Origin of the sequence: Nocardioides sp. AX2bis (assembly GCF_902506435.1) — a bacterium.
In the GTDB taxonomy this organism is placed as follows: domain Bacteria; phylum Actinomycetota; class Actinomycetes; order Propionibacteriales; family Nocardioidaceae; genus Nocardioides.
On sequence record NZ_LR733215.1, the window covers coordinates 1,283,509 to 1,396,071 of the forward strand.

The window sequence follows — 112,563 nt, forward strand, 5'->3', positions numbered from 1 at the left end:
CGGTCCGGGGGTGGTCGACGGCGGGGGAGGTGGGCTCGGGCATGGGCGGAATCCTGTCAGACGGCGGTCCGGCCGCGGTGCTGCCACGGGTGCGTGGCGCGGCCTGGGTGGCCTCGGCAAGGATGAGGACCATGAGCCTGACCACGACCGAGCCCGCTGCGGCGTCCGAGGGACGGCCCGACGGGCCGGGTGGCGCGGCCGTCAGCCCAGCCGACGTGGAGCGGGCGGCGGCCCTGCGCCGGATGCGCCTGGTGGCGCTGTCGCTGCTGGTGCTGGCCGCGATCGTCTTCGTGCTGACCCGGGACCGGGAGGGGTTCTGGGGCTTCGTGAACGCCGGCGCGGAGGCCTCGATGGTCGGTGCGATCGCCGACTGGTTCGCCGTCACCGCGCTCTTCCGGCACCCGTTGGGCCTGCCGATCCCGCACACGGCGCTGATCCCGCGCCGCAAGGACGACCTCGGCCGCGGGCTGCAGGACTTCGTGGGGGAGAACTTCCTGCAGGAGGACGTCATCCGCGAGCGGCTGGCCAGCGCCGAGGTGGGCCGCCGGGTCGGGACCTGGCTGGCCGACCCGGCGCACGCGCGCACCGTGGTCGACGAGGCCTCCGAGGTCGCCGCGATCGCGCTGGGCAAGGTGCGTGACGAGCACATCACCAGCCTGGTCAACGACGCCCTCGTGCCGCGCTTCCGCGAGGAGCCGATCTCCCCGCTCCTCGGCGGGCTGCTCGGCGAGGTCCTCTCGGACCGGGTGCACGTCGGGCTGGTCGACCTGGCCCTCGGTGAGCTGCACGACTGGCTGGCCGAGAACCCCGAGACGGTCTCGGAGGTGCTGGGGGAGCGGGCGCCCTGGTGGGCACCGACCAGCGTCAACGAGCGGGTGATCGGGCGGATCCACGTCGAGATGGTCAAGTGGGTCGCCGACATCCGTGACGACCCGTACCACCGCGCGCGCTACGCCCTCGACCAGATGCTGGCCCGTCTCGCCGACGACCTCTCGCACGACGGGAGCGACACCGCGGTCCGCGCGGAGGCGCTCAAGGACCGGCTGCTGGACCACCCGGCGGTGATCTCGACCGCGATCTCGCTGTGGGACGCGCTGCGTCGCGCGCTCACCGGGTCGCTGGCCGACCCCGACGGGGCCGTCCGTCGCCGGCTGCTGACCGAGGTCGAGCGGTTCGCCGCCCGCCTCGACGCCGAGCCGGCCCTGCGCGAGCGCGTCGACACCCTCGTCGCGGACGCCGTCGTCTTCGGCGTCAAGCGGTACGGCGCGGAGGCCACCAGCATCATCACGCAGACCATCGAGCGCTGGGACGGTGACGAGGCGGCCCGCCGCATCGAGCTCCACGTGGGCCGCGACCTGCAGTTCATCCGGATCAACGGCACCATCGTCGGGGGCCTGGTGGGCGTGGTCATCCACGCGCTGGGCATCCTGGTCCCATGACCGGGACCAGCGCAGCCGACCCGTACGACGTCCCGATCCGCGACGAGGTGATCCGTCTCGGCCAGTTCCTGAAGCTGGCCAACCTCGTCGACTCCGGCGCCGAGGCCAAGCCGGTCGTGGTCGCGGGCCGCGTCAGCGTGAACGGCGAGGTCGACACCCGCCGCGGTCGTCAGCTCAAGGTCGGCGACGTCGTCGCGCTCCACGACGAGCCCGGGGGAGCCGTCGCTGCGGCCGCGCGGGTGGCGGACGAGAAGACCTTCGACGACGGGCTGCCCTGGTAGCTGCCTGCCCTCCGGGCCAGGGGCCCGGGACGTGGTTGAGCGTTTGATGAGAGAGACCTCATCGCCGGCTCACGGTCGGCTCATCGAGGGCCTGCAGTCTTCCCTCATCGCCGGACGCCGTCCGGCCACCATCCCCGGAGGACCTCGTGATCAGCACCGCCCGCCGCCTCACCGCCACCGCCGCCACCGCCTCGCTGCTGGCCCTGCCCGCCGTCGCCCTGAGCGCCAGCCCCGCCGCCGCCGTGCAGAACCAGAAGTCCTGCGCCGGCGCCAACGTCAAGCTCGAGGCCGAGCGCGACGACAACCGCCACGAGGTCCAGGTCGACATCGACAACGGCCAGCGTGGCGAGCGCTGGCGCATCAAGCTGTTCCAGAACGGCGACCGCTTCGTCAACGTCGTGCGCACCATCGGCGGCGACGACGACAACGACATCGACCTGGACCGGGACCGCCGCAACACCGCGGGCACCGACACCTACAAGCTGCGCGCGAAGAACCTGCGCACCGGCGGCGCGTGCACCGTCAAGGTCTCCCTGCCCTGATCCGTGCCCGGGGCACCCCGGACGAGCGACGACCCGCCACCCCACGTGGGGTGGCGGGTCGTCGTGCGTCGTGGCGCGTGCGGCGGTCGGGGTGGGGTCAGGAGACGGCGACGAGGTCGACCACGAAGATCAGCGTCTCGCCGGGCTTGATGACGCCGCCGGCACCGCGGTCGCCGTACCCGAGGTGCGGCGGGATCACGAGCTGGCGTCGGCCGCCGACCTTCATGCCCTGGACGCCCTGGTCCCAGCCGGCGATGACCTGGCCGGCGCCGAGCTTGAAGCGCAGCGGGTCGCCGCGGTTCCACGAGGCGTCGAACTCCTCGCCGGTCGAGTGGGCCACGCCCACGTAGTGCACGGTCGCGGTCTGGCCGGCCGCGGCCTCGGCGCCGTCCCCCTCGGTGAGGTCGGTGACCTGGAGGTCGGCGGGCGGGTCGAAGTCGGGGAAGTCGATCTCGGGCTTGCTCATGGCTCCACCCTAGAGGCCGGTACGGGTGGGCGTGGGGTGGCCCTGCGCCGGCCGTACCTGCGCGTCAGGGCTGACGCACGTAGCTGTCGAGCTGGTCCCGCTCGAACTCCAGCTGCCCGATCTTGTGCTTGACCACGTCGCCGATCGACACGATCCCGACCAGCAGGCCGTCGTCGACGACCGGGACGTGACGCATCCGCCGCTCCGTCATCGTCAGCATCACCTCGTCGAGCGAGGTGCTGGGGGAGCAGGTCTCGACGGCGGTGGTCATGATCGCGCCGACGGTGTTGTCGACGACGGTGCCGTCGGCGTGGAGGCGGCGCACGACGTCGCGCTCGCTCACGATCCCGTCGACGCGGGTGCCGTCCGCGCTGACCACCAGCGCGCCGACGTTGTGCTCGGCGAGCAGCCGCAGCAGCTCGCGCACACCCGCCTCCGGGGTGACGGTGACCACGGTGGAGTCGGGCTTGGTCCGGAGCAGGTCGGCGATCCGCATGGCGTGACCGTATCCACACCACGCCACCCTGACCAGGGCCGATGGTCGGTCAGACCTCGGGGTCGTGACGCCGGCGGCCCCGCAGGTCCGAGACGGACCCCCCGCCGCGCGAGGGCCAGTCGGCGTCGCCGGCATGGTCGTCGGACAGCGAGCCGAGGAACGACAGCGCGGCGTCGTGCAGGTGGCCGTTGCTGGCCACGGCGTTGCCGCCGAACGGCCCGTCGGTGCCGTCCAGGGAGCTGAACCGGCCGCCGGCCTCGCGGACGATGACGTCCAGGGCGGCCATGTCGTACACCTCGAGCTCGGGCTCGGCGGCGAGGTCGACGGCACCCTCGGCGAGCAGCACGTAGGACCAGAAGTCGCCGTAGGCGCGGGTGCGCCAGACCCGGCGCATCAGCGAGATCATGTCGTCGAGGCGGCCGCGCTCGTCCCAGCCGCTCAGCGAGGAGTAGGACAACGAGGCGTCCTCGAGGCGACGCACGTCGGAGACCTGGCAGCGGGTGGCCTTCAGCAGCGAGCGGCCGGTCCAGGCGCCGTTGCCCGACGAGGCCCACCACCGCTTCTGCAGCTGCGGGGCCGAGACGACGCCGAGCACGACCTCGTCCTCGACGACGAGCGAGATCAGGGTGGCCCACACCGGCACCCCGCGGACGAAGTTCTTGGTGCCGTCGATCGGGTCCACGATCCAGCGCCGCGCCCCGCTGCCGGTGCTGCCCTGCTCCTCGCCGGTCACGGCGTCGCGGGAGCGGACCCGCGACAGCGTTCGGCGGATGCCCTCTTCGACGGCCTGGTCGGCGTCGGTGACCGGGGTCAGGTCGGGCTTGCTCATCACGTGCAGGTCGAGGGCCTTGAAGCGCGCGGTGGTCAGCGAGTCCGCGTCGTCGGCCAGCACGTGGGCGAGCCGGAGGTCGTCGGTGTAGTCGGTGGCCACGTGGGCAGGCTAGCCGCCGCACCGTCCAGGGTCAGTACGCCGGCACGCTGCGCGCCGCGAGCAGCCGCCGGAAGGACGACACGCGCTCGGCGTCGACGTCGCCCCGTCCCACCGCGTCGTCCAGGCCGCACTCGGGCGTGTCCTCACCGTGGGTGCACCCGCGCGGGCACGAACCTGTCTCCGCCGCGAGGTCCGGGAACGCCCCGATCAGGGTCTCGGGCTTGACGTGGGCCAGTCCGAAGCTGCGGATGCCGGGGGTGTCGACGATCCACCCGCCGCCCTGCCCGTCGACGTCTTCCTCGCCGTCGCGTGCGGGCAGACCGAGCATCACCGCCGAGGTGGAGGTGTGCCGACCGCGGCCGGTGACCACGTTGACGCCGCCGGTCTCGCGGTCGGCGTCCGGCACGAGCGCGTTGACCAGGGTCGACTTGCCGACGCCGCTGTGGCCCAGCAGCACGCTGGTGCGCCCCGCGAGGTGCCGCCGCAGCTCACCGAGGTCGCCGTCGCGCTGCGTGACGACCCAGGGCACGTGCAGCGCCCGGTAGGTCGACATGAACTCCTCGGGCCCGGCCAGGTCGGCCTTGGTCAGGCAGAGCAGCGGGGTCATCCCGGAGTCGTACGCCGCCACGAGCGCCCGGTCCACGAGCCCCTGGCGCGGCTCGGGGTCGGCCAGGGCGGTGACCACGACGAGCTGGTCGGCGTTGGAGACGATCACCCGCTCGACGGGGTCGTCGTCGTCGGCGGTGCGCCGCAGGACGGTGCTGCGCTCGTTGACCTCGACCACCCTGGCCAGGGCGCCCTCGTCCCCGGAGACGTCGCCGACCACGCGGACGCGGTCGCCTACGACGACGCCCTTGCGGCCCAGGGGCCGGGCCTTGACGGCGTAGACGGGCACCCCGTCGACGAGCAGGGAGTACCGCCCGCGGTCGACGGTCACGACGACGCCGTCGGCCGCGTCGTCGTACGACGGCCGCTCCTTGGTGCGCGGGCGGGTCCGCCGGCGCGGCCGCTCGTAGTGCTCCTGGTCCTGGTCGGTGTAGCGACCCCGGCGCCCGGTCACAGCAGGCTGGACCAGAAGCCGGCGAAGTCGGGGAAGGTCTTGCCCGTCGTCGCGACGTCCTCGACGAGGACCCCGTCGACGGCCGCCCCGACGATCACCCCGGCATGGGCCATCCGGTGGTCGGCGTAGGTGTGCCAGGTGCCGCCGTGCAGCGTGGCCGGGCGCAGGGACAGCCCGTCGTGGCGTTCCTCGACGTCCGCGCCGAGGGCGCCGAGCTCGGTGGCCAGCGCGGTGATCCGGTCGGTCTCGTGCGCGCGGATGTGGGCGATCCCGCGCAGGTGCGAGGGGGAGGTGGCCACCGCGCACAGGGCCGCCACGGCCGGGGCCAGCTCGCCGACGTCGTGCAGGTCCAGGTCGACGCCCTGCAGACCGGAGGTTGCGCCGGGCACCGGCTCGGGACCGGTGACCCGCAGCCCCTCGTCGACGCGTTCCACGGTGCAGCCCATCGCGGCCAGGATGTCGCGCAGGGCGTCGCCGGCCTGGTGGGTCGACGTGGGCCAGCCCCGGACCACCACCGAGCCCCCGGAGACCGCGGCGAGCGCGAGGAAGGGTGCGGCGTTGGAGAGGTCGGGCTCGATGTCGTGGTCGACCGCGGCGACCGGCCCGGGGGAGACCCGCCACCGGTCGGCGTCGCTGTCGTCGACGTCCACACCGTGCTGGCGCAGCATCGCCACGGTCATCTCGACGTGGGGCAGCGACGGCACCGGCTTGCCCTCGTGGACGAGGTCGACGCCGCGGTCGTACCGCGCGCCGGCCAGCAGCAGCGCAGAGACGAACTGCGACGAGCCGGACGCGTCCAGGACCACCCGGCCACCGGGCACCGCGCCCCGGCCGCGGACCGCGAAGGGCAGGCCGCCACGCCCACCGTCGTCGACCTCGACGCCGAGGGTGCGGAGCGCGGTCAGCACCTGCCCGACGGGTCGGTTGCGCATGTGCGGGTCGCCGTCGAAGGCCACCGTCCCGGTCGACAGCCCGGCGACCGGCGGCACGAACCGCATCACCGTGCCGGCGAGGCCGCAGTCGACCTCGGCGTCCCCGGCGAAGGTGGCCGGGGTGACGGCCCAGTCGTCACCGGTCGTGTCGACCACCGAGCCCAGCCCGGTCAGCGCGGTGGCCATCAGCAGCGTGTCCCGCGAGCGCAGCGCGCGCCGCACGACCGAGGGGCCGTCGGCGACCGCCGCCAGGAGCAGGGCCCGGTTGGTCAGCGACTTGCTCCCGGGCAGGGAGACGACGGCGTGGACCGGGCCGCGGGCCCGGGGGGCCGGCCAGGGGTCGGCCGGGTGGTCCGGGCGCGCGGGGGTCATCGAGGCGCTCAGGTGAGGTTGGCCTTGGCCAGCTTGGCCTCGAGCTTGGCGGTGCTCGCCAGGTGGCCGGCCTCGCGGCGCGCGTCCTTGGCGACCCTCTTCGCGCGCCAGGTCACGCCGGGGGCGCCGTCGGTGTCGCCGGCGGCGATGATCAGGCCACCGAGGACGGCGACGTTCTTGACGAAGTGCTGGCGCTGCTCCTTGGCCTTCTCGCCGGAGAAGTCCCAGAAGCGGTGGCCGGCCAGCGTGGTGGGCACCAGCGAGCCGGCGAGGACCAGCGCGCAGGCACGCGGGGCGCGGTTGGTGGCCAGGCCCAGGGCGGCGACGACCTGGACGCCGGCGTTGATGCGGACCAGCGTGGCGGTGTCCTCGGGGATCGGCGCGGTCGGGGCGGCCTTCTTGCCGAGCCCGATCAGCTGGTCGGCGACGGGCTTGGCCCGTTCCGCGGCGGCGGAGGTGTTGCGCAGCGCGTCGGCGGCGCCGACGACGAACATGCTGGCGATCATGGGGCGGGCGAGGGTACGGCTCAAGGACATGGGGACCTTCCTACCGGATCACGCGGCCGGGTGCCTCGCCCGGGCGGATGGTGGGCCGATGGTGGGCGGATGGCGGGCGCTTCGCGACCCCGCGTCCGAGCGCCACCGGCGTCGGCGGGCGCCGCTAGGGTCGTGGGCATGTGTGGTCGCTACGCCTCCAGCCGTCGGCCCGAGGACCTGCTCGAGGAGTTCGAGGTCGTCGACGACCGGGTGCCGGCCCCGCTGGAGCCCGACTACAACGTCGCGCCCACCAAGGACGTCTACGCCGTGCTGGAGCGCGTCCGCCAGGACGTCGAGGAGCCCGGCGCCGCGCAGCGCCAGCTGCGGGTGCTCCGGTGGGGCCTGGTCCCGTCCTGGGCCAAGGACCCGGCGATCGGCAGCCGGATGATCAACGCCCGCCGCGAGACGGTCGCCGAGAAGCCCGCCTTCCGCCGCGCGCTGGCCGCGAGACGGTGCCTGCTGCCCGCCGACGGCTACTACGAGTGGTACCCCACCTCGCAGCTGACCAAGGCCGGCAAGCCCCGCAAGCAGCCCTTCTACATCCGCCCCCGTGACGGCGGCGTGCTCGCGATGGCCGGGTTGTACGAGATCTGGCGCGACCCCGACCGGGCCGAGGACGACCCGGACCGGTTCCGGTGGACCTGCACCGTGATCACCACCGCGGCCGAGGACGACCTCGGTCACCTGCACGACCGGATGCCGATGATGGTCGGCCGCGACCGGTGGTCGGACTGGCTGGACCCGACGGCGCCGCGCGAGAGCGTCCTGGACCTGCTCGAGCCCGCTGCTCCGGGGCGCCTGGAGGCGTACCCCGTCTCGGCGGCGGTCGGCAACGTGCGCAACAACGGCGCCGCGCTGACCGAGCCGCTGCCCCTCGAGGAGGTCGTGACGTGAGCAGCGAGCTGCTGGTCGACACCGCCCACGGCGAGGGACGCCTGGTCACCGACCGGGCCGTCCGCCCCTGGGCCACGCTGCTGCTCAACCACGGGGCCGGCGCCGGCATCGAGAGCCGGGACCTGGCGGCCCTGGCGCGGCACCTTCCCAAGCAGGGCGTCACGGTCGTGCGCTTCGAGCAGCCCTGGCGCCGCGCGGGCCGCCGGGTCGCCACCGCGCCGCCCACGCTCGACGCCGCCCTGATGACCGCCTACGACCGGCTGCGGATCCGGACCCCGCTCGTGGTCGGAGGCCGCTCCGCGGGGGCCCGCAGCGCCGCGCGGCTGGCCCGCCGGATGGGTGCCACCGGCTGCCTGGCCCTCTCCTTCCCGCTGCACCCTCCCGGGCGCCCGGAGAAGTCCCGGGTCGAGGAGCTGCGTGGCGTCGGCCTGCCGACCCTGGTGGTGCAGGGCGAGCGGGACGAGATGGGCCGCCCCGAGGAGCTGCCCGACCTGCCCGGTCTCGACGTGGTCGTGGTGCCGGACGCCGACCACGGCCTGACGGTGCACAAGCGCGGCCCGATCACCGAGGAGGAGGCCACCGGCCTCGTCGTCGGCGCCACCCTGGAGTGGCTGGCCCGCGAGATCCCCGCCGCCGTGCGCTGACCCCGCGCCCCGATCCGGCCACCCCGCCGGGTGTGCACGGGGAGCGGCCGGGAACAAAGTCCACGGTGCGGCCTGTTCAACCCTCGTGATCGTGATGCTGTTGCCGCCCGACGGGCGAACGGAGCCGAGGCTAGGCTGGGGTGCGATGACTGACACCGCCCCCACCTCGTTGATCGAGCCCGACGAGCCCTCCACCGTCGACCCGGCCGACATCGACGTCGCCACCGAGTCCGAGGAGGACCGTGGTGCGCGCTTCGAGCGCGACGCCCTTCCGTTCCTCGACCAGCTCTACGGCGCTGCGATGCGGATGACCCGCAACCCCGCCGACGCCGAGGACCTCGTCCAGGAGACGTTCGCCAAGGCGTACTCGGCCTTCCACCAGTTCCGCCCGGGGACCAACCTCAAGGCGTGGCTGTACCGGATCCTCACCAACACCTTCATCAACACCTACCGCAAGAAGCAGCGCGAGCCGCAGAAGTCGATGGCCGAGGACGTCGAGGACTGGCAGCTGGCCCGGGCGGAGAGCCACAGCTCGGTCGGGCTGAAGTCTGCCGAGACCGAGGCCCTCGAGCACCTCCCCGACTCCGAGGTCAAGGACGCCCTCCAGCGCCTGCCCGAGGAGTTCCGGCTCGCGGTCTACCTCGCCGACGTCGAGGGGTTCGCCTACAAGGAGATCGCGGAGATCATGGACACCCCGATCGGGACGGTGATGTCGCGCCTGCACCGCGGTCGCCGCCAGCTGCGCGACATGCTCTCCGACTACGCCCGCGGAGGTGGCAAGCGATGACCGACCAGGACCACGCCCACGAGGCGCACGCCCACGAGGCAGGGGTCGCTCCCGACGACCAGGACTGTGCGGAGTACCTCGAGCGCATCGTCTACTTCCTCGACAACGAGCTCGACGCGGCCGACTGCGCCGCCGTGCGCGTCCACCTCGACACCTGCAACCCGTGCCTGGAGCGCTACGACCTCCAGCGCACCGTCAAGGCGGTCGTCGCCCGGTCCTGTGCGGAGCCGGCGCCCGAGGCGCTGCGCGAGCGCGTCCGGGTCTCGATCCGCCAGGTGCAGGTCCGCCTCAGCGAGGGCTGAGCGCCGCGGCGGCCGTCATCCGACGCCCGAACGCAGACGAGCCCCCTGCCGTGAGGCGGGGGGCTCGTGTGCGCGGTGAGCGCTCAGGTGTTGGGGCGCTTGCCGTGGTTTGCTGCCTTCTTGCGGCGTGAGCGACGCTTGCGGCCGGTCTTGCCCATGGTGTCCTCCTCGGATCGCGAACGCCTGATCCTCCCAGACGCCGGTGCGCCGCCCTAATCGGGTGCCCGTGGCGCCCCGCCGGGAGCCCGCCGGTCAGCGCCGCCGGTCAGCGCCGCCGGCCCAGGAACCGCTCGGCGTCGACGACGACCCGGGTGACCTCGCCGGCGCCGACCACGGCCGCCGGTCGGTCCCCCTCCAGGTGCCGCGCGCCGACGGTGAGGCGGTGCAGCCGGCCGTCGACGTGGGCGACCGAGGCGGTGACCTCGAGGCGCCGGCCGACCGGGCTGGCCGCCAGGTGCTCGAGGACCACCCGGGTGCCGACGCTCGTGCCGCCGGGCGGCAGGACCGGCTCGAGCGCCGCGCAGGTCGCAGCCTCGCACCACGCCAGCAGCCGCGGCGTGGCCAGCACGGCGAGGGTGCCGGAGCCGAGGGCGGCGGCGGTGTCGTCGTCGGTCACGGTGAAGCGCAGCACCGCGGTGAGGCTCGCGCGGTCGGGCGGGGTCGGGTCGGTCATGGGAGCTCCCGGGCGTAGGCGATGAGGGCCACGTCGGGCAGCGGGGCCCAGTCGCGGTCGGGTCGGCGGGTGAAGCCCAGCCGCTCGTAGAGCCGGTGGGCGGCGTCCATGGTGGGCATGCTGGACAGGACCACGGCGGTGGCGCCCTCGGCCCGGAACCGCTCGACCACCGCGGTGGTGAGGATCTCGCCGACCCCACGGCGCTGGGCGACGGGGTCGACGGCGAGCATCCGGAGCTCGCCCTCGTCGTCCTCGGCCAGCTCGCGCCAGACCGAGCCCGACGGGCAGACGGTGACGTTGCCGACCAGCTGCCCCGCCTCGTCGACGGCCACCCACACCTCGGCCTCGCGGTCGCGGCGGGCCGCGTCGGCCAGGCGCAGGGCGTACGGGTCGTCGGGGGAGAGGAACGGGGCGTACGCCGCGACCGTCATCGCCCCGACCCGGGCGAGCTCGTCCTCGCGCACACGCCGGACACGCACCCTCAGATCCCGAAGGTGGCGCGGGGGTAGGCCGCCTCGACGTCGGTGATCACGTTGACCAGGTACGGCACGCCCGAGGCGAACGCCCGGTCGAGCGCGGGCCCGATCTGGCGGGGGTCCGTCACGGTCTCCCCGGCGCCGCCGAGGGCCTTGACGACACCGTCGTAGGCCGTGCGCGGCGCCAGGTCGGCGATCACGTCGTAGCCGTAGAGCATCTGCATCGGGCCCTTCTCCAGGCCCCAGGCGGAGTTGTTGCCCATCACCATCACCACGGGCAGGTCGTGCCGCACCAGCGTGTCGACGTCCATCAGCGAGAAGCCGGCCGCGCCGTCGCCGAGCAGCAGCACGACCTGGGCCGACGGTCGGGCCAGGCGGGCGGCGATGGCGGCGCCGAGCCCGGCGCCGAGGCAGCCGTACGGGCCCGGGTCCAGCCAGCCGCCGGGACGCTTCGGCTCGACGTACTTGCCGGCGAAGGACACGAAGTCGCCGCCGTCGCCGATCACGACCGAGTCCTCGGCCAGGCGCGGGACCAGCTCGCCGTAGATGCGGGCCGGGTGGATCGGGTCGGCCTCGGCGGCCAGCAGGGCCGAGTCCCGCTCGACGGCCTTGGCCACGGTGCCCTGCAGCTCGCCGACCCAGGTGCCCCAGTCGGGGCGGTTGCCGCGCTCCAGCGCGGCCAGCAGGCCGTCCAGCACGGTGGTGAGGTCGCCGGAGACGGAGTCGGCGAGGTCGGCGTGGGTGGAGACCTGGCCGGGGGAGTCGGCGACGTGGACGACCCGGGCGGGCGTGGTGTCGTCCTTGCCGCCGAAGACGCCGTAGCCGAGCCGGAAGTCCAACGGGGTGCCGACCACCAAGACGAGGTCGGCGCCCCCGAGCGCGGCGCTGCGGGCCTTGGTCACCAGCAGCCGGTGGCCGCCCGGCACGACGCCGCGGCCCATCCCGTTGGTGATCGCCGGCAGGCCGGCCTGCTCGACCAGCCGCAGCGCGGCGACCTCCGCGCCGTCGGCCCAGACGTCGGTGCCGAGCACCACGACGGGCCGGCGGGCCTCGGCGAGCAGCCGGGCGATGCGCACGACCGCCTCGCCGTCGGGCTCGATGGGCGCCGGCCGGGCACCGGTGGGACGCGGTCCCTCGGCGGTGTCGAAGAACTGGTCCATCGGCACGTCGACGAAGACCGGGCCGCGGTGGGAGGACCCGGCCGCCCCGAAGGCGTCCTCCATCCCGCCGAGCACCTCGCCGGCGGTGTGCAGGGTGCGGGCCTGCTTGGAGATCGACGCCAGGATCGGCGGCTGGTCAAGCTCCTGCAGGCTCCCGCTGCCCCAGCGGTTGGCCGGCGCCCGGCCGCCGACGACGACCATCGGGGACCCGGCGAACTGGGCCTGGGCGATCGCGCTGACGCCGTTGGTCACGCCGGGCCCGGCCGTGAGCACCGCGAGGCCCGGGGTGCGGGTGAGCTTGCCGGTGGCCTCGGCCGCGAAGGCGGCGGTCTGCTCGTGGCGGACGTCGAGCAGCCGCATCGGAGGGTCGGCGGTGACGGCGCCGTCGTACATCGGGAAGACGTGCGCCCCGGAGAGGGTGAAGAGGGTCTCGACCCCGTGCGCCCGGGCGGCGGCGACCGCGAGCTGGCCGGCGTGGCCGCGCAGGGTGTCCTCCGGACCGGCTGCGTCGGGGGCGTCGGAGGGGCTGGTCGGGCCGGACGTCGTCGTCATGCCCGCAGGCTACCCAGACCGCGCGGTGCCGGAGGGCTCAGACGGCGGTGGTCGCCGCGGGGACGGCGAGGGTGTACGGGTTGGTGCGGCGCAGGGCGTCGACGAGGAGCAGCAGCAGGTCGGAGCGCACCTCGGGCGGGTCCGGGGCCAGGACGAGCTGGAGGTGGAGCGCCCGGAGGAAGGCCTGGAGGTTGCCCGCGGCGAGGTACGGGTCCTCGACCACGGTCCCGTCCGTCCCGTCGCCCGTGCCGGTGACCGCGGCGTCGGCCGCGTCGGTCAGGCGTGCCACCCAGCCCTCGAGGTGGTCGAGGGGGACGAGGTCGCGCCGGAGCACGGCCAGCACGGCCGAGGCGAGCCGGTCGGGCTCCCCGGCCACCAGCAGGTCCTCGGGGGTCGTGCTCGGCCGGACGAGGCGGTCGGCCAGCACCTCCAGGACGACCTCGAGCTCCTCGCGACCCAGGTGCGGTGAGCCGGCGAGGACGCCGAGGGCGTCGGCGCCGTGGGCCACCGCGTGCGCCCAGCCGTGCCCCGGGACCTGTCCCCGGGTGTCCTGCTCGGCCAGGAACCAGGTGGCCAGGCGGTCGCCCCACTCCAGGACCTTCCCGCTCGGGACGCGCAGCACCCCGGTGTCGCGCTGCAGGCACTCCGCGAGGGCGAGCGCGGAGAAGCTGCGCCGGAAGACCGAGCCGGTTCCCTGCTCGCCGATGCCGGGGAGCAGCCCGGTGGCCAGGCCGTCGCCGAGCCCGACGAGCAGGTCGTCGTAGACGCCACGCTCGATCCAGGTGGCCAGCACCGGCAGCGCCAGGTCGTCGCGCAGCACCGGGTCGGGGTCGCCGAGGGCGCGGATCAGGTCGGCGGTGACGTCGGCCAGCGGGCGGTCGGCCGGGACGGCGAAGTCGGCGTCGACGATCTGGGTCAGCTGCGCCGGGGTCATGCCGACATGATGCCTGAGGACCCGGGGTCGATGTGCCCGGTCCCGGTACCTCGTAGCCGGCGCGACCGACCGGACGCGCCGGTGTCGCCGGCCTCTCCTAGGCTTCCCCCGTGCCGACCCTCCTCGAGCTGGTCCGCAGCCACACCGACCTCGACGACGACGACGTGTCCTGGCTGCAGCTGCTGCAGGCCGACTGGCAGATCGTGGCCGACCTGTCCTTCGCCGACCTGGTGCTCTGGCTGCCCGACCGAGACGGCCACGGCTTCTGGGCCGGCGCCCAGATGCGGCCCACCACCGGGCCGACCGCCTACGTCGACGACGTGGTCGGCACCTTCGTCGCCGCCGGACGACGGCCGCTGCTCGAGGAGGCGTACGCCAGCGGACGACTGGTCCGCGAGGGCGACCCCGAGTGGCGCGACGAGGTGCCCGTGCGGGTCGAGTCGATCCCGGTGGTGCGGGCAGGTCGCGTGATCGCGGTGATCACCCGCAACACCAACCTGCACGGTGTGCGTACGCCGAGCCGGTTGGAGCTGACCTACCTGCAGACCGCGGACGACCTGAGCCAGATGATCGCCGCCGGCCACTTCCCGGTGCCCGGGGCGCGCAGCGACCACGCGGACTCCCCGCGCGTCGGCGACGGGTTCCTGCGCGTCGACGCGTTCGGGCTGGTCACCTACGCGAGCCCGAACGCGTTGTCGCTCTACCGGCGCCTGGGTCTGTCGGGAGACCTGACCGGGCTCGACCTGGCCGACCTCACGCGCCGCCTCGTCCCGCCGCGGCGCCGGCCCGACGAGGAGACGTTGAGCGCGGTCCTCACCGGCCGGGCGCACCGCGACACCGAGCTCGCCTCCGAGGAGGTCGCGCTGATCGTGCGGTCGGTCCCGCTGCGCCCCGAGGGTGAGCGGATCGGGGCGCTGATCCTGGTCCGCGACGTGACCGAGCTGCGCCGGCGCGACCGCGAGCTGGTCACGAAGGACGCGACGATCCGCGAGATCCACCACCGGGTGAAGAACAACCTGCAGACCGTCGCTGCGCTGCTGCGGCTGCAGGCGCGCCGGATGGACTCCCCGGGGGGCCGGGCGGCGCTGCAGGAGGCCGTGCGCCGGGTGGGCACCATCGCGGTGGTGCACGAGATGCTCAGCCAGACCGTCGAGGAGGACGTCGACTTCGACGACGTCGCCGACCGCCTCGCCGGCATGGTGGTGGAGGTCAGCACGTCCGGGGTCCCGGTGCAGGTCCGCCGCGAGGGCTCGTTCGGCCGGCTGCCCTCGGAGACCGCCACCACCCTGGCGATGGTGCTGACCGAGGTGCTGCAGAACGCCGTGGAGCACGGTTACGGCGACGCCTCCGCCGGCACGACGGGGCACGTCGAGGTGCGGGTGCACCGCGGAGGGGGCCGGTTGCGGATCGGCGTCGCCGACGACGGCCGGGGCCTGCCCGACGACTTCGACCCCGAGACCTCGGCGGGGCTGGGCCTGTCGATCGTGCGGACCCTGGTGCAGTCCGAGCTCGGCGGCCGGCTGCACCTCGGTGACCGCCCCCAGGGCGGCGGAGCGGTCGCCGACATCGACGTCCCCCTCGCCTGAGGCGAGGGGGACGTCGAGACGTACGGCGGTGGGGGCGCGCTGCGCGGGCCTGGTCGTGCGGCCCTGGTCGCGCGACTCAGGCGGTGCGGATGCGGGCCCGGGCGTTGCGGCGCTTCAGCGCGCGACGCTCGTCCTCGCTGAGACCGCCCCAGACCCCGTGGTCCTGGCCGGCCTCGAGGGCCCAGGCGAGGCACTGCTCGCGAACCTCGCAGCGGCGGCACACCTGCTTGGCCTCCTCGATCTGGAGGATCGCGGGACCGGTGTTGCCGATCGGGAAGAACAGCTCGGGGTCCTCGTCGAGGCAGGCAGAACGGTGGCGCCAATCCATGGCAGGGTTTCTCTCTCTCCTCACACGTGTGCAGACAGGGGTGCTCAGGCCTGCGGGCGCGCGTGACCGTCCACGATGTGAAGGTGTTCACGAGCGCGCCCTCAAGACTCCCAACAGAACGGGTCCTGCACAAGCACCCAGGAGGTTCGGTGGGTCACAAAAGGCCAGGTTCGGGACGTCCGACCCAGACGGAGTGCCCTGCCGACACCCCGTGCCGATCTAGTCTCGACCCGTGGCCTCCCGACCGACCCCCGACCCGTCCGAGGATCCTGGCGGTGCCGCCGCCCGCCACGACCCGGCACCACCGCCCCTGGTGGTCGCCGCGTCCCTGGTCGCGCTCCAGGGGCTGGCGCTGGTCGGGCTCGGGGTCCTCCAGCTGGCGAGCCTGACCAGGGAGAGCTTCACCCTCGGCGTCGGTGTCGGCGTGTTCTTCCTGGCCTTCGCCGTCCTCCTGCTCGCCGCCGCCCGGGCGCTGCTGCGTGGCGAGACCTGGGGCCGGGGGCCGGTGCTCCTGGCCCAGCTGATCCAGCTCGGGCTGGCCTGGACCAACCGCCAGGAGCTGCCGCTGCTGCTGACCGGGGCCCTGGTGCTCACCGCCGTCGTGGCGGTGCTCGGGGTGGTCCACCCCGCCTCGGTGGCGCGGCTGGCCCGCGAGACCTGAGCCCGGAACCGGGCCGGACCGCCCCGGCGTCCGGGGGGAGGTCGAGCGCGGCACGCAGGTCGGCCAGGGTGCGGGAGAGCACGCGCGAGACCTGCATCTGGGTCAGTCCCGTCTCGGCGGCGATCTGCGACTGGGTCAGCCCCGCGTAGAACCGCAGCAGGAGGATCCGTTTCTCCCGCGGCGGTAGGCGCTCCAGCAGGGGGCGTACGGACTCCCGCACCACGACGTCGGCCAGTGCGTCGTCCTCGCGGGCGAGCAGGGTCGACCGCGCGGGAGGGGCGCCCGGATCGCCGTCCTGGGCGTCGAGCGAGGTGGTGGCATAGGCCTGCGCGGACTCGCAGCACTCCAGGACCTCCGCGACGGTGCAGCCGACGGCGGTCGCGAGCTCGGCGGTGGTGGGGGAGCGGCCGAGCTCCTGGACGAGCTCGGCGGACAGCGTGCTGACCCGAGCCCGCAGCTCCTGCAGCCGGCGCGGCACCCGGACCGCCCAGCCCTTGTCGCGGAACCAGCGCCGGACCTCGCCCCGGATCGTGGGCGCGGCGAAGGAGGTGAACTGCAGCCCCCGCGCCGGGTCGAAGCGGTCGATGGCGAGCAGCAGCGCGACCATCCCCACCTGGACGAGGTCCTCGTGGTCCGCCCCGCGCCCGCGGAAGCGGCGTACGCAGTGCTCGACCAGCGGCCGGTGGAGGAGGGCGAGGGCCTCGCGGGCGGCGGCCCGGTCGGGCCCACCGGCGGCCACCACGGCCATCAGCTCCTCGCTGCGGGCGCGCAGCGCGGCCTGGTCGGCGGTGTCCGGCACGGCGCTCCCTCGGCTCGGGTACGGGGCTGGGAGGACGCTAGCCAGGACCTGCCCCGCCCGGGGTCGGCCCGACCGGTGTTGTGGGCGACCGCGCCGGACCCACCGCCTGTGTCACCTAGACGGACGTCCGGGCGTGGAACCAGTCCCGGTAGGAGGAGATCGCCTCGCCGGCCTCGGCCAGGGCCACCGCGAGCTCGGCGAGCAACGGCTCGGACCCGGCCGACTCATCCTCGTCGGCCCGTTCCTCGAGCCGACGGGCGAGGCCGACCACCACGTGCAGCCCCAGGTTCGCGGCCCCTCCGCGGAGCTCGTGCGCAGCGGCGGCGAGGCGGGCGTGGTCCTGGGCGGCGACCGCGTCGGCGAGGACCGCGGTCACCTCGCCCCGGCGGCGCAGGAAGTTGTCGATCGCCCGGTCCAGGAAGTCGTGGGGCGGGCCGAGCTCGAGCAGGTCGGCGAGCCGGTCCAGGTCGAGGTGGGGGTCGTCGGGTGCCGCGGGCCCGGCGGGCCCGGCGGCCTCGGCCTCGGCCTCGGGCGCAGGAGCAGTGGCGGTGGTGGTGACGGCGGGGGAGCGCACCCAGCGCGCCAGGGCGGCGGCCAGGGCGGCCGCCGACACGGGCTTGGTGATGAAGTCGTCCATGCCCGAGGCCAGGCACTTCTCGCGCTCCCCGGTCACGGCGGCCGCCGTCATCGCGATGATCGGGAGCCGGCGCCCGTCCCCGGTGGTGGCCTGCTCCCGGCGGAGCACGCGGGTGGTGGCGTACCCGTCCAGGCGCGGCATCTGGACGTCCATCAGCACGGCGTCGTAGGCGCCGGCGGCCACGACGTCGAGGGCCTGCTCGCCGTCCTCGGCGGTCTCCACGACGTACCCCTGGGCCTCGAGGAAGCCTCGCGCGACCATCTGGTTGATCAGGTTGTCCTCGACCACCAGCACCCGGCCCTGCCCGGTGGGCGTCGGGACCGCCGGTGCGTCCCGGGGGGCGTCGTCGGCGCCGGCCAGCACGGCGAGCAGGGCGTCGCGCAGCATCGAGGACGGCACGGGCTTGGTCAGGCTCGTCGTGATGCCGGCCCGGGCCAGGGCCTCGGGCGCCGGGGTCAACGACGACGTCAGCAGGACCAGCGGCAGGTCCGTGGGGTAGTCGCCGGCCCGGACGGCGGCGGCCACGTCGAGGCCGTCGTGCCCGGGCATGTTGAGGTCGAGGAGCACCACGTCGTACGGCCGACCGGTCGCGCCGGCCTCCTCGAGCGCGGCCATCGCCGCCGCCCCGCCCGCGGCCTCCGTCGCCTCCACGCCCCACCAGCCCAGCTGCTCGGCCAGGATCATCCGGTTGCGCGGGACGTCGTCGACGACGAGGACCCGGGTGCCCCCGAGGACCGCGCGGGCCCGCACCGACGTGGCGTCCTGGGTGCTGCCGGTGGCCGGGTCGAGGCGTGCGGTGAACCAGAACGTGCTGCCCTCGCCGGGGACGCTGTCGACGCCGATCTCGCCACCGAAGGCCGCGACGATCTCGGCGCAGATGGCCAGGCCCAGGCCGGTCCCGCCGAAGGTGCGGGTGGTCGAGGTGTCGGCCTGGCTGAAGGGCGCGAAGATCACGCGCTGCTGGTCCGGGGTGACGCCGACGCCGGTGTCCCGCACCTCGACGCGCAGCACGGTGACGTCGTCATCGGGACCCGCAGGACCGGCGGTGGCGCGGATGGACACCGAGCCTTCGGCGGTGAACTTCACCGCGTTCGAGCCCAGGTTGAGCAGGACCTGCTTCATCCGCGTCGGGTCCCCGGACAGGACCTCGGGGACGTCGGGTCCGCAGGAGACCTCGAGGTCGACCCCGCGCGACCGCGCACTCTCCCCGAGCACGCCGCCCACCTCGGCGAGCACCTCGCGCACCTCGAAGTCGACCTGCTCGATGTCCAGGTGGCCCGCCTCGATCTTGGAGAAGTCGAGGATGTCGTTGATCAGGTCCAGCAGGGACCGGCTGGAGACGGCGACGCCCGAGACGAGGTGCTGCTGGCGGTCGGAGAGCGGCGTGGCCCCGAGCAGCTCGTTGAGGCCGATGATGCCGTTGAGCGGGGTGCGGATCTCGTGGCTCATCGTGGCCAGGAAGTCGGACTTGTGTTGCGAGGCGCTGACGGCACGGTCGCGGGCGTCGGCCAGCAGACCGCGGGCGCGGTCGCGCTCGGCGACCCGGGCGATCAGGTCGGCAGCCTGCTCGGCCATCTGCTGGACGAGCTCGTGGCGGTGCAGCGGGGGCAGCGAGGTGATCGTGAGCACCGCGAGCACCTCCCCGTCGAGGCGGATGGGGAACGCGATCGTCAGGCGGTCCTCGTCGTCCCACACGGGCGCGCCGAGGTCGAGGCACCGCAGCGCCGTGGTCAGCTCGCGCGAGGCCACGTCGTCGGCCCCGGCACCGGACGCGGGGTGCTCCTCCGCCAGGTGCGGCACCAGGCCCGTGCCGTCCGGACCGGGCACGAAGGCGCGCGCCCGGTCCCAGTCGTCGTGCAGGACCACGAGGTCGCGGGCCAGCAGCAGCACCTCGTCGAGCGTGCCGGCCTCGTTGGCCGCGGTCGCGACCGCCTGCATCAGCGAGTTCTGGGTCACCAGGTCCTGCAGGCGGTCCTCGGCGGCGCGTGAGCGGGTGACGTCCTGGTAGGTCCCGGTGACCTCGACCAGCGCGCCCGCGGCGTCGCGGGTGCCCTCCGCGCGCAGCCGTACCCACATCCAGCCGTGCCTGCCCAGCTGGCGCAGCTCCAGGTCGATCTCGTCCCCGGCTCCGGACAGCAGGGCGTCCAGGTGCTCCTCGAGCTGGGCGTGGTCCTCCGGGTGGGTCATCTCGAGCAGGCGGGCCCGTTCCCCGCCGAGGAGCGCGGCGAGGTGGTCACCGTAGAGCTCGACGAGGCCGGCCGAGGAGGTGGTGCGCCCGTGGACCGGGTCCCAGGTGAAGCTGCCGCTGCGGGCGATCCGCTCCGCGCGCACCAGCCCGGCCTGGCTGGCGCGGAGCGCCTCCAGCAGCTGCCGGTTGTGGTGGTTGTCGGTCATCCTCAGCACCACCGAGGTGATCCGGCCGTTGTCCCGGAGGCCGGTCTGGCGCAGCCGCACCCAGCGCGGTGAGCCGTCGGCGCGGACCAGGAGCGTGTCGACCTCCTCGTCCAGGATGATCCCGTCGGCGGCCCGGGCCAGGTGCTCCGAGGAGTGCACCTTGCCGTCCGCGTCGAGGAAGTCGCGGATGTCGCGGCCCAGGAGGTCCTCGGCCCCGAGCAGGGCGGCGGCGCTGGCGTTGGCGTAGCGGATGCGGCTGTCGAGGCCGAGGTCCAGCACGGCGTCCGAGAACGCCTCGACGATCCGGCTGCCGACCTGGTCGACGTCCACGTGCACCTCCGGGTCGCAGCCCGCTGGTGGGCCGCCCGGGAGCGAGGATAGTGCGGCGCCGGTGCCTGGGTGCTGCTTCGCGACAAGCCTCGCAGACGACGACGCCCTCCCGGCCACGGGCTGGTGGCAGGGAGGGCGGCGTACGGCGAGGTGACCCCGCCGGTGGTGCGTCAGGCCTTCTTGGTCTCCCAGAAGATCTCGGCGATCTCGTCGATCTTGGCCAGCAGCTGGTCGGCCACGTCGGCGTCCAGCGAGCCCTTGGCGCCGGTGGCGCCGGCGAGCTTGGTGGCCTCGTTGGTCAGCTGGTGCAGCTGCGGGTACTTCTCGAAGTGAGGGGGCTTGAAGTAGTCGGTCCACAGCACCCACAGGTGGTGCTTGACCAGCTCGGCGCGCTGCTCCTTGATCAGGATGGCGCGGGTGCGGAAGTCGGGGTCGTCGTTGTCGGCGACCTTGGCGATGATGCCCTTGATCGACTCGGCCTCGATGCGGGCCTGGGCGGGGTCGTAGACGCCGCAGGGCAGGTCGCAGTGGGCCGAGACCTCGATGGTGGGGGCGAAGAGCTTCGCGAGCATGCGGGTCCTCTCAGGGGTACGTCAGGTGGTCCGTGCCCTGCGAGACTACTGCGCGTGGCAGGCGTCGGGGGAAGGGCACGGGACCCTGAAACTAGGCGCGGGGGCACCCCGGGGCGCCACGCCCCTTGGGGTGTGGCCCGGGTCCGAGGCCGGTCGATGGCACCGTCCCTCGCCCCGGGGGACCGGCTGCTGGTGCGGTACGGCGCCGCGCCCCGTCCCGGCGACGTGGTCGTCGCGCGGTTCCCCGACGGCACGGTCGTGGTCAAGCGCGCCGTCGACCGGCGTACGACGAGGGCCGGCGGCCCGGGCTGGTGGCTGCTCAGCGACGACCCGGACGCAGGAGTCGACTCGCGGCACCGCGGCCCCGTCGCGGCGCACGACGTGCTCGGGGTGGTGCGGGCCCGGCTGTGGCCGTACCCCCGACGGGTGTGACGCACGTCTCGGCAGGCGCGGTGTCCACACGTGACGACGAGCCCTGTGGCGCCGGTGACCGTTGTGCCAGACTCACCGACCGTGACCGACACCCCCTCCTCGCACCCCTTCGCCGGCGACCCGGTCTTCGACCTGCACGTCGGCGGCAAGCTCGAGACGGTCTCCCGGGTCCCGCTGAACGGGCCGGAGGAGCTCTCGATGGCCTACACCCCCGGGGTCGCCCTGGTCTGCGAGGCGATCGCGGCCGACCCGTCGATGACGCAGCACTACACGTGGGTCCCGAACACGGTGGCCATCGTCAGCGACGGCACCGCGGTCCTCGGCCTCGGTGACATCGGCCCCGCCGCCGCGATGCCGGTGATGGAGGGCAAGGCGGTGCTGTTCAAGCAGTTCGGCGGTGTCGACGGTGTCCCCATCTGCCTGGACACCACCGACGTGGAGGAGATCATCGCCACCGTCGAGAGGCTGGCCCCGAGCTTCGGCGGGATCAACCTCGAGGACATCTCGGCGCCGCGCTGCTTCGAGATCGAGGACCGGCTCAAGGCCAGCCTCGACATCCCGGTCTTCCACGACGACCAGCACGGCACCGCGGTGGTCGCGCTGGCCGCGCTGACCAACGCCCTGAAGCTGACGCACCGCACCTTCGCGACGACGCGCGTGGTGATCTCGGGGGCCGGCGCCGCCGGGGTCGCCGTCGCCAAGATCCTGATCGAGGCCGGCATCACCGACCTCGTGGTCACCGACCGCAAGGGCGTGCTGAGCTCGCAGCGCGGCGACCTCACCCCGGTCAAGAAGGCCCTCGCGGAGATGACCGCCGACCGCACCGGGCGTACCGGCACCCTGGCCGAGGCCCTCGTCGGGGCGGACGCCTACATCGGCGTCTCCGGCGGCACCGTCCCGGAGGAGGACGTCGCCGCGATGGCCTCGGACGCGATCATCTTCGGTCTGGCCAACCCCACGCCCGAGGTGCACCCCGAGGTGGCGCGCCGGCACGCCCGGGTGGTGGCCACCGGACGCTCGGACTTCCCGAACCAGATCAACAACGTGCTGGCCTTCCCCGGGATCTTCCGCGGGGCCTTCGACGTGCGCGCCACCGCGATCACCGAGGGGATGAAGCTGGCGGCCGCGCAGGCCCTCGCCGAGCTGGTCGGCGACGACCTGTCCGAGGACCTGATCATCCCCTCGCCGTTCGACCCCCGCGTCGGCCCGGCCGTGGCCCAGGCCGTGGCCCAGGCCGCACGTGACGAGGGTGTCGCGCGGCGCTGACCCGGGTGCCCGCCAGCCGGGCCGGGGGTCCCGGCGGCGGGCCGAGCGGTAGTAGGTTCGCGGCCATGTTCGCCGTCTACGCCGAGTCCTTCTCCTCCGACGACCCGCTGTCCGGCCTGGTGCTGGGTGAGCGGCCCGAGCCCGAGGTCCCCGACGGGTGGACCACGATCACCGTCAAGGCCGCCTCGCTGAACCACCACGACCTGTTCTCGCTGCGCGGGGTCGGGCTCAAGGCGGAACAGCTGCCGATGATCCTCGGCACCGACGCCGCCGGCCTCGACGAGGACGGCAACGAGGTCGTCGTGCACGGCGTGGTCAGCGACCCGTCCTGGCGGGGTGACGAGACCTTCGACCCGCGCCGCTCGCTGCTCAGCGAGCGCCACCAGGGCGCGATGGCCGAGCGGGTGGCGGTGCCGCGCGCCAACGTCGTCCCGAAGCCGGCCTCCCTGTCCTTCGCGGAGGCCGCCTGCCTGCCCACCGCCTGGCTGACCGCCTACCGGATGCTCTTCACCCGCGGCGAGCTGCGCGCGGGGGAGACCGTGCTGGTGCAGGGTGCGGGCGGCGGGGTCGCGACCGCCGCGATCACCCTGGCCCGCGCGGCCGGCCTGCGGGTCCTGGCCACCAGCCGCGACGAGGCCAAGCGGGCCCGCGCGCTCGAGATCGGCGCCCACGAGGTCTTCGAGTCGGGCGCCCGGCTGCCGGGCAAGGTGGACGCGGTCATCGAGACCGTCGGCAAGGCGACGTGGTCGCACTCGATCCGCTCGCTCCGCCCGGGAGGACGCCTGATCACCTCCGGCACCACCTCCGGCCCCAAGCTCGACGACGCCGAGCTGACCCGGATCTTCTTCCTCCAGCTCAGCGTGATCGGCTCGACGATGGGTACCCGCGAGGAGCTCGCCGCGCTGGTGACCATGCTCGACGCCACCGGCACCCGCCCGCTGATCGACCGCGAGCTGCCGATGGACCAGGCCCGCGACGGCTTCGCCGCGATGCTCGAGGGCGACCTGTTCGGCAAGGTGGTCCTCACCCGGTGAGCACCCACCTGCTCACCGGCGCCGGGTCGGGCATCGGCCGCGTCCTGGCCGAGCGGCTCCTGGCCCGGGGCGACGAGGTGCTGGCGGTGGCCCGCTCCGAGGAGCGCGCGGCGGAGATGGCGGCCGACCTGGGTGGGGTCACCACGCTGGTGGCCGACCTCGCCGACGCCGCGAGCGTCGAGGCGCTGGGGGACCGGCTGCCCCCGCGGCTCGACTCCGTCGTGCACGCCGCCGGGGTCGTCGAGCTCGGCGCGGTCGCCGACCTGCCGGCCTCGGCCTGGACCGAGCAGCTCGCGGTCAACCTCGTCGCCCCGGCGGTGCTGACCCGGGTCGCGCTCCCGGCGCTGCGCACCGCGCGCGGCACGGTCGTCCTGGTCAACTCGGGCGCCGGCCTGCGCGCCAACCCGCAGTGGGCGGCGTACGCGGCCTCCAAGCACGGCCTGCGTGCCCTCGCCGACAGCCTGCGCGCGGAGGAGCCGGACCTCCGGGTGACCTCGGTCTTCCCCGGACGCACCGCGACCGCCATGCAGGAGACGGTGCACGCCCAGGAGGGCAAGGCGTACGACGCCTCGGACTGGATCCAGCCAGGGACCGTCGCCGACCTCGTGCTGCACGTGCTCGACCTCCCCCGCGACGCCGAGGTGCCCGAGCTGGTCGTCAAGCCGGTGTGACCTGGACCGGGTGTAACGCCGACGGGTCCCGGTGACAAGGACGGGTGTGGACAGCGACGACCTGACCGGCATCGGCCGCGACCCCGACCTCCTCGAGGCGTTCTACCGAGAGCACGTCGAAGCGGTGCAGCGTTTCGTCGCGCGACGGGTGGGGGACCCCCACACCGCTGCGGACCTGACGACCCAGGTGTTCTTGGCGGTGATCGACGCCGCAGCCGGGTACGACCCGAGTCGCGGGGCGCCGCGGGCATGGTTGTTCGGCATCGCCCGTCACGTGGTGGCCGGGGAGCACCGGCGGGCCCGGCGGCAGCGGGAGTCCGCCCAGCGCTGGGGGACCCGTCGCGACCTCGAGCCCGACGCCGTGGAACGTGCCACCGAGCGTCTCGACGCCGAGCGCGACGGCCGTCGCGTGCACGAGCAGGTGTCTCGCCTCCCCGAGGGCCTGCGCGCCGTGGTCGAGCTGGTCCTCGTCGACGGGCTCGACCTCTCCGACGCCGCGGACGTCCTCGGGATCACCGTCGGCAACGCCCGCGTCCGCCTGCACCGGGGACGCCGCCGACTGGCGGCCTCCCTGCCCGCCCTGACCCGACCCACCGAGGAGGTAGCACCGTGACGACAGATCTGGACAGCTTCGAGAGCAGACTGCTCGCCAACCTGCGAGCCGAGGTCGCGGAGCGCGCAGCAGCGGGTGCTGCGGTCCCTGGCAGCGACAGGCCGGGCCTCGGGCCCCGGCGGCTCGCCGCCGCCCTGGCGGCCGCCGCGGCCGTCGTGGCCACCGCCGTCGCGGTGCCCGCCCTCCTGGGCCCCAGCCCGGCGTACGCCGTGGGAGACGGTCCCGGCGGGACGATCGAGGTCGAGATCGACCGGCTCGAGGATGCTGCCGGGTTGGAGCGGGCCCTCGAGGACGAGGGCGTGGCTGCTGATGTCCAGTACCTCGGAACGGACCTCCGGTGCCAGGACGACCGGTACCGGGACGCGCCGTCAGCGCCGGGCAGCCGGACGACCTTCGAGGTCGGCTCGGGCGGCATACGGGTGGTGCTGGACCGCCGGGACGTGGTCGAGGGGCGGACCGTGGTGATCGCTGCCTCGACATCGTCCCCGGGAGGAGTGGACGAGAACGGCATCGAGGACATGGGCGGCACCTACGGCGAGGTCGGCATCGCCCGGGGCCTGGTTGCGCCGTGCGAGCCCGAGCCGAACGACTCGTCGCTCTGAGTGTCCGCAACCGTCATCTCGACGCGCCGCGAGCGTCACCTCGGCTGTCCGCGAGCGTCATCTGGGCTAGCGCTCGGAGCGCCAGCTCAACGCGCCGACGAGCACCATCCGCAGCTGGGTGCGGGCCGACTCGACCAGCCGCTTCTCCTCCTCCGGCTCCTCGCCGGCGTGCAGCACGGCGACGGCGGTGGCCACGAGGGCGGTCACGAAGAGGTTGGACAGGATCCGGAGGTCCTCGGTGGTCCAGGCGTCGGTCCCGGGCAGGCGCTGCAGGTCGCTGGCCAGCTCGCGCTCGAACAGCTCGATGCTGCGCGCGATCGCCTCGCGCACCGCGGGCGGCCCGGCCTCGCGCTCGCGGGCGATGAAGGCGAAGTGGGCCTGCTGGGCGTGCACGTGGGCGATGAGGACGTCGATCGAGCTGTCGATCAGGTCGTCGTAGGCGGGGTCGTGCAGGCGGACGTCGCGCAGCATCTCGCGCAGCGACACGAACGACTCCTCGACCAGCGCCAGCCCGAGGGCCTCGATCGACTCGAAGTGCCGGTAGAACCCGGTGGGCACGATGCCCACCTCCTTGGCCACCTGGCGCAGGGACAGCGCCACCAGGCTGCTGCCCTCGCAGAGCCGGAGGGCCGCGTCGAGGATGGCGCGACGGGTCTGCTCCTTGCGCTCGGCCCGTGACTCGGGCCGCGGGCCCGGGTTCTCGGACGTCAGCACCATGACCCTCATCCTACGTGCGTGCGCGGCGTCACGCGTCGCGGCGGTTGACGGTCGGCCCCGACCCGACCATATTGATGAGTGCACATCCGTACACTCAATGGGAGCAGACGATGAGCACCACGACCACCGGCACGACCACCGCCCCGCTCGGCAGCCTCGCCCAGCGGGTGCTGCGCTCGCGCACGATGGCGGCGCTGACCCAGCCGCACGGCGTCGACCGCTACCTCGAGCTGGTCAACCCGATGTGGGCCGCGCACGAGGTGCGCGCCCGAATCGCCGACGTGCACCGCGAGGTCGACGTGCCCGGGCACCCGCCCGTCGCCACCCTGACCCTCGAGCCGACCTCGACCTGGCAGGGCCACCGCGCCGGCCAGCACGTCCAGCTCGGCGTCGAGGTCGACGGAGCCCGGCGTACGACCCGGGTCTTCACCGTCTCCAGCCCGGACTCGCGGCCCGGGGACCGCTTCACCGTCACCATGCGCGCCAACCCCGACGGCGTCGTGTCGCGCTACCTGACCGGCCGCGCCGCGATCGGCAGCACCGTGCACCTGTCGCAGGCGCAGGGCGACTTCGTCCTGCCCGACCGCGTCCCCGAGCACGTCGTGATGATCTCCGGCGGCTCCGGGATCACTCCGGTGATGTCGATGCTGCGGTCGCTGCAGCGCCGGACGCACCGCGGCCGGGTCACCTTCATCCACTACGCCCAGAGTCCCGAGCACCAGATCTACGCCGCGGAGCTGGCCGACGTGGCCGCCTCGGGCCACGGCATCGACCTGCACCTGCTGCACCCCGAGCTCGGTGACCCGGCCCTCTCGCCGGCGTGGCTCGAGCGGCTCGTGCCCGGCTACCGCGAGGTGCCGACGTGGGCCTGCGGCCCGGCTCCGCTGATCGAGGCGGTGCACGGGGCGTACGACGGCTCCGAGGCGCTGCACGTCGAGTACTTCAAGCCCCCGCGCACCGGCGGCGGCGAGGCCGGCGGCGAGATCACCTTCGCCCGCTCCGGCCGTACCGCCCCCAACACCGGCGAGAGCCTGCTGGTGCAGGCCGAGGCGCTGGGCCTGCGCCCGGAGTCCGGGTGCCGGATGGGGATCTGCTTCACCTGCGTGAGCCGCAAGGACGAGGGCACCGTGCGCCACGTCGTCAGCGGCGACGAGTCCTCCCTGCCCGACGAGGAGATCCGCGTCTGCGTCTCGGCCCCGGTCGGCGACTGCACCGTCGACCTCTGAGCCACCTCCGCGCACCCTCCCGCACGCCCTGAACCGCACCTTCCTGAACCGCACCGTCCGAGAAGGGACGACCACCATGACCATGACCATGACGAACCCGCAGCCCACCGCCGAGGAGGCCGCCGGGACGAAGCGGCTGACCGCCGAGCAGCTCGAGCGCCTCGGCGAGGAGCTGGACGCGATCCGCCAGCGGATCCTGGCCGACCTCGGCGAGGAGGACGCCGCCTACATCCGCAAGGTCGTCAAGGCCCAGCGCGGCTTCGAGATCGCCGGGCGCGCGCTGTTCTACCTCCCGCCGGCCTGGCCGCTGGCCGTGGCGTCGCTGAGCATCTCCAAGATCCTCGACAACATGGAGATCGGCCACAACGTCATGCACGGCCAGTACGACTGGATGGGCGACCCCGGCCTGAACTCGCGGATGTACGAGTGGGACAACGTCTGCCCCAGCGACCAGTGGAAGAACTCCCACAACTTCATCCACCACACGTACACCAACATCGTCGGCAAGGACCGCGACATCGGGTACGGCGTGCTCCGGATGGACGAGGACCAGCCGTGGCACCCGTACTACCTGGGCAACCCGGTCTACGCGCTCCTGCTGATGGTGTTCTTCGAGTGGGGCGTGGCCATGCACGACCTCGAGGTCGAGAACCTGGTCTCGGGCGGGCGGAGCCTGGAGGACAACAAGCCGCTCTACCCGGGGCTGCTGCGCAAGATGCGCCGCCAGGCCGTCAAGGACTACCTGCTGTTCCCGGCACTGACCGGACCGCTGTTCCCGCTGACCTTCGCCGGCAACGCCGTGGCCAACCTAGTGCGCAACGTCTGGGCGTTCAACATCATCTTCTGCGGGCACTTCCCGGCCGGCGTCGCGACCTTCAGCATCGAGGAGTGCGAGGACGAGACCCGCGGCCACTGGTACTACCGCCAGCTCCTCGGCTCGGCCAACATCACCGGCGGCAAGGTCTTCCACCTGCTGACCGGCAACCTGTCGCACCAGATCGAGCACCACCTCTTCCCCGACCTGCCGGCGCGCCGCTACCCGCAGATCGCCGAGGAGGTCCGCGAGATCTGCGAGCGCTACGACCTGGACTACAACGCCGGCCCGCTCGGCAAGCAGCTGTTCAGCGTGGCCCGCAAGATCTGCCGGATGGCGCTGCCGGACCGGAGGAAGGCTCCGCAGGACGACGTCGTCGAGCCCGTCGAGGTCGTGACCGAACCCACGGTGGCGGCCTGACGCCGCAGACGGGACACTGAGGTCATGCCGGACCACCTGAGCAAGGGCGAGATCGCCAAGGACGCCCTCCAGTCGGGTGCCGAGGCCACCGCCGGAGCCGTCGGCCACGTCGCCACGATCATCACTGGCGCGGTCAAGGACGTCGCCACCACCGTCGGCGGGCTGGCCACCGACCTGTTCGAGATCCGCGACGCGGCCCGGCGGGCCACCCGGGAGCACGGCGAGGACTGAGTCCCGGGCGGGTCACCGCCCAGACGTCATACGAGCCGCACCCCAGCCCGGGTGCGGCTCATATGACGTCCCGGGCAGTCGGCGGGGGCGGAGGGCCTCAGCCGAAGCGAAGGCGGAACGCCTCCAGGCGTACGGAGCCGAGCGGGCGGGCGGCGGCCAGCCAGGACAGCGGGCCGTCGGGTCCGAGCTGCCAGCGCGCCCGCAGCGGGCGTACCCGGGCGCTCCCGGAGACGGGGGTGACCCGCGGGCCGTCGGTCTCGGGCACCGCCGGCTGGTCGGTGGTGAACCGCAGCGGCACCCGGGGGCCGCCGCGGCCCCGTTCGGCGACCGTCGTGCTCGCCGTGGGCACCGCGCCGACCTCCGCGGACCAGGTGCCGCCGGTGGGGGAGGCGGGGGTGGTGAAGGTCCCCAACCCCTTCGGGATCGCCCACAGCGCCCGGCCGCCGTCGCGGGAGGCGGGGGAGTCGACCCAGATGTCGGTGATCTCGACCCGGACGGCGGCGCCCCGGCGTACCGGACGGGCGACCAGCAGCTCGCGGTAGGTCAGCGGGCTGGGGTCGGCGTAGTCGACCCACGCGGCGCCCCACAGCCCTCGCGGGCGCACGCCCCCGGCGCCCTCGGCTGCCCGCGGCAGCCAGAACAGGCTCACCCACATCGAGCCGTGCAGGTGCCACGGCGCGTCGGGGTAGGGCGGCCCGTCCGGTGCCGACGACACGCGGTCAGTCCTCGGGGTCGTCGAGGCGTGCGAGCCAGGTCGCGAACCGCTCCACCGCCGCCTCGTGCTCGGGGTGGGTGTCGGTGAACTCCTGCAGCCGCTCGCCCAGCCACGCCAGGGTGACCTCCTCGTCACCCCGGCGTCGCTGCAGCTCCTCGATTCCGCGGTCGGTGAAGTACATCCGTGCTGCTCCTCCACGTCGGGTCACTGGGTCTCGTCAGGGCGGTCGCGGCCTCGCAGGCTCGCCCGCGCGCCTGCTCGACCGGCTTTCCTACCTGACCGGCGGCTCCGCCGCGGTCAGGAGAAAGCCCTCGCCAGCAGGTCCTTCTGCTCGTCCTGGTGGCGCTTGGCGGTGCCGACCGACGGCGAGGAGGAGGCCACCCGGGTGACCGGCTCCACCTCCGCATCGACGTCGGGCCACACGTTGAGCTGGTAGTGCGGCCACGGGCCCATGTTCTGCGGCTCGTCCTGGACCCACCGCACCTTCTTCAGGTGCGGGTAGCGCGCGATCTCGTCCTTGATCGCGTCGACCGGGCGCGGGTAGAGCTGCTCGACACGGGCGATGGCGAAGCGCTCGCCGTCCTCGGCCTTGTCGCGGGCGACGTGGAGGTCCCAGGTGATGCGGCCCGAGCAGATCAGCAGCGTGTCCACCTTGTCCTGGTCGGCGTGGTCGTCGCCGATGAACGGGCGGAAGGTGCCCTCGGTGAACTCGTGCGGCTGCGAGGCCGCCTCCTTGCGCCGCAGCATCGACTTCGGCGTGAAGACGATCATCGGACGGTGCCGCTCCCCGAGGGAGTGGCGACGCAGCAGGTGGAAGTACGACGCCGGCGTCGAGGGCTGCGCGACGACGAACGCCTCGTCGGCGGCCATCGTCAGGAACCGCTCGATCCGGGCCGAGGAGTGGTCGGGGCCCTGGCCCTCGTACCCGTGGGGGAGCAGCAGGACGACGCCCGACTGCTGGTTCCACTTGGTCTCGCCGGCGGAGATGAACTCGTCGATCACGGTCTGGGCGCCGTTGACGAAGTCGCCGAACTGCGCCTCCCAGAGCACGAGCGCCTCGGGACGGGCCACGGAGTAGCCGTACTCGAAGCCGAGGGCGGCGTACTCGGAGAGCAGCGAGTCGTAGACGAAGAACTTGCCCTGGTCCTCGGTCAGCGCCGACAGCGGGGTCCACTCGTCGGCGTTGCGCCGGTCGATCATGGTGGCGAACCGGCTCACGAAGGTGCCGCGGCGCGAGTCCTGCCCGGCCAGGCGCACCGGGCGGCCGTCCATCAGCAGGGACCCGAAGGCGAGGACCTCGCCGGAGCCCCAGTCGATCGGGCCGCTCGTGATCGCCTGCGCGCGACGCTGCAGCTGCGGCATCACCTTGGGGTGCACCGTGAAGCCGGCGGGCGGGGACACGTAGGCGTCCGCGATCCGCTTCAGCGCCTCCATCGAGATCGCGGTACGCGTCTCGCCCGCGGGCTTGTCCGGGTAGTCCGGGACCGTGGTCCACTCGCTGGGCTGGTTGCTGGCGTCGCGGACCTCGGTGAACACCCGCTCCAGCTGTTGCTGGTAGTCGCGCAGGACCTGCTCGGCCTCCTCGACGGTGATGTCGCCGCGCCCGATCAGGGACTCGGTGTAGAGCTTGCGCACCGAACGCTTCTTCTCGATCAGGTCGTACATCAGCGGCTGGGTGTACGAGGGGTCGTCGCCCTCGTTGTGCCCGCGCCGGCGGTAGCAGACGAGGTCGATCACGACGTCCTTGTTGAACGCCTGGCGGTACTCGAAGGCCAGCTGGGACACGCGGATGCAGGCCTCGGGGTCGTCACCGTTGACGTGGAAGATCGGCGCCTGGACCATCCGGGCCACGTCGGTGCAGTACAGCGAGGAGCGCGACGAGCCGGGGGAGGTGGTGAAGCCGACCTGGTTGTTGACGACCAGGTGGATCGTCCCGCCGGTGCGGTAGCCGCGCAGCTGGGACAGGTTCAGCGTCTCCGCGACGACGCCCTGGCCGGCGAAGGCCGCGTCGCCGTGCACCAGCAGCGGCAGCACGGGGTAGTCCGCGCCGCGGTCGAGCACGTCCTGCTTGGCCCGCGCGATGCCCTCGAGCACGGGGTCGACGGCCTCGAGGTGCGAGGGGTTGGCCGCGACCGAGACCTTGACGTGGTCGCCCTTGTCGGACTCGAAGACCCCCTCGGCGCCGAGGTGGTACTTCACGTCGCCCGAGCCCTGCACGGTGCGCGGGTCGATGTTGCCCTCGAACTCGCGGAAGATCTGCGAGTACTTCTTGCCCACGATGTTGGCGAGCACGTTGAGCCGGCCGCGGTGGGCCATCCCGATGGCGACCTCGTCGAGACCGGCGCCGGCGGCGGCCTCGCAGATCTCGTCGAGCACCGGGACGGTGGTCTCCGCGCCCTCGAGGCTGAACCGCTTCTGGCCCACGAACTTGGTCTGGAGGAAGGTCTCGAACGCCTCGGCCTGGTTCAGCTTCAGCATGATCCGCAGCTGCTCCTCGCGCGGGGTCTTGCTGTGCGGGCGCTCGACGCGCTCCTGGATCCAGCGGCGCTGCTCGGGATCCATGATGTGCATGTACTCGATGCCGGTGGTGCGGCAGTACGAGTCGCGCAGGATGCCCAGCACGCTGCGCAGCTTCATGAACGGCCGTGCGCTGCCGCCGAAGGCGCCGGTGGCGAACTCCCGGTCGAGGTCCCACAGGGTCAGCCCGTGGGTCTCGATCTCGAGGTCGGGGTGCGTGCGCTGGCGGTACTCCAACGGGTCGGTGTCGGCCATCATGTGGCCGCGCACGCGGTAGGCGTGGATCAGCTCGAGGATCCGGGCCTGCTTGGAGATCTCGTCGTCGTGCGACGTCGCGATGTCGTTGCTCCAGCGGATCGGCTCGTAGGGGATCCGCAGCGACCGGAAGATGTCGTCGTAGAACCCGTCCTCGCCCAGCATCAGCTGGTGCAGGCGGCGCAGGAACTCCCCGGACTGCGCGCCCTGGATGACGCGGTGGTCGTAGGTCGAGGTCAGCGTCATGACCTTGCTGATGCCGTTGCGGGCGATCGCGTCGGCCGACGCGCCCTGCCACTCGGCGGGGTAGTCCATCGCGCCGACGCCGAAGATCGCGGCCTGGCCCGGCATCAGGCGGGGGACCGGGTGGTTGGTGCCCAGGCCGCCGACGTTGGTCAGGCTGACCGTCGTGCCCGAGTAGTCGTCCATCGTGAGCTTGTTGTCGCGCGCCTTGCGCACGATCTCCTCGTAGGCGGTCCAGAAGCCTGCGAAGTCCATCGTCTCGCCGTGCTTGATCGAGGGCACGACCAGCTGGCGGGTGCCGTCGGGCTTCTGCTGGTCGACCGCGAGGCCGAGGTTCACGTGCGGCGGGGTCACCAGGTTGGGCTTGCCGTCGACCTCGGCGTACGAGCTGTTCATCGAGGGCATCTCGCCCAGCGCCCGCACGATCGCGTAGCCGATGAGGTGGGTGAAGGACACCTTGCCGCCGCGGGCGCGGGCGAGGTGGTTGTTGATGACGGTGCGGTTGTCCCACAGCAGCTTGACCGGGACCGTGCGCACCGAGGTGGCGGTCGGCACGGTCAGCGAGGCGTCCATGTTCTTGACCGTCGCGGCCGGGATCCCGCGCAGCACCGTGTAGGTCGGCTCGGCCGGCTTCTCGGCCGGCTCGTCCTTCGCCGCGGGCTTGGCAGCGGGCTTGGCGGCGGGCTTGGCGGCGGGCTTGGCGGCGGGCTTCGCGGCGGGCGCCTTCTGCTCGGCCTTCGGCGCGGGCGCAGGCGCGGCCTTCGGCGCAGGCTTGGCGGCCGGGGCGGGCTTGGCGGCCGGTGCGGCCGCTCCGTTGCCGGCGCTGCCGTTCGACGTCGACGCGGCGGCGCCGGGTCCGTCGGAGAAGAACGAGCGCCACTCGTCGTCGAGGCTGGAGGGGTCCTTGTCGAACCGCTCCCTCATCTCCTCCACGAGCCACTCGTTGGCTCCGAAGTCGGAGGTGGACGGTTGGGGGGTTGAGCTGCCAGACGACTGCGGCACGACTTGCTTCGCCTCTTCCAGTGAGCGCGCGGTGTGATGATCGCGACCCAGGCTAGTCCCCCCGCTGTCCAAATGCGCGGGGGCGGCTGTGGCGTCGGGCACCCTGGACCCCGAATGTCCGAGCACTTCCCCCACGAGGACACGAGATGCTCCTGAGATCCCCCCGACCAGGCCGTTCCGACGGCGTGTCGACCGCCCGGCGCGCCGCGGTCCCGCTCCTCGCCCTCGTCGGCGTGGCGGCGCTGTCGAGCTGCAGCGCCGGCGAGCCGTCCGAGCCCGAGGAACCGGCGCCGTCCGGGTCGGCGGCACCGACCGACGCGCGCGCCACGGTCTCGGCCGGCCGGGTCACCGGCACGCTCGACCGGGCGCGTCGCGATGACGCCGCCGACGCTGTCGGGACGGTCACCGAGCGGTGGTTCACGGCGGCGTACCTCGGCCAGGACGGGCCACCGTCCCGCGTCGCGGACGCCTTCCCCGGCTTCACCGCTGGAGCGGCCGCCCAGGCACGGGACGACCGAGGGCTGACGACCAACACCGGCCTGGCCGCGGGCGTCGACGACGTGGTCGCGCGGCGCGCGGACGTGGCCGTGGACCTGCTCGCCACCGGTGGTCGGGCCCGGGCGGCGACGGCTCGGTTCACGCTGGTGATGGAGCTCACCGGGGACGGCGCGCGGGTCGAGCGCGTCGCAGGCCGGCTCTACCTGACGCCGGACCCGGCGCGCGGCGGACCCGGCTGGCAGGTCGTCGGGTACGACGTGGAGCGGGGGAGGCAGCGATGAGGGCGGCAGGAGTGTGCCGGGCCGTGCTCGATCGGGTCCGGCGGCGGACCGGGTGGGCGTTTCCAGGACTTGGCGCGGCTTGCAAGGCGCGCCAAGCCGGGGGATCCCCGCTCGGGCGGGGGTTCCCGGGACGGGCGGGGCGGATGTGGCGGGCGGCGGTGCTCGCGGCGGTGCTGGCGGTGGCGGCGCTGGTCGTCCCGGCGTCCACGGTCGCCCGTACCGAGGCAGCGCTGGTCAAGGTCCGCTCGGCCGAGGGCCTGGCGCTCCAGGACGACGTGGTCTGGATCCTCGCGGTCGGCTCGGACGCGAGGCCGGGGGAGGACATGCTGCGCACCCGCGGCGACGCGTTGCAGCTGGTCGGTCTGCGCCCCTCCACCGGGGCGGCCACCGCGATCGGCATCCCGCGCGACTCCTACGTCCCGATCCCGGGGTACGGGTCCGACCGCGTCAACGCGGCGTTGACCTACGGCGGCCCCCAGCTGCTCGGGGAGACCGTGGGGGCCCTGGTCGGGATCCAGCCCGACTACGTGATGGTCACCCGGTTCCCGTTCTTCGAGGACATGGTCGACGACATCGGCGGGATCACCGTGACCAACCCGCGGCCCTTCGCCGACCCGTACCTCAAGGACGACGGGTTCGCCGAGGGTCGGATCCGGCTCGGCGGGTACGACGCGATGGCCTTCTCCCGGATCCGCAAGGAGCTCGCCGGCGGCGACTTCGACCGCTCGGCCAACCAGCAGCGTGTGCTCCGCGGGATCGCCGCGCAGGTGCGTGCCCGCGCGGACGAGCCCGGGTTCGTCGAGCGGGGCGTGCTGAGCGTGATGGAGCACCTCGACACCGGTGGTCTCCCGCCCTCCGAGCTGTTCACGCTGGCCCGGGCGGTCGCCTCGGTCCGGCAGGACCGGGTCACCACGTGCGTGGTCGGCGGCACCATCGGCAACGCCGGGGCGGCCAGCGTGGTGTTCCCCGACGTCGCGCAGGCCCGGCGCCTCGGCGACGACGCCCGCGAGGACGCCCGGCTCACCGGCTGCTGAGCCGGAGGTCACACCCGCGCCCACCCCAGGGATGGTGCGCGAGACCCTCGACCGCCGCCACTGTCGAGGGATGAGCAACGACAAGTCAGCAGAGGCACGTCAGGGCCTGATCGGCGGCCTCACCGGCAAGGCCAAGGAGGTCGCCGGCGCCGTCACCGGCAAGGACGACCTCGTCGAGGAGGGTCAGCTCCAGCAGGCCGAGGCCCAGCGTCGCAAGCAGGCCGTCGCCGACGAGGCCGTGGCCGACGCGAAGCGCCACGAGGCCACGCAGGACATGCGCGAGGCCAGTCGCGAGACCGCCGAGGAGCAGGGCGAGGCCCGGGCCCGGGCGGAGCGCGAGAAGTCCGCCGCCGAGCAGCAGTCGACCCAGGAGAAGTCCGCCGCCGAGCGCGAGGCCGCCCAGCGCGAGGCGCAGGGGCGCGAGGCCGCCGAGCGGCGCGCCGAGCAGGTCGCCGAGACCCGGCTGCGCGAGGCCGAGGCCACCGAGGCGCAGGCCGGCACCACCGAGGACCAGGCCGCCCAGGAGCGGGCGCGGCTCGACCGCGAGGCCGCCGACGCCGAGAAGCAGGCCGCGCAGCTGCGCAGCCAGACCGAGAAGTGAGGACCACCATGCTGAGGAAGATCGTCGCCCTGCCCTACGAGATCGCCCGCCTGCCGCTGGCCGCCGTCGACCACCGCCTCGCGGCGCGCCTCGACGAGACGTCCGCCCCGCGCGTGGCGCTCGACCGCACCCTCGGCTCGGCCGACAAGGTCGCCGGCACCGTCCTGCGCAACCGCAGCATCGTCGAGCGCGGCACCGAGCGCCTCGAGCGCGGCGAGAAGCTGGCCACCGCCGCCCGTCTCGAGGCCGAGGCCGAGACCAAGCGCGAGCAGGCCCGCGAGAAGGCCGCCGCCGGTCGCAAGAAGGCCGCCGCACAGCGCAAGGCCGCCCAGGACAAGGCGGCCTCCGGTCTGCAGGAGGCCGACGTCGCCGAGGCCAAGGGCAAGCTGGCGGCCCGCCAGGACGCCGAGAAGAAGGCGGCTGCGAAGAAGGCCGCCGCCGACAAGCGGGCTGCGACCAAGGCGAAGGCGGCCGAGGACCAGCGCAAGCAGGCCGCCGCCCAGGCCGAGGAGAAGAAGAAGGCCGCCCAGCGCGAGGCGAAGGCCGAGATCGACGACGCCACCGCGTCCAAGAAGGCCGCCGACGAGGCCCGCGCCGACGCCGCGCGCCTCAACGACCTCACCGAGGCCAAGAAGGACCAGCGCAAGACCGACTGACCACGCGGGTCCCGCGAGCCGTACGGCCCGGGACGTCATGCGGAACGGGGACACGTGTCCTCGGGACGGATGACGTCCCGGGCCTTCGTGCGTCGTGCCGAGTGAGTGGTACCCCCGGTAGGATTCGAACCTACGCTTCCGCCTCCGGAGGGCGGCGCTCTATCCCCTGAGCTACGGGGGCTCCGTGGGGCGAGTCGAACCCTACAGGCGCCCGCCGGGCGGGGTGAAACCGGTTCGGGGTCCGCGGGCCGGCGCCGATAGGCTGCCCGGGTGAACCCCGAGCAGCTCTCCACCGCGATCGTCACCGCCCTGACCTCGCTCGTCGACGCAGGGACCCTCTCCCTGCCCGACGGCGTCCCGAGCACGGTGACCGTGGAGCGACCGCGTCAGAAGGGTCACGGCGACTACGCCACCAACGTGGCGATGCAGCTGGGCAAGAAGGCCGGCATGGCGCCGCGCGACCTCGCCACGATGCTGGCCGCCGAGCTCGAGCGCGCCGACGGCGTCGCCGAGGTCGAGGTCGCCGGGCCGGGCTTCCTCAACATCTCCGTCGAGGCCGGCGCCCAGGGCGCGGTGGCCGCCCAGATCGTGGCGGCCGGCGCGGCGTACGGCTCGTCGCAGACGCTGGCCGGCGAGCGGGTGGACGTCGAGTTCATCTCCGCCAACCCGACCGGGCCGCTCCACCTCGGCCACACCCGCTGGGCGGTCGTCGGTGACGCGATCTCGCGGGTGCTCGAGGCGGCCGGCGCCTCGGTGACCCGGGAGTTCTACATCAACGACCGCGGCAACCAGATGAACCTGTTCGGCGCCTCCGTCGAGGCCGCCGCCCTGGGCGTGCCCGTGCCCGAGGACGGCTACCACGGCGGCTACGTCGCCGACGTCGCGGCGCAGGTCGTCGCCGAGCAGCCCGGCCTGCTGGAGCTCGAGGGCCCCGAGCGCACCGTCGCGTTCCGCGAGGCGGGGTACGCCGTGCAGCTGCGCGACCAGCAGGAGCAGCTCGACCGCTTCCAGACCCACTTCGACGTGTGGTTCTCCGAGCGCAGCCTGCACGAGTCCGACGACGTGGCCACCGGCCTGGAGAAGCTGCGGGCGCAGGGCCACCTGTTCGACGAGGGGGGTGCGCTGTGGATGCGCACCACGGACTTCGACGACGACAAGGACCGGGTCCTCATCAAGTCGGACGGCGACCTGACCTACTTCGCCAGCGACACCGCCTACTACGTCAACAAGCGCGAGCGCGGCTTCGACCGCTGCATCTACCTGCTCGGCGCCGACCACCACGGCTACGTCAACCGGCTCCGGGCGATGGCGGCCTGCGCCGGCGACGACCCGGACCGCAACATCGAGGTCCTGATCGGCCAGATGGTCAAGATCATGAAGGACGGCGAGGAGCTCAAGCTCTCCAAGCGTGCCGGCACCCTGGTGACGCTCGAGGAGCTCGTCGACCTGATCGGTGTCGACGCCCTGCGCTACACGCTCGCGCGCTACCCCGCGGACTCCCCGCTGACGCTCGACGCGGCCGAGATGACCAAGCAGTCCAGCGACAACCCGGTCTTCTACGTCCAGTACGCCCACGCCCGCGTCGCCTCGATCCTGCGCAACGGCGCCGACCTCGGCGTGCACCCGGCGACGGAGGGGGACTTCGACCCCGCGCTGCTGAGCCACGAGAAGGAGGGCGAGCTGCTCCGCGCGCTCGCCGAGCTCCCGCGCGTCGTCGCCAGCGCCGCCGAGCTGCGCGAGCCGCACCGGGTCGCGCGCTACCTGGAGGACCTCGCCGGGTCCTACCACCGCTTCTACGACAGCTGCCGCGTGCTGCCGATGGGCGACGAGGAGCCCGGTGACCTGCACCGTGCCCGGCTGCTGCTGGTCGCGGCCACCCGGACGGTCCTGGCCAACGGCCTGGCCCTGCTCGGCGTCTCCGCCCCGGAGCGGATGTGACCACCACCCACGAGGCCGGCTGGGCGCACGCCTCCGGCGCCCTGCGCGGCCCCTCCTGGCTGCGCCAGCCCACCGACCCCAACGAGCTGGTGCCGCAGCTGTGGTCCCGCACCGCCCACAAGCGCGGCGACGACCTCGTCGTCGGCGGGGTCGCCCTGGCCGACCTGGCCGCCGAGCACATGACGCCGGCCTACGTCCTGGACGAGGAGGACTTCCGGGCCCGCGCGGTCGCCTTCCGCGACGCCTTCGAGGGCTGGCAGGTCTACTACGCCGCCAAGGCGTTCGTCTGCACCGGCGTGGCCCGCTGGATCGCCGAGGACGGCCTCTACCTCGACGCCTGCTCGCCCGGCGAGCTGACGGTCGCGCTGCGCGGTGGCGTCGACCCGGCGCGCATCGAGTACCACGGCAACAACAAGTCCGTGCCCGAGCTGCGCCGCGTCGTGGCCGCCGGCGTCGGGAAGGTCGTCGTCGACTCGATGACCGAGATCGAGCGCCTCGCCGACGTCGCCCGCGACCTGGACGTCGTCCAGCCGGTCCTGGTGCGCGTCACCGCCGGCGTCGAGGCGCACACCCACGAGTACATCGCCACCGCGCACGAGGACCAGAAGTTCGGGCTCTCCATCACCTCCGGCGACGCCCTCGAGGCCGTGCGCCGGGTGCTGGCCGCCCCCGGCCTCGAGCTGCGCGGGCTGCACTCCCACATCGGCAGCCAGATCTTCGACGCCTCCGGCTTCGAGGTGGCCGCGCGCCGGGTGCTGGCGCTGCACGCCCGGATCGCCACCGAGCTCGGGGTCGAGCTGCCCGAGATGGACCTCGGCGGCGGGTTCGGGATCGCGTACACGACGCAGGACGACCCCGCCGAGCCGGCCGACCTGGCCGCCGCGATGCGGGCCATCGTCGAGCACGAGTGCCGCGCACTGGGCGTGGCCGTGCCCCAGCTGTCGATCGAGCCGGGCCGCGCCATCGCCGGACCGTCGGTCTGCACGGTCTACACCGTCGGCACCGTCAAGCCGGTCCGCCTCGACGGCGGCGCGGTGCGCACCTACGTCTCGGTGGACGGCGGGATGAGCGACAACATCCGCACCGCGCTCTACGACGCCGACTACTCCTGCACGATGGCCGACCGCCGGTCCGAGGCGGAGCCGGTGCTGGCCCGGGTCGTGGGCAAGCACTGCGAGGCCGGCGACATCGTGGTGAAGGACGAGTTCCTGCCCGGCGACGTGCGCCCCGGCGACCTGCTCGCGGTGCCCGGCACCGGGGCGTACTGCCGCTCGATGGCCTCCAACTACAACCACGCGCTGCGCCCCCCGGTGATCGCGGTGCGGGACGGGGTCGCGCGGGTGCTCGTGCGGCGGGAGACTGAGGACGACCTGTTGGCGACCGACGTGGGTGATCAGGAGTGAGCGTGGAGACCGCAGGCGATCAGCGGCCGCTGCGGGTGGCGGTGCTGGGCTGCGGCTCGGTGGGCTCCCAGGTGGTACGGCTGCTCCAGGACCAGTCCGGTGACCTGGCGGCGCGCATCGGGGCGCCCCTCGAGCTGGCCGGGGTGGCCGTGCGCCGCCTCGACGCCCCGCGCGAGGTGGAGGTCCCCCCGGGCCTGCTGACCACCGACGCAACCGGGCTCGTGGCCCGCGACGACGTCGACCTGGTCGTCGAGGTGATCGGCGGCATCGAGCCGGCGCGCACCCTGATCCTGTCGGCGCTCGAGCACGGCTGCTCGGTCGTGACCGCCAACAAGGCGCTGCTGGCCGAGGACGGCCCGACGCTGTTCGAGGCCGCCGAGAAGGTCGGCCGCGACCTCTACTACGAGGCCGCGGTCGCCGGGGCGATCCCGATCCTGCGGCCCCTGCGCGAGTCGCTGGCCGGGGACCGGGTCACCCGGGTGATCGGCATCGTCAACGGCACCACGAACTTCATCCTGGACAAGATGGACACCGCCGGCAGCGGCTTCGCCGAGGCGCTCGAGGAGGCCCAGGAGCTCGGGTACGCCGAGGCCGACCCCACCGCCGACGTCGAGGGCTTCGACGCCGCCGCCAAGGCCGCCATCCTGGCCTCGCTGGCCTTCCACTCCCGGGTGACGGCCGCCGACGTCCACCGCGAGGGCATCACCGACGTCACCGCCGCCGACATGGCCTCGGCCCGGGCGATGGGTGCGGTGGTCAAGCTGCTGGCGATCGCCGAGTTGCGCCCGCCGACCGAGCCCGGCGGCGACGAGACGGTGGCCGTGCGCGTGCACCCCGCCATGATCCCGCGCAGCCACCCGCTGGCGTCGGTGCGCGAGGCGTACAACGCCGTCTTCGTCGAGTCCGAGGCCGCCGGCCAGCTGATGTTCTACGGCCCGGGTGCCGGCGGCGCCCCGACCGCCTCGGCGGTGCTCGGCGACCTGGTCACCGTGGCCCGCAACCAGCGCGCCTCGACCCGGGGCATGGTCGAGTCGGCCTACGCCGACCGGGCGGTGCTGCCGATGGGGGAGACCGTCACCCGCTACCACGTCGCGATCGACGTCGACGACCGCACGGGCGTGCTCGCCGCGGTGGCCGCCGCCTTCGCCGAGCACGACGTCTCCCTGCGCACCGTGCGCCAGGAGGGCCGCGGCGACGACGCCCAGCTCGTGGTCGTCTCGCACGAGGCCACCGACGCCGCGCTCGCCGCGACGGTCGCACACCTGCAGGGCATGGAGATGGTGCGCGAGATCAGCTCGGTCATGCGCGTCGAGGGGGAGTCCGAGTGATCACCGACCAGACCACCGACCAGACCACCGAGCGGCGTGCACCCGGGGCGGTGCGCCAGTGGCGCGGCGTCATCGAGGAGTACCGCGACCTGCTCGACCTGCCCGACCTGCCCGACGGCATCCCCGCGGTCACCCTCCGTGAGGGCGGCACGCCCCTGGTGACCTCCGAGTGGCTCTCCGGCCTGACCGGCGCCGACGTGTGGCTCAAGGTCGAGGGCGACAACCCCACCGGTTCCTTCAAGGACCGCGGGATGACCGCCGCGATCTCGGTCGCCCGCTCCGAGGGCGCCCGCGCGGTGGTCTGCGCCTCGACCGGCAACACCTCGGCCTCGATGGCCGCCTACGCCGCCAAGGCCGGCCTCCAGCCGCTCGTGCTCGTGCCCGAGGGCAAGATCGCGGCCGGCAAGATGGCCCAGGCGATCCTGCACGGCGCGCAGGTGATCATGGTGCGCGGCAACTTCGACGACTGCCTGACCATGGCCCGCCGGATGGCCGACGACTACCCGGTGGCGCTGGTGAACTCGGTGAACCCGGTGCGCCTGCAGGGCCAGAAGACCGCCGCGTTCGAGATCGTCGACTTCCTCGGGGAGGCCCCCGACCACCACGTCCTGCCGGTCGGCAACGCCGGCAACGTCTCGGCCTACTGGATGGGCTACACGCAGTACGCCGAGCTCGGCCACGCCACCCGCCGACCCGTCATGCACGGCTTCCAGGCCGCCGGCGCCGCCCCGCTGGTGCATGGCGCGCCGGTGGCCCACCCGGAGACCAAGGCCACCGCCATCCGGATCGGCAACCCGGCCTCCTGGCACCTCGCGGTCGCGGCGCGCGAGGAGTCCGGCGGTCGCTTCACGGCGGTCACCGACGACCAGATCCTGAGCGCCCAGCGCGAGCTGGCCCGGCGCGACGGCGTCTTCGTCGAGCCGGCCTCCGCCGCGGGTGTCGCCGGCATCCTGCAGGACCTCGAGCAGGGTCGTGGGTACGACGGGACCGTCGTGGTCACGGTGACCGGCCACGGGCTGAAGGACACCGTGACCGCGCTCGAGGGCGTCGGCCCCCTGGTCGACACCGTGGTCGACGCCGACCCCGCCGCCGCCGCCGCGGCGGCCGGGCTCGACCGGCCCGATCCCCGCGACGGCGCCTGAGCGGGGCGGGGCGTGACGACCTACGTCGACGGGCCGGTGCGCGTCAGCGTCCCGGCGACCTCGGCCAACCTCGGCCCGGGCTTCGACTCCCTGGGCCTGGCGCTGGCGCACCGCGACCGCCTGGAGGCCGTGGCCCTCGGCCCGGCCGGACCCGGCGGTCCGTCGGTCGAGGTGCAGGTCGAGGGGGAAGGGGCGGCGACGCTGCCCCGGGGGCGCGACCACCTGGTGGTGCAGGCGATGGAGGCCGCCTTCGCCGCGCTCGGGGTGCCCGCCCCGAACCTGCGCCTGACCTGCCACAACGTCATCCCGCAGGCGCGCGGGATGGGGTCCTCGTCGGCCGCGATCGTCGGGGGCCTGGGCCTGGCCCGGGCGATGGTGCCGGACGGTGCCGACCGCCTCGACGACGACGCGCTGCTCGCGATGGCCGCCCGCATCGAGGGCCACCCCGACAACGTGGCGCCCGCCCTGCTCGGGGGCTTCGTGGTCTCCGGCCACGACGACGGCGTCTGGTGGGCCGTGCCGGCGCCGGTCGACCCGCGGGTGAGCGCGGTCGTGCTCGTGCCGCCGGACCCGGTCCCCACCGAGCTGGCGCGTGGCCTCCTCCCCACCACCGTGCCGCTGGCGGAGGCCGCGGCGGACGCCGGGCGCACCGCGTTGCTGGTCGCGGCGCTCGGGGGGAGCGTGGAGCAGCTGTGGCGCGCGACCCGTGACCACCTGCACCAGGAGCACCGCCGTCCGGCGATGCCCGCCACGCTCGAGATGGTGGACCGGCTCCGTGCCCGTGGCGTCGCGGCGGCCGTGTCCGGCGCCGGGCCGACCGTGATCGCCCTTGTCTCCGGCGGGGCCGATGCCGCCTCCGTGCTCGCCGACGCCCCCGACGGCTGGGGGTCCTGGGCGCTCGACGTCGACCCGCGTGGTCTGGTCGTCGAGGTCTGAGGGTCGCACCGGGTGCTACCTTGGCGCCGTCGCCGATCTCGGCGACGTGCCGGTGGGCCTTCGCCCCCGGCGCTGACCTCGTCCGTCCGCCGATCGTGCCGGGCAGCCCGCTGCCCGCCCTGGTCGCTGCGCGCCGGCGAGCGACCGACCTGGCACCGACCGCCCGGCAGGGCAAGGACCTCACGTGACCGAGACCGACACCAGCGCCACGACCACCGACACCCCGGCCGCGCGCAAGCGCTCCGGCGGGCTGAGCACCATGCTGATCGCGGACCTGAAGTCCATGGCCGGCGGCATGGGGATCGCCGGTGCCGGCTCCATGAAGAAGGCCCAGCTCGTGGACGCGATCAAGGCCGCGCAGTCCGGCGGCTCGTCGGCCCGACCTGCGGCCGCGCAGCCGGAGGCGCGGCAGCCCGAGGCGCGGGAGCCCGCGGTGCGTCAGCCGGAGCCGACGCAGCCGGAGGTGGCGCAGCCGGTCGTCGCGGAGGCGGAGGTCGCGTCGACGGCGCCGTCGAAGCCCGAGGTCCGGCGCCGTACCCGGGGCCAGGACCGGCGTGCCGAGCAGAAGCCGGCCGACCAGGAGCAGCCCGAGCAGGCGCAGGCCGAGCCGAGCCGGTCCGAGCCGAACCGGTCCGAGTCCGCGGGCGAGCGGCCGCGGGACGACGCGCAGGCCCGGGGCGCGCAGGACCGCCCCCAGCAGCGCGACCAGGGCGGCAAGCAGGACAAGGGCCAGCCCGACAAGGGTCAGCCCGACAAGGGTCAGCAGGGGCAGGGCCAGGGCAAGGCCCAGCAGAACAAGCAGGACCAGCCCAAGAAGCAGCAGGGTGGCCAGCAGAACGCGCAGCAGGGCAAGCAGGACCAGGGAAAGCAGGACCAGAACCGGCAGGACCAGAACCGGCAGGACCAGAACCGGCAGGACCAGGGCAAGGGCAACCAGCCCCGGCAGAACGGGAACCAGGGCGGTCAGCAGGGGAACCCGAACAACCAGGGCAACCCGAACAACCCGAACGGCAACCCGAACCGGGACCAGCAGGACGACCAGGACTGGGACGACGACGAGGCCGGGGGGCGCAGCCGCAACCGCCGGCGTCGTGGTCGTGACCGCAACCGGCCGGTCGCCCAGGCGACGACCGGCCAGCGCGGGGAGCCCGACACGACCGTCCTCGAGGACGACGTGCTGGTGCCCGCGGCCGGGATCCTCGACGTGCTCGACAACTACGCGTTCGTGCGGACCACCGGGTACCTGGCCGGCACCGAGGACGTCTACCTGTCGCTGTCGATGGTGCGCCGTCACGGCCTGCGTCGCGGTGACGCGGTCGTCGGCGAGGTGCGCCAGCCCCGTGAGGGCGAGCGCAAGGAGAAGTTCAACCCGATGGTGCGGGTGGAGAGCATCAACGGTCTCGACCTCGACGCCGCCAAGGTCCGTCCCGACTTCGCCGACCTGAGCCCCGTGCACCCCTCGGAGCGGTTGCGGCTGGAGACGGGCCCGGGCAACACCGTGGGGCGCGTGCTGGACCTGGTGGTCCCGCTCGGCAAGGGGCAGCGCGGCCTCGTCGTCGCCCCGCCGCAGTCGGGTCGTACGACGCTGCTCCGTGCGGTGGCGGACTCGGTGACCCAGAACAACCCGGAGTGCCACCTCATGGTGGTGCTCGTCGACGAGCGGCCCGAGGAGGTCACGGACTTCCAGCGGGCGGTCAAGGGCGAGGTCATCGCCTCCACGTTCGACCGCCCGGCCACCGACCACGTCGCGCTGGCCGAGCTGGCCGTCGAGCGGGCCAAGCGTCTGGTCGAGCTGGGCCACGACGTGGTGATGCTGGTCGACGGGCTGACCCGGCTCGGGCGGGCGTACAACGCCGCCGGGCCCGGCAGCGGTCGGGTGCTGGCAGGGGGCGTCGACGCCGCCGCGCTGTTCCCGCCGAAGCGCTTCTTCGCCGCGGCCCGCAACATCGAGGACGGCGGCTCGCTGACCATCCTGGCGACGGCGTCGGTGGAGACCGGCTCGGCGACCGACGAGGTGCTCTTCGAGGAGCTGGGCGGCACCGCCAACCTCGAGCTTCACCTGCGGCGCGACCTGGCCGAGCGTCACCTCACGCCGTCCGTCGACCCGCTGCGCTCGCGCACCCGCCGGGAGGACGAGCTGATGGGGGAGCAGGAGCTCGCCGTGCTCGGCACCCTGCGTGGTCTGCTCGCCCAGCAGGAGGCGCCGCGGGCGCTGGAGCTGCTGGTGGAGCGGGTGCGATCGACCCAGACCAACATCGAGCTGCTCACCGCCGTGCAGCGCACCGGGTCCCTCGGCCGACCGACGTCCCGAGCGGCCGTGGGCAAGTGACCGCATCCGGGTCCGGGACCCGTTACCATCGACCAGGCCCGACGGGCCTGCGAACCGGGGGGTAGCACTGTGGCACGCATCGTGGTGGCGGACGACGACGTCGACATCCGGGAGCTGGTCGAGTTCAAGCTCTCGACCATGGGGCACGAGATCGTCGCGGTCTCCGACGGCGGCGCCGCCGTCGAGGCCTGCCAGGCGCAGCGTCCCGACCTCGCGGTCTTCGACGTGATGATGCCCGGGGTGTCGGGGCTCGACGCGATCCGTCGCATCCGTGCCGACCCGGCTCTGGCCGACCTGCCGGTGATCCTGCTGACGGCCCGGGCCCAGGAGTCCGACGTCGAGTCCGGCTTCAGCTCCGGCGCCGACGACTACATCACCAAGCCGTTCAGCCCGCGCGAGCTCGCCGCTCGCGTCGAGTCCCTGCTGAACAGTCGCGCCCAGGCCGGCTGAGCCGGTCGCAGGCCCGCGGCCGGACCAGGAATGGGCCGGGGGAGCGTGCTGTTCTATCATCGTCGATCGGTCCGGTTCACGCCTCGCGCACCCCGCGCAGGGCGACCCGGCGCCACAGAGGAGAGAGACATGAAGAAGGACATCCACCCGCAGTACACCGAGACCGTGGTGACCTGCACCTGCGGTTCCGAGTTCACCACGCGCAGCACCTCGACGTCGGGCACGCTGCGCTCCGACGTGTGCTCGCAGTGCCACCCGTTCTACACCGGCAAGCAGAAGATCCTCGACACCGGTGGCCGCGTGGCCCGGTTCGAGGCGCGCTACGCCAAGGCCGCCAAGAAGTAGCGACCTCCGAGCGCCGGTCCCCCGCATCGAGCGGGGGGCCGGCGCTCGTCATTTCGTCGCGTCCAGGGCTCCGGCCCGCAGAGCAGGTGCAGGAGGAGGACCCGTGTTCGAGGCAGTCGAGGGCATGCTTGCCGAGCACGCCGACCTCGAGGCCCGCCTGGGCGAGCCGGAGACCCACGCCGACGCCCGTCTGGCCAAGCGTCTGAACCAGCGGTACGCCGCCCTGACCCGGGTCGTCGAGACCTGGCGCGCGTGGGAGGCGGCCGGCGACGACCTCGGGGCCGCCCGCGAGCTGGCAGGGGAGGACGAGTCCTTCGCCGCGGAGGCCGTGACCCTGGCAGCCACGCACGAGGAGCTCGCCGAGCGGCTGCGCCGGCTGCTGGTCCCGCGCGACCCCGCCGACGACAAGGACGCGCTGCTGGAGCTGAAGTCCGGCGAGGGCGGGGAGGAGTCGGCGCTCTTCGCCGGCGACCTGCTGCGGATGTACACCCGCTACGCCGAGCGGCACGGCTGGAAGGTCGAGGTCCTCGACGCCGCCGAGTCCGACCTCGGCGGGTTCAAGTCCGTGACCGTCGCGGTCAAGGCCACCGGCACGCCCGAGCCGGGGGACGCTCCCTTCGCGCGGCTGAAGTTCGAGGCCGGCGTGCACCGCGTCCAGCGGGTGCCGGTCACGGAGTCCCAGGGCCGGGTGCACACCTCCGCCGCCGGTGTCCTGGTGCTCCCGGAGGCCGAGCCGGTCGACGTCGAGGTCTCCGACAACGACCTGCGCATCGACGTCTACCGCAGCTCCGGGCCGGGCGGGCAGAGCGTGAACACCACCGACTCGGCGGTGCGGATCACCCACGTCCCGACCGGCATCGTGGCGTCCTGCCAGAACGAGAAGAGCCAGCTGCAGAACCGCGAGCAGGCCATGCGGATCCTGCGCTCCCGCCTCCTCGCCGCGGCCCAGGAGGCCGCCGACGCCGAGGCCAGCGACGCCCGGCGCAGCCAGATCCGCACCGTGGACCGCTCGGAGCGCATCCGCACCTACAACTTCCCCGAGAACCGGGTCTCCGACCACCGCACCGGCTACAAGGCGCACAACCTCGACCAGCTCCTCGACGGCGACCTCGCACCCCTGCTCGACTCGTGCGCGGAGGCGGACCTCGCCGCGCGGCTGGCAGCGCTGGAGGAGGGACGGTGACGTCCCGGCGCGACCTGCTGGCCGCGGCGACCCGCCGGCTCGACGACGCCGGGGTGGCCAGCGCGCGCACCGACGCCGAGCTGCTGCTGGCCCACGTCCTGGGTCGTCGGCGCGGCGACCTGGTGCTCGTCGACGACGTCGCCGCGCCGGAGGTCGCGGCGTTCGAGGTGCTGCTGGGGCGTCGCGCGGCGCGGGAGCCGCTGCAGCACCTCACCGGCAGGGCGTGGTTCCGCACCGTCGAGCTGGCCGTCGGGCCGGGCGTCTTCGTGCCGCGTCCGGAGACCGAGCTGCTGGCCGGCTGGGCCCTGGACCGCCTCGCCGGGCTCGAGGACCCGGTCGTGGTCGACCTCGGCACCGGGAGCGGCGCGATCGCCGCGGCCCTGGCTGCCGAGGCCCCGCACGCCCGGGTGCACGCGGTCGAGCTCGACGAGCAGGCGTACGCGTGGGCCGAGCGCAACCTGAGCGGGACCGGCGTCGACCTGCGCCACGGCGACCTGGCCACCGCCTTCGACGACCTCGCGGGCGAGGTCGACGTCGTGGTGAGCAACCCGCCGTACGTCCCGCTCGAGGCGTGGGAGTCGGTGGCGCCCGAGGCCCGGGACCACGACCCCCACCTGGCCCTGTTCTCCGGCGACGACGGCCTCGACGCGATCCGGGTGCTCGCGGTGCGGGCGCAGGTCCTGCTGCGACGCGGGGGAGTGCTCGGGGTCGAGCACGCCGACGTCCAGGGCGACGCCGTGCCGGCCGTGCTGGTCGGTGCGGGACCCTGGACCGAGGTGGTCGACCACCGCGACCTCGCCGGTCGTGCGCGGTTCACCACGGCCCGCCTGGCACGATGAGGCAGGCCCAGCACCGACCGTGACGACGAGGAGCACCGTGTGACCCGCGACCCGCAGGCCGACGAGGCCCCCGAGGGCCCGTCCGAGGGCTCGTCCGACGAGCTGGTGGACGACCCGTCCGACGCCCTCGACGACGCCCTCGACGTCGACGACGACCTCGACGACGACCTCGAGGACGGGGACGGCGTGGTCGAGGACGCCACGGGGGAGCTCTGGCCCACCGCCACGGAGTCCCAGCGCGAGGACGCGATCGCCGCGGCCACCTCGGCGCTGCAGCGCGGCCGTCTCGCGGTCATCCCCACCGACACCGTCTACGGCCTGGCCGCGGACGCCTTCGACGCCGACGCCGTGGCCGACCTGCTCGACGCCAAGGGCCGTGGCCGCGAGATGCCACCGCCGGTGCTGATCAGCTCCGCGGCGACCATCGACGCGCTGGTGGTGGCCCTGCCCGGCTACGCACGCTCGCTGCTCGACGCGTTCTGGCCCGGGCCGTTGACCCTCGTCGCCCGCCAGCAGCCCTCCCTCCAGTGGGACCTCGGCGAGGCCAAGGGCACCGTCGCGGTCCGGATGCCCGACCACCCGGTGGCCCTGGCCGTGCTGGAGCGCACCGGCCCGCTGGCGGTCAGCTCGGCCAACCTGACCGGCCGGCCGGCCGCCACCGACGCCGAGCAGGCCCTCGACATGCTCGGCGACGAGGTCGCCGTCGTCGTCGACGACGGACCCTCGCCCGGCGGTGAGGCCTCCACGATCGTCGACGTGACCGGCACCCAGGGCCGGGTCCTGCGGGTCGGTGCGCTGTCGCTGGAGCAGCTGAACGCGGTCCTCGAGCCGCTCGGGGCCTCCCTGGTCCTCGAGGGGAGCTGACCCGGGGCCGTGCGCGAGTACCTGCTGGTGTTCCTGGTCGCCGCCGCCGTCACCTACCTGCTGACGGTGGTGGCGCGGGAGATCGCGATCCGCACCGGCGCGGTGGCCCAGGTCCGCGACCGCGACGTGCACGCGGTGCCGATCCCCTACCTCGGGGGCCTGGCCATGCTCGGCGGCCTGGTGGCGGCCTACCTGGTGGCGCGCCAGCTGCCGTTCCTGTCCCAGAGCAGCCCCTTCGTCTTCGAGGACGCCGGTGTGGTCATCGTCGCCGGGGCGCTGGTCTGCGCGGTGGGCGTGCTGGACGACATCTTCGACATCGACGCGCTGACCAAGCTCGGCGGCCAGATCCTCGCCGTGGCCCTGCTGATCGGCTCCGGGATCCAGTTCCGCTTCTTCCCGCAGCCCGACGGCACGCTGTTCTCCCTCGATCCGGCCCAGGGCGCGCTGCTGACCGCCGTCGTGGTCGTGGCCACGGTGAACGCCGTGAACTTCGTCGACGGCCTCGACGGCCTCGCCGCCGGGGTGGTCGGCATCGGGGCGATCGCGTTCTTCGTCTTCAGCTACACCCTGGCCGACCGCGCGGACCTTTCGCTGGCCACCACCGGGGCGCTGCTCTCGGCGGCGCTGGCCGGCGCCTGCATCGGCTTCCTGCCGCACAACTGGCACCCGGCCCGGCTCTTCATGGGCGACAGCGGGTCGATGCTGATCGGCCTGGTGCTGTCGTCCACCGCGCTGACGCTGACCACCCAGTTCACCGGCACCGCGCTGACCGGCACCGCCTCGACCAGCCTGCTGGCCACCTTCCTGCCGGTGCTGCTGCCGGTGCTGATCCTGGTCGTGCCGATGGCCGACCTGGTGCTCGCGGTGCTGAGGCGCACCGCGAAGGGGCGGTCGCCCTTCGCCCCGGACAAGAAGCACCTGCACCACCGGCTGCTCGAGATCGGCCACTCCCAGCGTCGCGCGGTGCTGATCATGTGGCTGTGGGCCGCCCTGGTGGCCTTCGGCACCGTCCTGGCCAGCCTGTACGTCGGGTGGAAGATGTGGTCCTCGCTGGGCGTGATGGCCGTCCTGGTGCTCCTGCTGACCTTCGTGGTGCCCCAGCTGCACCGCCGCCACCTCGGTCTCGAGGGTGGTCCCGAGCCGGGGGAGACCCCGCTCCCACCGGCCGACGCGGAGTCCCCGCAGACTTTGTGATAGTTTTCACGAGCCCTGCTGAACCGCGACAGGACGGCCGCCGATGATGACGACCGAACCACCCGCCCGGTCCGCAGACCGTCACGCCGTACCTCCGTCCGGCGCCCGTCTGCTGGTCCGATCGGCCGCCTCGACGGCCGTGCTGGGCCTCGTGGGCGCCGCGGTCGCGGCCGTCGTGGACGGCCGCGCGGCTGCGTCCGGCGTGCTGGTGGGCGTCGGGCTCGTCGTGGTCGTCCTGGTGGGCGGCAGCCTGACGGTCGATGCCGTGGCGGGGGTCCTTCCCGTGGCGTCGCTGATGGTGGCGCTGCTGACCTTCACGCTCCAGGTGGTGCTGGTCCTGCTGCTGCTCGCGGCCCTCGACGGCTCGGGGCTGCTGGGGGACGTGCTCGACCGTCGCTGGCTCGGCGGAGGCGTCATCGGGGCCACCATGCTGTGGCTCGCGGTGCAGGTCCGCCTCCACGCCACGACCCGTCTGCCGGTCTACGACCTGCCGCACGCCGACCCGCGCCGGGCCGACGAGGGGGGTCACTGATGACCCTTGACGGCTGCTATCGTCCGGAGCGCAATGAGCAAGAAGGACCCACCGTCCCCGACCTCGGAACGCGGTCCGCAGGGCGATCCGTGGCACGCATTCGGCTACGTGGTCTCCGGCGTCGCGGTCTACGGGCTGGTGGGATGGGGCGCCGATCAGTGGCTCGGGACCAGTTTCCTCGTCGCGATCGGCATCCTCTTCGGAGCCGTGCTGGGGATCTACCTGACCATCTCCCGCTTCGACGCCTTGCCCCGCTTCCCTCGCGACAGCGAGCAGGGGGCCCCGCACGATCCGCAGTCCGACCAGCATCCCGACCCGACGTAGTAGGAGTCCACCGGTGAGTCTTGCCGCCGCGTCCGTCGTCCGAGCAGCGGAGGAGTTCGTCCCGCCCGGGCCGAGCACCTTCGACCTCCCGCCCGTGTTCAGCGTGGCCGGTATCGGCGTGACCAAGCCCATGCTCCAGCTCGTGCTCGCCGCGATCCTGGTGTTCGGATTCTTCTACCTCGCCGTCCGGCAGCGGGCGATGGTGCCCGGTCGCCTGCAGTACATGGGCGAGGCCGGCTACTCGTTCGTCCGCAACTCGATCAGCCGCGACATCATCGGCCAGCACGACTTCGCGCGCTACACGCCGTACCTGTTCGCCCTCTTCTTCTTCCTCCTCCTCAACAACTGGTTCGGGTCTATCCCGTTCATCCAGTTCCCGACGTTCAGCCGCGCGAGCATGGCCTACGCCCTCGCCGGGCTGAGCTGGCTGGTCTACAACCTGGCCGGCATGTCGCGGCACGGGTTCTTCGGCTACCTCAAGCTGCAGTGCGTCCCGGCCAACATCACCGGACCGATCCTGGTCCTCCTGATCCCGCTGGAGTTCTTCTCCAACATCGTCGTGCGGCCGGTCACCCTGGCCCTGCGTCTGTTCGCCAACATGTTCGCCGGCCACCTGCTGGTGATCCTGTTCGCGATCGGCGGTGAGTACCTGCTCCTCGAGGGCTCGCTGCTGGTCAAGCCCGCCGGGATCCTGGCCTGGGTCCTCTTCATCCTGATCTCCTTCCTTGAGCTGCTGGTGCAGTTCCTGCAGGCGTACGTCTTCGTGCTCCTGAACGCCATGTACATCTCCGGTGCCGTCGCAGACGAGCACTGAGAGCAGAGAAAAAGAAACCGAAAGGAACAGAAGCCATGACCGGCTCCCTGAACATGATCGGCTACGGCCTGGCCGCCATCGGCCCCGGCATCGGCATCGGCCTGATCTTCGCCGCCTACATCAACGGCGTCGCCCGTCAGCCCGAGGCCCAGAGCCGCCTGCAGTCGATCGCGATCCTCGGGTTCGCGCTCGCCGAGGCGCTGGCCATCATCGGTATCGCCCTCGCCTTCGTCCTGAACTAGCTCTTCCACCCGGACGCAACTGAAGACAAGGACTGACCGATGTTGCTGATTCCCCAAGCTGCGGAGCCGATGCCGCTCGCAGTCGAGCCGGTCGAGATCGTCCTCGCGCTCGTGGTCTTCGGCATCCTCTTCTTCGCCGTGAAGAAGTTCGTGGTGCCGAACTTCGAGCAGACGTTCGAGGCACGGACGAAGGCCATCGAGGGCGGTCTGGCCTCGGCCGAGACCAAGCAGGCCGAGGCCGACGCCAAGCTCGCCGAGCTCGAGAAGCGGCTCGCCGACGCCCGGCAGGAGGCCTCCCGCATCCGCGAGGAGGCTCGAGAGCAGGGCGCCCAGATCGTCGCCGAGATGCGCGAGCAGGGCCAGGCGGAGTCGACGCGCATCGTCGAGCACGGCAAGGCCCAGATCGAGGCCGAGCGTCAGCAGGCCGTCACCCAGCTCCGTGCTGAGGTCGGCTCGCTGGCCACCGGGCTCGCGGGTCGTATCGTGGGCGAGAGCCTGGAGGACGACGACCGCGCCAACCGCGTGGTCGACCGCTTCCTGGCCGACCTGGAGACCGACACGACGACCGGGAGCGGGGTCAGCTGATGCAGTTCCGCGGTGCCTCCTCCGACAGCGCAGCCGAGCTCGTCGACCAGCTCGCCGAGCAGGTCCGGGGCGAACCCGGGCGCGCGGCGACCATGGCCGACGACCTGGTCACGGTGGCGGCGACCCTGCGTCGTGAGGGCTCGCTCCGGCGCTTCCTCACCGACGGCTCGCTGCCCGCGGAGGCCAGGACCGGTCTGGCCTCGGAGGTGTTCGGCAGCTCCGTGGACTCCCAGAGCCTGGAGCTGGTCACGGCGGGCACCGCACGCCGGTGGACCTCCGCCGGCGACCTGCCGACCGCCTTCGAGCACCTCGCGGTGGTCGCAGCGGTCCGCTCCGCCGGCGACGAGACCGAGCGTCTCGCCGACGAGCTCTTCGCCGTGAGCCAGGCCGTCAAGCAGCAGCACGAGCTGCGTGACGCGCTCTCGGACCCCGTCCGGGACGTCGCGGCCAAGGAGACGCTCGTCCGTGACGTCCTGGGCTCGCGCTTCCTCGAGGCGACGGTCCGCCTGGTCGTCCAGGCGGTGACCAGCAACTACCGCACGGTCACCGCGGCGCTCGAGGAGTACCAGAAGGTCGCTGCGCGGGTGCACGGCGAGCGGGTGGCCACCGTCCGGGTGGCCAAGGAGCTCACCGACGACGAGGCCCGGCGCCTCGAGCAGGCCCTGCAGCGCCAGTACGACCGGCCGGTCCACCTCAACCAGGTGGTCGACCCCGGCGTGATCGGCGGCGTACGCGTGGAGATCGGGGACGACGTCATCGACGGCACCGTCTCCTCCCGCCTCGCCGAGGCCCGGCGACGCCTGGCCGGCACCGCCGGCTGACGCCGGCCCACGACCCCACCGACTGACGAAGACGAAGAGAGAAGGCACCACCATGACGGAGCTCTCCATCCGGCCGGAGGAGATCCGCGACGCGCTGGCCAAGTACGTCGCCGACTACCAGCCCGACGCCTCGAGCCGTGAGGAGGTCGGCACCGTCGCCTCCGCCGGTGACGGCATCGCGCGCGTCGCCGGTCTGCCCTCGGCGATGGCCAACGAGCTGCTCGAGTTCGAGGACGGCACCCGCGGCCTCGCCCTGAACCTCGACACCCGCGAGATCGGTGTGGTCATCCTCGGTGACTTCGACGGCATCGAGGAGGGTCAGACGGTGCGCCGCACCGGCGAGATCCTCTCGGTCCCGGTCGGTGACGCCTACCTCGGCCGCGTGGTCGACCCGCTCGGCGACGCCATCGACGGCCTCGGCGCCATCGAGTCCTCCGAGCGCCGCCCGCTCGAGCTGCAGGCGCCGACCGTGGTCCAGCGCAAGTCGGTCCACGAGCCGCTCGCGACCGGCATCAAGGCCATCGACGCCCTGACCCCGATCGGGCGCGGCCAGCGCCAGCTGATCATCGGTGACCGCGCGACCGGCAAGACGACGATCGCGATCGACACGATCATCAACCAGAAGCGCAACTGGGACTCCGGCGACCCCGACAAGCAGGTGCGCTGCATCTACGTCGCCATCGGCCAGAAGGGCTCGACCATCGCCTCCGTGCGTGGCGCCCTCGAGGAGGCCGGCGCGCTGGAGTACACCACCATCGTCGCCGCGCCCGCCTCGGACTCCGCCGGGTTCAAGTACCTCGCGCCGTACACCGGCTCGGCCATCGGCCAGCAGTGGATGTACGAGGGCAAGCACGTCCTCATCGTCTTCGACGACCTCACCAAGCAGGCCGAGGCCTACCGCGCCGTGTCGCTGCTGCTGCGCCGCCCGCCGGGCCGCGAGGCCTACCCCGGTGACGTCTTCTACCTGCACAGCCGCCTGCTCGAGCGCTGCGCGAAGCTCTCCGACGACCTCGGCGCGGGCTCGATGACCGGGCTGCCGATCATCGAGACCAAGGCCAACGACGTCTCGGCGTTCATCCCGACCAACGTCATCTCGATCACCGACGGCCAGATCTTCCTGCAGTCGGACCTGTTCGCTGCCAACCAGCGCCCTGCGATCGACGTGGGCGTCTCGGTCTCGCGCGTCGGTGGCGCGGCGATGACCAAGGCGATGAAGGCCGTCACCGGCTCGCTCAAGGTCGACCTGGCGCAGTTCCGCGCCATGGAGGCGTTCGCCATGTTCGCCTCCGACCTCGACGCCGCCTCGCGCCAGCAGCTGGACCGCGGGCAGCGCCTGATGGCCCTGCTCAAGCAGCCGGCCTACTCGCCGTACCCGATCGACCACATGACGGTCTCGCTGTGGCTGGGCACCTCCGGGCGCCTGGACCGCGTCCCGGTCGGTGACGTCCTGCGCTTCGAGCAGGAGTTCATCGACTACCTCGGCCGCTCGCACGAGGGCATCCTCTCCGGTATCCGGGAGAGCCTGAAGTTCGAGGACGAGGAGGGCCTGATCTCTGCCTACGACTCCTTCCTGGACCAGTTCGAGACCTCGGACGGCGGGTCGCTCAAGGCCGGCCGCGAGGACCACGAGGCCCTCGAGGACGAGGACGTCGAGCAGGAGCAGATCGTCAAGCAGAAGCGGGGCTGACCATGGCTGTGTCCCTGCGCGAGTACCGCGCGCGGATCAAGTCGACGGAGTCGATGAAGAAGATCACGCGCGCGATGGAGCTCATCGCCGCGTCCCGCATCATCAAGGCCCAGCAGCGGGCCCAGGCGGCGGCCCCGTACGCCCGGGAGCTCACCCGGGCGGTCTCGGCGGTCGCCACCTTCTCCAACGTCGACCACCCGCTGACCCACGAGCAGGAGGACCCCAAGCGGGCCGCCGTGCTCGTGATCACCAGCGACCGCGGCCTGGCCGGCGCCTACTCCTCCAGCGTGCTGAAGGAGGCCGAGCGCCTCGCCGAGAAGCTGCGCGGCGAGGGCAAGGAGGTCGACTGGTACCTCACCGGCCGCAAGGGCGAGGCGTACTTCAAGTTCCGCCAGCGTCCGGTGGTGCAGGCGTGGACCGGGTTCTCGGACCAGCCGACCTACGACGTCGCGGCCGAGATCGGCACCGCGCTGATCGACTCCTTCCTCAAGGAGCAGGGCGAGGAGGGCGACGTGGACGAGGTCCACGTGGTCTACACCCGCTTCCGCTCCATGCTGACCCAGGAGCCGACCGACATCCGGATGCTGCCGCTCGAGGTCGTCGAGGGCGAGGAGTCGCCCGGTGACGACGAGGTGCTGCCGCTCTACGAGTTCGAGCCCTCGGCCGAGGCCGTGCTCGACGGGCTGCTGCCGCAGTACGTCCAGAGCCGGATCTTCTTCTGCCTGCTCCAGGCGGCCGCCTCCGAACTCGCCGCCCGCCAGAAGGCGATGAAGTCGGCCACGGACAACGCCGACGAGCTGATCAAGAAGTACAAGCGCATCGCGAACCAGGCCCGCCAGGCCGGGATCACCCAAGAAATCAGCGAGATCGTCGGTGGCGTCAACGCGCTCGCCGACTCACAAGCCGGGAGTGATTGAGAATGACCGCCACCATCGATGAGACCACCGAGACCTCGAACGAGGGCACGGTCGGCCGGATCGCCCGCGTCATCGGGCCCGTGGTCGACGTGGAGTTCCCCGTCGACCAGATGCCCGACATCTACAACCTGCTCGAGACGAAGCTGACGCTGGGCGGCACCGAGCGCACCCTGTCGCTCGAGGTGTCCCTGCACATCGGCGACGGCATGGTCCGCGCCGTCTCGCTGCAGCCCACCGACGGCCTGGTCCGCGGTGCCCAGGTGACCGACACCGGCGGGCCGATCACGGTCCCCGTCGGCGACGGCACCCTCGGCAAGGTGTTCAACACCCTCGGCGAGTGCCTGAACCTCGAGGAGGGCCAGCAGCTCGAGGTGACCGAGCGCTGGGGCATCCACCGCAAGGCGCCCGCCTTCGACCAGCTCGAGTCCAAGACCGAGATGTTCGAGACCGGCATCAAGGTCATCGACCTGCTCACCCCCTACGTCCTCGGCGGCAAGATCGGCCTGTTCGGCGGCGCCGGCGTGGGCAAGACCGTGCTCATCCAGGAGATGATCGCCCGCGTGGCGACCAACCACGGTGGTGTGTCGGTGTTCGCCGGGGTCGGCGAGCGCACCCGTGAGGGCAACGACCTGATGGTCGAGATGGAGGAGGCCGGGGTGCTCGGGCAGACCGCCCTGGTGTTCGGCCAGATGGACGAGCCGCCGGGCACGCGCCTGCGGGTGGCCCTGTCCGCGCTGACGATGGCGGAGTATTTCCGCGACGTGCAGCAGCAGGACGTGCTGCTGTTCATCGACAACATTTTCCGCTTCACCCAGGCCGGTTCCGAGGTCTCCACCCTGCTCGGCCGGATGCCGTCCGCGGTGGGCTACCAGCCCAACCTGGCCGACGAGATGGGCGTGCTCCAGGAGCGGATCACCTCGACGCGTGGTCACTCGATCACCTCGATGCAGGCGATCTACGTGCCCGCCGACGACTACACCGACCCGGCGCCGGCCACGACCTTCGCCCACCTCGACGCCACCACCGAGCTGTCGCGCGAGATCGCCTCGCTCGGCATCTACCCCGCGGTGGACCCGCTGACGTCGACCTCGCGGATCCTCGACCCGCAGTACATCGGCCAGGAGCACTACGACTGCGCGATCCGGATCAAGCAGATCCTGCAGCGCAACAAGGAGCTCCAGGACATCATCGCGATCCTCGGCGTCGACGAGCTGTCCGAGGAGGACAAGGTCATCGTGTCGCGGGCCCGCCGCATCCAGCGGTTCCTGTCGCAGAACACCTACGTCGCCAAGCAGTTCACCGGCATCGAGGGCTCGACGGTGCCCGTCAAGGACACCATCGAGGCGTTCAACAAGATCGCCGACGGCGAGTACGACCACGTGGCCGAGCAGGCCTTCTTCATGTGCGGCGGTCTCGACGACGTCGAGGCGAAGTGGGCCGAGATCCAGAAGAACCTCTGATGGCCGAGCACCTGCAGGTCGAGCTGGTCGCCGCGGACCGCACCGTGTGGTCCGGACGCGCCGACATGGTCATCGCCCGTACGGTCGAGGGCGACGTGGGCGTGCTGCGCGGTCACGCGCCGATGCTGGCGCTGCTCACCGACGCGGTCGTGGAGATCACCGACGACGAGGGCAGCGTGACCGTCGCCGTCGTCGACGGCGGGTTCCTCTCCGTGGCCGGTGACCGCGTCTCGGTGCTGTCGGAGCGGGCGGTGCTGTCGGAGGAGATCAACGTCGACGAGGTCCGCGCCGAGCTGGACACCGCGCAGGACGTCGGCAACGTCGACGAGTCCGAGCGTCGCATCCGTCGGGCCGAGGCCCGCCTGCGTGCGGTCGAGCGGGCGTCCTGACCCAGCACCACACGCACCACCAGTGCCACGCCTGACGGGCGGGACCCCCTCGGGGTCCCGCCCGTCGTGCGTCCCGTGGGTGAGGTGCGCCGCAGGTCACCCCGCCGTGCCGGGCTAGGGTTCTCGACGAGAGGGGCGAGGTGACTCGTGCCCTGCGTCGACGAGACGAGGAGGTCCGGCGGGTGCCCTGGTGGCAGTGGGTCATCGACGTCGCCGGGCTGGTGCTGCTGGGCGTCCTGCTCTACGGCCTCGCGCTGGTGCTGCGCCGCCGCTGGATCGCGCGGCGCGGAGGGACCTTCGAGGTCTCGCACCGGCTCCACCAGCAACGGCCCGACCGCGGGTGGGTCCTCGGGATGGGGCGCTACACCGACGACTCCCTGGAGTGGTTCCGGGTGTTCTCGCTCTCGCCCCGGCCCCGGTCCAGCTGGCGTCGCGGCGAGCTGGTCTACGACGGTCGTCGCGAGCCGCAGGGCCCGGAGCGCCACACGCTCTACCCCGACCACCTGGTGATCTGCTGCCAGGCGCGTGAGGAGGTCGTCGAGCTCGCGATGAGCCCCGCGTCGCTCACGGGCTTCCAGTCCTGGTTGGAGGCCCGGCGACCGGGCACCGACTGGTCGCGGTGAGCGGCAGCCGGACCGGCGTACGTCCGGTCGTCGTCGTCTTCATCGTCAACGGCCTGCTCATGGCCTCGCTGTTCTCCCGCGTCCCGGACGTCCGGCGCGGCCTGGACCTGGCCAACGGGCCCCTGGGCCTCCTGCTGCTCTGTGCCGCGGTCGGCTCGGTGCTGTCTCTGCCGACGGCCGGGCGGCTGATCCAGTCGCTCGGCGTGGTGGCGGTGCTGCGCGCGGGGGCGCTCACCGGCGTGGTCGGCCTCGTCGTCCTCGCCGTCGCGGTGGACCTGACCGGGTCCGTGCCGCTCGCGGCGGCGGGCCTGCTCGCCGTGGGTGTCGGGATCGGGCTGTGGGACGTGGCGATGAACGCCGAGGGCGCCGAGGTCGAGCGGGACCGGGGACGGACCCTGATGCCGCGGCTCCACGCCGGGTTCAGCATCGGCAGCGTGGCCGGGGCGCTGCTCGGCGCGGTCGCGCTGTGGGCCGACCTCCCGGTCCTGCCGCACCTCGGCGTCGCGTGCGCCCTCGCCCTGGCCGCGTCGTGGTGGGCCACCGCGGCGTTCGCTCCCGCGCCCGCCCGGGCCGCCGCCGCGGGGGAGGGGGTGCCGTCCGCGCTCGGTGCCTGGACCGAACCACGCACGCTCGTCATCGGGCTGATGGTGCTCTGCTTCGCCGTCGCCGAGGGCAGCGCCAACGACTGGCTGTCGCTGGCCCTGATCGACGGTCACGGCGCGGCGGACGCCGTGGGGGTGGCCGGGTTCGCGCTGTTCGTGGCCGCGATGACCGCCGGCCGGGTGCTCGGCCCGCCGGTGCTGGACCGCTGGGGCCGGCCCCGGGTGCTCGCGGCCGGAGCGGCGACGGCCGGCGCGGGCGTGCTGCTGGTGGTGCTGGCCGGCAGCGTGGTCGCGGTGGCCGTCGGCATCGTGCTGTGGGGCCTGGGCGCGGCGCTCGGGTTCCCGGTCGGGATGAGCGCGGCCGCCGACGACCCGCGGCACGCGGCCGCCCGGCTCAGCGTGGTCTCCACGATCGGCTACGCCGCGTTCCTGGCCGGCCCGCCGCTGCTGGGCTGGCTCGGGGACGCGGTCGGCACCCTCCAGGCGCTGCTGGTGGTCGCGGCGCTGATGGGGCCGGCGCTGCTCACCGTGCTGGCGACCCGCCCGGAGCCCGTCGTGCTCCCGGACCGGGCGGCCCGGTAGTCAGCCGCGCTCGCCGCCCGGCACCCAGGCGACGTCGCCCTGGTGGCGGTTGGCGTGGCGGGCCAGGATGAAGAGCAGGTCCGAGAGCCGGTTCAGGTAGGTCAGGGAGAGCTTGTTCATCGCCTCGGCGTGCTCGGCCCAGGCGGCCCAGCCCGCGCGCTCGGCGCGGCGGACCACGGTGCGAGCGACGTGGAGGTGGGCGGCGGGGACCGTACCGCCGTTGAGGACGAACGAGCGCAGGGCCTCCAGCGGCTCGTTGTAGTGGTCGCACCAGCGCTCGAGGCGGTCGACGTAGTCCTGCTCGATGCGCAGCGGCGGGTACTCCGGATCGGGCACCACCGGGGTGCACAGGTCGGCGCCGACGTCGAAGAGGTCGTTCTGCACCCGCGTCAGCAGGGCGACGACGTCGTCCTCGAGCCCGCCGTGCGCCAGGGCGACGCCGATCGCGGCGTTGGCCTCGTCGACGTCGGCGTAGGCGTGCAGCCGCAGGTCGTTCTTCGTCGTCAGGCTCATGTCGCCGAGCCGGGTCTCGCCCGCGTCGCCGGTCCGGGTGTAGATGCGGGTGAGGTTGACCATGCCCGGAGCCTAGGTCACGGCCCCGGCCACCCCCCGGTGCGGTGTGAGGTGGGTCGCGATCGGGCCGTGCTCCTGGGATCCACCTGCCCGACCGGGCAGGCTGGACCTGTCCACGAGGGCAGTGCCGCCCTGGAGCCCCCGCCGTCGGCCGCGACCGGCGCGACCCCGAGGAGGCCCGATGTCCGGGACCTGCGAGCACTGCACCCACGACTGGCACGGCCTGGCCTGCCGCCACGAGGCCATCGTCCGAGACGGGTGGTGGCTGGTCCGGGAGGCCTGCTCCTGCCCCGGCGCCGCCGCGGGGTGACCCGGGACCGGGCACAGTGGGCCCATGCGTGAGTCCCGTGCCTACCCGCTGCTCCTCCTCCTGCCGGGCCTGCTCCTGGCCGCCGCCGGCCTGTTCCACCCGACCGGCCTGAGCTACGACACGGCCCAGCGGTGGTACCTGCTGCACCTGCCGGGCCTGCTGGTCTTCCCGCTGGTCGGATGGGCCCTGGCCGACCTGGTCGCCGGGCGGCGCGACGTCGTGGCCTGGGTGGTGCGGGTGACGGCCTACGTGTACGCGACCTTCTACACCGCGCTCGACGTGGTCAGCGGGATCGGCGCCGGCTACGTCACGCGCCAGCTCGGTCCCGACGTGCCCCGTCCCGAGGCGGTGTCGCAGATGTTCCGGATCGGCACGCCGCTCGGCGAGGTCGGGTCGTGGGCGCTGCTGGCCTGCGTCGTGGTGCTGCTGGCCGACCGGGTGCGCCACCTGGGCGCCCCCGGCCTGGTCGGGCTGGTGCTCCTGCCCGGGGCCTGGCTGGTGCACACCGAGCACATCTTCTCCCCGCTCGGCGTGCTCGGGATGGTGCTGCTGGGCGCGGGCAGCGCGTTGCTCGCGGTCGCCGCCCGCCGTGCGGGTGTGATAGCCCACACGTCGGGCAGGTGACTCGCCGGTAACCGGAGCCCTACCCTGCCAAGCATGAGCCAGCCCGAGCCGGACCTGCAGATCGTCGCCCCGACGCGTCCGGAGAAGGACCGCCCGTGGGTCATGCGCACCTACGCCGGCCACTCCACGGCGGCGGCGTCGAACGCGCTCTACCGGACGAACCTGGCCAAGGGGCAGACCGGGCTGTCGGTCGCCTTCGACCTGCCGACGCAGACCGGCTACGACCCCGACTCCCCGCTCAGCCGCGGCGAGGTCGGCAAGGTCGGCGTCCCGGTGCCGCACCTGGGCGAGATGCGCCGGCTGTTCGAGGACATCCCGATCACCCAGATGAACACCTCGATGACGATCAACGCCACCGCGATGTGGCTGCTGGCGCTCTACCAGGTCGCCGCCGAGGAGCAGAACCCCGACCTCGACCCCACCGAGGTCGCGCACCAGCTCGCGGGCACCACGCAGAACGACATCATCAAGGAGTACCTCTCCCGCGGCACCTACGTCTTCGGCCCGGAGCACTCGCTGCGCCTGATCGCCGACGTCGTGGCCTACACCGTCCACGAGATCCCCAAGTGGAACCCGATCAACATCTGCAGCTACCACCTGCAGGAGGCCGGGGCGACGCCGACGCAGGAGCTGGCGTACGCGCTGTGCACCGCGATCGCGGTGCTGGACCAGGTGCGGGACTCCGGGCAGGTCTCGGAGGAGGACTTCGGCAAGGTCGTGGGCCGGATCTCCTTCTTCGTCAACGCCGGCGTCCGGTTCGTCGAGGAGATGTGCAAGATGCGGGCCTTCGTCCAGCTGTGGGACGAGATCACCCGCGAGCGGTACGGCGTGACCGACCCCAAGATGCGCCGCTTCCGCTACGGGGTCCAGGTCAACTCCCTGGGCCTGACCGAGGCGCAGCCCGAGAACAACGTGCAGCGGATCGTCCTGGAGATGCTCGGCGTGACGCTGTCCAAGGACGCGCGGGCCCGTGCGGTGCAGCTGCCGGCCTGGAACGAGGCGCTCGGCCTGCCGCGCCCGTGGGACCAGCAGTGGTCCCTGCGCCTGCAGCAGGTGCTGGCCTTCGAGTCCGACCTGCTGGAGCACGAGGACCTCTTCGAGGGCAGCAAGGTCGTCGAGGCCAAGGTCGCCGAGCTCGCGGCCGGCGCCCGGGCCGAGATGCAGCGCGTCGAGGACATGGGCGGCGCGATCGCTGCCGTCGAGTCCGGCTACATGAAGCAGGCGCTCGTCGCGGCGCACGCCGCGCGTCGGGCGCGCATCGAGGGCGGCGAGGAGAAGATCGTCGGCGTCAACGTCTTCACCACCACCGAGCCCAACCCGCTCACCGCCGACCTCGACGGCGCGATCCAGGCCGCCGACCCGGCGGCCGAGCAGGCCGCGCTGGACAGCGTGTCGCGGTGGAAGGCCGACCGCGACGAGGACGCCGTGACCGCGGCGCTGGCCCGGCTCGCGGCGGACGCCCAGACCGACACCAACCTGATGCACGCCACCCTCGTCGCGGCGCGCGCCGGTGCGACGACGGGGGAGTGGGCCGGGACCCTGCGCGAGGTGTTCGGGGAGTTCCGGGCGCCGACCGGCGTGGGGGGCGCGGTGCACGTGACCCACACCGGCACCGCCCTGGCCGAGGTGCGCGAGCGGGTGCGGGAGACCGGTGCCGAGCTGGGCGGGCGGCTGCGGCTGCTCGTCGGCAAGCCCGGCCTCGACGGCCACTCGAACGGTGCGGAGCAGATCGCGGTGCGTGCGCGCGACGCCGGCTTCGAGGTGATCTACCAGGGGATCCGGCTGACCCCGGCCGAGATCGTCGCCGCTGCGGTGGCCGAGGACGTGCACTGCGTGGGCCTCTCGATCCTCTCCGGCTCCCACATGTCCCTGGTGCCGGACGTGATCGCGGGCCTGAACGCCGCCGGGCTCGACGACGTCCCGGTCGTGGTCGGCGGGATCATCCCCGACTCCGACGCCCGGGAGCTGCTCGGCTCCGGGGTCGCCGCGGTCTACACGCCGAAGGACTTCGGGATGACCGAGATCATGGGCGGCATCGTCGACGCCATCCGGGCCGCGAACGGTCTCGAGGCCGGCGTCCCGGTCTGAGGCCGGCCGCCTCGCGTGATCTGGACCGAGTTGAGGTAAGGCTGCCCTCACTTCCTGCTACGGTGGAGGCATGGGTAAGCAGAGCGCGGTGGCCTCGATCAAGGCCCCGAAGCCGCCGAAGTCGAAGTGCTGCGTGTCCAAGAAGCGCTGCGGCAGCTGCCCGATCCGGATGCTCAAGGAGGGCACGCTGCCCGAGGGCTACGGCGTGAAGAAGCGGGTCCTGGTCAAGGTCGACCCCGACGCCCCCGACATCGTGCGGCCGGGCAAGAAGTCGAAGAAGGGCAAGGACGGCTCGAAGTCGGCGAAGAAGGCCGCCAAGCGCGCCGCCCGCCTCGGACAGGCCGCCTGACCCCTCCGTCGTGAGCCAGACTGCTCCCGTGCGCGTGGTGGTGGTCGGGGCCGGGGTGGTGGGGCTGAGCTGCGCCGTCCGTCTGCTCGAGGCCGGCCACCGGGTCGACGTGCTGGCCCGGGACCTCCCCCGGGAGACGACGTCCGCGGTCGCGGCCGCGATCTGGTACCCCTACCGCGCCGAGCCCCGGGACCGGGTCGGCGCGTGGGGCAGCCGGACGTACGCCGTGCTCGCGGGCCTGGCCGCCGACGGCGTCCCGGGCGTGGTGGTCCGGCGCACGACCGAGGTGGTCGCCGACACCGACGCCGAGCCCTGGTGGGCCTCCACCGTCCCGTCGGTGCGGAGGGTGGCGGCACCGTCGGGGTACGCCGCGGCGTGGCAGCTCGACGCGCCCGTGGTCGAGATGCCGGTCTACCTCGACTGGCTGGTCGGCCGGGTCGAGGAGCTCGGCGGGACGCTGACGCGCCACGTGCTCTCGTCGCTGCCGTCGGGCGGCGAGGTCGTGGTGGACGCCTCGGGCCTGGGCGCGCGGCTGCTGGGTGGTGACCGCTCCGTGGTGCCGGTGCGCGGCCAGGTCGTCCGGCTCGCGCAGTGGGGCCTGGAGGAGGCCTGGCTGGACGGGGCCGGTCCGACCTACCTGGTGCCCCGCGCCCACGACGTGGTCGTCGGCGGGACCGCCGACGAGGGTGACTGGAGCCGGACGCCGTCGCCGCAGGTGGCCGCCGGGATCCTGGCCCGCGCCGCCCGCCTCGTGCCGGAGGCGGCCTCCGCGCGGGTGCTGTCCCACAAGGTCGGGCTGCGCCCGGTACGCGCGTCGGTGTGCCTCGAGCGCGACGCCGACGACCCGCGGGTCGTGCACTGCTACGGCCACGGCGGCTCCGGCGTCACCCTCAGCTGGGGGTGCGCCGAGGAGGTCGCGGCGCTGGTCGGCCCACCCGGCTGAGAGCCGTGGTCAGCGCGACCCGTGGTCGGCGAGCCGTCGGTCGAGTCGTCGGTCGCGGCGCCGGCCGACCACCACCGCGACCGGCACGCCGACCACGAGGCCGGCGAGGGTGCCGAGGAGCGGGCCCCAGTCCGGCGCCAGCGCCTGGCCCACCACCGCGCCGACGACCACGGCGGCCAGCACCAGGCCGGCCAGCAGCACGCGGTGGAACACCTCGCCGAGGAACAGGCTGCTGAACGACGGCCCCGGTGCGGCGGCCGGCCCGGGCTCCCGCGGCGGGGCCACCGTGGTGCCGTCGAGCGGCACGACCGAGACGACCGCGGAGGGGGCGATCGCGCCGTACACGTGGGGGAACGTCTCCGCGGCCCCGGGCACCGCAGGCTCCTCGACGACGGGGGCGTCGAGCAGGTCGGTGTCGATGACGAGCAGGACCAGCGGCTCGGTCACGTCGGAGTAGTAGCGGCGGCGCACGTCCTGCCACTGGTCGCCCCGGGCGGCGTGGACGAAGCCCTCCTGGGCGAGGGTGCGCCCGCGGGTGGAGGTCGTGTAGCGGCCGGAGTCCTGCGCCGCGGCCCAGTCGGCGGCCGTCGCGACGTGGAAGATCCGCACCCGCGGCCCTCAGAACAGCCGGGTGGTCGGGTCGTCGAGCCCGCGCAGCGCGTCGTAGTCCACGACGCGGCAGGCGATGCCGCGGTCGGTGGCCAGCACGCGCGCCTGCGGCTTGATCTCCTGCGCGGCGAAGATGCCGCGCACGGGGGCCAGCAGCGGGTCGCGGTTGAGCAGCTCGAGGTAGCGGGTGAGCTGCTCGACGCCGTCGATGTCGCCCCGGCGCTTGATCTCCACCGCGACCGAGGCGCCACCGGCGTCGCGGCACATCAGGTCCACCGGCCCGATCGCGGTCGGGAACTCCCGGCGTACCAGGGACAGGCCCTCGTCGAGCGTGGCCGGGTGCTCGGCCAGCAGCGCCTGGAGGTGCTTCTCGACGCCGTCCTTGACCAGACCGGGGTCGACACCGAGGTCGTGGCTGGAGTCGTGGATGACCTCGGTGAGCAGGATCCGCAGCGTGTCGTCGGTCTTGGGGCTGCTGACCACCCACTCCAGGGTGCCGTCGTCGGTGGTCTGCTCGCGCAGCGTGCAGGGGGGCGACATCCAGTTCAGCGGCTTGTACGACCCGCCGTCGGCGTGGACCAGCACCGAGCCGTCGGCCTTGATCATCAGCACGCGCGTGGCCGGGGGCAGGTGCGCGGTCAGGCGTCCGGCGTAGTCCACCTGGCAGGTCGCGACGACGAGTCTCACGGTCGGTGAATCTACGTCACGATCCGGTCACCGGTCCGATCGGTGTCGTCGAAACCCTTGCGGCCCCTGTGGCCCGCGGGCATGGTGTGGCGGCATGACGCCACCCCTGACGCCACCCGTGCTGACGCCCATGGTCGAGTCGGGCGCCGAGGGGTTCCTCGCGCGGGTCGAGGATGCGGTGAGCGGTGCCTTCGACCCGGTCGCGAGCGCCGTGAGCGGGGTGGTGTTCTACACCGTCCCCCTCGGCGGGGCCGACTTCCCCCTGATCGTGGGCTGGCTGGTCGTCGCGGCCGCCGTCTTCACCGTCTACTTCCGGGGCGTGCAGTTCCGCAAGCTCGGGGTGGCGCTGGACCTGGTGCGCGGCAAGTACTCCCGCCACAGCGACCCCGGCGAGATCACGCACTTCCAGGCGCTGTCCTCCGCGGTGTCCGGCACCGTGGGGCTGGGCAACATCGCCGGCGTCGGTGCCGCCGTGACCCTCGGCGGGCCCGGGGCGACGTTCTGGATGATCCTGGCCGGCCTGCTCGGCATGTGCACCAAGTTCGTCGAGTGCACGCTGGGCGTGAAGTACCGCGAGGTCCACGAGGACGGCACCGTCTCCGGCGGGCCGTTCCGCTACCTGCCCGTGGCGTTCGAGCGGTTCGGGTCGGTGGTGTCGAAGGGCTTCACGACGATCTTCGCGGTCGCGCTGCTGCTCTTCGGGGCCATCGGCGGCAACATGTTCCAGGCCAACCAGACCTTCGCCCAGGCCCAGGAGGTCACCGGCGGCGAGGAGGGGTTCCTCGGCTCGGCCGGGTCCGCCCTGATCTTCGGCGTCGTGATGGCGCTGCTGGTCGGTGCGGTGATCCTGGGCGGCGTGCAGTCGATCGGCAAGGTCACCTCCGGCCTGGTGCCGATGATGGCCTTCATCTACGTCGGTGCCTGCCTGCTGGTGATCATCGGCAACATCACCCACGTCGGGGACGCCTTCGGCGCGATCATCACGGGCGCCTTCAACCCCGCGGGCGTGGCCGGTGGTGCGGTCGGGGTGCTGATCATCGGCTTCCAGCGTGCCGCGTTCTCCAACGAGGCCGGGGTCGGCTCCGCGCCGATCGCGCACTCCGCGGTCAAGACCCGGCACCCGGTCAGCGAGGGCTTCGTGGCCCTCTTCGAGCCGTTCATCGACACCGTCGTCATCTGCACGATGACCGCACTGACCATCGTCATCGCCGACACCGCCTACTACTCCGAGCAGCGCGAGGTCGTGGCCGGCGGCGGCCCCACCCCCGACGGCGTCCTGGTCACCTCCGACGCCTTCGAGAGCTTCCTGCCGCAGTTCCCGGTCGTGCTGGCCATCGCGGTCGCCCTGTTCGCCTTCTCCACCCTGATCACCTGGAGCTACTACTCGCTCAAGGCGTGGACGGCGCTGGTCGGCCGGAGCCCCGCCAAGGAGCTCGGGTTCAAGATCGTCTTCTGCGTGTTCACCGTCATCGGCACCGTGATCTCCTTCGGCTCCGTGGTCGACTTCGCGGACGCGATGCTGTTCGTCTGCGCGATCTTCAACCTGCTGGCCTGCTACCTGCTGCTGCCGGTGGTCCGTCGCGAGATGCGCGACTTCCTCGCCGGGCTGAAGTCGGGTGAGATCGCGAAGGTCCCGGAGTCGGAGCGCACCAACCCCGCCTCCACGCTGCCGATCATCGGCGACGAGTGAAGTAAGTCACCTGGCACGCCGGGGACGGACCCCGGCCCGCGTGGCACGATGCCGGGCATGACCAGCGCCCCTGTGACCGCGACCACCTCCGACCCGGCCCAGGACCCCTCGGTCCCCGGCCGCACGTTCCGCACCGTGGGCGTGATCGGCCTGGGCACGATGGGCGCCGGGATCGTGGAGGTCTTCGCCCGGCACGGCTACGACGTGATCGGCGTCGACGTCGACACCGAGGGCGTCGACCGCGGCCGCCAGCACCTCGAGAACTCGACCGGGCGCGCGGTCAGACGCGGCAAGCTCGGCGAGGACGAGCAGGCCGAGCTGCTGGGCCGGGTGCGCTACGCCACCGACATCGCCGACCTGGCCGGGGCCGACCTCGTGGTGGAGGCCGTGGTGGAGTCGCTGGAGGTCAAGAAGGGCATCTTCCGGGCGCTGGAGCAGGTCGTCGCCCCGGGTGCGGTGCTGGCCACCAACACCTCCTCGCTGTCGGTCACCGAGATCTCGACCGCCAACGCCCACCCGGGCCGGGTCATCGGCATCCACTTCTTCAACCCCGCGCCGGTGCAGGGCCTGGTCGAGGTCGTCCGCACCGTGGTCACCGAGCCCGCCGTGCTGGAGGACGTGACGGGCCTGGTGCGCTCCCTGGGCAAGAACCCGGTCGTCTGCGGCGACAAGGCCGGGTTCATCGCCAACACCCTGCTCTTCGGCTACCTCAACCACGCCGTGTCCATGTTCGAGCAGCGCTACGCCACGCGGGAGGACATCGACGCCGCCATGCGCTTCGGCTGCGGCTACCCGATGGGCCCGCTGGCGCTGGTCGACCTGATCGGTCTCGACACGACGTACGAGATCCTCGAGACGATGTACCGCCAGGGACGCGACCGGCTCCACGCCCCCACGCCGATCCTCAAGCAGATGGTCACCGCGGGCATGCTCGGCCGCAAGAGCGGGCGTGGCTTCTACACCTACGAGGCCGCCGACAGCCCCAAGACGGTCCGTGACGACATGACCCCGGACAGCGACGACCAGCCCGAGCTGCGCCACCACGTGCGCACGGTCGGCGTGGTCGGCACCGGCACGATGGCCACCGGCATCGTCGAGGTCTTCGCCAAGGGCGGGTACGACGTCGTCTACGTCGGCCGGTCCTCCGCGAAGGTCGACGGGGTCCGCGCCGGGGTCGCGCGCTCGCTGGACAAGGCGGTCCAGCGCGGGAAGATCGAGGAGTCGGTGAAGGAGGAGGTGCTCGGTCGGCTGACCGGCACGACCTCGCTCGACGACCTCGGCCAGGTCGACCTGGTCGTCGAGGCGATCGCCGAGGACCTCGGCATCAAGACCACGCTCTTCGAGAACCTCGACGAGATCTGCAAGCCGGGCGCGATCCTGGCCACGACGACCTCCTCGCTGCCGATCATCGCCTGCGCCCAGGCCACCAAGCGCCCGCAGGACGTCGTCGGCATGCACTTCTTCAACCCGGCCGCGGTGATGAAGCTGGTCGAGGTCGTCTCGACCGTGGCCACCTCGCCCGACGTCACCGAGACCACGCAGGCGCTGGTCGGCAAGCTCGGCAAGGTGGCGGTCTCCTGCGGCGACCGCGCCGGGTTCATCGTCAACGCGCTGCTGTTCCCCTACCTCAACGACGCGGTCCGGATGCTCGAGGCGCACTACGCCTCGGCCGACGACATCGACACCGCCATGAAGCAGGGCTGCGCGCTGCCGATGGGGCCCTTCGAGCTGCTCGACGTGGTCGGCAACGACGTGTCGCTGGCGATCCAGCGCGAGCTCTACCTGGAGTTCCGCGAGCCCGGGTTCGCCCCGGCGCCGCTGCTGGAGCAGCTGGTCACCGCCGGTTACCTGGGTCGCAAGACGCAGCGCGGGTTCCGCGACTACTCGCGCCGCTGACCCCCTGCGGTCCTCGAGCCCGCCGGCTCAGCCGGCGGGCAGCAGCCCGGTGCGTCCGTAGATCGCCCCGATGGCCGACCAGTACGCCTCGCCGAGCGCGCGCGTCTGCTCCGCGTCCGCCCGCAGGGCGGGATCGAGCCGGTCGCGGCAGCGACCACCCGAGCACGACGCGAACCGGTCCCAGTCGCGCGCGAGCGCGGCCTGCTCCTCGGCGTACCCCGGGTCGTCGAAGACGTTCTCCAGCTGGGCGGGGTCGCGCAGCAGGTCGTACAGCTCGCCCTCACCGTCGCGGTACAGCGTGAACGAGAACCGAGCGGTCCGGAGCCCGACCGAGGTCAGCGGCTTCCGGGAGTCGAAGCGGTCCGCGGCCGCGTCGCGCTGCTGCGGTCCTGGTCGTGCCGCCGCGCGGACGGTGGGGAGGTCGTCGGGGTCCCGCTCGGTGGGGACCTCGGCCGTACGGGGGTCGCCGTCGGGATTCTCGGGGAGCTCGGGCTGGACCACGGCCAGCGTGGCGGCGGACTCCGTCACCACCGGGACGTCCCACCCACGGTCACCGTCGGTCATCGTGGGCAGCAACGAGCGTCCGTCGGGGCGGACGGGCGGACGGGCGCCGGCCGCATCGAGGATGGTCGCGGTCGCGTCGACCGTGGTGACCGGGTCGTAGCGCGTCTCGCCCGTGCGCAGGCCGGGCCCGGTGACCAGGAAGGGCACGCGCAGGGAGGGCTCGTGGGACTTGCTCTTGCCCGTGCGCTGGCGGTGCTCGCCGAGGAAGTAGCCGTTGTCGGAGGAGAACATGAAGACCGTGTTGCTCCACTCCCCGGTCCGTTTGAGGGTGTTGATCAGTCGCCCGACCTGCTGGTCCATGACGTAGATCGACTCCGCGCGCTGACGGGTCACGATCGTCAGCGCCTCGCGCTCGGCGGTCGTGAGCTCGGGCAGGCGACTGAAGAACGGGGGCTTGTCGCTCACGTCGGCCTCCGCCGGTCCTCCGTCGGCCGGCATCCCCGAGGCGTGGGTGATCTCCGCGTCGAACATGCCCCGGACCCAGTCCGGACGCGCGGGCGTGGAGAAGCCGTCGTAGACGCCGTCCTGGTCGGTGACCGCGGACGGGTCGTCGGGCTCGGAGGGCCGCCCGTGGTGGGGGGCGACGTAGTTGACGTTCATGAAGAACGGCCGGTCCCGGCGGTGGAACCCGCGAGCCATGTCGACCGACATGTCGCCGACGGTGTCGGTCTGGTACTCCCCGTCGGTGGAGGTGTCGACCCGGCCGTTGAGGTTGAAGGGCGTGCGGAAGTAGTGGTAGGTCCCGCCGCGCAGCCTGGGGCCCTCGTACTGGGCCCGGCCGGGGTTCTCGATGGCCGCGCGCCAGTCCGTCCAGCCCTGGGGCACGTAGTCGTAGGAGAGCTCCCCGGAGACCAGTGAACGGTCCTTGCCGTAGCCGTTGAGGTACTTGCCGACGAACCCCGTCTCGTACCCCGCGTCGCGCAGCGACGTCGCCAGCGTGCGCGAGTCGTCGAACGACTGGTAGCCGAAGGGGTCGGTGACCTTGTAGACCCCGTGGTTGTGGGTGTACTGCCCGGTGAGGAAGGAGGCACGCGCGGGGCAGCAGAGCGGGTAGGGGCTGAAGGAGTTGGCGAAGGTGAGTCCCCGCTGCCCGACCAGCCGGCTGATCCTCGGCGCGAAGGCCAGGTCGTCGGCGCGCATGTCGTCGGACATGATCATCACGACGTTGGGCTTCCTGCCGCGCAGGGCGGGCGTCGCGGCACCGTCGGTCGGTGCGGTCGCCGACGCGGTCGCCGGCACCCGCGGCGCGGGCAGCGCCGTGGTCGGCGGGGTGCCGGCGGCGAGCACCAGCGGCACGGCCAGCGCGACACCGGCGAGCAGGGCGAGGGCGGACCCGGTCCGGCGGGGGCGGGCCGTGCGGTTCCAGGAGCTGATGAGGGGCATCGTCAGGGGACCCGTTCGGGGGGAGGAGGCGGGAAAGGGCGAGCCTAGACGCCGAGGTCGCCGCTTCCTCGGTCCGCCGCTCCGGGCGAGGGTCGGCGCCCCCAGCCGTACGGCGCCTGCGCCCGCTGCGGCGCCCACGGCGTCAACCAGTCGGTCGCGGGCCAGCCCTCGTGGGCGGCGAGGAGCTCGTACATGGTCGCGCCGTCGAGGTTCTCGCGCACCAGGTCGGCGTGGCCGGCGTGCCGGGCCAGCTCCTCGAGCAGGTGCAGCCACACCCAGCGCACCGACCAGACCACGTCGGTGGGGTTCCAGGGGGCCGGCGCCGGGGGGACCGCGGTCTCGAGGTTCAGGGTGGTCACCGCGTCGAGGACGGCCGCGCAGACGGCGTCGAAGTCCGCGAGCGCCGCCGCCACCGTGTCCTCGGCGGTCCAGGACCAGGACGAGGTGTGCTCGGCCTGCCGCTGCTCGGGTGTGCGGTCGTCGTGCCGCGTGCCGGCGGCGGCCAGCGCCTGGGCGAGCCAGCTCTGCTGGGTCGCGGTGACGTGCTTGAGGAGGGCTCCCAGCGTCAGGCTGCTGCGTCCGGCGGCGGCCACGCCCATCGCGGCCGCGTCGAGACCGGTCACCACGACCCGGAAGGCGTCCTGCTGCTGGAGCAGGTAGGCCCGCAGGCCGTCGCGCTCGTCGCGGACCGGGGGTGCCTGGGTGGCCATCAGCGGGCCCCCGCCCCGGCGGCGTGGAGGTCACGCAGGAGACAGACCTCGGCGCCGTGGTGGACGACCTCGCGGGTGAGGTGCAGGACGAGGGCGGCGAACGGCTCGTCGGCCCACGGGCCCTCGCTCGGGCCGCAGGGCGCCATCAGCCGGTCGGTGTCGAGGGAGGAGACGTGGGCGGTCCAGCGGCCCATCTCGGCGTCGAGCTGGGCGAGCGCCGCCGACGCCGTGCCGGCGTACTCCCAGGTCTCGTAGGAGGCCGGCGGGCCGCCGGCGTGGGCGGCGTTGCGGACCGCGAGCACGCCCACGACGACGTGGGCCAGGCGCCAGGCGATGGTGGTGACGGGGGCGGGGTCCGGCTCGGGGAAGGCGAAGTCGACGGTGAAGGCGCCGACCCCGCCCTGGACCGGGGCGAGGGACGTCCCGCGCGGCCGGATGCTCCAGGCGCCGGGCGCCGGCTCCCAGAAGTACTCGTCGTCGGTCAGGCCCTCCAGGCGGGGGCGCAGCTGCCGCTCCCAGTGGGTCGTGAGCTGGTCCAGCAGGAGGCGGGAGGTCAGGTCCGGTCGGGGCGGGGTGTGCGTGGTGGTGGTCATGACCCCACCCTCCCGGCAGATGCGGACAGGAACGGTCCGCATGGTCGGGCAGGATGAGGCCATGGCCGACGAGGGGCACCGGACGACGGAGCGCGTGCTGCACCTGCTCGGCCTGCTGCAGCAGCGCGCGGTGTGGACCGGGCCCGACCTGGCCGAGCGGCTCGGGGTGACCACCCGCAGCGTCCGCCGCGACGTCGACCGGCTGCGCGCGCTGGGCTACCCGGTCAACGCCGCCCCCGGCCTCGGCGGCGGCTACCAGCTGGGTGCCGGGCGGGCGCTGCCCCCGCTGCTGCTCGACGACGCCGAGGCGGTCGCCACCGCCGTCGCGCTGCGGCTCGGCGCGCGGGGGACGGTGGCCGGCGGGGGAGAGGCCGCGCTGCGGGCGCTGGCCAAGCTGGACCAGGTCCTGCCGGCACGGCTGCGGGAGGAGGTGCGGGCGCTGCAGTCGGCGATCTCCACGCTGGACGGCGACGTCGAGGAGGTCGAGGCCGACCTGCTGCTCGTCCTGGCCCGGGCCACCCGCGACGAGGTCCGGGTCCGGGTCGGCTACACCGACCGGACCGGCGCGGTCACCCACCGCCGCCTCGAGCCGTACGGGCTCGTGGCGACCGGGCGGCGGTGGTACCTGATGGCGTGGGACCTGGACCGCGAGGACTGGCGCACGCTGCGGCTGGACCGGATGCGCGATCCCGAGGCGACCACCTGGCGGTTCCGCCCGCGCGAGCACCCGGACCCCGCCGAGCACGTCCAGCACGCGATCACGGTGTCGGCCTACCGGGTCCAGGGCCGGGTCCGGGTGGCGGCGCCGGCGGCGGTGGTCCGGGCCCGTACGACGGCGGCCTCGGTGCGGGTCGAGGAGGTCGACGAGCGCACCTGCGTGCTGCACGCCGGTGCGGACGACGCGGACGGCCTCGCGCAGCACCTCGCGCTGCTTGGGCTCGACCTGGAGGTGCTCGGTCCGCCGGAGCTGGTCGAGGCGGTCGGGCGGCTGGGGGAGCGGATGCTGCGCGCGGGCGGGCGGTGAGGCGGTCGGTCCCGTGGTCGCGCTGGCGCCGGTCCGTACGATGGGGTGATGGAGCTCGTGCTGATCCTGCTGCTGCTCGCCGGTGCTGTCGCCCTCGTGGTGCGCTCGTCCAACAAGGCCAAGGCCCGGGAGCTCGAGCGCAAGCAGACCGAGCTCGAGCCGGTCCGCAAGCTCGTCGACGAGGACGTGACCGCGCTCGGCACCGAGCTGCAGGACCTCGACCTCGACATGACCGGCCACGACCTCGATCCCGGCGCCAACGCCGACTACCAGCGGGCGCTCGACGCCTACGAGGCCGCCAAGAGCGCGGCCGAGCGGATCACCGAGCCCGACCAGGTCAAGCACGTCACCGAGATCCTCGAGGACGGGCGCTACGCGATGGCGTGCGTGCGGGCCCGCGTCGAGGGCCGGGCGCTGCCGACGCGGCGCCAGCCCTGCTTCTTCGACCCGCGCCACGGGCCCTCGGACCGCGACGTGCTGTGGGCGCCCTCCGGCGGCGCGCCGCGCGACGTCCCGGCCTGCGCCCTCGACGCCGAGCGCGTCGAGGCCGGTGCCGAGCCCGACTCCCGCAAGGTGCTCGTGGGCACCGAGCGCCGTCCGTACTACGAGGCCGGCGGGGCGTTCCAGCCGTACGCCGCCGGGTACTTCGGGATGAACGCGATGAACATGATGTTCGTCGGGATGATGTTCGGCGGCGCCTTCGGCGGGTTCGACGGCGGCGGTGACTACGGCGACGGTGGCGGCGACGGCGGGGGAGACTTCGGCGGCGGCGACGGTGGAGGCGGCGACGGCGGCGGGTTCGACTTCGGTGACTTCGGCTTCTAGGCGCAGGGTGTGCTGACCAGGCTCCTGGTCGCGGTGGCCCTCGTCCTCGGGCTGACCGGTCCTGCGGGTGCCGCGGACGTGCTGCTGCCCGACCCCGCTGCCGACGTCGACTACCAGCTCGGCGGCCAGCGGGCTGTCCCCGAACGCGTCGGGACCGTCGTGCGCGACCGCACCGCGAAGCCGACCGGCCGCTACGACGTCTGCTACGTCAACGCCTTCCAGACCCAGCCCGACGCCAAGCGCTTCTGGCGCCAGCACTGGAACCTGGTGCTGAAGGACGACGGCGACCCGGTCGTGGACGGCGCCTGGGGCGAGTGGCTCCTCGATCTGCGCACGCCGGCCAAGCGGCATCGGCTGGCCGCGATCGTGGGGGACTGGGTCGCGCGGTGCGGGGCCCGCGGCTTCGACGCCGTCGAGCTGGACAACCTCGACTCGTTCTCCCGCAGCCACGGTCTGCTGGACCGGGGCGACGCGCTGGCGTACGCCCGGCTGCTCGTCGAGCGCGGCCACGACGCGGGCCTGGCGGTGGCGCAGAAGAACCTCGCCGGTTTCGACGGCACGACGATCGGCTTCGACCTCGTGGTGGCCGAGGAGTGCGGGCGCTACGACGAGTGCGGGGCCTACACCGCCGACTTCGACGACGCGGTGCTGGCGATCGAGTACCGCGCGAAGGACTTCCGCCGCACCTGCCGCGACATCGGCGCGCAGGTGCCGGTGGTGCTGCGCGACCGCGACGTCACGCCGCGGGGCGTACGCCGGTTCTGCTGAGCCCGCTCAGTCGGCGGTGTCGTCGGCGGAGCGGCGGGCCCGGTAGGCCGCGACCGCGTTGCGGTTGCCGCAGGCCGTCGAGCAGAAGCGGCGCGAGCGGTTGCGCGACAGGTCGAGGACGACCCCCTGGCAGGTGCCGTCGGCGCAGACGCCGAGACGGCTCATCTCCTCGGCACGGATGACGTCGACCATCGCCATCGCGGTCTCCGCCAGGATGCGGGTGACCAGGTGGGTGTCGGAGTCGACGCAGTGCAGGTGCCAGTCGTAGCCCTCGTGGCGCACGAGCTGGGGCAGCGCCCGGGTCTCGGCCAGCATCGCGTTGACGAGGTCGACGGCCTCGTCCCGCTCGGCGACGAGCAGCTGACGCAGTCGGGGCCGCAGCGCCCGGACCTCGGCGAGCTCGGCCTCGTCGGCGTCGTGCCTGCCGCTGTAGCCGAGGTCGTCGAAGAGCGCCGTCAGGTCGGCGACGCTCTCGAGGGTGTCGGGCTCGAGACCGGTGTTGGCCAGCAGCACGGCGGCCTGGAGCGCGACCTCGGTGTCATGGGCGAAGGTCATGTTGACAGGTTACCGCATCCGGTCGTAGCGTCATGTCCCATGACGACGATGACTCATGACGCGCCGCAGGGGGTGCGCGGCTCCCGGATGTCCGGCGGACTGGTGATCGCCCTGGTCTCGGCCCTGAGCTTCGGCCTCTCCGGGGCCGTGGGTCGCGGGCTCCTCGACGCCGGCTGGAGCTCCGGTGCGGTGACCCTGGTGCGGGTCGGGCTCGGTGCGGCGATCGTGCTGCCGATCGGGGTCCGGGCGCTGCACGGCCGGTGGCACCTGCTGCGACGCAGTGCCGGCACGGTCGTGGCGTACGGCGTGCTCGGCGTCGCGGGCGCGCAGTTCTGCTACTTCTCGGCCATCCAGTACATGCAGGTCGGGCCGGCGCTGATGATCGAGTACACCGGCCCGGCCGCCGTCGTGATGTGGATGTGGCTGCGCCACGGTCAGCGCCCCTCACGGCTGACGTTCGCCGGCGCCGCCGTCGCGGGCGTCGGGCTGGTCCTCGTCCTCGACGTGGTCTCCGGCGCCGACGTGAGCCTGGTCGGCGTGCTCTGGGCGCTGGGCGCCATGGTGGGCCTCGCGGCGTACTTCGTGATCTCCGGCTCGCACGACAACGGGCTGCCCCCGATGAGCCTGGCCGCCGGCGGCCTCGTCGTCGGAGGCGTGCTGCTCGGGGCGCTCGGACTGGTCGGCCTGTTGCCGATGACCGGGACCACCACCGACGCGGTCTACGACGGCCGCGCGGTGGACTGGTGGGTGCCGCTGCTGGTGCTCGGCGTCTTCAGCGCCGCGGTCGCCTACGTCACCGGCATCGAGGCCAGCCGCCGGCTCGGCTCGCGCCTGGCCTCGTTCGTCGGGCTGACCGAGGTGCTGGCCGCCGTCGTCTTCGCCTGGCTGCTGCTCGACGAGCTGCCCGGGCCGCTCCAGCTCGCCGGCGGCGTCCTGGTCCTGCTCGGGGTGGTCGTGGTCAAGCTCGGCGAGCAGGACGTCGCTGCGGTCGTCGACCGGCCGGAGCCCACGCCCGCCTAGGCGCCGCAACCGTCACCTCGAGTGTCCGCAAGCGTCATCTCGGCTGTCCGCGAGCGTCATCTCGGCTAGCGGACGTCCTGGCGGCGTTGGACGACCTCGCGCAGGATCAGCATCACCGCGGCGGCCGTCGGGATCGCCAGCAGCGCCCCGACCACGCCGAGCAGGGTCGCCCCCACCAGGGCCGCGATCACCGCGACCGCGCCGGGGATGTCGACCGAGCGGGACATCACCCGGGGGTAGACGACGTAGTTCTCCAGCTGCTGGTAGATCAGGAAGAAGATGACGCAGGCCACGCCGGTGCGCACGTCGGTGGCGAAGCCGATCGCGCTGACCACCACCGCGCCGAGCGTCGCGCCGATCATCGGGATGACGTCGAGCAGGGCCACCACGAACGCCAGCGCGACGGCGTACTCGGCCAGTCCGACGACCAGCAGGAAGACCAGGGAGACCAGGCCGGCGGTCACCGCGACGACGAACGCGCCGCCGACGTAGCCGCCGATGTTGGCCACGACGCGATCACCGAGCCGGCTGAACCGGTCGCGTCGCGAGGCCGGCACCAGGCCGTAGAGCGACCGCTTGGTGCGGTGCAGCGAGGCCAGGAAGTACAGCGTCAGCACCAGCACGATGAAGACGTTGAACAGCGAGCTGAGCACCCGGACGCCGAACCCAAGGACGCCGCCGAAGACCGGGCCGATGAAGTCGCCGTCGGCGATGTAGTCCTGGACGTTGCCGATGATGTCGTACTCGTCGTCGAGGGCCTGGACGCGCGAGTTGCCCTGCAGCTGGTCGAGCCACCCCGGGGCGCTGCTGGTGATCGCGACGACCTGGTCGGCGATGACCGGCACGATCGCGAGCACGAACAGCGACAGCACGCTGATCACCCCGACGGTGACCACCAGCACCGACGGGCCGCGGCGGACGCCGTGCCGCTCGAGCCACTCGACGATCGGGTTGAGGCCGGCGGCGAGGAACATCGACACGACGATCAGCACCAGCACGGACTGGATCGTGTAGAGCGCCAGCCCCAGGAGCAGGGCCGTCAGCAGTCCGAGGCCACCGACCAGCCCGACGTAGAACGGCGAGTGCCGCTCGAAGGGGCGCCCGGGCTCGCCCAGGTCGTGCGCGACCTGCGCCAGGTCGTCGACGACCTCGGTCAGGGCGTCGGTGTCCGGCGGGGGAGCCGGGGACCCGCCCGCGGCGTCCTGGCCGGGCGACGCGGGCGGGTCCTGGGTCACGACTTCTTCGTGGTCCCGGACGGGGGAGCGGCCTGCTGGGCAGCCGGCGCGTCGTCGTCGTCGTCGGAGAAGCCGGAGATGACGTCTCGCAGCGAGGCCAGCTGGGCGGTGATGGCGTCGCGGCGCTTGCTGAGCCGGCTGACCTCCATCTTCAGCGTCTCGACCTGGCGCTCGAGGTCGGCGTCACCGGCCGCACGCACCGAGTCGGCCTGGCTGCGGGCCGCGGCCACGACCTGCTCGGCCTCGCGGCGCGCCCGGCTGAGGAGGGCCTCCGCCTCCTTCTGCGACGAGGCGCGGTGCTCGGTCGTCTGGCGCGTGGCCTGGGCGGCGCGCTCCTCGGCGGCGTTCGCGCGCTGCTCGGCCTCCTCGACCAGCCGGCGGGTCTCGGCCGTCGCGCTGTTGTGGTGGTCGGTGGCCTCACGGGCCAGCCGCTCCTTCTCGACGGCCAGCGCGCGGCGGGCCTCCTGGACCTCACGGTCGGCGCCGGCGCGGGCCTGCTCGGCCTCCCGGGTCGCCGCGGTCCGCAGCTCGCCGGCCTCCTGCTGGGCGGCCAGGCGCAACTGGTCGGCCTCGCGCTTCGCGGCGGCCACGAGGTCCGCTGCCTCGGCGCGGGCCAGGCCACGCTCCTGCTCGGCGTCCGCGGTCATCCTGGACCGGGTCTCGTCGAGCTCGCCGATCTGCACGGTGCGCATGTCCTCGGCCTCGCGGGCGGCCTCGGCGCGGATGGCCTCGCCGTTGCGGGCGGCCTGCTCGCGGATGTCCTGGGCGTCCTTGATCGCCTGCTCACGCAGCTCGTCGGCCTCCTCCTCGGCCAGGCGCAGCAGGGCGCTGGCGCGCCCGCCGAGACCGGAGTAGGACGGGGTGCGCTGCTCGGAGAGCTCCTCGCGGGCGGCGTCGAGGTCGGCGCGGAGCGTCTGGAGCTGCTGCTCGGCCTGCGCCAGGCCGGACGCGGCGGCGGCGTGCTCAGTGACCAGGCGGCCGACCTGCAGGTCGACGGCGTCCTTGTCGTAGCCGCCGCGTCGCACGGCCGGGAAGGTCGGGCGCGCGGGCGGGACGGTGCGGCCCGCGGGCGCGGTGGGCCGCGAGGTCGGGGCCGTGGGCGCCACGGCCTGCTGGGCGCCCGTCGGGGTCTGGTCGGCGGTGGGCCGGGGGCTGCGGACCGCGGGGATGCGCTGCGTCGACTCGGCGTCCGGCGCGCTGCCGGATCGTCCAGGTCCCTCCGTGGCGCCCTGGTCGACGTCGGGCTCCTGGTCGAAGATGGACAGTCCCTGGTCGCTCATGTGGCAGCACCTCTTGATCAGATCGTGGCACGGGCCGGCCCGCCCGAGACACCCATGATGCTGGATCGGGCCTGACCGCGCAGCCTGTGAGGCCCGCGACACGCCCGGAGGAAAAGTCACACCCGCCGACGGGTGTACGCCCGGTGCCGCCCCGACCTGCGCGGACGGCGGAACACGCGACCCGCGCGACGACGAACACCCGGCCCGCGGCGTCTTGCCAGGCGGACCGGGTGGTCGTCGTCGGTGCTGCTGCGCCGGGGTCAGACCCCGCGGAAGCGGTTGATCGCCCCGAGGTGCTGCGCGCGCATCTCGTGGTCGCGCACGCCCAGGCCCTCCTCGGGGGCCAGGCAGAGCACGCCGACCTTGCCCTGGTGCAGGTTGTGGTGCACGTCGAGCGCGGCCTGGCCCACGTCCTCGAGGGCGTAGGTGCGCGACAGCGTGGGGTGGATCATCCCCTTCGCGATCAGCCGGTTCGCCTCGAAGGACTCGCGGTAGTTGGCGAAGTGGCTGGAGATGATCCGCTTGAGGTTCATCCACAGGTAGCGGTTGTCGTACTCGTGCATGTAGCCCGACGTGGAGGCGCAGGTGGTGATCGTGCCGCCCTTGCGCGTCACGTAGACGCTGGCGCCGAAGGTCTCGCGGCCCGGGTGCTCGAAGACGATGTCGATGTCCTCGCCGCCGGTGAGCTCGCGGATCTTCGAGCCCAGGCGCTTCCACTCCCGCGGGTCCTGGGTGTGCGGGTCCTTCCAGAACGTGAAGCCCTCCTCGGAGCGGTCGATGACCAGCTCGGCGCCCATGCTGCGGCAGATGTCGGCCTTCTCCGGGCTCGAGACGACGCAGACCGGGGTGGCGCCGCCGTTGAGGGCGTACTGCGTGGCGAACCCGCCGAGGCCGCCCGAGGCACCCCAGATCAGGACGTTGTCGCCCTGCTTCATGTCGCCGCCGTTGCGCGAGACCAGCTGGCGGTAGGCGGTGGAGTTGACCAGCCCGGGGGAGGCGGCCTCCTCCCAGGTCAGGTGGGCCGGCTTGGGCATCAGCTGGTTGGCCTTGACCAGCGCGACCTCGGCGAGCCCGCCGAAGTTGGTCTCGAAGCCCCAGATCCGCTGCTCGGGGTCGAGCATCGTGTCGCCGTGGCCGTCGGGCGACTCGAGCTCGACGGACAGGCAGTGGGCGACGACCTCACGGCCCGGCTCCCACAGGTGCACGCCGGGGCCGACGGCCAGCACGACGCCGGACAGGTCGGAGCCGACCACGTGGTAGGGCAGGTCGTGCCGCTTCGAGAGCGGCGACATGCGGCCGTACCGCTCGAGGAAGCCGAAGGTCGAGACCGGCTCGAAGATCGAGGTCCACACGGTGTTGTAGTTGATCGCGGAGGCCATCACGGCCACCAGCGCCTCGCCCGGGCCGAGCTCGGGCAGCGGGACGTCGTCGAGGTGCAGCGAGCGGCGGGGGTCCTTCTCCTTCGCCGTCAGGCCCTCGAACATGTCGACCTCGTCCTTGTGGACGGTGACGCCACGGTAGGACTCGGGCATGGTCAGGCTGGCGAAGTCGCCGGGGGCGGCGTCACCGGCGGCGATCGCGTCGAGGATGTTCTGCACGGCGTCTCCTTGGCAGGGGGCGGGTCGGGGTGGGGCGAAGATACCCATGAGTAACCTGCGGGCGGCACCCGATGTGCGGTACGTCTCACGGACCCGGACAGCCCGATCCTGAACCCGGCAGGTTGGCGCCTCGTCGGTCGCGGCCCGCTCGGGCGGCGCCCGGTGTCCCTAGGGTGGTCCGATGGACAGCACGACCTCGGACGCGCCGACGACGACCCCACGCGCCGCCCGTTCGGCCCTGCTCGGCGCGGTGTTCCTGATGGCGACCTCCGCGATCGGGCCCGGATTCATCACGCAGACCGCCACCTACACGGTCTCGCTCGGCGCGGCCTTCGCCTGCGCCATCGCGATCTCGCTGCTGGTCGACGTGGCGGTCCAGATGAACGTGTGGCGGGTGATCGGGGTCAGCGGCCGGCGCGCCCAGGAGCTGGGCAACGACGTGCTGCCCGGCGTGGGGTGGGTGCTGGCCCTGCTGGTGGTCGCGGGCGGTCTCGTCTTCAACATCGGCAACGTTGCCGGCAGCGGCCTGGGCACCCAGGCGATGCTGGGCGTGGAGCCGCGCGTCGGCGGGGCCGTCTCGGCGGGGCTGGCGGTGGCGGTGTTCCTGTCCCACCGGGCCGGGCTCGCCCTGGACCGGGTCGTGGTGGTGCTGGGCCTGCTGATGATCGTGGCCACGGGGGCCGTCGCCGTCACGTCCGCACCGCCGGTGGGCGACGTGCTGCGCCAGACCGTCGCCCCGGACACCTTCGACGTGGTGGCCGTGACGACGATCATCGGCGGCACCGTCGGCGGTTACATCACCTACGCGGGGGCCCACCGCATGCTGGCCTCGGGACGTACCGGGCCCGAGCACGCAGGGGCCGTGGCGCGGAGCTCGGTGGTCAGCATCCTGGTCACCGGGGTCATGCGGGTGCTGCTCTTCCTGGCCATCCTCGGCGTGGTCGCGGGCGGCGCCGAGCTGTCGGCCGACGACCCGGCCGGCTCCGCCTTCCAGGCCGCTGCCGGCGAGGCCGGGCTGCGGGTGTTCGGCCTCGTGCTGTGGGCGGCCGCCCTGACCTCGGTCATCGGCGCGGCCTACACCTCGGTCTCGTTCCTCACCACCGAGCGCACCTCGGAGCGGCGCCGGTCGTGGATGACGGTCGCGTTCATCGTGCTCAGCGCCGGCGTCTTCGTGGTCGTCGAGCAGGCGCCGACCACGCTGCTGGTGTTCGCCGGGACCTTCAACGGGCTGATCCTGCCGCTGGGCTTCGGGGTCCTGCTCTACGTCGCCTGGCGCCGCCGCGACCTGCTGCAGGGCTACCGCTACCCCCGCTGGCTGCTCGGCATCGGCGTGCTGGCCTGGCTGCTCACGCTCTACCTCGGCTACCAGGCCGTGCTGGCCCTGGGCGACCTGTGAGCGGCGGCGCGGGGGACCCCCGGATCGACCTCAACGCCGACGTCGGCGAGGGCTTCGGACGCTGGGTGCTCGGCGACGACGACGCCGTGCTGGCCCTGGTCAGCAGCGCCAACGTCGCCTGCGGGTTCCACGCCGGCGACCCGGTGACCCTGCGTCGGTGCTGCGAGACCGCAGCCGCGCGCGGGGTCGTGGTCGGGGCGCAGGTCGGCTACCGCGACCTGGCCGGGTTCGGACGCCGGTTCCTCGACGTCGAGCCGGCCGAGCTGACCGCCGAGGTCGTCTACCAGGTCGGCGCGCTCCAGGCGCTGGCCCGCGTGGCCGGCACCCGGGTGGCCTACGTCAAGCCCCACGGCGCGCTCTACAACGCCACCGTCCACCACGCGGCACAGGCTCGCGCCGTGGTCGAGGCCGTGGCGGCGTACGACCCGTCCCTGCCGCTGCTGGGCCTGCCGGGCTCCCTGCTCCTCGCCGAGGCCGACCGGGCCGGGTTGCGCACGGTCCGGGAGGCCTTCGGCGACCGTGGCTACACGCCCGAGGGGACCCTGGTGCCGCGTACGCAGCCCGGGGCCGTGCTCGAGGACCCCGACGAGGTCGCTGCCCGGGTGGTGCGGATGGTGCGCGAGCGCGAGGTGGTGGCCGTCGACGGGTCCGTCGTGGCCGTCGAGGCGGAGTCGGTGTGCCTGCACGGCGACAGCCCCGGCGCGGTCGCCATGGCCCGCGCCGTGCGAGCCGCCCTCGCCGAGGCCGGCGTCACCGTGTCGCCGTTCGCATGAGGGTCCGGGCGTACGGCGACCGCGCCGTCCTGGTCGAGCTGGCCTCCACGCAGGAGGCCGTGGACTGGGCCGCCGGCCTCGCCGCCCTGCTCGGGAGTGCGACGGACGCCGGTCGGGTCGAGCAGGTCGTGCCCGCTGCGCGCAGCGTGCTCGTGGTCGCGCGCGACGGCGTCCCGGTCGCCGACGTGCGCCGGCTCCTGGACCGCGTCGAGGCCCGCACCGCCGCAGCGACCGAGGAGGCCGAGGTGCTGGAGGTCCCGACGGTCTACGACGGGGAGGACCTCGCCGCGGTCGCGTCCCTGACCGGGCTCACGCAGGAGCAGGTCGTGGCCGCCCACACCGGCCAGACCTGGCGGGTCGCCTTCGCCGGCTTCGCCCCGGGGTTCGGCTACCTGCTCGGTGAGGACGACCGGTTGCACGTCCCGCGCCGCGACGAGCCCCGTACCCGCGTGCCGGCGGGGTCGGTGGGCCTGGCCGGCGCGTACTCCGGCATCTACCCGACCGCGTCGCCCGGCGGGTGGCAGCTCCTCGGCCGGACCGACCTGGTGCTGTGGGACGTCGACCGCGACCCGCCTGCGCTGCTGCGCCCCGGCGTCCGGGTGCGGTTCGTGGACGTCGGCCACCGGTCGGGCGGTGCCGGCGCGTGAGCGGCCTGCGCGTGCTCGCGACCGGCCCGCTGGCGCTGGTGGAGGACCTCGGCCGGCCCGGCCTCGCCGGCGTCGGGGTGGGCCGCTCGGGGGCGGCCGACCGCGGCGCGCTGCGACTGGCCAACCGGCTGCTCGGCAACGACGAGGGCGCTGCGGCGGTCGAGGTGCTGCTCGGCGGGCTCGAGGTCGAGGCGCTGGTCGGGCTCGACGTCGCGGTGACGGGGGCCCCGGCCCCGGTGCTCCTCGACGGGCGTCCGGTCGGCTCCCACGCCCGGACCCGGGTGCCGGCCGGGTCGCGGCTGGCGCTGGGGACGCCGGGCAGCGGCCTGCGGTCGTACCTCGCCGTGCGCGGGGGCCTCGAGGTCCCGCCGGTCCTCGGCTCCGCCAGCCACGACGTGCTCGCCGGCCTCGGTCCGGCACCGCTCGCGCCGGGGGACCTGCTCGCGGTGGGCGAGCCCGGCGGCCCGCTGCCGGCGACCCACGCCGCGCCGCCGCCCGCGGCGGAGGACCGCGACGTCGTGCTGCGGGCCGTGCTCGGGCCGCACGAGGACCGGGTCGTCGACGTCGGCCCCCTGGCCACCGGCTGGTGGGAGGTCAGCGAGCGCAGCAACCGGGTCGGCGCCCGGCTCCAGGGGGTGGGGCTGGTCGCGACCGACGGCGAGCAGCTGCCCAGCGAGGGCACCTGGCGCGGCGCGGTGCAGGTGCCGCCCGGTGGGGAGCCGGTGCTGTTCCTGGCCGACCACCCGGTGACCGGGGGCTACCCGGTGGTGGCCGTCGTGGTCGACGCCGACGTCGACCGGGCCGCGCAGCTGCGCCCGGGGCAGCGCGTACGCCTGCGCTGGGTCACCGCCTGAACCTCCGACCCCGACCGCCGACCCCGACCGCCGACCCCTGACACCTGTCACCCCCAGGTCGTGACGTCGGGCGCATCCCCCGACAGCCCCGGCCGTCCAGGCTGGGGCCATGACCACTCCAGCGGACACCGGCCCCGCGCCGGCGATCGACCTGCGCGGGCTGCGACAGACCTTCCCGACCCGGGCCGGCGAGGTCGTCGCCGTCGACCACCTCGACCTCCGGGTGGGGGCCGGGGAGGTCGTGGCCCTCCTGGGGCCCAACGGCGCCGGCAAGACCACCACCCTCGACGTCGTGCTGGGACTGACCCGGCCCACCGCCGGCACCGCACACGTGCTGGGCCTCCCGCCCCGCCAGGCGGTGCAGGAGGGCCGCGTCTCGGCGGTCCTGCAGACCGGCGGCCTGCTGGCCGACCTCACGGTGGGGGAGACCCTGCGCTACGTCGCCGCCACCTACCCCTGCCCTCCCGGCCGCGTCGCGGAGGTGGTCGAGCTGGCCGGGCTGGGTGACCTGGTCCGACGCCGGGTCAGCCGCTGCTCCGGCGGGGAGCAGCAGCGCCTGCGCTTCGCCCTGGCACTGCTGCCCGACCCCGAGCTGCTGGTGCTCGACGAGCCGACCGCGGGCATGGACGTCGCCGCCCGGCGCGCGTTCTGGGCCACCATGCACGAGGAGGCCCGTCGCGGCCGGACCGTCGTCTTCGCCACCCACTACCTCGAGGAGGCCGACGCGTTCGCGGAGCGGATCGTCCTGGTCGCCCGCGGGCGGGTGGTGGCCGACGGCCCCACCGGCGAGGTGCGGGCCCGCGCCCTGGGCCGCGTGGTGTCGGCCGTGGTGCCCGACGTCGCGGCCGCGGCCCGCCGGCTCGACGGCCTCGGCGAGGTGAGCACCGACGGCGGGCGCCTCCGGGTGCGCACCGGGGACGCCGACGCCGTCGCCCGTGCCCTGCTCACCGAGCTCGACGGCCACGACCTCGAGGTGGTCGGCGGCTCGCTCGAGGACGCGTTCCTCGCCCTCACCGCCGACCCGCCCGCCGACCTGACCACCGACCCGACCGGCCCCGCCGTCCTGCAGGAGGAGACCCGATGACCACGATGCTGCGCCTGGAGCTGCTGCGGCTGCTCCGGGACCCGGTGACGGTGTTCTTCACCGCGCTCCTGCCGGCGTTCTTCTACGTCGTCTTCGGCGCCGCGCAGGACTTCGGCGAGGTGCGGGTGGGCAACGGCGACGTCGCGATGAGCGTGATGATCGCGATGGCGGCCTACGGCGCGGTGAGCGCGACCATCGGCATCGGGGGCGCCGCGGCGGTCGAGCGGTCGCAGGGGTGGGGCCGCCAGCTCGGGCTGACGCCGCTGGAGGACCGCACGCACGTCACGGTCAAGGTGGTCCTGGCGGTCCTCGTCGCCTGCGTCCCGATCACCCTGGTCTACGCGATCGGTGCCCTGACCGGCGCCGAGGGGTCGCTGCTCGCCTGGGCCCTGAGCGCGGTGGTCCTCGTCCTCGGGGCGGCCGTGTTCTCCCTCTACGGGCTCTGCTTCGGGCTGGCCTTCCGGTCCGAGGCCGCCGTGGCCGGCGCCGGCGGCTCGGTGGTGGTGCTGGGGTTCCTGGGCAACATCTTCTTCCCGCTCTCGGGGGTCCTGCTGGAGGTGGCGCGGTGGACGCCGCTCTACGGCTACGCCTCGCTGGCCCGGTTCCCGCTCACCGAGGGCACCCTCTACGCCGCCGACGGCACCGTGTCGAGCGAGGCGCTGTGGGTCCCGCTCGTTAACGTGGCCGGATGGTGGGCGGTGCTGGCGCTGGTGGCGACCTGGCTGGTGCGTCGCGGCCGGGCCCGCCCGTGAGCCGCCCCGCGCCGGTCAGCGACCCCGGGCAGCGGTACGGCTGGTTGCTGTGGTCGGTCTGGCTGGTCTTCCTGGTCTTCCCGCTCGTCGCCGCCCTCGGGGCCGACCGGCCCGGGTGGGTCCGCGGTCTCGCGGTCCTCGCGGTGCTCGGGTTCGCCGCGACGTACGTCGTGGCCACCCTGCGGCTCTCCCGGCGCGGCGCGGGCCCCCGGGAGTCGGTCGTGGTCCTCGCGGTGCTCGCCGGCCTGGGGCTGGCGATGGTCCCGGCGGTCGGCCTGCAGGCCATCTCGGTGGTGCCCTTCCTGCAGAGCTTCACGATGTTCGCCCTGCCCCGGCCGTGGTGCTGGGTGGCCGCCGGCGTCGCGGTGGTCTCGACGGTCGCGCTGCCGCTCGCGGCCGGCGAGGACCAGGCGCTCTACTTCACCCTGATCGTGCTTGGCACCGCGGCCGGCACCGGTGCCGGCCGGCTGATGTCGGACCACGCGCAGGAGTACGCCCGGGTCAGCGACCAGCTGACCGTCACCGCGGAGCGCGAGCGGCTCGCCCGCGACGTCCACGACCTGCTCGGGCACAGCCTGACCGTGGTCACGGTCAAGGCCGAGCTGGCCGAGCGCCTGGTGCGGCTCGACCCGGAGCGCGCGGAGTCCGAGCTGCGCGAGATCCGTGCGCTGACCCGGGAGGCGCTCGCCGACGTCCGGGCCACCGTCGGGGGCCTGCGGGCCGCCCGCCTCGACGACGAGCTGGCCGGCGCCGCGGCCGCCCTGGCCGACGCCGGCCTCGCCACGAGCCTCCCGGCCGACGCCGGCGTCCTCGACCCGCGCCACCGGCCGGTCGCCGGCTGGGTCCTGCGCGAGGCCGTGACCAACGTGATCCGCCACAGCGGCGCGACCTCCTGCCGGGTCGAGCTCGGGCCGCACCTGCTGCGCGTCGTCGACGACGGCGCCGGCCTCCCCGCCGGCGGCTCGGGGACCGGGCACGGGCTGCGCGGCCTGCGCGAGCGGGTGGAGCAGTCCGGCGGCAGCCTCCGCCTCGGGGCCGGCGACGACGGGCGCGGTGCCGCGGTGCAGGTGACCTGGTGAGCGACGCGATCCGGCTCCTGCTGGCCGACGACCAGGCGCTGGTGCGCGGCGCACTGGCCGCCCTGCTGGGCCTCGAGCGCGACCTCGAGGTCGTCGCCGAGGTGGGCCGCGGGGACGAGGTCGCCGCCGCCGTGGCCGACCACCGTCCCGACGTCTGCCTGCTCGACATCGAGATGCCCGGCCTGGACGGCATCGAGACCTGCCGGCAGCTCCGGGAGGGCCTCGCCCCGGGCGACGCACCGAGGGTGCTGGTGGTGACCACGTTCGGTCGCGCGGGCTACCTGCGCCGGGCCCTGGAGGCCGGGGCCTCGGGCTTCGTGGTCAAGGACACGCCGGCCGCCGAGCTGGCCGACGCGGTCCGTCGGGTGCACGCCGGCCTGCGGGTCGTCGACCCGGTCCTGGCCACCACGTCGCTGGCCGAGGGGTCCAGCCCGCTCACCGAGCGGGAGACCGAGGTGCTCCGTCTCGCGCTCGACGGCGCCACGGTGGCCTCCGTCGCCGGGCGCCTGCACCTCTCGCCGGGCACCGTGCGCAACCACCTGTCCGCCGCGATCGGCAAGACCGGGACGCGTACCCGGGTCGAGGCGGCGCGGGTGGCCCGGGAGCGGGGCTGGCTCTGAGCCGGCCCGCGTCCCTCAGGCCCGGGCGGGCTCGACCAGCTCGACCAGGATCCCGCCGGCGTCCTTGGGGTGGATGAAGTTGACCCGGGAGTCCGAGGTGCCGCGGCGCGGGGCGTCGTAGAGCAGGCGGAGACCGCGCTCGCGCAGCACGTCGCTGACGACGTCGAGGTCCTCGACGCGGTAGGCGACCTGCTGCACGCCGGGGCCGTTGCGGTCGAGGAACTTCGCGATCGTGGACGAGGGGCTCAGCGGGGCGAGCAGCTGCAGGCGCTGGTCGGAGTCGCCGACGGCGACCATGGCCTCGCGCACGCCCTGCTCCTCGTTGACCTCCTCGTGCACGGTGTGCATCCCGAAGGTCGCGGCGTAGAACTCCTTGGCCTCGTCGAGGTCGGCCACGGCGATGCCGACGTGGTCGATCGCGGTGAACAGGTGCTGGGGGAGCTCCACGGGTGCGGTCATGGCGCCCATCAAGGCATGCGCCCCGGTGCGCCGCAAGGGCGGGCGCCCGGGGGCGCGGTGTGACGCTCGCCTCACGGAGCCGGTCGACCCGACCCCTCGATCCCGGGGGTGACCGCTGGGTAAGGTCGCAGCCACCCCGCTCCATCCGTCCACCCGGCCCGTCGCGGGCCCGCCGCAGGAGGCCCCCATGTCCGGATCCGTCATCGTCGCCGGAGCGCGTACGCCGATCGGTCGCCTGCTCGGCGGCCTGAAGACCCTCTCCGCCGCCGACCTCGGCGGTGTGGCGATCAAGGGTGCCCTGGAGAAGGCCGGCGTCACCGGCGACCAGGTCGACTACCTGATCATGGGCCAGGTCATCCTGGCCGGGGCCGGCCAGAATCCCGCCCGTACGGCCGGCATCGCCGCGGGCCTGCCGCTCTCGCTGCCCTCGATCACCGTCAACAAGGTGTGCCTCTCCGGCCTGAACGCGATCGCCACCGCCGACCAGATGATCCGCGCCGGCGAGGCCGACGTGATCGTGGCCGGGGGGATGGAGTCGATGACCAACGCCCCGCACCTGCTGCCCAAGTCACGCGAGGGCTTCAAGTACGGCGACACCGCGCTGGTCGACTCGATGGCCTACGACGCGCTCTACGACCAGACCACCCAGCAGGCGATGGGTGCGCTGACCGAGCAGTGCAACGCGGCCGGCACGAAGCTGACCCGTGCCGAGCAGGACGAGTTCTCCGCCGGCTCGCACCAGAAGGCCGCCGCGGCCTGGAAGAACGGCGTGTTCGACGACGAGGTGGTCCCCGTCTCGATCCCGCAGCGCAAGGGCGACCCGCTCGTGGTCAGCCAGGACGAGGGCGTGCGCGGCGACACCACGGCGGAGTCGCTGGGCAACCTGCGCCCGGCCTTCGCCAAGGACGGCACGATCACCGCCGGCAGCGCCTCCCAGATCTCCGACGGCGCCTGCGCCGTGGTCGTGATGAGCAAGGCCAAGGCCGAGGAGCTGGGCCTCTCGTGGCTGGCCGAGATCGGCGCGCACGGCATGGTCGCCGGCCCCGACTCGACCCTCCAGCTCCAGCCGGCCAACGCCACCGCCAAGGCCTGCGCCAAGGAGGGCATCAGCCCGGCAGACCTGGACCTCGTCGAGTTCAACGAGGCCTTCGCCGCCGTCGGCATCGACTCCGCCCGCGCCCTGGAGATCTCCGCGGACAAGGTGAACGTCAACGGCGGCGCGATCGCCCTGGGACACCCCGTCGGCATGTCCGGTGCCCGCCTCGTGCTGCACCTGGCCCTCGAGCTCCAGCGCCGCGGCGGCGGCACCGGGGCGGCCGCGCTGTGCGGCGGTGGCGGCCAGGGCGACGCCCTGATCGTGAAGGTGCCCTCTGCCTGAGACGTCGGTCGGCGGCCCCCGCCCCCGGGCCGGGGGCCGCCGCACCCCCGACGTGGCCGCGCTGGTCGCCGGCGCCCGTGAGGGCGACCAGCGGTGCGTGGCCCGGCTGGTCTCGCTGGTCGAGGACGCCTCGCCGCTGCTGCGCGAGGTGATGGCGACGCTGGCGCCGCTCACCGGCCGGGCGCACGTGGTCGGCCTCACCGGCCCGCCCGGCGTGGGCAAGTCCACGACCACCAACGCCCTCGTCGGCCGCCTCCGCGCCGACGGACGCCGGGTCGGGGTGCTGGCCGTCGACCCCTCGTCGCCCTTCTCGGGCGGGGCCCTGCTCGGTGACCGCGTCCGGATGGGCGACCACGCCCTCGACGCGGGTGTCTACATCCGCTCGATGGCCTCCCGCGGGCACCTCGGCGGTCTGGCCTGGAGCACCCCGCAGGCGCTGCGCGTGCTGGACGCCGCCGGGTGCGAGGTGGTGCTCGTCGAGACCGTCGGCGTGGGCCAGAGCGAGGTCGAGGTCGCCGGCCTGGCCGACACCACGGTGGTGCTCCTCGCCCCGGGCATGGGCGACGGCGTGCAGGCCGCCAAGGCCGGCATCCTCGAGATCGGCGACGTCTACGTCGTCAACAAGGCCGATCGCGACGGCGCCGACCGGGTCCGCCGCGACCTGGAGGCCGCGCTCGGCCTCGCCGACCGGGACCCGGCCCGGTGGCGGCCGCCCGTGCTGGCCACGGTCGCCTCACGCGACGAGGGGATCGACGCGGTCGTCGCCGCGCTCGACGAGCACCGCGCCGTCTCGGAGCGCACCGGGGACGGGCAGCGCCGTCGGGTCCGCCGGGCCCGCGAGGAGGTCGAGGCGATCGCGCTGACCACCCTGCGCGAGCGGTGGGAGGCCCGGTCCGGGCGGGGTGCACCGGGGGAGGACCTGGACCGTCTCGCCGACGCGGTCGCGGGCGGGCGGACGGACCCGTACGCCGCCGCCGACGAGCTGCTCGCCGCCTGGGCGGTCTCCACCCGGACCGCGGGTCCCACCGACCCCACCTGACGCGCGCCTCCCACCTCCTCGCGCCCGCGGCTGCTAGGAAGGTCCTCGAGCCGTGCCCACCGGGGGCCGACGACGTGGAGGATGGCGCGATGAAGAAGGTCGGGCTGGTCCTGCTGGTGCTGTTCCTCGGCTTCTGGCTGCTCAACGACCCCCGCGGGATGGCCGACTCGAGCTCCGCCGCCGCCGGCGCGATCTGGGGCCTGACCGAGCAGGTCTTCACCTCCGCGATGGACTTCTTCGCCGAGGTGGCGTAGGCCCGGTGGGTCTGCTCGCCTCGGTCACCGATCCCCGGATCGGCCGCCACCTGCTCCGCGAGGAGGGGGAGGTGATCGTCGACGAGGTCCGCCGGCACTGGGTGGCCTACGTCCGCCCCGCCGGGGAGGCCGTGGTCGCGGTGGCCCTGCTGTGCGCGGTGCCGTTCGTGCTGATCGACCTCGCCGGCATCGTGCTGGTCCTCGCGCTCCTGGTCCTCGTGCACGCCGCCTGGCTCGCGCTGGGCCACGCCCGGGACCGGTTCGTCATCACCAACATGCGTGTCTTCCGGGTGCACGGCGTGCTCTCGCAGCACCTCGCCACGATGCCGCTGGCCCGGATCCTCGACATCAGCGTCGTGAAGCCGCTGCACGGACGCCTGCTCGGCTTCGGGCACTTCGTCTTCGAGTCCGCCGCCCAGGAGCAGGGCCTGCGCGACATCCGCTACGTCGGCGACCCCGACGCGCGCGACCTCGCGATCCAGCGCGTCGTCCAGCGCTCGGGCCTGCGCGGTCGGATGGTCAACTGACGTGAGCCTGCCGTTCGACCCGATCGACGAGGCCGCCCGCCAGTGGGGTCGCCGCTGGGAGGGGGTGCCCGCGATGCACGCCGTGACGTCGCTGATGCGGACCCAGCAGCTGGTCCTGGCCCGCCTCGACACGCTGCTCAAGCCGCACGGCCTGACCTTCGCCCGGTACGAGGCCCTCGTGCTGCTCGTCTTCTCCTCCCGCGGGTCGCTGCCGCTGGGGAAGATGGGCGAGCGGCTGCAGGTCCACCCCACCTCGGTCACCTCGATCGTGCGGCGGCTGGAGGACGCCGGCCTGCTCGTGCGGCGCCCGCACCCCGAGGACCGGCGCGCGGTCCTCGCCGAGATCACCGCCGAGGGGCGGGCACTCGTGGAGCGCGCGACCGCGGAGCTGGTCGCGGGCGACTTCGGCCTGGAGGCGCTCGACCCGCAGGCCCTCGCGGACCTGTCCGCGCTGCTCCGCCCCGTCCGCGAGGCCGCGGGCGACTTCTGACCCTCCGCGCACGTTCGGGGGTGCGGGGGTGCCCACCGGCAGGGCGCGACCGGGACTCCCTAGGATTGGCCGCATGACGCAGCAGCCGTTCAGCCGCCCCGGGGCCATCGACCTCTCCGCCCTCAAGCGCCCGGCCCCGACCGCACCTGCCGGTGCCGGTGCCGGTGGTGGCGGTGGGGCCGGTACGCCGCCGGGCGCCCCGGCCGGCGGGACGCGCGCTTCGGCGTACGCCGTCGACGTCACCGAGGCGAGCTTCCAGGCCACGGTCGAGGCCTCCATGACCGCGCCGGTGCTGCTGGTGTTCTACAGCCCGAGCCAGTCGCCCGAGAGCGCGACCATGGCCGACGACGTCGCAGCCGCGGTCGACGACTACGACGGCCGCTTCCTGGCCGGACTGGTCGACATCGACGCCTCGCCGCAGATCGCCGAGGCCATGCAGATCCCGCAGGTGCCCCTGCTGCTGGTGATCCTGGAGGGCCGTCCGGCCACCCAGCCGATCCCCGGTCTCCTCGGTGTCGAGGAGCTGCGCACCCTGCTGCAGCAGCTCGGGCAGCAGCTGACCACCCAGGGCATCACCGGGCGCCACCAGCCCCGCGCGGGCGGTGCGGCCCCGGCCGACCTGGCCGGCGAGGAGGACGCCGACGCCATCGACCCGCGCTTCGCTCCCGCCGAGGACGCCCTGGTGGCCGGTGACGCTGCCGGCGCGGTGGCCGAGTACCAGAAGCTGGTCGACGCCAACCCGGCCGACACCGAGGCCGCCGCCGGGCTCGCCCGCGCGAAGATCCTCCAGCGCACCGACGGCGTGGACCTCGCCGAGGCCCGCGCCGCGGCGGCCGCCGCCCCCGACGACGTCGCCGCGCAGACCCTGGTCGCCGACCTCGATCTCGCCGGCGGCCACGTCGAGGACTCCTTCGCCCGCCTCGTCGAGCTGGTGCGTCGCAGCGCCGGCGCCGAGCGCGACGCGGCCCGCGACCACCTGGTCGGCCTGTTCGCCGCGGTCGGCAACGCCGACCCCCGCGTGATGAAGGGCCGCCAGGCCCTGGCCTCGGCGCTCTTCTGACGCCGGTGGGCGGACCCGCCTACCTGCTGCAGGGGCTCGCGCTGTGGCGTACCCGTCCGCGGCTGATGCTGCTCGGCGTGGTCCCGGCAGCGCTCGTCCTGCTGCTGCTGCTGGGCGCGCTGGCCGCGCTGCTGTGGCGCGTGGACGACCTCGCCGCCTGGGCCACGCCGTTCGCCGACGACTGGGCCGAGCCCTGGCGACCGCTGGTTCGCCTGCTGCTGGCCGCGGCGGTCGTGCTCGGTGCCGTCCTGCTCTCGACCGTGGTCTTCACGGGCCTGACGCTGGCGGTCGGCGACCCGTTCTACGAGCGCATCTGGGCCGCGGTCGAGGAGCAGCTCGGCGACGCGCCTGACGGCGACGGGTTGCCGTGGTGGCGCTCGGTGCGCGACGGGCTGGTGCTCGCCGCGACCGGCCTGCTGGTCGGTCTGCTGCTGCTCGTCGTCGGCCTGGTCCCGGTGGTCGGCACCCTGACCGCGCTGCTGGCCGGCCTGGCCCTGGGCGGCCGGCTGCTCGCGGCCGAGCTGCTGGCGCGTCCGCTGGAGGCGCGGGGCCTCGACCGGCACGCCCGCAAGGAGCTGCTGCGCCGCCGGCGTACGACGGTCTGGGGCTTCGGGCTGGCCACCCAGGCGTGCTTCCTGGTCCCGCTGGGGGCGGTGGCGGTGATGCCGGCCGCGGTCGCCGGCGCGACGATGCTCGCCCGCGACCTGCTCGCGGACAGCCGAGATGACGCTTCCGGACAGCCGAGATGACGCTCGCGGCGCGTCGAGTGGTCAGTTCCGGCGCCCGGAGGCGCCAGCCAACGACTCCAGCACCGCGGCGACGGCGGGGGAGTCGGCCATGCTGCGGCGGTGCACGGCGACGACGTCACGGGTCGGCACCGGGTCGACCACCGGTACCGCGACCAGGTCGGCGCCCAGCGCGGAGCGACCGAGCCGGGGCACCAGCGCGATCCCGAGGCCGGCGCGGGCCAGGGCGAGGTGGGACTCGAACTCCATCGACACGTGGGCGATCCGTGGCAGCGCCCCGGTGCCGTCGTACATCCGGCTGAGCCACTGCCGGCAGATCGTGCCCTCGGGTGTCGCGATCCACCCCTCGCCCACCAGGTCGGCCGGGGTCACCCGGTCCCGCCCCGCCAGCGGGTGGTCGCGGTGGCAGACGACGTCGGCGACGTCCTGCGCCACCGACGTGCGCGCCAGGTGGTCGGGCACGTCCAGCGGGACGTCGCCCCAGGTGTGCACCACCCCGACGTCGTGCTGGCCGGCGGCGACGAGGTCGATGCTGTCCCAGGGCTCCAGCTCGGTGACGCTGAGGGTCAGCAGCGGGTGCGCCGCGAGCAGCTCCCGCACGACGGGGGCGACCAGGCCGCGGGTGGCGGTCGAGAAGACCCCCAGGCGCAGGTGGCCGGCCACCGCCCCGGTCTGCCGGTACAGCCCGGCCTCGACGGCCTCCAGGTCGTCGAGCACGCGGACCCCCGCGTCGACCAGGTAGCGCCCGGCGCGGGTCACGATGACCCCGCGCCCCACCCGTTCCAGGAGCGGTACGCCCACCTGGCGCTCCAGGCGCTTGACCTGCTGGCTGACCGCGCTCGGGGTGAACCCGAGCACCTCGGCGGCCCGGGACACCGACCCGTGCACGGCCACGGCGCGCAGGGATCCCAGGGCGGTGATCTCGATCATGAAGCGACGCTACATCGTCTGCCGGTCCGACTGTTGCTGGTACTGCACGGTCCTGGCGGGGAGGCTGGGTGCGTGACCCGCCGTGACTCCGCCCTCGCCGCCCTGGTGGCCCTGATCTGGGGCCTGAACTTCCTCGTCATCGACGCCGGGATGGACGGCGTCCCGCCCCTGCTCTTCCTGGCGGTGCGGTTCGTCGTCGTCCTGGTGCCGGCCGTGCTGCTGCTGCCGCGGCCGGACGTGCCGTGGCGGACGCTGGTCGCCGTCGGCACCCTGATGTCGCTCGGCCAGTTCGGGTTCCTCTACGTCGCCCTCGCCGCCGGGCTCCCGCCGGGCCTGGCCGCGCTCGTCCTGCAGGCCCAGGTCGTCTTCACGATCGTGATCGCGGCGGTCGCCCTGCGCGAGCGCCCCCGCCCGGCCCAGGTCGTCGGGGTCGCGGTCGCCGTCGTCGGTCTGGTCGTCGTCGCGCTGGGTCGCGGCGGAGCCGTACCGCTGGTGGCCCTGCTCCTCTGCCTGCTCGGGGCGCTGTCCTGGGGTGCGGGCAACGTGGTGTCGCGGGCGGCGGGGGTGCCCGGCGGTCTCGCGCTCACCGTGTGGTCGGCCCTGGTCGTGCCGCTGCCGGCCCTCGCCCTGTCGCTGCTGGTCGACGGTCCGGACGCGGTCGTCGCCGGCCTGGCCGCCTTCGGGTGGCAGGCGGCGCTGGCCACGCTCTACACCGCCGGGCTGGCCTCGTTGGTCGGGTACGGCATCTTCAACACGCTGCTGGCCCGCAACCGGGCCGCCGACGTCGTCCCCTGGATCCTGCTGGTCCCGGTCGTGGCGATGACGGCCGCCGCGGTCGCCGGGCGCGTGCCGACGACCGGTGAGGCCGTCGGCGGAGCGGTGATGGTCCTCGGCGCGCTGGTCAGCCTGCGGGCGCCGCGGGGCGTCAGGACCCCGGCCGGCCCGACTCCGTGTAGCGACCGCCCGGCTGGTCCAGCGCGTCCAGCGCGGCCACGACCCGTCGCGCGGTGAAGTCGGCGCAGCGGGCGTGCACCTCGTCCAGGTCGCAGAACCGGGCCGAGGCGATCTCCTTGGTCTCGCGCACGATGGCGTCGGTCAGCGACGCGTCGTGGGTGCCGCCGTCGAAGACCAGGCACAGCGCGTCGTCCCACCCGCTCCAGGCCGGCAGCCAGTCGGTCAGCAGCAGGCGGCCCGGCTCGATCGTGAGCGCGAGCTCCTCCTCGACCTCGCGCGCCACCGCGACCTGGGGGGACTCGCCGACCTCGACGACCCCACCGGGCAGGTCCCAGTCGCGCTTGTAGGTCAGCTGGCACAGCAGCACCCGGCCCGCGTCGTCCCGGAGCATCATCTGGCTGATCGCGCGCTTGCGGGGCAGGAAGGAGTTGAGCAGCGCACGGAAGCCGCCGGGTTCCTCGACCGGGGTGTCGGTGGCCAGGCGCGCGTAGACCACCTGGTCGCCCGCCACGCCGCGGCGTACGCCCTCGCGTTGGAGCCCCGCCCACGTCGCGACCCGGTGCGCCGCCGGGTCGTCGGCGGGGACGACGGCCTCGACCCGGCTGTGGTGGACCAGGGCCGAGCGCACCTCGCCGGACACCGCCGCCACCGCCCGCTGCCAGTCGTCGGCGGCGAGCCCGGCGTCCCAGGAGACGCGGGCCACGCCGTCCTCGACGGTGCTCAGGCGGGGCTGCGGATCCACCCGGTCAGCCTAGGACGCGACCGGTGGTGCCGGCCGCGGTCGGGGAGGGCGCCGTCGGCTCGAGCCGCTGCCGGAACCAGACCGTCGCCAGGGGCGGCACGGTGATGTCGGCGTACGCCGGCTGTCCCTGGTGCTCGCCCTCCACGGCGGTGACGCCGCCGAGGTTGCCGACGCCGGAGCCTGCGTAGGCCGCCGCGTCGGTGTTGAGCACCTCCTCCCAGGTGCCCGCCGCGGGCAGTGCGAGGCGGAAGTCGCCGTGAGGGGTGCCGGCGAAGTTCGTGACGCAGACCAGGTCCGGCACGGTGTCGTCCTCGGGCGCGCGACGCACGAACGAGAAGACGCTGCGCCCGGCGTCGTTGGCGTCGATCCAGGCGAACCCGGAGCCGTCGTCGTCGCGCACCCAGGCCGCGGGGGAGTCCCGGTAGACGGTGTTGAGGTCACGCACCAGGCCGTGCAGGCCCCGGTGCTCGGGGTGCTCGAGGAGCCACCAGTCGAGCTCGCGGGACTCGGCCCACTCCGCCTCCTGGCCGAACTCCTGACCCATGAAGAGCAGCTGCTTGCCGGGGTGCGCCCACATGAAGGCGTAGTAGGCCCGCAGCGTCGCCAGCTGCTGCCAGCGGTCCCCGGGCATCTTGCGCAACAGGGAGCCCTTGCCGTGCACGACCTCGTCGTGCGAGAGCGGCAGCACGAAGTTCTCGGTCCAGGCGTAGACGATCGAGAAGGTCAGCTCGCCGTGGTGGTAGGAGCGGTAGACCGGCTCCCGGGCCAGGTAGTCGAGCGTGTCGTGCATCCAGCCCATGTTCCACTTCAGGCCGAACCCGAGGCCGCCCTCGGAGGTCGGCGCGGTGACGCCCGGCCAGGAGGTGGACTCCTCGGCGATCGTCACGATGCCGGGCACCCGGCGGTAGGCGGTGGCGTTCATCTCCTGCAGGAACTGCACGGCCTCGAGGTTCTCGCGCCCGCCGTGGATGTTCGGCGTCCACTCGCCGGCCTGCCGGCCGTAGTCGAGGTAGAGCATCGAGGCGACGCCGTCGACGCGCAGCCCGTCGGCGTGGAACTCCTCGAGCCAGTAGATGGCGTTGGCGTAGAGGAAGTTGCGGACCTCGCGGCGCCCGAAGTTGAAGATGTGGGAGCCCCACTCCTGGTGCCAGCCGCGCTGCGGGTTGGGGTCCTCGTAGAGCGGCGTGCCGTCGAAGCGGGCCAGGGCCCACTCGTCGGTCGCGAAGTGGCCGGGCACCCAGTCCAGGATCACGCCGATCCCGGCCTGGTGCAGCCGGTCGACGAGGCGACGGAACCCGTCGGGGTCGCCGTACCGGGAGTCCGGGGCGAAGTAGGAGGTGACGTGGTAGCCCCAGGACCCGCCGAAGGGGTGCTGCATCACCGGCATCAGCTCGACGTGGGTGAAGCCCAGGTCGCTCAGGTACGGCACCAGGTCGTCGGCGATCTCGTCGTAGGACCAGTAGGTGGAGTCGGGGTGCCGCTTCCACGACCCGAGGTGCATCTCGTAGGTCGCCATCGGCTCGACGACCGGGCGGCGCTCGGCGCGCTGGGTCATCCACTCCTGGTCGTTCCAGGTGTGGGTCGACTCGAAGACGACCGAGGAGGTGCGAGGGGCGATCTCGGCCGCCGAGGCCATCGGGTCGGCCTTCTCGCGCCACTCGTCGTCGGGGCCGAGCAGGTGGAACTTGTACGACGTCCCGGTGCCGAGGCCGGGCACGAACAGCTCCCAGACCCCCGAGGTGCCCAGGTGGCGCATCGGGTGCTCGCGGCCGTCCCAGGAGTTGAAGTCCCCGCGCAGCCGCACGGCCTTGGCCGAGGGCGCCCAGACCGCGAACGACGTGCCGCTGATGGCCTCGCCGCCGGGCACCTCGTAGTGGTGCACGTGCGCGCCGAGGACGGTCCACAGCTGCTCGTGGCGCCCCTCGTTGACCAGGTGCAGGTCCATCTCGCCCAGGGTGGGCAGGAAGCGGTACGGGTCGTCGACCACGACGGTGTCGTCGCCGTAGGCGACCGCCACCCGGTAGTCGGGCACCTCGGCAACCGGCAGCACGCCGACCCAGACGCCCTCGTGCTCGTGGCGCAGCGGCGTCTCGGTGCCGTCATGCCGCACGACCACGGAGGTGGCCAGCGGGCGCAGGACGCGGACGGTGACGCCCCCGTCGTGCGGGTGGGCGCCGAGGATCGCGTGCGGGTCGCCGTGCCGGCCGAGGACCAGCTGGTCCAGCAGGTCGACGGGGACGGGTGCGGGGGAGGCGGTGGTGCTCATCGTTCTCCGATCCGAGCCACGGCAGCGAGCGGGATGGAGACCCAGGTGGGGCGGTTCCGGGTCTCGTAGACGCACTCGTAGACGGCCTTGTCGGCGGTGTACGCCGTCAGCAGGACGCGCTGGCTCTCGGTGAGGTCCCCGCCGGCGTAGGCCGTCAGGAAGTGGTTGCGGTTGCGGTGGGCCCACTCGTCGGCGCGGACGGCCAGCTGGGCGCTGACCTCCGGGTCGGTCTCGGCCCGGGTGCGCTCGACGACGTGCGGGGCGTAGTCGAAGGAGCGCAGCATGCCGGCGACGTCGCGCCACCGGGAGTCGGGCAGGGTCCGCTCCTCCAACGACTTGGCCGGTTCCCCCTCGAAGTCGACGATCTTCCAGCCCTCGGTGGTGCGCAGGGTCTGCCCGAGGTGGAGGTCGCCGTGGACCCGCTGCACGTGCAGCTCGCCGAGGTCGGCGACCGCGGCGAACACCTCGCGCAGCGCGGCCTCGTGCGCGGCCAGCTCGGGGACGACGGGCAGCGCGTCGTCGAGGCGCGCGCCCATCGTCGCGGCCAGCGCCCGAGCGTCGGTCGTGCCGGTCGGGAAGCCCTCACGCATCGCCTCGTGCACGGTGGCCAGGGACTGGCCGAGCCGGGTGGCCTCGCCGGCGAAGTCGCCGCCGACCTCGTGGGCGTGCAGGTCGCCCTCGGCGAAGAGGTTGCGCACGCTGGACAGCGCCAGGTCGAAGCCGTCCGTGGCGGTCCGCAGGAACTCCTGCAGCATCGCGAGGTGCAGCGGCTCCCCGGTGCCCTCGGGGTCGTCGAGCTGGACCCACCCGTAGAGCGCGGCGACCTGGTCGCTGCCGGCGCGGGTCAGGGCGGCGTGGATCTCGATGTCCGGGTTCGCGCCCGGGGTGACCTTGCGGAAGACCTTCAGCACGGCGTCCTCGCCGAACCGCACCGAGCTGTTGGACTGCTCGCCGGTGAAGAGCGACGCGGCCGTCTCGGGGTCCAGCTCGTGTCCCGGGAGCCGGTGGAAGCTCAGTCCGGTCGCCGGGTCGCCGACGCCGTCCTCGGTGCGGCTGGCGATGAAGCTGCGCAGCCAGCAGGCCATCGCCTCCCGGTCGTGCAGCGCGTCGTAGGCGTGCACCCAGCCGTGGTCGGGGTCCTCCCACCAGCCGATGAAGGCGTGGTCCAGGCGGTGCTCGGGGTGGGTGTAGCAGCTGAGCGGGACCTGGTACGTCTCCTGCTCGCCGCCGACGGGCCCGTCGGAGTAGGCGACGTCGACCAGGTGCAGGACGACCCGCGGGCCGCCGTCGAGGGCGCCGGGGACGGTGCCGACGCGGCGTACGCCCCGGACCTGCAGCGGACGGCCCTTGCCGCCGAACCAGCGGGTCCGGCCGAGGTAGGTCTCGAACGCGCCCGCGTCGAGGTGGGCGGGGATGGCGGGCTGGCTCACAGCAGCTGTCCCTCCTCGTGGGTCTCCGGCGTGGTCAGCCGGAACCAGTAGAACCCGTAGCCGCCGAGCGTGAGCAGGTAGGGCAGCTCACCGATGGCGGGGAACGGCACGCCGCCGAGCATCTCGACCGGCACCAGGCCCTCGAAGCGGCGCAGGTCGAGCTCCACCGGCTGCGGGAAGCGGGAGAGGTTGTTGACGCACAGGATGATGTCGTCCCCGCCCTCCTCGGTGTGGTGCTCGCGCACGTACGACAGCACCGTGGAGTTGGAGCCGCCGAGGTCGGCGAAGGTGCCGAGGCCGAAGGCGTGGTGGCCGCGTCGGGCGTGGATCAGCCGCCGGGTCCAGTGCAGCAGCGAGGAGGTGTTCTCCAGCTGCGCCTCGACGTTGACGCTCTGGTAGCCGTACACCGGGTCCTGGACCGCCGGCAGGGCGAGCTTGCCGGGGGTGGCCTGGGAGAAGCCCGCGTTGCGGTCGGGGGTCCACTGCATCGGGGTGCGCACGCCGTCGCGGTCGCCGAGCCAGATGTTGTCGCCCATCCCGATCTCGTCGCCGTAGTAGAGGACCGGCGAACCGGGCAGCGAGAGCAGCAGCGCGGTGAACAGCTCGATCTGGTTGACGTCGTTGTCGAGCAGCGGGGCCAGCCGTCGGCGGATGCCGATGTTGGCCTTCATCCGCGGGTCCTTGGCGTACTCGTTCCACATGTAGTCGCGGTCGTCGTCGGTGACCATCTCGAGGGTCAGCTCGTCGTGGTTGCGCAGGAAGATGCCCCACTGGCAGCCGTGCGGGATCGGCGGCGTCTGGGCGAGGATCTCCGAGATCGGGAAGCGCGACTCGCGGCGCACCGCCATGAAGATGCGCGGCATCACCGGGAAGTGGAAGCACATGTGGCACTCGTCGCCACCGGACTCGACGTCACCGAAGTAGTCGACGACGTCGGCCGGCCACTGGTTGGCCTCGGCCAGCAGGACGCGTCCGGGGTACTTGTCGTCGACGTAGCGGCGGACCTTGCGCAGGAACTCGTGGGTCTCGGGGAGGTTCTCGCCGTTGGTGCCGGGACGCTCGTACAGGTAGGGCACCGCGTCGAGGCGGAACCCGTCCAGGCCCATGTCGAACCAGAACGACAGCGCCTCGATGATCGCGTCGTGGACCGCCGGGTTGTCGAAGTTCAGGTCCGGCTGGTGGCTGAAGAAGCGGTGCCAGTAGTACTGCTGGCGCACCGGGTCCCAGGTCCAGTTCGACGGCTCCGTGTCGACGAAGATCACGCGCGCGTCCTGGTAGAGCTCGTCGGTGTCGGACCAGACGTAGAAGTCGCCGTACGGGCCGTCGGGGTCCGAGCGGCTGGCCTGGAACCACGCGTGCTGGTCGCTGGTGTGGTTCATGACGAAGTCGATGATCACGCGGATGCCGCGGGCGTGCGCCTCGTCGAGCAGGTGGTGGAAGTCGTCGACCGTGCCGCACTCGGGGAGGATGTTCTGGTAGTCGGCGACGTCGTATCCGCCGTCGCGCAGCGGCGAGGTCATGAACGGCGGCAGCCAGATGCAGTCCACGCCGAGCCACTCGAGGTAGTCGAGCTTCTCGGTCAGGCCCTTGAAGTCGCCGACGCCGTCGCCGTTGGAGTCGCGGAACGAGCGGACGAGCACCTCGTAGAACACCGCGGTCTTGAACCACTCGGGGCTGGTGTCCCCGCTGGTGCCCTCCGGGATCGTGCTCTCCTCGTGCTCGGGGTCGACGCGGTCCGGGTCGTGCTCGGTCGGTGCCAGGTCGGCACTGGTCACGGGTTGCTCCTCAGCGTCAGGACGTGTGCGGGCTCGTGGTGCGGGTCGAGGCGGACGTAGTTGTGCTGCCCCCAGTGGAACTCCTCGCCGGTGATCTCGTCGCGCACGGTCAGGCCGTCGTGCCAGTCCAGGCCGAGCGCGGGGAGGTCGAGGTGGATCGTGGTCTCGCGGGTCGCGTGCGGGTCGAGGTTGACCACCGCGATCACCGTGTCGGTGGTGCCGTCGTCGAGCCGGGCCTGCTTGGAGAAGACCAGGACCTGCTCGTCGTCGCTGCTGTGGATGACGACGTTGCGCAGCTGCTGCAGCGCGGGGTGGTCGCGGCGGACCTGGTTCAGCCGCGTGAGGTACGGCGCCAGGGTGCGGCCCTCGGCCGCCGCGCCGTCCCAGTCGCGGACACGGACCTGGAACTTCTCGGTGTCCAGGTACTCCTCGCTGCCCGGGCGGACGGCGACGTGCTCGTACAGCTCGTACCCGGCGTAGACGCCCCAGCTGGGCGAGCCCAGCGCGGCGATCACGGCCCGGACCTTGAACGCCGGCGGCCCGCCGTACTGCAGGTAGGAGTGCAGGATGTCGGGGGTGTTGACGAAGAAGTTCGGCCGCATCATGTGGTCGGACTCCGTCGCCACCTCGGTGAGGTACGACTCGATCTCCCACTTCGCGGTGCGCCAGGTGAAGTAGGTGTAGCTCTGGTGGAAGCCGACCGAGCCGAGGCCGTGCATCATCGCCGGGCGGGTGAACGCCTCGGACAGGAACAGCACGTCGGGGTCGGTGCGGCGGATCTCCTTGAGCAGCCACTCCCAGAAGGCCAGCGGCTTGGTGTGGGGGTTGTCGACCCGGAAGACGCGCACGCCGTGGCTCATCCAGTGCTTGACCACGCGCAGGACCTCGCGGCAGATGCCGGCCGGGTCGTTGTCGAAGTTGACCGGGTAGATGTCCTGGTACTTCTTCGGCGGGTTCTCGGCGTAGGCGATCGTGCCGTCGGCGCGGGTGGTGAAGAACTCGGGGTGCTCGGTGACCCACGGGTGGTCCGGCGCGGCCTGGAGCGCGAGGTCGAGGGCGACCTCGATGTCGAGCTCCTTGGCGCGGGCCACGAAGGCGTCGAAGTCCTCGATCGTGCCGAGGTCGGGGTGCACGGCGTCGTGCCCGCCGTCCTTGGACCCGATCGCCCACGGCGAGCCGGGGTCGTCCGGCCCGGGGGTCAGGGTGTTGTTGGGGCCCTTGCGGTTGACCTCGCCGATCGGGTGGATCGGGGGCAGGTAGAGGATGTCGAAGCCCATCGCGGCCACGGCCGGGAGCCGTTCGGCGGCGGTGCGGAAGGTGCCGGTGACGACCTTCCCGGTGGCCTCGTCGACGCGGGCGCCCTCGGAGCGCGGGAAAAACTCGTACCAGCTGCCGAACAGGGCCCGGGAGCGGTCGGCGTAGGCGCGGAACGGGCCCTCGACGGTGACCAGCTCGCGCAGCGGGTGGGCGCGCAGGACCGACCACAGGTCGTCGGCCTGCAGCTGGGCCAGCCGTGCCTCGTCGGGGCGGCTGGTGTCGGTGGCGGCCTCCAGCGCGCCGTCGAGCAGGGCGCGCTCGGCGGGCGTGGCCGTGGTGGGGAGGTCGGCGACCTGCCTCTCCACCAGCAGCCGGGCCTCCGCGAACATGAGCTCGACGTCGAGGCCGGCCGGCACCTTGATGCCGGCAGCGTGGTCCCAGGTGTCCCAGGGGTCGGCCCAGGCGTGGACCTCGAAGGTCCAGGCACCCTCCTGGTCGGGGGTCACCCACGCCTCGTAGCGGTCCGGCGGGTCGGCCAGCTTGACCATCCGCACCGGCGCCCGCCGTACGCCGTCGGGCCCGGTGAGCACGACCTCGGCAGCGAGGCTGTCGTGGCCCTCGCGGAACACCGTGGCCCGGACGGGGAAGGACTCGCCGTCCGTCGCCTTCGCAGGCTGCCGCCCCAGGTCGACGACGGGCATCACGTCCATGACAGGGATACGACCAACCATCCCTCAACCCTTGCGGCTCCACCCGGGCACCGCAAGCCGACCCCCTCGCCCCCAGGGGTGGGGACCGGCGACCAGGGGTGAAGCCGCAGCAGTGGTACGCCGCCTCGGTGGTCGAGGAGCGACCCGGTGGTCGAGGAGCGAGCGCAGCGAGCGTCACGAGACCCAAGGCGGTGGCCCCGGTGGTCGAGGAGCGAGCGCAGCGAGCGTCACGAGACCCAAGGCGGTGGGCCCCGGTGGTCGAGGAGTGAGCGCAGGGTCGCCCCGGTGGTCGAGGAGCGAGCGCAGCGAGCGTCACGAGACCCAAGGCGGTGCCCCCGGTGGTCGAGGAGTGAGCGCAGGGTGGCCCCGGTGGTCGAGGAGGGAGCGCAGGGTGGCCCCGGTGGTCGAGGAGGGAGCGCAGCGAGCGTTACGAGACCCAAGGCGGTGGGCCCCGGTGGTCGAGGAGCGAGCGCAGGGTGGGCCCCGGTGGTCGAGGAGGGAGCGCAGCGAGCGTCACGGGACCCGGTGCGGTGGGCACCGGTGGTCGAGGAGTGAGCGCAGCGAGCGTCACGAGATCGTCACCCGGACGTCCACACCGACCGTCCGCGACCGCCTCGTCCACAACGCCGGCCGAGCCGCCGACGTACCTGCCGGTGGGCCGACACCCTGAGGCATGGCCTGGGTCTACATGCTCCGTTGCCGGGACGGCTCGTACTACGTCGGCAGCACCATCGATCTCGAGCGGCGTCTCGCCCAGCACCAGGCCGGGGAGGGCGCCTCGTACACGCGTCGGCGCCGCCCGGTCGTGCTCGTGTGGGCACGGGAGACGGCGTCCGTGCGGGATGCCTTCCTCTTCGAGAAGCAGGTGCAGAACTGGGGGCGCGCCAAGCGCGAGGCCCTGATCAGGGACGACTCGGCCGCGTTGCGGGCGTTGGCGAGCAGACGTCGTCCGGGACCGTGAGGACACGGCGACCGGGTGAAGGTCTCGTGACGCTCGCTGGCGCTCGCTCCTCGACCACCGGGGTGGCTCGTCGTCTCGTGACGCTCGCTGGCGCTCGCTCCTCGACCAGCGGGTCGTGGGTCTCGTGACGCTCGCTGGCGCTCGCTCCTCGACCAGCGGGCCGTGGGTCTCGTGACGCTCGCTGCGCTCGCTCCTCGACCAGCGGGGTGGCCGGCGCTCGCTCCTCGGCCACCGGGGGCGGGTGGTGCCCGCCCCCGGTGCCGTCGTCAGCGGGTGAAGGCCTGGAGCTCGCTGGCGTGGACGATCGTGCCGCGGTCGGAGGCCGTGGCGCAGTCGGTGTCGTTGAGCGGGTCCTCGTCCTGCTCCCCGGCGTAGCCGGCGAAGCCGGTGCACTGGTTCTCCAGGGTGACCAGCCGCAGCGCGGAGGCCGTGGTCGCGGGCACCGCGAAGGAGCGCATCGTCAGGTCGGGGGCGACCGGCCGGGGCTGACGCCCCGGGAAGGCGTCGCCCTTGCTGGTGAAGACGCGCTTCCACGTCGCACCGTCGGTGTCGCAGGCCCGCACGCAGGCCTCGATCGCGAAGCGGCGCAGCGCGGTGAAGCGCGACCCCGAGTCCGGGTCCTCGTCGACCTGCGCCAGCGGGAGCCCGTCGTCGCCGGTGGCGGCGGGGGTGAGCATCGCGCTGACCTGGACCCGACGGACCGTCGAGCGCCCGCCGGCGAGGTCCACGGAGACGTACGGGCGGCTCTCGTCGACGTTCGTCTCCGTCACCCCGCCCCAGTTCGTGGCCTCCGTGCCGTCGATGAGGAGGTCGGCGTTCAGCGACCCCGCGCTGGCCTCGATCACCTCGGCACCCGCGGCCGACGACGCGAGGTTGGTGCGGTCACCGAGCGCGCGGACGACCCGCTGACCGGCTCCGACCTTCAGCGAGAAGCGCTGGAAGCCGCCCTTCGGCGAGACGTGCAGCATCCGGTACGTCCCCGGCGCCATGGACAGCGTGTTGTCGAGCCGGGTGCCGCGCAGCGTGTCGGCCACCGGGGTGGCGCGGGCCTCGTAGTCGCCCACGTAGAACCGGCCCGGCAGGCCGCCGCGCAGGGTGACCCGGCCGTTGTCGGCGGTGGGGGAGGCGAAGCTGGGGGTGGTGTCGCCGGAGTCGGCGTCGGGCACCGAGGCACCCACGCCCATCCCGCGGCGGGCGAAAGCGTCCCACATGACCTTCACGTCCTGGCCACCGAAGCGCATCCGGTCCGCGGCGATCATGGCGTCGCGGGCGTCGAGCATCGACGTGGCGCCCTGCTGGAGCAGGAACGAGTCGAAGATCAGCTGCACCCAGCGCCGGTTGCCCGGGCAGGAGGCCGGCGGCAGGGCGTAGTCAGGCGTGGCCTGCGCGCAGAGCAGCTGGCGACCGGCGTTCTGGTAGTCGTAGTCGCCGCCGCGGGCGTCGAGCCGGTCGACGATGGCCTGCCGCACGCTCCACTGCGTGCCGTTCCAGATCTCGCCGTCGGCGTGGACCTCGTCGCCGGTGGTGTCGAAGCCGTAGTCGGAGTAGTTCAGCGGGTTGCGGTTGATGGCGTAGTCGCGGATCGCGACGTCCTCGTTGCCGGTGGCGTAGACGCCGACGGCCCAGATGTTCCCGCCGTTGTCGTAGCCGTGGGAGAACTGGTACTCCGCAGCGACCAGGTCGCTCCAGGACTCGCCCATGGCCGCGCCCTGGTTGGAGGTCAGGCCCTCGTCGGGCCCGGCGACCATCCGGTTGCTGATCGCGTGGGTGTACTCGTGCCCGACGATGCCCATGTCCAGGCCACCGTCGGTGCACGGGGCGTAGAAGGCGCCTGCGATCGGCTGGAACAGGTACTGGTTGGTGATGCCGGGGATGCCGTCCTGCAGCGTGATCTGGTTGGCGTTGTCCCGGCCGAGGTACGTCGGCTGGCCGCCGGTGATCGCGCCGGCCTGAGCGTTCCCGATCTCCTGGTCGCCCTCGACGCCGCCGCGGCCGAGGTTGTCGAGCTGCATGTTGTAGTTGCCCTCGTCGAAGCCGAGGTAGTACGAGTAGTCGTGCATCCGGTTGTGGACCGAGAACAGGTTCGTGACCGAGGCGAGGATGTCGTTGCCGCCCGGCGTGAGCTCGGCCGGGTTGCAGCCGGAGTTGTTCCAGGCGTCGGTGAACTCGTCGGTGTAGTCCTGGGTCGGCGAGACCGGCGCCTGCGCCAGCCCGCCCGGCGCGAGCGGGTTGCCCCACGCCTCGTGGGTGTTGGCGTTGTTGCCGATCGTGGTGAAGGACGGCACCTGGGCGTTGGTCAGGAAGTCCCAGGGCCCGGGGGCGGCGACGTTGTTCAGCCGGCCGGTGGGCAGCGTGCAGTCGCCCGCGGCCTCACGGGAGGTGAACCAGCACCCGATGACGCTGTTGGTGGGCGTGCCCTGGACGCTGTTGTCGTTCGGGTTGGCGGTGAAGAAGCGCCAGCGCGGCGAACCCTCGGCGGTGTTGCCGGTGCCGCCGCCCTCGGGTGTCGTGGTGTCGCTGCTCAGCACCGACAGGGCGTAGTCGCCCGGCGGCAGGAACGGCACGGTCGGGTCCGCGAACGGGCAGACCTGGGCGGAGTAGACCCCGGCCGGGATCTCCTCGGCGGTGTAGGTCGCCACCTCGGGGCTGGTGCCCGTGTCGGCGCTGGCGAGCAGGTCGCCGGAGGGGTCGAAGATCCTGACCTCGATGTCGTTGAGCGTGTTGGCCATCAGGCCCGCGGCCACGAGCTGCCGGGTGTTGCCGTCGGTGAGCTCGAACTCATGCATCGGCCCGCACTCGGTCGCGGTCACCTGGCCCTGGAACGGGTAGGCGTCGTTGTTGTTCTCGACCTGGTTCTCGCGGTGCAGCACCTCGCCCGAGACGGCGTCCACCATCACGGTGTACGCGCTGGTCGCGCCGCCCGCGACGTTGACCACGTTGGCCTCGATCACCGGCCGGACGGTCCCGTCGGCAACGGCGAGGGCGCCCAACCGGGCCTGCTGCTCCTGGACGAGGCCCGGCACCTTCAGCCGGGTCCATCCCTTGCGCACGTCACTGGTGATGTCACCGACCGCGGGGATGTTGGCGCCCACGCTCTCGGCGGCGGTGACCCAGCCCTCGAGCGGGGTCATCCGCGGCTCCGCCTCGACCGATGGCATGGCCTCCGGGTCGCGGACCAGGGACGAGGAGACGTACGCGATCTTCCCCTCGGCGACGCCGACGGTGACCATCGAGCCGATCGAGGGCTTGAGCCCGTCGAAGCGCTGACGGAACAGGACCGCGCGGGCCTTGCTGCCGACCAGCTCCTGCGACTCCACCAGCTCCAGGTTCGCCTCGGACAGGTCGGCGGCGGTGAGGCCGAAGACGCCCGCGTGGCCCTGGAGCCACGCCCGCGCCGCGTCTGCCGGCGACCCGGGGGCCGCGCCGAGCGAGCCGTCGACCGGCAGCAGGGACGAGGGGGTGCCGAACCGGTTCCACCGCACGTCACGCACGCCGAGCCGCGCGACCGCGTCGCGCTGGGCTGCGAGCGCCTTCACGGTGCCGCGGAGGTCGACGTCCTCGAGCCCGCCGACGGCGTCGCCGGGGGTGATCAGCGGGACCGGGGTCGGGCCCGGGTCGGCCGCGGCGGCCGGCGCCGTGGCTGGTGGAGCGGCGCTGGCGCTGGCCGTCAGCTGGGTCAGGCCCGGCAGCAGTGCGGTGGTGAGGGCGGCGGTGGCCAGGGCTGCGTGACGACCGCGCCAGGCGGTCCGAGGTGTCATGCAGCCCCCAACGGGGGTGGGGGACGGCGGTTACGCCGACCTCGGCAAAGGGCACGGAACTTTCACGACCGAAACGTTTGGATCGTTCCAGGCGGGCCGCTAGCGTCCTGCCGTGCGCGCCTTCCGACGGTTCACCGTCCGCCCCGTCCTCCCGCCGGCCCTCGACGCGCTGGGGGAGCTGGCCGCCAACCTGCGCTGGTCGTGGCACCCCGCGACGCAGGACCTCTTCGCCGAGGTCGACGCCGTGCGCTGGGAGACGACCGGCCACGACCCCGTACGCCTGCTCGGCGAGGTGGGCCGCGAGCGCTTCGACGAGCTCGCCGCGGACGAGGGGTTCACCGGCCGGCTCGCGGCCCTGCGCGCGGACCTGCAGGCCTACCTGACCGAGGACCGCTGGTTCCAGCGCACGCAGGTGCACGGCACCGACGGGGGCCCCGGCGGCGGCCCGCGCGCGATCGCGTACTTCTCCCCGGAGTTCGGGATCACCGCGGTGCTCCCGCAGTACTCCGGCGGCCTGGGCATCCTGGCCGGCGACCACCTCAAGGCCGCCTCCGACCTCGGGGTGCCGATCGTCGGCGTCGGTCTGCTCTACCGGCACGGCTACTTCACCCAGTCGCTGGACCGCGACGGGTGGCAGCAGGAGAGCTACCCCGTCCTCGACCCCGACGGGCTCCCGGTCACGCTGCTGCGCGAGGCCGACGGCACCCCCGCCCAGGTCACCATCGCGATGCCCGACGGCCCCGACCTGGTCGCGCGGGTCTGGGTGGCCCAGGTCGGACGGGTGCCGCTGCTCGCGCTCGACACCGACGTCGAGGCCAACCCCGAGTCGTACCGTGAGGTCACCGACCGGCTCTACGGCGGCACCAGCGAGCACCGGCTGCGCCAGGAGCTGCTCCTGGGCGTGGGTGGCGTGCGGGCGCTGCGGGCGTTCTCCCGGATCACCGGCCACCCGGCGCCCGAGGTCTTCCACACCAACGAGGGGCACGCGGGCTTCCTGGGCCTGGAGCGGATCCGCGAGCTGACGGTGGCCGAGGACGGGCCGCACCTGGACTTCGACACCGCGCTCGAGCTCGGCCGCGCGTCGACCGTCTTCACCACCCACACCCCGGTCCCGGCCGGCATCGACCGCTTCGCGCGGTCCCTGGTCGAGCAGTACTTCGGCGTCGGCGGTGCCGTCCCCGGCGTCCCGCTGGACCGGGTGCTGGCGCTCGGCGCGGAGGACTACGTCGGCGGCGAGAGCGGCGTGTTCAACATGGCGGTGATGGGCTTCCGGCTCGCCCAGCGGGCCAACGGCGTCTCGTTGCTGCACGGCGAGGTCAGCCGCGGCATGTTCAACGGGCTGTGGCCTGCCTTCGACGAGGCCGAGGTGCCGATCGGGTCGATCACCAACGGCGTGCACGCCCCGACGTGGACCGCGCGCGAGATCGTCGAGCTGGCCGTCGCCCGCGGCGCCGACCCGCGCTCCGACGACACCGACCCGTTCTGGGCGGCCGTGGACACGGTGCCCGACACCGAGATGTGGGCGGTCAAGCGCGTCCTGCGCGAGCGGCTGGTGCACGAGGCGCGCCGCCGTACCCGGGCCTCCTGGGCGCAGCGTGGCGCGTCCCCGGCCGAGCTCGGCTGGGTCGACGACGTGCTCGACCCGGACGTCCTGACCATCGGCTTCGCGCGGCGGGTGCCGTCGTACAAGCGGCTCACGCTGATGCTGCGCGACCCCGAGCGGCTCAAGCGGCTGCTGCTGCACCCCGAGCGCCCCGTGCAGCTGGTCATCGCCGGCAAGTCGCACCCGGCCGACGACGGCGGCAAGCGGCTGATCCAGCAGCTGGTGCGCTTCTCCGACGACCCCGAGGTGCGCCACCGCATCGTCTTCCTGCCGGACTACGACATCGCGATGGCCCAGCCGCTCTACCCCGGCTGCGACGTCTGGCTCAACAACCCGCTCCGCCCGTACGAGGCCTGCGGCACGTCGGGGATGAAGGCGGCCCTGAACGGCGGCCTCAACCTGTCGATCCTCGACGGCTGGTGGGACGAGTGGTACGACGGCGGCAACGGCTGGGCGATCCCCTCCGCCGACGGCGTCGAGGACGCCGACCGTCGCGACGACCTCGAGGCGCACGCGCTCTACGACCTGATCGAGCACGAGGTCGCGCCGCGGTTCTACGACCTCGACGCGGACGGCGTTCCCCCGCGCTGGATCGCGATGCTGCGCCACACGCTGAAGTCGCTCGGCCCGAAGGTGCTCGCGACGCGGATGGTGCGTGACTACGTCCGCCAGCTCTACACCCCGGCCGCCACCACGGGCCGCCGCCTGGAGGGCGACCACACCGGTGCGGCCGCCCTCGCCGCGTGGAAGCGCCACGTCCTGGCCGGCTGGTCGGGCGTCGCCGTCGAGCACGTCGAGAGCGACGGCGTCAGCGACCTCGTCCAGGTCGGCGACCGGCTGGGCGTCCGCGCGTTCGTCGCGCTCGGCGACCTCGCCCCCGGCGACGTCACCGTCCAGCTCGTGCACGGCTCGCCCGACGACACCGACCGGCTGCGCGAGGCCGAGGTCGTCCCGCTCACGCTCGCGGAGTCGTACGACGGGGGTCGCCACCGCTTCGAGGCCACGGTCCCGCTGACCCGCGCCGGCGGCTTCGGCTACACCGTCCGCGTGGTGCCGCACCACGAGATGCTCGCCACCGACGCCGAGCTCGGCGTGGTCTCGCTGCCCGCGGGCGGCTGAGCCGGTCGTACGGCTCCTCGCGTGCCTGAGGACGCGCCATCGCGCGTCCTCAGGCACGCGCCGCACTTTTCCGGCCCGTGCTTGACGACAGTGCAGCGGATCGGTGCCACCAGCTGGCACCGATCCGCTGCACTGTCGGTCTGGGGCTCGCCGGCTGGCACACTTCTCCCGTGGTCGTCTCCTTGCTCCTGGTCCTCCTCCTGCTGGTCGGCGGGTTCTGAGCCGTGGTCGCGAGCCGGACCGCCCGGGAGAAGAAGGCCGCCGCCCAGGCCGGTCCGTTGGCCCGGGTCCGCATCGACCTCGGTGACGAGGGGCAGTTCCTCTACAAGATCACCTGCTCGGAGTGCACCGCCCGCGGTCACCGCAGCTGGTCGGCCTACCGGCCCGGTGAGGACAACGGGTTCATGGCCGCGACGGACCGGTGGATCTTCCACC

At 73.4% G+C, this 112,563-nt stretch carries 113 protein-coding genes and 1 tRNA gene (1 of these 114 only partly in view); 76 read left to right on the forward strand and 38 right to left on the reverse strand.

Annotated elements, in window-relative coordinates:
- The first annotated feature begins 131 nt into the window (after window positions 1–131).
- The 3 genes from GV155_RS06115 to GV155_RS06125 all read left to right on the forward strand — a co-directional run bounded on the left by GV155_RS06115 (window position 132) and on the right by GV155_RS06125 (window position 2,262).
- Window positions 132–1,439 (forward strand): DUF445 domain-containing protein, encoded by a 1,308-nt coding sequence (locus tag GV155_RS06115; protein ID WP_328820787.1) that lies wholly within the window; start codon window positions 132–134, stop codon window positions 1,437–1,439.
- Complete coding sequence (locus tag GV155_RS06120; RefSeq protein WP_160006202.1) at window positions 1,436–1,720, forward strand: RNA-binding S4 domain-containing protein; 285 nt, start codon at window positions 1,436–1,438, stop codon at window positions 1,718–1,720. Before GV155_RS06115 ends, GV155_RS06120 begins: the two co-directional genes overlap by 4 nt.
- A 146-nt stretch (window positions 1,721–1,866) precedes the next feature.
- Entirely contained in the window at window positions 1,867–2,262 is a 396-nt protein-coding gene (locus GV155_RS06125) for a hypothetical protein (RefSeq protein ID WP_160006204.1), read from the forward strand.
- Between the two features lie 97 nt (window positions 2,263–2,359).
- Here the strand turns inward: GV155_RS06125 and GV155_RS06130 are convergent, their stop codons facing one another.
- From GV155_RS06130 to GV155_RS06155, 6 genes are all read right to left on the reverse strand, one after another.
- A complete protein-coding gene (locus tag GV155_RS06130; protein WP_160006206.1) occupies window positions 2,360–2,728 on the reverse strand; it encodes an FKBP-type peptidyl-prolyl cis-trans isomerase in 369 nt (122 codons plus the stop codon).
- Between the two features lie 64 nt (window positions 2,729–2,792).
- Window positions 2,793–3,224: a CBS domain-containing protein gene (locus tag GV155_RS06135; protein WP_160006208.1), complete on the reverse strand. Its 432-nt coding sequence runs from the start codon at window positions 3,222–3,224 to the stop codon at window positions 2,793–2,795.
- Window positions 3,225–3,273: 49 nt separating this feature from the next.
- Entirely contained in the window at window positions 3,274–4,155 is an 882-nt protein-coding gene (locus GV155_RS06140; protein WP_160006210.1) for an inositol monophosphatase family protein, read from the reverse strand.
- A 31-nt stretch (window positions 4,156–4,186) separates the two neighbouring features.
- Window positions 4,187–5,215, reverse strand: coding sequence for a ribosome small subunit-dependent GTPase A (gene rsgA / locus GV155_RS06145; protein ID WP_160006212.1), 1,029 nt, complete (start codon window positions 5,213–5,215; stop codon window positions 4,187–4,189).
- Entirely contained in the window at window positions 5,212–6,519 is a 1,308-nt protein-coding gene (gene aroA, locus GV155_RS06150) for a 3-phosphoshikimate 1-carboxyvinyltransferase (protein ID WP_160006214.1), read from the reverse strand. The genes rsgA and aroA overlap by 4 nt, the downstream gene beginning before the upstream one ends.
- Window positions 6,520–6,527: 8 nt before the next feature.
- Window positions 6,528–7,025, reverse strand: coding sequence for a DoxX family protein (locus tag GV155_RS06155; protein WP_236554060.1), 498 nt, complete (start codon window positions 7,023–7,025; stop codon window positions 6,528–6,530).
- Between the two features lie 168 nt (window positions 7,026–7,193).
- On the opposite strand from GV155_RS06155, the gene GV155_RS06160 reads away from it, so the two are divergent.
- The 4 genes from GV155_RS06160 (at window position 7,194) to rsrA (ending at window position 9,682) form a co-directional block, all read left to right on the forward strand.
- Window positions 7,194–7,949, forward strand: a complete 756-nt coding sequence (locus tag GV155_RS06160) for an SOS response-associated peptidase (RefSeq protein ID WP_160006218.1) — start codon at window positions 7,194–7,196, stop codon at window positions 7,947–7,949.
- Window positions 7,946–8,593, forward strand: a complete 648-nt coding sequence (locus GV155_RS06165) for an alpha/beta hydrolase family protein (protein WP_160006220.1) — start codon at window positions 7,946–7,948, stop codon at window positions 8,591–8,593. Before GV155_RS06160 ends, GV155_RS06165 begins: the two co-directional genes overlap by 4 nt.
- Before the next feature lie 145 nt (window positions 8,594–8,738).
- Window positions 8,739–9,380 carry a sigma-70 family RNA polymerase sigma factor gene (locus GV155_RS06170; RefSeq protein WP_160006222.1) on the forward strand — a complete coding sequence of 214 codons (642 nt, stop codon included), beginning with the start codon at window positions 8,739–8,741 and terminating at the stop codon, window positions 9,378–9,380.
- Complete coding sequence (gene rsrA, locus GV155_RS06175; protein ID WP_160006224.1) at window positions 9,377–9,682, forward strand: mycothiol system anti-sigma-R factor; 306 nt, start codon at window positions 9,377–9,379, stop codon at window positions 9,680–9,682. Before GV155_RS06170 ends, rsrA begins: the two co-directional genes overlap by 4 nt.
- An 83-nt stretch (window positions 9,683–9,765) precedes the next feature.
- On the opposite strand, the gene GV155_RS21115 is transcribed toward rsrA, so the two are convergent.
- The 5 genes from GV155_RS21115 to GV155_RS06195 all read right to left on the reverse strand — a co-directional run bounded on the left by GV155_RS21115 (window position 9,766) and on the right by GV155_RS06195 (window position 13,477).
- Entirely contained in the window at window positions 9,766–9,840 is a 75-nt protein-coding gene (locus GV155_RS21115) for a 50S ribosomal protein bL37 (protein WP_420830547.1), read from the reverse strand.
- A 107-nt stretch (window positions 9,841–9,947) separates the two neighbouring features.
- Window positions 9,948–10,355 (reverse strand): thioesterase family protein, encoded by a 408-nt coding sequence (locus GV155_RS06180; RefSeq protein WP_160006226.1) that lies wholly within the window; start codon window positions 10,353–10,355, stop codon window positions 9,948–9,950.
- Window positions 10,352–10,834, reverse strand: coding sequence for a GNAT family N-acetyltransferase (locus GV155_RS06185; protein WP_236554062.1), 483 nt, complete (start codon window positions 10,832–10,834; stop codon window positions 10,352–10,354). The genes GV155_RS06180 and GV155_RS06185 overlap by 4 nt, the downstream gene beginning before the upstream one ends.
- A gap of 2 nt (window positions 10,835–10,836) precedes the next feature.
- On the reverse strand, window positions 10,837–12,543 hold the full coding sequence (locus GV155_RS06190; RefSeq protein WP_160006228.1) for an acetolactate synthase: 1,707 nt from the start codon (window positions 12,541–12,543) through the stop codon (window positions 10,837–10,839).
- 37 nt (window positions 12,544–12,580) lie between these two features.
- The gene (locus tag GV155_RS06195) at window positions 12,581–13,477 is read right to left on the reverse strand and encodes a DUF2785 domain-containing protein (RefSeq protein WP_160006230.1); all 897 of its coding nucleotides are present in this window, start codon (window positions 13,475–13,477) and stop codon (window positions 12,581–12,583) included.
- A gap of 110 nt (window positions 13,478–13,587) precedes the next feature.
- Between GV155_RS06195 and GV155_RS06200 the strand changes: the two genes are divergently transcribed.
- A complete protein-coding gene (locus tag GV155_RS06200) occupies window positions 13,588–15,063 on the forward strand; it encodes a sensor histidine kinase (RefSeq protein ID WP_160006232.1) in 1,476 nt (491 codons plus the stop codon).
- Window positions 15,064–15,139: 76 nt separating this feature from the next.
- Here the strand turns inward: GV155_RS06200 and GV155_RS06205 are convergent, their stop codons facing one another.
- Window positions 15,140–15,391: a WhiB family transcriptional regulator gene (locus GV155_RS06205; protein WP_101524945.1), complete on the reverse strand. Its 252-nt coding sequence runs from the start codon at window positions 15,389–15,391 to the stop codon at window positions 15,140–15,142.
- Between the two features lie 232 nt (window positions 15,392–15,623).
- Here GV155_RS06205 and GV155_RS06210 point away from each other — a divergent pair, with 232 nt between their 5' ends.
- Window positions 15,624–16,052 carry a hypothetical protein gene (locus GV155_RS06210; protein WP_160006234.1) on the forward strand — a complete coding sequence of 143 codons (429 nt, stop codon included), beginning with the start codon at window positions 15,624–15,626 and terminating at the stop codon, window positions 16,050–16,052.
- Here GV155_RS06210 and GV155_RS06215 read toward each other — a convergent pair.
- The 3 genes from GV155_RS06215 to sodN form a co-directional block, all read right to left on the reverse strand.
- Window positions 15,982–16,851, reverse strand: coding sequence for a SigB/SigF/SigG family RNA polymerase sigma factor (locus GV155_RS06215; protein ID WP_236554064.1), 870 nt, complete (start codon window positions 16,849–16,851; stop codon window positions 15,982–15,984). The genes GV155_RS06210 and GV155_RS06215 overlap by 71 nt on opposite strands.
- A 115-nt stretch (window positions 16,852–16,966) precedes the next feature.
- Window positions 16,967–20,212, reverse strand: a complete 3,246-nt coding sequence (locus tag GV155_RS06220) for a response regulator (protein ID WP_160006236.1) — start codon at window positions 20,210–20,212, stop codon at window positions 16,967–16,969.
- Between the two features lie 170 nt (window positions 20,213–20,382).
- Window positions 20,383–20,784 carry a superoxide dismutase, Ni gene (gene sodN, locus GV155_RS06225; RefSeq protein WP_160006238.1) on the reverse strand — a complete coding sequence of 134 codons (402 nt, stop codon included), beginning with the start codon at window positions 20,782–20,784 and terminating at the stop codon, window positions 20,383–20,385.
- 132 nt (window positions 20,785–20,916) lie between these two features.
- On the opposite strand from sodN, the gene GV155_RS06230 reads away from it, so the two are divergent.
- The 6 genes from GV155_RS06230 (at window position 20,917) to GV155_RS06255 (ending at window position 25,402) form a co-directional block, all read left to right on the forward strand.
- Entirely contained in the window at window positions 20,917–21,216 is a 300-nt protein-coding gene (locus tag GV155_RS06230; RefSeq protein ID WP_268892578.1) for a S26 family signal peptidase, read from the forward strand.
- An 81-nt stretch (window positions 21,217–21,297) separates the two neighbouring features.
- On the forward strand, window positions 21,298–22,482 hold the full coding sequence (locus tag GV155_RS06235; RefSeq protein WP_201300080.1) for an NAD(P)-dependent malic enzyme: 1,185 nt from the start codon (window positions 21,298–21,300) through the stop codon (window positions 22,480–22,482).
- A 65-nt stretch (window positions 22,483–22,547) separates the two neighbouring features.
- Complete coding sequence (locus GV155_RS06240) at window positions 22,548–23,516, forward strand: zinc-binding dehydrogenase (RefSeq protein ID WP_160006242.1); 969 nt, start codon at window positions 22,548–22,550, stop codon at window positions 23,514–23,516.
- Window positions 23,513–24,187: an SDR family oxidoreductase gene (locus GV155_RS06245; RefSeq protein WP_160006244.1), complete on the forward strand. Its 675-nt coding sequence runs from the start codon at window positions 23,513–23,515 to the stop codon at window positions 24,185–24,187. The genes GV155_RS06240 and GV155_RS06245 overlap by 4 nt, the downstream gene beginning before the upstream one ends.
- Before the next feature lie 46 nt (window positions 24,188–24,233).
- The gene (locus tag GV155_RS06250; protein ID WP_160006246.1) at window positions 24,234–24,800 is read left to right on the forward strand and encodes an RNA polymerase sigma factor; all 567 of its coding nucleotides are present in this window, start codon (window positions 24,234–24,236) and stop codon (window positions 24,798–24,800) included.
- Window positions 24,797–25,402 (forward strand): hypothetical protein, encoded by a 606-nt coding sequence (locus tag GV155_RS06255; RefSeq protein WP_160006248.1) that lies wholly within the window; start codon window positions 24,797–24,799, stop codon window positions 25,400–25,402. Before GV155_RS06250 ends, GV155_RS06255 begins: the two co-directional genes overlap by 4 nt.
- A 66-nt stretch (window positions 25,403–25,468) precedes the next feature.
- On the opposite strand, the gene GV155_RS06260 is transcribed toward GV155_RS06255, so the two are convergent.
- The gene (locus GV155_RS06260) at window positions 25,469–26,119 is read right to left on the reverse strand and encodes a TetR family transcriptional regulator (RefSeq protein ID WP_160006250.1); all 651 of its coding nucleotides are present in this window, start codon (window positions 26,117–26,119) and stop codon (window positions 25,469–25,471) included.
- 110 nt (window positions 26,120–26,229) lie between these two features.
- On the opposite strand from GV155_RS06260, the gene GV155_RS06265 reads away from it, so the two are divergent.
- The 3 genes from GV155_RS06265 (at window position 26,230) to GV155_RS06275 (ending at window position 28,810) form a co-directional block, all read left to right on the forward strand.
- Window positions 26,230–27,345 carry a ferredoxin reductase gene (locus tag GV155_RS06265; protein ID WP_160006252.1) on the forward strand — a complete coding sequence of 372 codons (1,116 nt, stop codon included), beginning with the start codon at window positions 26,230–26,232 and terminating at the stop codon, window positions 27,343–27,345.
- 88 nt (window positions 27,346–27,433) lie between these two features.
- Window positions 27,434–28,579, forward strand: a complete 1,146-nt coding sequence (locus tag GV155_RS06270; protein WP_160006254.1) for a fatty acid desaturase family protein — start codon at window positions 27,434–27,436, stop codon at window positions 28,577–28,579.
- Window positions 28,580–28,603: 24 nt separating this feature from the next.
- Window positions 28,604–28,810 carry a hypothetical protein gene (locus GV155_RS06275; protein ID WP_160006256.1) on the forward strand — a complete coding sequence of 69 codons (207 nt, stop codon included), beginning with the start codon at window positions 28,604–28,606 and terminating at the stop codon, window positions 28,808–28,810.
- Between the two features lie 97 nt (window positions 28,811–28,907).
- Here the strand turns inward: GV155_RS06275 and GV155_RS06280 are convergent, their stop codons facing one another.
- From GV155_RS06280 to GV155_RS06285, 3 genes are all read right to left on the reverse strand, one after another.
- Entirely contained in the window at window positions 28,908–29,525 is a 618-nt protein-coding gene (locus tag GV155_RS06280; RefSeq protein ID WP_160006258.1) for an acetoacetate decarboxylase, read from the reverse strand.
- 4 nt (window positions 29,526–29,529) lie between these two features.
- Window positions 29,530–29,706 (reverse strand): DUF6104 family protein, encoded by a 177-nt coding sequence (locus GV155_RS20415; protein WP_201300081.1) that lies wholly within the window; start codon window positions 29,704–29,706, stop codon window positions 29,530–29,532.
- A gap of 116 nt (window positions 29,707–29,822) precedes the next feature.
- Window positions 29,823–33,542, reverse strand: a complete 3,720-nt coding sequence (locus tag GV155_RS06285) for a multifunctional oxoglutarate decarboxylase/oxoglutarate dehydrogenase thiamine pyrophosphate-binding subunit/dihydrolipoyllysine-residue succinyltransferase subunit (protein WP_160006260.1) — start codon at window positions 33,540–33,542, stop codon at window positions 29,823–29,825.
- A gap of 146 nt (window positions 33,543–33,688) precedes the next feature.
- Here GV155_RS06285 and GV155_RS06290 point away from each other — a divergent pair, with 146 nt between their 5' ends.
- From GV155_RS06290 to GV155_RS06305, 4 genes are all read left to right on the forward strand, one after another.
- Window positions 33,689–34,321 (forward strand): hypothetical protein, encoded by a 633-nt coding sequence (locus tag GV155_RS06290; protein ID WP_160006262.1) that lies wholly within the window; start codon window positions 33,689–33,691, stop codon window positions 34,319–34,321.
- 143 nt (window positions 34,322–34,464) lie between these two features.
- Window positions 34,465–35,355 carry an LCP family protein gene (locus GV155_RS06295; protein ID WP_160006264.1) on the forward strand — a complete coding sequence of 297 codons (891 nt, stop codon included), beginning with the start codon at window positions 34,465–34,467 and terminating at the stop codon, window positions 35,353–35,355.
- A 70-nt stretch (window positions 35,356–35,425) separates the two neighbouring features.
- On the forward strand, window positions 35,426–35,956 hold the full coding sequence (locus tag GV155_RS06300) for a CsbD family protein (RefSeq protein WP_160006266.1): 531 nt from the start codon (window positions 35,426–35,428) through the stop codon (window positions 35,954–35,956).
- Window positions 35,957–35,964: 8 nt separating this feature from the next.
- Window positions 35,965–36,612, forward strand: coding sequence for a hypothetical protein (locus tag GV155_RS06305; RefSeq protein ID WP_160006268.1), 648 nt, complete (start codon window positions 35,965–35,967; stop codon window positions 36,610–36,612).
- A gap of 106 nt (window positions 36,613–36,718) precedes the next feature.
- On the opposite strand, the gene GV155_RS06310 is transcribed toward GV155_RS06305, so the two are convergent.
- Window positions 36,719–36,793: transfer RNA gene (locus GV155_RS06310), tRNA-Arg, on the reverse strand.
- Between the two features lie 89 nt (window positions 36,794–36,882).
- On the opposite strand from GV155_RS06310, the gene argS reads away from it, so the two are divergent.
- The 24 genes from argS to GV155_RS06430 all read left to right on the forward strand — a co-directional run bounded on the left by argS (window position 36,883) and on the right by GV155_RS06430 (window position 60,141).
- Window positions 36,883–38,550 (forward strand): arginine--tRNA ligase, encoded by a 1,668-nt coding sequence (gene argS, locus GV155_RS06315; RefSeq protein ID WP_160006270.1) that lies wholly within the window; start codon window positions 36,883–36,885, stop codon window positions 38,548–38,550.
- Window positions 38,547–39,953, forward strand: coding sequence for a diaminopimelate decarboxylase (gene lysA, locus GV155_RS06320; protein ID WP_160006272.1), 1,407 nt, complete (start codon window positions 38,547–38,549; stop codon window positions 39,951–39,953). Before argS ends, lysA begins: the two co-directional genes overlap by 4 nt.
- A gap of 2 nt (window positions 39,954–39,955) precedes the next feature.
- Window positions 39,956–41,281 carry a homoserine dehydrogenase gene (locus GV155_RS06325; protein WP_236554071.1) on the forward strand — a complete coding sequence of 442 codons (1,326 nt, stop codon included), beginning with the start codon at window positions 39,956–39,958 and terminating at the stop codon, window positions 41,279–41,281.
- Window positions 41,282–41,331: 50 nt separating this feature from the next.
- Window positions 41,332–42,423, forward strand: coding sequence for a threonine synthase (gene thrC / locus GV155_RS06330; RefSeq protein WP_160010916.1), 1,092 nt, complete (start codon window positions 41,332–41,334; stop codon window positions 42,421–42,423).
- 12 nt (window positions 42,424–42,435) lie between these two features.
- Window positions 42,436–43,359 (forward strand): homoserine kinase, encoded by a 924-nt coding sequence (gene thrB, locus GV155_RS06335; RefSeq protein ID WP_160006274.1) that lies wholly within the window; start codon window positions 42,436–42,438, stop codon window positions 43,357–43,359.
- A gap of 184 nt (window positions 43,360–43,543) precedes the next feature.
- Window positions 43,544–45,688: a transcription termination factor Rho gene (rho, locus tag GV155_RS06340; RefSeq protein WP_160006276.1), complete on the forward strand. Its 2,145-nt coding sequence runs from the start codon at window positions 43,544–43,546 to the stop codon at window positions 45,686–45,688.
- Window positions 45,689–45,757: 69 nt separating this feature from the next.
- On the forward strand, window positions 45,758–46,138 hold the full coding sequence (locus GV155_RS06345) for a response regulator transcription factor (RefSeq protein ID WP_160006278.1): 381 nt from the start codon (window positions 45,758–45,760) through the stop codon (window positions 46,136–46,138).
- A 129-nt stretch (window positions 46,139–46,267) separates the two neighbouring features.
- Window positions 46,268–46,483, forward strand: coding sequence for a 50S ribosomal protein L31 (gene rpmE, locus GV155_RS06350; protein ID WP_160006280.1), 216 nt, complete (start codon window positions 46,268–46,270; stop codon window positions 46,481–46,483).
- Between the two features lie 103 nt (window positions 46,484–46,586).
- Window positions 46,587–47,666, forward strand: coding sequence for a peptide chain release factor 1 (prfA, locus tag GV155_RS06355; protein ID WP_160006282.1), 1,080 nt, complete (start codon window positions 46,587–46,589; stop codon window positions 47,664–47,666).
- Window positions 47,663–48,505, forward strand: coding sequence for a peptide chain release factor N(5)-glutamine methyltransferase (gene prmC / locus GV155_RS06360; protein ID WP_160006284.1), 843 nt, complete (start codon window positions 47,663–47,665; stop codon window positions 48,503–48,505). The genes prfA and prmC overlap by 4 nt, the downstream gene beginning before the upstream one ends.
- Before the next feature lie 39 nt (window positions 48,506–48,544).
- Window positions 48,545–49,369, forward strand: a complete 825-nt coding sequence (locus GV155_RS06365; RefSeq protein WP_236554073.1) for an L-threonylcarbamoyladenylate synthase — start codon at window positions 48,545–48,547, stop codon at window positions 49,367–49,369.
- A gap of 9 nt (window positions 49,370–49,378) precedes the next feature.
- Window positions 49,379–50,563: a glycosyltransferase family 4 protein gene (locus tag GV155_RS06370; protein ID WP_160006286.1), complete on the forward strand. Its 1,185-nt coding sequence runs from the start codon at window positions 49,379–49,381 to the stop codon at window positions 50,561–50,563.
- A gap of 139 nt (window positions 50,564–50,702) precedes the next feature.
- Entirely contained in the window at window positions 50,703–51,095 is a 393-nt protein-coding gene (locus tag GV155_RS06375; RefSeq protein WP_160006287.1) for a hypothetical protein, read from the forward strand.
- Between the two features lie 33 nt (window positions 51,096–51,128).
- Window positions 51,129–51,419, forward strand: coding sequence for an AtpZ/AtpI family protein (locus tag GV155_RS06380; RefSeq protein ID WP_201300083.1), 291 nt, complete (start codon window positions 51,129–51,131; stop codon window positions 51,417–51,419).
- A 13-nt stretch (window positions 51,420–51,432) separates the two neighbouring features.
- On the forward strand, window positions 51,433–52,233 hold the full coding sequence (gene atpB / locus GV155_RS06385; protein ID WP_160006289.1) for a F0F1 ATP synthase subunit A: 801 nt from the start codon (window positions 51,433–51,435) through the stop codon (window positions 52,231–52,233).
- Window positions 52,234–52,268: 35 nt separating this feature from the next.
- A complete protein-coding gene (atpE, locus tag GV155_RS06390) occupies window positions 52,269–52,475 on the forward strand; it encodes an ATP synthase F0 subunit C (protein ID WP_160006291.1) in 207 nt (68 codons plus the stop codon).
- 69 nt (window positions 52,476–52,544) lie between these two features.
- Window positions 52,545–53,060 carry a F0F1 ATP synthase subunit B gene (locus GV155_RS06395; protein ID WP_236554076.1) on the forward strand — a complete coding sequence of 172 codons (516 nt, stop codon included), beginning with the start codon at window positions 52,545–52,547 and terminating at the stop codon, window positions 53,058–53,060.
- On the forward strand, window positions 53,060–53,881 hold the full coding sequence (locus GV155_RS06400; protein WP_160006295.1) for a F0F1 ATP synthase subunit delta: 822 nt from the start codon (window positions 53,060–53,062) through the stop codon (window positions 53,879–53,881). The genes GV155_RS06395 and GV155_RS06400 overlap by 1 nt, the downstream gene beginning before the upstream one ends.
- Window positions 53,882–53,933: 52 nt before the next feature.
- Entirely contained in the window at window positions 53,934–55,568 is a 1,635-nt protein-coding gene (atpA, locus tag GV155_RS06405) for a F0F1 ATP synthase subunit alpha (protein WP_160006297.1), read from the forward strand.
- A gap of 2 nt (window positions 55,569–55,570) precedes the next feature.
- The gene (locus tag GV155_RS06410) at window positions 55,571–56,485 is read left to right on the forward strand and encodes a F0F1 ATP synthase subunit gamma (protein WP_160006299.1); all 915 of its coding nucleotides are present in this window, start codon (window positions 55,571–55,573) and stop codon (window positions 56,483–56,485) included.
- 2 nt (window positions 56,486–56,487) lie between these two features.
- Complete coding sequence (gene atpD, locus GV155_RS06415) at window positions 56,488–57,945, forward strand: F0F1 ATP synthase subunit beta (protein WP_160006301.1); 1,458 nt, start codon at window positions 56,488–56,490, stop codon at window positions 57,943–57,945.
- On the forward strand, window positions 57,945–58,334 hold the full coding sequence (locus tag GV155_RS06420; protein ID WP_160006303.1) for a F0F1 ATP synthase subunit epsilon: 390 nt from the start codon (window positions 57,945–57,947) through the stop codon (window positions 58,332–58,334). The genes atpD and GV155_RS06420 overlap by 1 nt, the downstream gene beginning before the upstream one ends.
- Before the next feature lie 140 nt (window positions 58,335–58,474).
- Complete coding sequence (locus GV155_RS06425) at window positions 58,475–58,957, forward strand: DUF2550 domain-containing protein (RefSeq protein WP_236554081.1); 483 nt, start codon at window positions 58,475–58,477, stop codon at window positions 58,955–58,957.
- Window positions 58,954–60,141, forward strand: a complete 1,188-nt coding sequence (locus GV155_RS06430; protein WP_236554086.1) for an MFS transporter — start codon at window positions 58,954–58,956, stop codon at window positions 60,139–60,141. The genes GV155_RS06425 and GV155_RS06430 overlap by 4 nt, the downstream gene beginning before the upstream one ends.
- On the opposite strand, the gene GV155_RS06435 is transcribed toward GV155_RS06430, so the two are convergent.
- Window positions 60,142–60,717: a cob(I)yrinic acid a,c-diamide adenosyltransferase gene (locus GV155_RS06435; RefSeq protein ID WP_160006305.1), complete on the reverse strand. Its 576-nt coding sequence runs from the start codon at window positions 60,715–60,717 to the stop codon at window positions 60,142–60,144.
- Between the two features lie 178 nt (window positions 60,718–60,895).
- Between GV155_RS06435 and GV155_RS20950 the strand changes: the two genes are divergently transcribed.
- The 5 genes from GV155_RS20950 to GV155_RS06455 all read left to right on the forward strand — a co-directional run bounded on the left by GV155_RS20950 (window position 60,896) and on the right by GV155_RS06455 (window position 65,028).
- Window positions 60,896–61,024: a hypothetical protein gene (locus tag GV155_RS20950; protein WP_268892580.1), complete on the forward strand. Its 129-nt coding sequence runs from the start codon at window positions 60,896–60,898 to the stop codon at window positions 61,022–61,024.
- Between the two features lie 24 nt (window positions 61,025–61,048).
- Window positions 61,049–61,648, forward strand: coding sequence for a hypothetical protein (locus GV155_RS06440; RefSeq protein ID WP_160006307.1), 600 nt, complete (start codon window positions 61,049–61,051; stop codon window positions 61,646–61,648).
- Window positions 61,649–61,681: 33 nt separating this feature from the next.
- Window positions 61,682–63,736, forward strand: coding sequence for a protein meaA (locus tag GV155_RS06445; protein WP_160006309.1), 2,055 nt, complete (start codon window positions 61,682–61,684; stop codon window positions 63,734–63,736).
- Window positions 63,737–63,806: 70 nt separating this feature from the next.
- Window positions 63,807–64,085, forward strand: coding sequence for a hypothetical protein (locus GV155_RS06450; protein WP_160006311.1), 279 nt, complete (start codon window positions 63,807–63,809; stop codon window positions 64,083–64,085).
- A gap of 10 nt (window positions 64,086–64,095) precedes the next feature.
- A complete protein-coding gene (locus tag GV155_RS06455) occupies window positions 64,096–65,028 on the forward strand; it encodes an FAD-dependent oxidoreductase (RefSeq protein WP_236554088.1) in 933 nt (310 codons plus the stop codon).
- Window positions 65,029–65,037: 9 nt separating this feature from the next.
- Here the strand turns inward: GV155_RS06455 and GV155_RS20420 are convergent, their stop codons facing one another.
- Window positions 65,038–65,637 carry a DUF952 domain-containing protein gene (locus tag GV155_RS20420; RefSeq protein ID WP_201300084.1) on the reverse strand — a complete coding sequence of 200 codons (600 nt, stop codon included), beginning with the start codon at window positions 65,635–65,637 and terminating at the stop codon, window positions 65,038–65,040.
- Between the two features lie 9 nt (window positions 65,638–65,646).
- Complete coding sequence (nucS, locus tag GV155_RS06465) at window positions 65,647–66,324, reverse strand: endonuclease NucS (protein ID WP_160006313.1); 678 nt, start codon at window positions 66,322–66,324, stop codon at window positions 65,647–65,649.
- 94 nt (window positions 66,325–66,418) lie between these two features.
- On the opposite strand from nucS, the gene GV155_RS06470 reads away from it, so the two are divergent.
- Together GV155_RS06470 and GV155_RS06475 are read left to right on the forward strand one after the other, a co-directional pair.
- Window positions 66,419–68,014, forward strand: a complete 1,596-nt coding sequence (locus GV155_RS06470) for an alanine/glycine:cation symporter family protein (RefSeq protein ID WP_160006315.1) — start codon at window positions 66,419–66,421, stop codon at window positions 68,012–68,014.
- A gap of 57 nt (window positions 68,015–68,071) precedes the next feature.
- Complete coding sequence (locus GV155_RS06475; RefSeq protein ID WP_236554090.1) at window positions 68,072–69,910, forward strand: 3-hydroxyacyl-CoA dehydrogenase family protein; 1,839 nt, start codon at window positions 68,072–68,074, stop codon at window positions 69,908–69,910.
- Between the two features lie 27 nt (window positions 69,911–69,937).
- Here GV155_RS06475 and GV155_RS06480 read toward each other — a convergent pair whose 3' ends face one another.
- From GV155_RS06480 to GV155_RS06490, 3 genes are read right to left on the reverse strand one after another with little or no spacing between them, the layout of a single operon-like run.
- Window positions 69,938–71,857: a sulfatase family protein gene (locus GV155_RS06480; RefSeq protein WP_160006319.1), complete on the reverse strand. Its 1,920-nt coding sequence runs from the start codon at window positions 71,855–71,857 to the stop codon at window positions 69,938–69,940.
- 44 nt (window positions 71,858–71,901) lie between these two features.
- Window positions 71,902–72,567 carry a mycothiol transferase gene (locus GV155_RS06485; protein WP_160006321.1) on the reverse strand — a complete coding sequence of 222 codons (666 nt, stop codon included), beginning with the start codon at window positions 72,565–72,567 and terminating at the stop codon, window positions 71,902–71,904.
- Window positions 72,567–73,160 carry a DinB family protein gene (locus GV155_RS06490; protein WP_160006323.1) on the reverse strand — a complete coding sequence of 198 codons (594 nt, stop codon included), beginning with the start codon at window positions 73,158–73,160 and terminating at the stop codon, window positions 72,567–72,569. The genes GV155_RS06485 and GV155_RS06490 overlap by 1 nt, the downstream gene beginning before the upstream one ends.
- Window positions 73,161–73,221: 61 nt before the next feature.
- Here GV155_RS06490 and GV155_RS06495 point away from each other — a divergent pair, with 61 nt between their 5' ends.
- The 3 genes from GV155_RS06495 to GV155_RS06505 are packed head-to-tail and all read left to right on the forward strand — an operon-like array spanning window position 73,222 to window position 75,777.
- On the forward strand, window positions 73,222–74,184 hold the full coding sequence (locus GV155_RS06495; protein ID WP_160006325.1) for a helix-turn-helix transcriptional regulator: 963 nt from the start codon (window positions 73,222–73,224) through the stop codon (window positions 74,182–74,184).
- 48 nt (window positions 74,185–74,232) lie between these two features.
- Entirely contained in the window at window positions 74,233–75,009 is a 777-nt protein-coding gene (locus GV155_RS06500) for a hypothetical protein (RefSeq protein ID WP_201300085.1), read from the forward strand.
- Between the two features lie 9 nt (window positions 75,010–75,018).
- Window positions 75,019–75,777, forward strand: coding sequence for an endo alpha-1,4 polygalactosaminidase (locus tag GV155_RS06505; RefSeq protein ID WP_160006327.1), 759 nt, complete (start codon window positions 75,019–75,021; stop codon window positions 75,775–75,777).
- A gap of 6 nt (window positions 75,778–75,783) precedes the next feature.
- Here the strand turns inward: GV155_RS06505 and GV155_RS06510 are convergent, their stop codons facing one another.
- Window positions 75,784–76,332, reverse strand: coding sequence for a CGNR zinc finger domain-containing protein (locus tag GV155_RS06510; protein ID WP_160006329.1), 549 nt, complete (start codon window positions 76,330–76,332; stop codon window positions 75,784–75,786).
- Between the two features lie 39 nt (window positions 76,333–76,371).
- On the opposite strand from GV155_RS06510, the gene GV155_RS06515 reads away from it, so the two are divergent.
- Window positions 76,372–77,352: an EamA family transporter gene (locus GV155_RS06515; RefSeq protein WP_160006331.1), complete on the forward strand. Its 981-nt coding sequence runs from the start codon at window positions 76,372–76,374 to the stop codon at window positions 77,350–77,352.
- A gap of 65 nt (window positions 77,353–77,417) precedes the next feature.
- Here GV155_RS06515 and GV155_RS06520 read toward each other — a convergent pair whose 3' ends face one another.
- From GV155_RS06520 to ccrA, 3 genes are all read right to left on the reverse strand, one after another.
- Window positions 77,418–78,587: an AI-2E family transporter gene (locus GV155_RS06520; protein ID WP_236554091.1), complete on the reverse strand. Its 1,170-nt coding sequence runs from the start codon at window positions 78,585–78,587 to the stop codon at window positions 77,418–77,420.
- Window positions 78,584–79,867, reverse strand: coding sequence for a hypothetical protein (locus GV155_RS06525; protein ID WP_160006333.1), 1,284 nt, complete (start codon window positions 79,865–79,867; stop codon window positions 78,584–78,586). Before GV155_RS06525 ends, GV155_RS06520 begins: the two co-directional genes overlap by 4 nt.
- 260 nt (window positions 79,868–80,127) lie before the next feature.
- Window positions 80,128–81,465, reverse strand: coding sequence for a crotonyl-CoA carboxylase/reductase (gene ccrA / locus GV155_RS06530; RefSeq protein WP_201300086.1), 1,338 nt, complete (start codon window positions 81,463–81,465; stop codon window positions 80,128–80,130).
- A gap of 181 nt (window positions 81,466–81,646) precedes the next feature.
- Here ccrA and GV155_RS06535 point away from each other — a divergent pair, with 181 nt between their 5' ends.
- The 8 genes from GV155_RS06535 to GV155_RS06570 all read left to right on the forward strand — a co-directional run bounded on the left by GV155_RS06535 (window position 81,647) and on the right by GV155_RS06570 (window position 88,670).
- Window positions 81,647–82,861, forward strand: coding sequence for an NRAMP family divalent metal transporter (locus GV155_RS06535; protein WP_160006337.1), 1,215 nt, complete (start codon window positions 81,647–81,649; stop codon window positions 82,859–82,861).
- A complete protein-coding gene (locus GV155_RS06540) occupies window positions 82,858–83,634 on the forward strand; it encodes a LamB/YcsF family protein (protein WP_236554094.1) in 777 nt (258 codons plus the stop codon). Before GV155_RS06535 ends, GV155_RS06540 begins: the two co-directional genes overlap by 4 nt.
- Window positions 83,631–84,281, forward strand: coding sequence for a 5-oxoprolinase subunit PxpB (pxpB, locus tag GV155_RS06545; RefSeq protein WP_160006339.1), 651 nt, complete (start codon window positions 83,631–83,633; stop codon window positions 84,279–84,281). The genes GV155_RS06540 and pxpB overlap by 4 nt, the downstream gene beginning before the upstream one ends.
- Window positions 84,278–85,135, forward strand: coding sequence for a biotin-dependent carboxyltransferase family protein (locus GV155_RS06550; protein WP_160006341.1), 858 nt, complete (start codon window positions 84,278–84,280; stop codon window positions 85,133–85,135). The genes pxpB and GV155_RS06550 overlap by 4 nt, the downstream gene beginning before the upstream one ends.
- Before the next feature lie 109 nt (window positions 85,136–85,244).
- Window positions 85,245–86,219, forward strand: a complete 975-nt coding sequence (locus GV155_RS06555) for an ABC transporter ATP-binding protein (RefSeq protein WP_160006343.1) — start codon at window positions 85,245–85,247, stop codon at window positions 86,217–86,219.
- Window positions 86,216–86,971, forward strand: coding sequence for an ABC transporter permease (locus GV155_RS06560; RefSeq protein ID WP_160006345.1), 756 nt, complete (start codon window positions 86,216–86,218; stop codon window positions 86,969–86,971). The genes GV155_RS06555 and GV155_RS06560 overlap by 4 nt, the downstream gene beginning before the upstream one ends.
- Entirely contained in the window at window positions 86,968–88,050 is a 1,083-nt protein-coding gene (locus GV155_RS06565; protein WP_236554096.1) for a sensor histidine kinase, read from the forward strand. Before GV155_RS06560 ends, GV155_RS06565 begins: the two co-directional genes overlap by 4 nt.
- Window positions 88,044–88,670, forward strand: a complete 627-nt coding sequence (locus tag GV155_RS06570) for a response regulator transcription factor (RefSeq protein ID WP_201300282.1) — start codon at window positions 88,044–88,046, stop codon at window positions 88,668–88,670. Before GV155_RS06565 ends, GV155_RS06570 begins: the two co-directional genes overlap by 7 nt.
- 15 nt (window positions 88,671–88,685) lie before the next feature.
- Here GV155_RS06570 and mce read toward each other — a convergent pair whose 3' ends face one another.
- Window positions 88,686–89,138, reverse strand: a complete 453-nt coding sequence (mce, locus tag GV155_RS06575; protein WP_442938824.1) for a VOC family protein — start codon at window positions 89,136–89,138, stop codon at window positions 88,686–88,688.
- Between the two features lie 178 nt (window positions 89,139–89,316).
- On the opposite strand from mce, the gene GV155_RS06580 reads away from it, so the two are divergent.
- The 7 genes from GV155_RS06580 (at window position 89,317) to GV155_RS06610 (ending at window position 94,626) form a co-directional block, all read left to right on the forward strand.
- The gene (locus GV155_RS06580) at window positions 89,317–90,507 is read left to right on the forward strand and encodes an acetyl-CoA C-acetyltransferase (protein ID WP_160006353.1); all 1,191 of its coding nucleotides are present in this window, start codon (window positions 89,317–89,319) and stop codon (window positions 90,505–90,507) included.
- 52 nt (window positions 90,508–90,559) lie between these two features.
- Window positions 90,560–91,546 carry a methylmalonyl Co-A mutase-associated GTPase MeaB gene (gene meaB / locus GV155_RS06585; protein ID WP_201300087.1) on the forward strand — a complete coding sequence of 329 codons (987 nt, stop codon included), beginning with the start codon at window positions 90,560–90,562 and terminating at the stop codon, window positions 91,544–91,546.
- Window positions 91,547–91,635: 89 nt separating this feature from the next.
- Window positions 91,636–91,800 (forward strand): hypothetical protein, encoded by a 165-nt coding sequence (locus GV155_RS06590; RefSeq protein WP_160006355.1) that lies wholly within the window; start codon window positions 91,636–91,638, stop codon window positions 91,798–91,800.
- 5 nt (window positions 91,801–91,805) lie between these two features.
- Window positions 91,806–92,327 carry a PH domain-containing protein gene (locus GV155_RS06595; protein WP_160006357.1) on the forward strand — a complete coding sequence of 174 codons (522 nt, stop codon included), beginning with the start codon at window positions 91,806–91,808 and terminating at the stop codon, window positions 92,325–92,327.
- 1 nt (window position 92,328) lies between these two features.
- Window positions 92,329–92,817 carry a MarR family winged helix-turn-helix transcriptional regulator gene (locus tag GV155_RS06600; RefSeq protein WP_160006359.1) on the forward strand — a complete coding sequence of 163 codons (489 nt, stop codon included), beginning with the start codon at window positions 92,329–92,331 and terminating at the stop codon, window positions 92,815–92,817.
- Window positions 92,818–92,890: 73 nt separating this feature from the next.
- Window positions 92,891–93,877, forward strand: coding sequence for a co-chaperone YbbN (locus tag GV155_RS06605; RefSeq protein ID WP_160006361.1), 987 nt, complete (start codon window positions 92,891–92,893; stop codon window positions 93,875–93,877).
- Between the two features lie 5 nt (window positions 93,878–93,882).
- Window positions 93,883–94,626, forward strand: a complete 744-nt coding sequence (locus tag GV155_RS06610) for an EI24 domain-containing protein (RefSeq protein ID WP_201300088.1) — start codon at window positions 93,883–93,885, stop codon at window positions 94,624–94,626.
- Window positions 94,627–94,647: 21 nt separating this feature from the next.
- Here GV155_RS06610 and GV155_RS06615 read toward each other — a convergent pair whose 3' ends face one another.
- The gene (locus GV155_RS06615; protein ID WP_160006363.1) at window positions 94,648–95,553 is read right to left on the reverse strand and encodes a LysR family transcriptional regulator; all 906 of its coding nucleotides are present in this window, start codon (window positions 95,551–95,553) and stop codon (window positions 94,648–94,650) included.
- Window positions 95,554–95,625: 72 nt separating this feature from the next.
- Between GV155_RS06615 and GV155_RS06620 the strand changes: the two genes are divergently transcribed.
- Window positions 95,626–96,564 carry an EamA family transporter gene (locus GV155_RS06620; protein ID WP_160006365.1) on the forward strand — a complete coding sequence of 313 codons (939 nt, stop codon included), beginning with the start codon at window positions 95,626–95,628 and terminating at the stop codon, window positions 96,562–96,564.
- On the opposite strand, the gene GV155_RS06625 is transcribed toward GV155_RS06620, so the two are convergent.
- The 5 genes from GV155_RS06625 to GV155_RS06645 all read right to left on the reverse strand — a co-directional run bounded on the left by GV155_RS06625 (window position 96,479) and on the right by GV155_RS06645 (window position 104,687).
- Complete coding sequence (locus tag GV155_RS06625; RefSeq protein ID WP_160006367.1) at window positions 96,479–97,249, reverse strand: NUDIX domain-containing protein; 771 nt, start codon at window positions 97,247–97,249, stop codon at window positions 96,479–96,481. The genes GV155_RS06620 and GV155_RS06625 overlap by 86 nt on opposite strands.
- 4 nt (window positions 97,250–97,253) lie before the next feature.
- Window positions 97,254–99,515, reverse strand: coding sequence for a 1,4-alpha-glucan branching protein GlgB (gene glgB / locus GV155_RS06630; RefSeq protein WP_160006369.1), 2,262 nt, complete (start codon window positions 99,513–99,515; stop codon window positions 97,254–97,256).
- A complete protein-coding gene (locus GV155_RS06635) occupies window positions 99,512–100,945 on the reverse strand; it encodes a maltokinase N-terminal cap-like domain-containing protein (protein WP_160006371.1) in 1,434 nt (477 codons plus the stop codon). The genes glgB and GV155_RS06635 overlap by 4 nt, the downstream gene beginning before the upstream one ends.
- The gene (gene treS, locus GV155_RS06640; protein WP_236554460.1) at window positions 100,942–102,648 is read right to left on the reverse strand and encodes a maltose alpha-D-glucosyltransferase; all 1,707 of its coding nucleotides are present in this window, start codon (window positions 102,646–102,648) and stop codon (window positions 100,942–100,944) included. The genes GV155_RS06635 and treS overlap by 4 nt, the downstream gene beginning before the upstream one ends.
- Before the next feature lie 68 nt (window positions 102,649–102,716).
- Window positions 102,717–104,687 carry a maltotransferase domain-containing protein gene (locus GV155_RS06645; protein ID WP_236554097.1) on the reverse strand — a complete coding sequence of 657 codons (1,971 nt, stop codon included), beginning with the start codon at window positions 104,685–104,687 and terminating at the stop codon, window positions 102,717–102,719.
- A 673-nt stretch (window positions 104,688–105,360) separates the two neighbouring features.
- Between GV155_RS06645 and GV155_RS06650 the strand changes: the two genes are divergently transcribed.
- Window positions 105,361–105,648: a GIY-YIG nuclease family protein gene (locus tag GV155_RS06650; protein ID WP_160006377.1), complete on the forward strand. Its 288-nt coding sequence runs from the start codon at window positions 105,361–105,363 to the stop codon at window positions 105,646–105,648.
- Window positions 105,649–105,914: 266 nt separating this feature from the next.
- On the opposite strand, the gene GV155_RS06655 is transcribed toward GV155_RS06650, so the two are convergent.
- Window positions 105,915–109,406, reverse strand: a complete 3,492-nt coding sequence (locus GV155_RS06655) for a M36 family metallopeptidase (protein WP_160006379.1) — start codon at window positions 109,404–109,406, stop codon at window positions 105,915–105,917.
- Between the two features lie 112 nt (window positions 109,407–109,518).
- Between GV155_RS06655 and glgP the strand changes: the two genes are divergently transcribed.
- Both glgP and GV155_RS06665 read left to right on the forward strand, forming a co-directional pair.
- Window positions 109,519–112,128, forward strand: a complete 2,610-nt coding sequence (gene glgP / locus GV155_RS06660) for an alpha-glucan family phosphorylase (RefSeq protein WP_160006381.1) — start codon at window positions 109,519–109,521, stop codon at window positions 112,126–112,128.
- A gap of 224 nt (window positions 112,129–112,352) precedes the next feature.
- A protein-coding gene (locus GV155_RS06665) for a hypothetical protein (protein WP_160006383.1) crosses the window boundary here: on the forward strand, window positions 112,353–112,563 show its 5' portion. The gene runs 110 nt beyond the window's last position; the window shows 211 of its 321 coding nt (coding positions 1–211); its start codon is at window positions 112,353–112,355; the stop codon falls past the right edge of the window.

Excerpts from the sequence above, each read along its gene's own strand:
- GV155_RS06115 (WP_328820787.1), top strand. The coding sequence starts at position 132 with ATGAGCCTGACCACGACCGAGCCCGCTGCGGCGTCCGAGGGACGGCCC.
- GV155_RS06120 (WP_160006202.1), top strand. The coding sequence starts at position 1,436 with ATGACCGGGACCAGCGCAGCCGACCCGTACGACGTCCCGATCCGCGAC.
- GV155_RS06130 (WP_160006206.1), bottom strand. The coding sequence starts at position 2,728 with ATGAGCAAGCCCGAGATCGACTTCCCCGACTTCGACCCGCCCGCCGAC.
- GV155_RS06135 (WP_160006208.1), bottom strand. The coding sequence starts at position 3,224 with ATGCGGATCGCCGACCTGCTCCGGACCAAGCCCGACTCCACCGTGGTC.
- aroA (WP_160006214.1), bottom strand. The coding sequence starts at position 6,519 with ATGACCCCCGCGCGCCCGGACCACCCGGCCGACCCCTGGCCGGCCCCC.
- GV155_RS06155 (WP_236554060.1), bottom strand. The coding sequence starts at position 7,025 with ATGATCGCCAGCATGTTCGTCGTCGGCGCCGCCGACGCGCTGCGCAAC.
- GV155_RS06160 (WP_160006218.1), top strand. The coding sequence starts at position 7,194 with ATGTGTGGTCGCTACGCCTCCAGCCGTCGGCCCGAGGACCTGCTCGAG.
- GV155_RS06170 (WP_160006222.1), top strand. The coding sequence starts at position 8,739 with ATGACTGACACCGCCCCCACCTCGTTGATCGAGCCCGACGAGCCCTCC.
- rsrA (WP_160006224.1), top strand. The coding sequence starts at position 9,377 with ATGACCGACCAGGACCACGCCCACGAGGCGCACGCCCACGAGGCAGGG.
- GV155_RS06180 (WP_160006226.1), bottom strand. The coding sequence starts at position 10,355 with ATGACCGACCCGACCCCGCCCGACCGCGCGAGCCTCACCGCGGTGCTG.
- GV155_RS06190 (WP_160006228.1), bottom strand. The coding sequence starts at position 12,543 with ATGACGACGACGTCCGGCCCGACCAGCCCCTCCGACGCCCCCGACGCA.
- GV155_RS06195 (WP_160006230.1), bottom strand. The coding sequence starts at position 13,477 with ATGACCCCGGCGCAGCTGACCCAGATCGTCGACGCCGACTTCGCCGTC.
- GV155_RS06205 (WP_101524945.1), bottom strand. The coding sequence starts at position 15,391 with ATGGATTGGCGCCACCGTTCTGCCTGCCTCGACGAGGACCCCGAGCTG.
- sodN (WP_160006238.1), bottom strand. The coding sequence starts at position 20,784 with ATGCTCGCGAAGCTCTTCGCCCCCACCATCGAGGTCTCGGCCCACTGC.
- GV155_RS06240 (WP_160006242.1), top strand. The coding sequence starts at position 22,548 with ATGTTCGCCGTCTACGCCGAGTCCTTCTCCTCCGACGACCCGCTGTCC.
- GV155_RS06260 (WP_160006250.1), bottom strand. The coding sequence starts at position 26,119 with ATGGTGCTGACGTCCGAGAACCCGGGCCCGCGGCCCGAGTCACGGGCC.
- GV155_RS06265 (WP_160006252.1), top strand. The coding sequence starts at position 26,230 with ATGAGCACCACGACCACCGGCACGACCACCGCCCCGCTCGGCAGCCTC.
- GV155_RS06270 (WP_160006254.1), top strand. The coding sequence starts at position 27,434 with ATGACGAACCCGCAGCCCACCGCCGAGGAGGCCGCCGGGACGAAGCGG.
- GV155_RS06275 (WP_160006256.1), top strand. The coding sequence starts at position 28,604 with ATGCCGGACCACCTGAGCAAGGGCGAGATCGCCAAGGACGCCCTCCAG.
- GV155_RS20415 (WP_201300081.1), bottom strand. The coding sequence starts at position 29,706 with ATGTACTTCACCGACCGCGGAATCGAGGAGCTGCAGCGACGCCGGGGT.
- GV155_RS06290 (WP_160006262.1), top strand. The coding sequence starts at position 33,689 with ATGCTCCTGAGATCCCCCCGACCAGGCCGTTCCGACGGCGTGTCGACC.
- GV155_RS06295 (WP_160006264.1), top strand. The coding sequence starts at position 34,465 with ATGTGGCGGGCGGCGGTGCTCGCGGCGGTGCTGGCGGTGGCGGCGCTG.
- GV155_RS06300 (WP_160006266.1), top strand. The coding sequence starts at position 35,426 with ATGAGCAACGACAAGTCAGCAGAGGCACGTCAGGGCCTGATCGGCGGC.
- GV155_RS06305 (WP_160006268.1), top strand. The coding sequence starts at position 35,965 with ATGCTGAGGAAGATCGTCGCCCTGCCCTACGAGATCGCCCGCCTGCCG.
- rpmE (WP_160006280.1), top strand. The coding sequence starts at position 46,268 with ATGAAGAAGGACATCCACCCGCAGTACACCGAGACCGTGGTGACCTGC.
- GV155_RS06380 (WP_201300083.1), top strand. The coding sequence starts at position 51,129 with ATGAGCAAGAAGGACCCACCGTCCCCGACCTCGGAACGCGGTCCGCAG.
- atpE (WP_160006291.1), top strand. The coding sequence starts at position 52,269 with ATGACCGGCTCCCTGAACATGATCGGCTACGGCCTGGCCGCCATCGGC.
- GV155_RS06395 (WP_236554076.1), top strand. The coding sequence starts at position 52,545 with ATGCCGCTCGCAGTCGAGCCGGTCGAGATCGTCCTCGCGCTCGTGGTC.
- GV155_RS06400 (WP_160006295.1), top strand. The coding sequence starts at position 53,060 with ATGCAGTTCCGCGGTGCCTCCTCCGACAGCGCAGCCGAGCTCGTCGAC.
- atpA (WP_160006297.1), top strand. The coding sequence starts at position 53,934 with ATGACGGAGCTCTCCATCCGGCCGGAGGAGATCCGCGACGCGCTGGCC.
- GV155_RS06410 (WP_160006299.1), top strand. The coding sequence starts at position 55,571 with ATGGCTGTGTCCCTGCGCGAGTACCGCGCGCGGATCAAGTCGACGGAG.
- atpD (WP_160006301.1), top strand. The coding sequence starts at position 56,488 with ATGACCGCCACCATCGATGAGACCACCGAGACCTCGAACGAGGGCACG.
- GV155_RS06420 (WP_160006303.1), top strand. The coding sequence starts at position 57,945 with ATGGCCGAGCACCTGCAGGTCGAGCTGGTCGCCGCGGACCGCACCGTG.
- GV155_RS06435 (WP_160006305.1), bottom strand. The coding sequence starts at position 60,717 with ATGGTCAACCTCACCCGCATCTACACCCGGACCGGCGACGCGGGCGAG.
- GV155_RS20950 (WP_268892580.1), top strand. The coding sequence starts at position 60,896 with ATGTCCGGGACCTGCGAGCACTGCACCCACGACTGGCACGGCCTGGCC.
- GV155_RS06440 (WP_160006307.1), top strand. The coding sequence starts at position 61,049 with ATGCGTGAGTCCCGTGCCTACCCGCTGCTCCTCCTCCTGCCGGGCCTG.
- GV155_RS06445 (WP_160006309.1), top strand. The coding sequence starts at position 61,682 with ATGAGCCAGCCCGAGCCGGACCTGCAGATCGTCGCCCCGACGCGTCCG.
- GV155_RS06450 (WP_160006311.1), top strand. The coding sequence starts at position 63,807 with ATGGGTAAGCAGAGCGCGGTGGCCTCGATCAAGGCCCCGAAGCCGCCG.
- GV155_RS06470 (WP_160006315.1), top strand. The coding sequence starts at position 66,419 with ATGACGCCACCCCTGACGCCACCCGTGCTGACGCCCATGGTCGAGTCG.
- GV155_RS06475 (WP_236554090.1), top strand. The coding sequence starts at position 68,072 with ATGACCAGCGCCCCTGTGACCGCGACCACCTCCGACCCGGCCCAGGAC.
- GV155_RS06480 (WP_160006319.1), bottom strand. The coding sequence starts at position 71,857 with ATGCCCCTCATCAGCTCCTGGAACCGCACGGCCCGCCCCCGCCGGACC.
- GV155_RS06485 (WP_160006321.1), bottom strand. The coding sequence starts at position 72,567 with ATGGCCACCCAGGCACCCCCGGTCCGCGACGAGCGCGACGGCCTGCGG.
- GV155_RS06490 (WP_160006323.1), bottom strand. The coding sequence starts at position 73,160 with ATGACCACCACCACGCACACCCCGCCCCGACCGGACCTGACCTCCCGC.
- GV155_RS06495 (WP_160006325.1), top strand. The coding sequence starts at position 73,222 with ATGGCCGACGAGGGGCACCGGACGACGGAGCGCGTGCTGCACCTGCTC.
- GV155_RS06500 (WP_201300085.1), top strand. The coding sequence starts at position 74,233 with ATGGAGCTCGTGCTGATCCTGCTGCTGCTCGCCGGTGCTGTCGCCCTC.
- GV155_RS06510 (WP_160006329.1), bottom strand. The coding sequence starts at position 76,332 with ATGACCTTCGCCCATGACACCGAGGTCGCGCTCCAGGCCGCCGTGCTG.
- GV155_RS06515 (WP_160006331.1), top strand. The coding sequence starts at position 76,372 with ATGACGACGATGACTCATGACGCGCCGCAGGGGGTGCGCGGCTCCCGG.
- GV155_RS06525 (WP_160006333.1), bottom strand. The coding sequence starts at position 79,867 with ATGAGCGACCAGGGACTGTCCATCTTCGACCAGGAGCCCGACGTCGAC.
- GV155_RS06535 (WP_160006337.1), top strand. The coding sequence starts at position 81,647 with ATGGACAGCACGACCTCGGACGCGCCGACGACGACCCCACGCGCCGCC.
- pxpB (WP_160006339.1), top strand. The coding sequence starts at position 83,631 with ATGAGGGTCCGGGCGTACGGCGACCGCGCCGTCCTGGTCGAGCTGGCC.
- GV155_RS06555 (WP_160006343.1), top strand. The coding sequence starts at position 85,245 with ATGACCACTCCAGCGGACACCGGCCCCGCGCCGGCGATCGACCTGCGC.
- GV155_RS06560 (WP_160006345.1), top strand. The coding sequence starts at position 86,216 with ATGACCACGATGCTGCGCCTGGAGCTGCTGCGGCTGCTCCGGGACCCG.
- mce (WP_442938824.1), bottom strand. The coding sequence starts at position 89,138 with ATGGGCGCCATGACCGCACCCGTGGAGCTCCCCCAGCACCTGTTCACC.
- GV155_RS06580 (WP_160006353.1), top strand. The coding sequence starts at position 89,317 with ATGTCCGGATCCGTCATCGTCGCCGGAGCGCGTACGCCGATCGGTCGC.
- GV155_RS06590 (WP_160006355.1), top strand. The coding sequence starts at position 91,636 with ATGAAGAAGGTCGGGCTGGTCCTGCTGGTGCTGTTCCTCGGCTTCTGG.
- GV155_RS06605 (WP_160006361.1), top strand. The coding sequence starts at position 92,891 with ATGACGCAGCAGCCGTTCAGCCGCCCCGGGGCCATCGACCTCTCCGCC.
- GV155_RS06615 (WP_160006363.1), bottom strand. The coding sequence starts at position 95,553 with ATGATCGAGATCACCGCCCTGGGATCCCTGCGCGCCGTGGCCGTGCAC.
- glgB (WP_160006369.1), bottom strand. The coding sequence starts at position 99,515 with ATGAGCACCACCGCCTCCCCCGCACCCGTCCCCGTCGACCTGCTGGAC.
- GV155_RS06645 (WP_236554097.1), bottom strand. The coding sequence starts at position 104,687 with ATGGACGTGATGCCCGTCGTCGACCTGGGGCGGCAGCCTGCGAAGGCG.
- GV155_RS06650 (WP_160006377.1), top strand. The coding sequence starts at position 105,361 with ATGGCCTGGGTCTACATGCTCCGTTGCCGGGACGGCTCGTACTACGTC.
- GV155_RS06655 (WP_160006379.1), bottom strand. The coding sequence starts at position 109,406 with ATGACACCTCGGACCGCCTGGCGCGGTCGTCACGCAGCCCTGGCCACC.